Below are 115343 nucleotides of genomic sequence, written 5' to 3'. Positions count from 1 at the left end.
CTGGCCTCCAGCTTCGAGCACCTCGCGCAGACCACGAACAACGCGAGCGCGCAGGTCCTGGCCGACACCCTCGACCGCGCGACGGCGACCTTCCTGGAGAAGGACAAGTCGCCGACCCGCCGTATCGGCGGCATCGACAACCGCGGCAGCCACTTCTACCTGGCCACGTACTGGGCCCAGGAGCTGGCCAAGCAGACCGCGGACGCCGAGCTCGCCAAGGAGTTCGCCCCGCTGGCCAAGACGCTGGTCGAGCAGGAGCAGACGATCGTCGACGAACTGAACGCGGTCCAGGGCTCGCCCGCCGACATCGGCGGCTACTACCAGCCCGACCCGGCGAAGGCGGCCTCCGTGATGCGCCCGTCGGCCACGCTGAACAAGGCGCTCGACCTTCTCGGCTGAGTGGTCTCGGATTGACGCGGGTCCGCCCCGGTAGCGATGTCGGCTGCCGGGGCGGACCCGCGTCCGTTTCCGGAACCGCCCGTCCCGGGAGCACGGAGGTGGCCGCGTCACCCGCGTATGCGTCACCGCCATTCCCTATTACTGAAACGCGTTCTACTGTGTGCGCCGTCAAGCCCGAGCCCGGGCGGCCAGCGAAGCAGGAGGCGCCGTGCACCTCGAATACACGCCCGAGCAGCGGCAGTTGCGCACCGAACTGCGCACGTACTTCGCCGAGCTGGTGCCCGACAACGCGTACGCCCGGTACGCCGATCCCGCCGCGCAGAAGCGGTTCTACCGGGAGACCATCCGCAGGCTCGGCGCCGACGGCTGGCTCGGCGTCGGCTGGCCCGAGGAGTTCGGCGGGCGCGGGCTGTCGCCGATGGAGCAGTTCATCTTCTTCGACGAGGCCGCGCAGGCCGGCGTACCGTTGCCCCTGATGGCGCTGAACACCGTCGGTCCGACCCTGATGCGGTTCGGCACCGACGAGCAGAAGGCGTACTTCCTGCCGAAGATCCTCTCCGGCGAACTCGACTTCGCGATCGGCTACAGCGAGCCGGACGCGGGAACGGACCTCGCCGCGCTCAAGACGAAGGCCGTCAGGGAGGGCGACGAGGCCACCGGCCATTACACGGTCGACGGACAGAAGATCTGGACCACCAACGGCGACACCGCCGACTGGGTCTGGCTCGCCGTCCGCACCGACCCGGACGCCCCCGCCCACAAGGGCATCACCATGCTCCTCGTGCCGACGTCCGACCCCGGATACTCCTGCACCATCATCAACACCCTCGCCTCGCACGACACCACAGCGAGCTACTACGAGAACATCCGTGTCCCCGTCTCACGCCGCGTGGGCGAGGAGAACAAGGGCTGGCGGCTCATCACCAACCAGCTCAACCACGAACGCGTCACGCTCGCCGCACACGGCACCATGGCCATCCGCGCCTTCCACAACGTGCAGCGCTGGGCCGCCGACACCAAGCTCGCCGACGGCCGCCGCGTCATCGACCTGGGCTGGGTCCGCCAGCGCCTGGCCAGGACGCACACCAAACTGGACGCGATGAAGCTCCTCAACTGGCAGATGGTGAACGCCGTCCAGGAGGGCACGCTCACCCCCCAGGACGCCTCCGCCGTGAAGGTGTACGGCTCCGAGGCGCGCAGGGACGCGTACGCCTGGCTCATGGAGGTGGTCGGCTCGGCGGGCTCGCTCAAGGAGGGCTCCGCGGGCGCGGTGCTCCACGGTGAGCTGGAACGCGGCTATCGCAGCGCCGTCATCTTCACCTTCGGCGGCGGCAACAACGAGATCCAGCGCGAGATCATCTCCTGGATCGGCCTCGGGATGCCGCGCGTGCGTCGCTGACGCCCTGTCACGAGGCGATCAGGTGCTGCTCAGGTTGTCCCGCAGGGCGATGCTGACGGTGATGCTCTTGCCGCCCGGCTCCTTTCGCGCCTCGAAACGCTGGGCCACGGCCAGCACGATCTCCAGTCCGTGCTGCCCCACCCGGCCCGTGTCGGCGGCGCGGGCCCTCGGCAGGACGGGCCCGGAGTCCCGCACCGCCACCTCGACCGCCCCGGCGGTGATCCGCAGGTTCACCAGGACGGGACCGGGCGCGTACTTGAGGGAGTTGGTCACCAACTCGCTGATGACCAGCTGCGTCAGATCCGTGGCGCGCCGCGAGACCGTAAGCCCGTGATCGGTCTGCATCCGGGCGAGGAAGCCCGCCGCCAGATGCCGCGCCCGAGCGATGCACGTCCCGGTCCCGTCCAGCTCGAAGGCGAGCTCGGCTGTCTCTGCGGTCTCCGCGGCCGGTTCGTCCGGCGCCGTGCCGTCGTCACCCACGGCCCCGCCTTTCCGTACGTAATCCCCGATTGACTGGGCATCATGTGTACGTTACCGCTGGCACGACACACGAGGCTCCGAATGTGCAAGCATCGTCAGCATGGCTGAGGAACGAATGGCTAGCAGTGAACGAGCCCAGCAGACTGATCAGTTCTCAGTCGTGTCCACGCCTCTCGACGACGTCACGGTTCTGACGCTCGCCGGTGAGATCGACCTGGACACCAGTGCCCATGTACGCCAAGCGCTCGAAGCCGTCGGCGCGCACGGTACCCGCGTCGTCATCGATCTGCGACGGGTCACTTTCATCGACTCCAGCGGCATCAACGTCTTCATCGCCGGCCACCGGGCTCTCGCCGAGGTCGGCGGCCGGCTGTGTCTCGCCGCCCCCTCGGAGTCCGTGGCCCGGACCCTGGAGATCGTCGGTATCGACACCCTGATCGACATCTGTCCCACACTCGGCGAAGCCCTCGACAAGTGACCCCTCCTCCACCCCCTCCTCAGCCCGGCCCCGGCAGTTCATGATCCGCGCAGATCCGCGGCGAGCAACGCGATGTCGTCGTCCTTGCCTCTCCCGAACGTGTCCAGAAGATGGTCGCTGAGGTCCTGCAGCCCGGCCGGACCTGCCGTGGCCGCCTTCATGAAGGCGTCGAGCGTGGCGTTCAGCGACGTGTCGCGCACTTCGACCAGGCCGTCGGTGACGAGCAGCAGCCGGGTGCCCGGTGGTGTGGACAGGGCTGTCGGGGCCGGGTGAGGCGCACGCAGTCCGAGTATCGGTCCGTGCGGAGTGTGGAAGCGCGCGTGGCCCTGTGGGCTGATGACGAGCGGGGGGATGTGACCGGCGTTGGCGACCTGCAGACGCCGCGCCCCGGGCTCGACGAGGACCAGGCAGAGGGAGGCGGTCACGGTCGGTTGTGAGTGGGCCAGGAGGGTTTCGAGGCGGTTGAGCACCTGCTGCGGCGGGTGTCCTTCGATGGCGTAGGCGCGCAGCGCGTGGCGCAACTCGCCCATCACGGTGGCCGCGCCGAGCGAGTGGCCGAGCACATCTCCTATCGCCAGCAACAGGCCGTCGGCGGTAGGGATCGCCTCGTAGAAGTCGCCGCCGATCTCCGCGTTCTCGGAGGCGGGCAGATAGCGGAAGGCCAAGTCGATGCCGTCGATGGTGGGAAGGTCGCTCGGCAGGAACGAGCGTTGCAGGGCGAGGGCGAGCGTGTGTTCCTCGTTGTAGGTCCGCAGCGCTTCGAGGGCCAGCGCGCAGGCGTGGGCCAGCTGTTGCAGAAGATGCTCGTCATCCGTCCCGGCGACCGCGCCGGAGGGGACGGCGAGGCAGACAGGGGGGCGTCCGCGCTTGGTCCGCGCCACCGCCATGGCGATGTTCCCGCCGAGGTGGTCCGCGCTGAGCAGCGCCTGCCACTGTCCCCGCGAGACCTGGGCGACCGTCGCGCCGGTCCCCTCGCCCAGACTCTGCTGGAGCAGCCGGTCGAGTACATCCGGCCGCGCCGCGTACGTTCGGGTCGCGGTGGCCGGGCCGGCACTCGTGCTGTGGACCGCTTGCCCCTCGGGCGAGAGGAAGACCGCGCTGGCCGGGGACGACAGCAGACGGGCGGCGCCCCCGGTGGCCGCGGAGGCGAACGAGTGGAAGCCGATGGCGCTGTAGACGGACATGGTCGCCTGGTTGAGGGTGAGGAGTCGCTGCGCGAGTTGCTCCGCCCGGCGCCGCGCTCTGGCGTAGCGCAGCGTGGCCGTCACCGTGGCGAGCAACTCGCCGGGATCAAGGGGCTGGTTCAGGTAGGCGTCCGCGCCTCGCTGAAGCCCTTCGGCGTGATCCTCCGCGCTGATGGCCGACGCGGAGATGTGAATGACGGGCAGGGCGGCCGTGCGGGCGTTGCCCTTGATCTTCTCGCTCAGCTCGAAGCCGCTCATGTCCGGCAGCCGCACGTCCACGATGGCGATCTCCGGCACGGGGACGCCTGCCGTGGCGAGATGCCTGAGGCCCTCGCCCGCGTTCTCCGCGCCGATCACGACGTGCCCCGCACGCTCCAGCCAGCTGGTGAGGAGGTACAGGTTGGTCTCGCTGTCCTCGACGACCAGGATGGTGGCGGGAGCGGCATCCTGAGAGCTGTCTGTCACTGTGTGCCTCCGCCGGTTTCCTCGCCGCCGTTGTCCGGTCCGTGCACCGGGACGAGCACCTCCACGCGTGTGCCGACCCCGAGTGTGCTGGTGAGTTCGAGTGTGCCCCCGAGGAGTTCGGTGAGGGTGCGGGCGTAGGGCAGTCCGAGCCCTGTCCCCGCATGCCCGCTCTGATGGGGGCCTCGGATCTGGTAGAACTCCTCGAAGACGCGGCTGAGTTCCTCTGCCGGGATACCGACTCCCGTGTCGGTGATCGTGACGCGCAGCGACGGCGACGACTGGTCTTCGCCCAGGCCTATGTCCAGCCGCACCTCACCCTCGTCGGTGAACTTGCAGGCGTTGGACATGAGGTTGCGCAGGACGTGGGTCAGGAGTTTCTCGTCCGTGATCACCGTGGGGAGATCCCACAGGTCCGGGGTGAGGAGGAGGACATCCCTGCCCCCGTAGGTGCCCTCGAAAGTAGCGCTGAGCTGGGTCACGAGCAGACGCAGGTCGACCGGGGCGCGCTGGACGTCTAGCAGACCCGATTCGGCTTTGACGACGTCCAGCAGATCACTGACGAGGGACAGGACTGTCTGCCCCGACGCCTCGATCAACGTGATCTGCTGTCGTTGTTCGGGCGACACCGGCTCCGAACCGGGGTCGAGCAACAGGCGGGCCAGGGCGACGACGGAATTTATCGGTGCGCGCAGTTCGTGGCTGATGTTCGTCCAGAATCGCGTCTTCGCCTCGCTTGCCTCTCGTAGCTGCTGGGACTTCTCGTCCAGTTCCGAATGCAGGGCGAGCACACCGATGTTGGTGGCCTCAAGTTCCTTGGTGAGCTCCGAGTAGAGGGCGAGTACACCCTGGTTGGTGTCCTCGAGCTCCTTGTTGAGTCTGCGCAGTTCTTCCCGCTGGGCCCGCGTCTCCTCCAGCGTCGCGATCAGATCGCGCGTCTGGGCCCTGAGGAAGTCGGCCTCCGTGGTCGGATCTGGCTGGCCCAGGGCCTTGGCCAGGCGCGCGTCCATCTCGGTGACCGTGGAGTGGTTCACCGGCAGCGGCTGGCGGATGGTGACGCGGCCGTGTGCTCCGTGGGGCTCGTACTCGATCACGACGAGCCTGGAGACCAGTTGCAGGGTCTCGGGCGTCGGCTCGGGACCACGGTCCCATTCGAGCGTCACGACGAGAGCCGGCTGCTCGCCGGACTCGGAACGGAAGGCGACGGTGACCGCGCCGCAGTCGACGCGGTCCCGGCCCAGTTCGCTCAGCGCGGTGGCAAGGCGCACCTGGTCCTGATGTTCCAGACCGAGGGCCGCGGCGGCCCGCTGCGCGCCGCGTCTGAGCCGGAACACGTCCTGCGCCGAGGCAAGGCCGAGGGAGGCCGCGGCCCGCAGCCCGCGGCCCGCGACGGCGACTCGGGTCCCGCGGACCTGCCGGGGAGAGTCAGCAGGCACGTCCGCCCCGCCCTTCGCTGTTCACCAAACTCCCTTCACCACCACCACGCTGGCGTCGTCCCGGCGCACACCGGCCTCGCGCAACAGCTGCCCGGCCATGACGAGCGGCGCATGGTGAAGAAGCCCGGGGAGAGTCGTGTGGTCCCACCGCTCGGTGAGTCCGTCGGAATGCATGGCCAGGGCGCCGCCTTCGGGCAGCGGTTCCTCGAAGGTCCGCAGGCGGCGCATGTTCGCTCCGACGATGCCGGGCACCGAAAGCAGAGTCTTGCGGGCGTCGTGACCGATGAGGAAGCCGCTGATGTTGCCGACGCCGCAGTACTGCACCCGTTGGGCCGCCGGTTCGATCCTGGCGACTGCCGCCGCGCCGCCCCGGGTTCCCCGAAGAGCGCGGTGGACCGCTCTCATGATCCCTTCCGGATCGGTGGCGGGAGTGTCATGGAACGCCGCTACGGCCGCCGCACTGGCACGGGCCGCCAGCGGCCCGTGCCCCAGGCCGTCGCACATCATGACGAGAACGGCGGGGTGGCCGGTGCCGGTGGCCGTGGCCGTGGCCGTGTCGAGTCGGGCACTCCAGGCGTCGCCGCAGGTGATCTCACCACTGATGGGCCGTGTCATGCCGGAGACGCACTGCCGCCCGGCCGCCAGGGCCGCCGTCACTCCCTGGGCGTCCGCCCGGCGGGACCAGAACTGCGCCGCCATGACCGTCCCTTTGCCGGGCACGGAGTGGACGTCGAAGTGGTCGGCAAGTCTGGCCACGGCTCCGAGCCCGATGCCGAGTGTGCCGACGCTGGATGCTCCGTCGGCCATCGAGGCGGACACGTCGACCATGCCGGGCCCCGAGTCGACGGTGACGAACTCGACCGCGGCCTCGTCGTTCGTGTGCAGGGTCCGCAGCAGCAGCGCACCGTCCGTGGCATGTCGCTGGATGTTGGTGGCGGCCTCGGTGACGGCGAGGGCGACTTCCGCGGCACGGTGAGTGTCAAGTCCGACCCTTCGGGCCAACGCTGCCGCCGCTCCGCGCGCCGCGGTCGACAGGGAGGGACCGTCCCGGAACCAGCTCATGTCCCTGCTGGCCAGAATGGTCCGGGTGTTCACCGGGCCCACTTGATGATGGTGATCGTGGTGCCCGCGCCGACCTCTGTCACGAGTTCGAACTCGTCGACGAGGCGGCGGGCGCCACTGAGCCCCAGGCCCAGGCCTGCGCCCGAGGTCCAGCCGTCCGTCATCGCCAGACCCACGTCCTCGATGCCGGGCCCACCGTCCTCGAAGAGCGCGGCGATTCCCTGGCGGCCGTTCCTTTCGACGACCCCGGCCCTGACGGCTCCACCACCCCCGTAGACGAGGGTGTTGCGCGCCAGCTCGCTCGCTGCCGTGATCATTTTCGTCTGGTCCACGAGGGAGAGGCGGCAGCGCTGCGCCAGGACGCGGATGGTCTGTCTGATGCTCACCACGTCCTTGTTGTGCGTGATGGGGTAGACCTGAGGCGCCTCACCAGGCAGCCAGGGCGCTGTCACGCCTCGTCCGCAGAGGAGGAACGCCGTAGCCGGGCCAGTCCCTTCTCGAGGTCGAGAGCCGTGCTCACTCCGCCCAGCGACAGTCCGAGTTCGACGAGCGTGATGGCGACGGCGGGCCGCATCCCGACGACCACGGTCTCGGCGTCGAGCATGCGGGAGATGTCCGCGATCGTCGACAGCATGCGCCCGACGAAGGAGTCGACGATCTCCAGCGCCGTGATGTCGATGATGACGCCCCGGGCGGAGCGGTTCACGATCTGCTCGGCCAGGTCCTCCTGCAACTGCAGGACGGTCTGATCCTCCAGGTCGAACTGGATGGACACCACCAGCACCTCGCCGATCCGCAGGATCGGTACCCGCTCGGTCACAGCTGCCCGGCCTTGCGGGCGACCATCTCGACGCCCGACCTCTTCAGGGCCAGCTTGAGCGCGTCCGCGAGGCTCGCCTTGGTGACGATGCCCTCGAACTCGATGCCCAGCGCCACGATCGTCTGCGCGATCTGCGGGCGGATACCGGAGACGGTGCATTCGGCACCCATGAGGCGGGCCGCGACGATGGTCTTCAGCAGATGCTGGGCCACCTGTGTGTCCACCGCCGGTACGCCGGTGATGTCGATGATGGCCTGCTCGGAACCGGTGTCCACCAGCGCCTGAAGCAGCTTCTCCATGACGACCTGGGTCCGTGCGGAGTCCAACGTGCCCACCAGGGGCACGGCGATGACACCGTCCCACACCCGCACCACGGGCGTGGACAGCTCCATCAGCTGTTCGGCCTGCGCGGAGATGAGCTCCTCGCGGGTCCGTGTGTACGTCTCGATCGTGAACAGGCCAAGGCCGTCCAGTACGCGGCTGAGGCGCCCGAAGGCGCGGATCTCCTCGGTGGACCCGTTCTGGAGCACGGGCTCGAGAACCTGCTTGAGCGCGAATACGCTCACCGCCGTCTCCGTGGGCGAGAAGCCCTGCCGTGCCCTGTTTCTCGACAGCTCCGTCAGGAGGGCTCGCACTTCCGACATCTGTTCCCCGTGCACATCGCCGGCACCCTGGCTCAGTGCCTGCACGAGTGCTTCGTGCAACTCGACCAGCTCACGGCTCAGTTCGGCGACACTCACACGCCCTTTCAGTGTCCCCGAGACCTGCTGCACCCACTCCCCGGTCACGTCCCGCCCCTTGGCCGACAGCAACCCCAGCAGCTCGACCGCACTGTCCTGCTCAGTCACGTGACTGCTCCCCGCATTTGTCCTATTTAGCCTCGCGCCGCAGCGTAGGGCACGGCGATATGGGGAGTGGGCCGATCCGGCGAAGCTCACCGGTACGGGTTCCGTCGCGTCGGCCGTCCGTTACGGCGCGATGTATTGACACGGCCCGAGGGGCGGGGCCAGCATCACTTCCAAGTTAATTAACTATCTAGTGCGTTAACTGAACGTGTCGGGTGCGCACCGCTTACCACCCGGCCAGGCGTTCCCTCCCCGCCGCGCCGCACCCCCGTCCCCCTCTCGCGGCCCGCCCCGGCTCACGGCCGGGCCGCTCTCCCCGAGGAGTTCACGTGTCCGCTCACCCGCAGGCCGATCCGTCATCGGCCACGCCGCCGCTCCAGGGCAGGCCGCGCAAGGCCGCTTTCGCCGCCTGGATCGGCAGTGCCCTTGAGTACTACGACTTCTTCATCTACGGCAGCGCCGCGGCCCTGGTCTTCCCCAAAGTCTTCTTCGACCCGGACGACCCGGCCACCGCCACCCTGATCTCGCTGGCGACTTTCGGCGTCGCGTACGCGGCGCGCCCCGTCGGCGCTCTCGTTCTCGGCCACTTCGGTGACCGGCTCGGCCGTCGGAAGATCATGGTCTGGACGCTGATCCTCATGGGGCTCTCCACCTTCCTCATCGGCTGTCTGCCCACGTACGCGCAGGTCGGCACCGTCGCTCCGGTGCTGCTCGTGCTGATGCGGGTGTTCCAGGGCCTGTCCGCGGCCGGAGAGCAGGCAAGCGCGAACGCCATGACGCTGGAGCACGCGCCGGAACACCGGCGCGGCTACTACACGAGCTTCACCCTCAACGGGACCCAGGCCGGTCAGCTCCTCGCGACCCTGGTGTTCCTGCCGGTCGCGGCACTGCCTGACGACCAGCTCTACAGCTGGGGTTGGCGCGTTCCGTTCCTGCTGAGCGCCGTCGTCGCCGTCGCCGGATACGTCATCCGCCGCACCCTGGAGGAGACCCCCGTCTTCCAGCAGGTCTCGGCCGACCGGAAGGTGGCCAGGATGCCGCTGGCGGAACTGCTCAGGAACCACTGGGCCGACGTGCTGCGGGTGGTCGCGGCGGCACTGATCGCGACGGTCAGCACGATCTTCTCCGTCTGGGCCCTCTCGTACGCCACGAGCGACGCGGTCGGCCTCGACAAGACGGGCATGCTCTGGGTCGCGGGCAGCGCCAACGCGGTGGCTCTGCTCGCCATCCCGCTCTGGGCCAGGCTCTCGGACCGGATCGGCCGCAAGCCCGTCTTTCTCATCGGGGCACTCGGCAGCGGGGTGATGATCTTCGTCTACCTGTGGGCGATCTCGACCGGCAGCTACCCACTGGTCCTCGTGACCGGACTGCTCCTCTTCGGAGTCCTCTACAGCGCGGCCAACGGCATCTGGCCCTCGTTCTACGGCGAGATGTTCCCCGCCAGGGTCCGCCTCTCCGGCATGGCCGTCGGTACCCAGATCGGGTTCGCCGTCGCCGGCTTCGCGGTGACGTTCGCGGCACAGATCGCGGGCCCCGAGGGGGACGACTGGCTCGGCGTCGCGATCTTCACCGCCGCGTTCTGCGCGATCTGCGCGATCGCCGTGGCCACCGGGCGTGAGACACACCGGGTACCCACGGCCGAGTTGGGTGTGCGCGCCGGGCTCGCGAAGACGCCGACGGCGGAGCCCGAAGCCGCCGCCCTCTGAACCCGTCGCGCCGACCGCGACATCGTGATCAACCGTGCCAAGCTGACCTACAGGAACTCTTGATGACCTCGTACCTCACCGGCCTGATCGGCTCCGGTATCGGCCCCTCCCTGAGCCCCGCCCTGCACGAACGCGAGGCGGACCGGCACGGTGCGCGCCTCGTCTACCGCACCCTCGACATCGACGTCATCGGCGTAGCGCCCGAGGCCGTCGGAGAACTGGTGCACGCCGCCCGCCGACTCGGCTTCGACGGGCTGAACATCACCCACCCCTGCAAGCAGCTGGTCATCGAGCACCTGGACGAGCTCGCCCCCGAGGCCGCCGAGCTCGGCGCCGTGAACACCGTTGTCCTCAGGGGCGGACGCGCCGTCGGGCACAACACCGATGCCACCGGCTTCGCCCAGTCCTTCGCCCGGGGCCTGGCCGACGCGCCGACCGGTGACGTCGTACAGCTCGGGGCGGGCGGGGCGGGCGCCGCCGTGGCGCACGCCCTGCTCAACCTCGGTGTCGACCGGGTCACCCTGGTCGACACCGACCCGGCCCGTGCCACCGCTCTCGCCGCCGCGCTGACCGCGCGCTTCGGGCCCGGCCGTGCGGTGTCCGCGCCGAGCGGCGCGACGGCCGAGCGCCTCGCCGTCGCGGACGGCCTGGTCCACGCCACACCCACCGGCATGGTCGCCCACCCGGGCCTGCCCCTGCCTGTCGATCTGCTCAGGCCCGGCCTCTGGGTGGCCGAAGTGGTCTACCGGCCGCTGGAGACCGAGCTGTTGCGCGCGGCCCGCGCCATCGGCTGCCGCACCCTCGACGGCGGTGGCATGGCCGTCTTCCAGGCGGCCGACGCCTTCCGTCTCTTCACCGGACTCGAACCGCACACCGGATCGATGCTCGCCGACTTCGGCGACCTGGCCGCTTTCCCGGCCTGACAGATACCGACTCGATACTCACAGGCCCGAGAGAAGGACACCATGCGCAAAACGATCGCCACCGTCTCGCTCAGCGGCCCGCTGTCCGAGAAGCTCACCGCCGTCGCCACCGCCGGATTCGACGGTGTGGAGATCTTCGAGAACGATCTCATCGGCGCCCCGCTCAGCCCCGAGGAAGTGCGGCTGCGCTGTGCGGACCTGGGTCTTGGCATCGACCTCTACCAGCCCTTCCGCGACTTCGAGGCCGTCCCCACCGACGTCCTCGCCCGCAATCTGCGCCGCGCGGAACGCAAGTTCGCCGTGCTGGAGCGCCTGGGCGCGGACCTGCTCCTCGTCTGCTCCAGCGTCGCCCCCGACGCGGTCGACGACGACGCGCTCGCCGCCGAGCAGCTACGGCTCCTCGCCGACCGAGCGGCGGACCACGGCATCCGTATCGCCTACGAGGCGCTGGCCTGGGGCCGGCACGTCAGCACGTACGACCACGCCTGGCGGATCGTCGAACAGGCGGACCATCCGGCACTCGGCACCTGCCTCGACAGCTTCCACATCCTCTCCCGCGGATCCGACCCCAAGGGCATCGCGGACATCCCCGGCGAGAAGATCTTCTTCCTGCAGCTGGCGGACGCACCGCTGATGGCGATGGACGTCCTGCAGTGGAGCAGGCACTACCGCTGCTTCCCCGGCCAGGGCGGCTTCGACCTCGCCCCTCTGGTGGCCGCCACGGTAGGTGCCGGATACCAAGGGCCCCTGTCACTCGAAGTGTTCAACGACGTGTTCCGGCAGGCGGGCGCCGCCTCCACCGCCGTCGACGCGCTCCGCTCACTGCTCATGCTGGAGGAGTCGGCCGGTCTTTCCGCGCTCCCCGCGGCGCCCGCGCCCTCCGCCTTCGCCTTCGCCGAGCTGACCGCGGCCGACACCGAACCGCTGCGCGGAGTGCTCCAGGCTCTCGGCTTCGCCCACACGGCCCGGCACACCTGGAAGCCGGTCGAACTCTGGGAACAGGGGGATGCCCGCATCCTGCTCAACACCGGGGTCAGCGGCCGTCGTCAAGATCCGGCGCTGACCGCCATCGGCGTGGAGAGCTCCGACCCGGACCGCGCCGCGCGCCGCGCCGAAGAGCTGCTCGCGCCCGTGGTACCGCGCCGTCGGGGCCCGGGCGACGCACCGCTCGACGCGGTCGCCGCGCCCGACGGCACGGAGGTCTTCTTCTGCCGCACGGAGAAGCCCGACCACCTCAGCTGGACCGCTGACTTCACCGACGTACCGCCGCGCGGCCTGCCGGGGGAGCAGCCGGGGGAGCGAGGCGTACAGGCCGGGATCATCCGGCACATCGACCACATCGCGCTCACCCAGCCCTGGCACCAGTTCGACGAGGCATCGCTCTTCCACCGGGGAGTGCTCGGCCTGGAGGCGGACGGCAGCCTCGACCTGGCCGACCCCTACGGACTCGTGCGCAGCCGGGCCGTCGCGTCGCCCGACGGCGGTGTGCGCATCGTCCTCAACATCGCTCCGGCGCCGGACGCCGAAGGGGCCCGCCTCCAGCACATCGCCCTCGCGACGGACGACATCGTCGGCGCCGCCCGGCGTGTGCGGGAACACGGCGCGGGCCTGCTGCCGATTCCCGCCAACTACTACGACGACCTCGACGCCCGCCACGAGCTGGATCCGGAGTACCTGGCCACGCTGGCGGAGCTCGGCATCCTCTACGACCGGGACGAGAACGGCGAGTTCCTGCACTGCTACACCGCCACCGTCGGCCGGGTCTTCTTCGAGTTGGTGCGGCGCACGGGCGGCTACCGGGGATACGGGGCCCAGAACGCGGCCGTACGGCTCGCTGCCCAGCATCTTCAGCAGCCCTGGCCGTCATCCTCACCAGCATGAGCCGTCATCTCCACCCCCATTAGACTGACCGGCGCCGGAGAGTCCGCAAAGAGGAGCCGCATGGCCGCCGCCGTCCCCCCGTCGTCCCCGCCCGCCAAGCGAACCCGGGACGCGGCCCGCACCCAGGGGGAGATCCTCGACGTGGCCACCGAGGAGTTCGCCCGCATGGGATACGCGGGGGCCAGGGTGGACGAGATCGCCGCCCGCACGCGGACCACGAAGCGGATGATCTACTACTACTTCGGCAGCAAGGACCAGCTGTTCACCGCGGTCCTTGAGCGGGCGTACACGGTCATCCGGCAGGAGGAGCAGCAGCTCGACGTCGGGCATCTCGATCCGGTGTCCGCCATCCGCAGCCTTGCCGAGGTCACCTTCGACCACCACGAGGCGCACCCGGACTTCATCCGTCTCGTCAGCATCGAGAACATCCACGAGGCGAAGCACATCGGTGCCTCGCCGAGTCTGGCCTCACTCAGCTCTCCGGCGATCGACATCATCGCCTCGATCCTCGAAGCCGGGCGCGAGCAGGGCGTGTTCACGGCCGATGTGGACGCCGTGGACCTGCACGCGATGATCAGTTCCTTCTGCTTCTTCCGGGTCTCCAACCGGCATACGTTCCACGCGCTCTTCGGCCGCGACCTCACCGAGGTACCTCGCCGCGAGCACTACCGGACGATGCTGGGGGACATGGTCATCTCGTACCTGACCACCGCTCGCTGACCGCCGACACCGCCTCGGTGGCGGTCACGCGCACAGGGCCGCGCGCACGGGGCGGGTTGCGGGTCGCACCGGCGGCGTAGCCTGCGACCAGGAGGTGGTTGGATGCGCGAGGCATCCTCATCGGGGCATCCGGCGGCGGGAGACCCGGCGGCCAAGGACCCGGGGCTATTCGGCCCCTCGTCCGTGACCTGGCAGATGCACGGCGACCCGATGATGTGGGTCGCCGGGGTCCGCGCCCTGTACTTGCAGGCCCTGCACCCCCGCGCGGTCCGCGGTGTCATGCAGAACTCGGACTTCCGCAAAGACGCCTGGGGCCGCCTCATGCGTACCGCGAGCTTCGTGGGCACCACCACGTACGGCACCACCGAGGTCGCCGAGCACGCGGGCGCGCGGGTGCGGAAGATCCATACGATGCTCAAGGCCACCGACCCGGACACGGGGGAGCGGTACGGCGTCGACGAGCCCGAGCTGCTGCTCTGGGTGCACTGCGCCGAGATCGACTCCTATCTCCACGTCGTGCGCCGGTCCGGGTTCCGCCTCACCGACGAGCTCGCCGACCGGTATGTCGACGAACACCGGGAGAGCGCCCGCCTGGTCGGCCTCGACCCCGCCGACGTACCGGCGTCGGGCGCCCAACTCGCCGCGTACTTCGAGCGGGTGCGGCCCGAACTGGCCGCGGGGCCGGAGGCGCGTGATGTCGACGACTTCCTCCAACGCCCCCCGACCCACCCCCTGTTGGTTCCGGCGCGCGCCCTGCTGTGGCGGCGCGTGGCGAACCTGGCGTACGCCTCGCTGCCGCCCTACGCCCACGAGCTCTACGGCAGGACGGCCCCGCGGCCCGGCACCGTGACCCGCCGGCTTGTCACCACGGGCACCATCCTGCGCACCGTCCCCGCACGTATACGCTGGCAACTTCCCCCGAAACACATTCTGCGCGCCATGGCCAGGCTCGGCCCCGGCGCGCGGCCCGCCCCGTACAAACTCGACAGCCGGGCAGCCATACTGGACAGGCCGGGGAGGGCGAAGCGAGGCAACGGGGGCGACGGCGGGAGATGGCGGACACCAGGCTGATCCAGGGCCGGTACCGGCTGCTGGACCTGATCGGGCGCGGCGGCATGGGCGAGGTGTGGCGTGCGCGCGACGAGTCTCTCGGACGCAGGGTCGCTGTGAAGTGCCTCAAGCCGATGGGGCCGCAGCATGACCAGTCCTTCACGCGCGTCCTGCGCGAGAGGTTCCGGCGCGAGGCGCGCGTGGCGGCGGCACTGCAGCACCGCGGCGTCACCGTCGTACATGACTTCGGGGAGCATGACGGCGTCCTGTATCTGGTCATGGAACTGCTCGAAGGGCGCAACCTCAGTCAGCTCCTGGAGGACAACAAACAGCATCCACTGCCCGTCGCGGACGTCGTGGAGATCGCCGACCAGGTGGCCGCCGCACTCGCGTACACCCATGAACAGGGCATCGTGCACCGGGACCTGAAGCCCGCGAACATCATGCGGCTCACGGACGGCACGGTGAAGATCTGCGACTTCGGCATCGCGCGGCTCGGCCACGACATCGGCTTCACCTCGCGTCTGACCGGCACGGGCATCGCGATGGGTACACCGCACTACATGTCGCCCGAGCAGATCAGCGGCGCCCAGGTCGACCAGCGCAGCGACCTCTACTCATTCGGATGTGTCCTGTACGAGATCTCCACGGGGGCGCCGCCCTTCGACATGGAGGACGCCTGGGCCGTGCTCGTCGGCCACCGCGACACGCAGCCCGAGCCGCCGCGCACGCACCGCGACGAACTCCCCGAGTACTTCGAGAAGATCGTCCTCGACCTGCTCGCCAAGGAACCGGACGAACGCCCCGACGACGCCCGCGAGCTGGGGCGGCGCATCGTCTCGGGCCGCGCCGTCCCCTCGTACGTCCCGTCCGTCGTCACCCCGCCCGCCCACCGTCCGGAGCAGCCGCCCTCGCGTGAGCCGCGCCTTCCCTCGTGGACCCGCGGCATGACGACCGGGCACAAGGCGAACGGCGCCCCCGCGCTGCGGACGACGCCGCCCGACGCGGCGGCGGGCCTGACCGGCGAGTGGATCCCGCGCACCGACGCGCGCCGGGCCGCGGCACCGCGGCAGCCCGAACGGCCCACGCCGTCACCGGAGGTGGTCGCCACCCTGGTCAGCAGGCACAACGCGGGCCTGAGCCTGGGGCGCCTCGGCCGCTGGGCCGAGGCGGGCGAGGTGCACCGCGCGGTGGCCGCCGAGCGGGAGCACGCGCTCGGCCCCGACCATCCGGACACGCTCGCAAGCCGCTACGAGGTGGGTTTCACCCTCAGCCGCACCGGGCGGGCGGCCGACGCCCTGCGGGAGTACGGGCGCGTCGCGCAGGGCAGGGAACGCACCCTCGGCGCCGAGCACCAGGACACGCTCGCCGCACGTCAGGAAATGGCCTACGTACTGGGGCAGTTGGGGCGGCACTTCGAGGCCCATCAGACGTACACGGCGGTGCTGGCCGTGCGGGAGCGGACCGCGGGCGCCGATCACCCCGACACTCTGCGCTGCCGCCACAACCTGGCGTACAACCTCAGCAGGCTCGGCCGCCTGGAGGACTCCTATCAGCTGGCCCGCGAGGTCGCCACGGCCCGCGCGCGCGTCCTGGGCGCCACCCACCCCGACACCCTCGTCACCCGATACGAAGTCGCCTACGCACTAGGCCAGTTGGGGCGCTGGCCCGAGGCGCTCCAGACGTATCGCGAGGTCGCGGAGGCGCGCGGCCGGGCGCTCGGCGGCGACCACCCCGACACGCTCGCCGCGCGCTACGAGGTGGGGATCAGCCTCGGCCGCCTCGGCCGCAGCGGTGAGGCCCTGGAGCTGTACCGCGACCTGATCGACGACCGCAACCGCGTGAACGGCCCCTCCGATCCCGAGACCCTGCGCGCCCGGCACGGCCTCGGCGTCAACCTCGGCCGCCAGGGCCGCTGGGAGGAAGCCCTGGCCGAGGCCCGTGACGTCTGCGCGATCCGCGAACGCGTCCTGGGCGGCGACCACCCGGACACCCTGGTCAGCCGCCGCGAGGTGGCCGTGGGTCTGGGATGGCTCGGCCGTTGGGCCGACGCCCTCACCGAGTACCGCCGCGTCGCCGCGGCCCGCGAACAGGTCCTCGGCGCCGACCACCCCGACGCCCTGGCCAGCCGCAACGACGAGGCGCACTGCCTGGAACAGCTGGGCCGCGGCACCGAGGCGGTCGAGCTCTACCGGCGCGTGGCGGCGCTGCGCCAGCAGCGCGCGTCCGGCGGGCGCTGAGGGTGCTGACGGTGCCGGGGGCGTCGGGGGTGTGACCATCGCACCATGAGGCGGGGGCTCGTGTTAGTAAGGGCTATGCCTCCTCGCGATCGATACGACGCCGTCATCGTCGGCGGTGGTCACAACGGACTCGTCGTCGCCGCCTATCTCGCCCGCGCGGGACGCTCCGTCCTGCTTCTGGAGCGGCTCTCCAAGACCGGCGGCGCCGCCGTCTCCAGCCGCCCCTTCGCCGGAGTGGACGCCCGGCTCTCGCGCTACTCGTACCTGGTCAGCCTCCTGCCGCGGAAGATCGTCAGGGACCTCGACCTGGACTTCAGAGTGCGCACCCGCACGGTCTCCTCCTACACCCCGACCGAGCGCGACGGGCGGCCGACCGGACTGCTCGTGGGCGGGGGCGAAGCGCGCACCAGGGAGGCGTTCGAGCGGCTCACCGGCGGACCGCGGGAGTACGAGGCGTGGCGGGAGTTCTACGCCATGACGGGTGAGGTCGCGGGGCGGGTGTTCCCCACGCTCACCGAACCCCTGCCCACGCGCGACGCGCTGCGCGAGCGGGTCGGTGACGAGACCGCCTGGCGAACGCTCTTCGAAGAGCCCATCGGCGCCGCCATCGAGGAGCGGTTCCAGGACGACCTGGTGCGCGGAGTGGTGCTCACCGATGCCCTCATCGGCACGTTCGCCGACGCCCACGACCTGTCCCTGCGCCAGAACCGCTGCTTCCTGTACCACGTCATCGGCGGCGGCACCGGCGACTGGAACGTGCCCGTCGGCGGCATGGGCGCGCTCACCAGTGCCCTCGCCCGGACCGCCCGCGCGGCCGGCGCCGAGCTCGCCACGGACCACGAGGTCATCCGTATCGACTCGGACGGACAGAGCGCCGAGGTCACGTACCGCACGCCCGAGCGCGAAGCCACCGTCGCCGCACGGCACGTCCTGGTCAACGCCTCACCGCAGGAGCTCGCCGCCCTCGTCGGCGCCGCACCCCCCGACCCGGCCGCGGGCGCCCAGCTCAAGGTCAACATGCTGCTCGAACGGCTGCCGAGGCTGCGCGACACCTCGGTCGACCCGCACGAGGCCTTCGCCGGGACCTTCCACATCGCGGAGGGGTACGGCGAGCTGGGAGCCGCGTACGTGCAGGCCGCGGCCGGAGAGCTGCCCGCCGCGCCACCGTCCGAGATCTACTGCCACTCCCTCACGGACCCCAGCATCCTCGCCCCCGACCTCGTCGAGCGCGGCTTCCAGACCCTTACGCTCTTCGGACTGCACACGCCCGCGCGTCTCTTCGCCCACGACAACGACGCCGTACGGGCCGAACTGCTCAAGTCGACCCTGGCGCAGCTGGACGCCCACCTGGCGGAGCCGCTCGCCGACTGCCTGGCCACCGACGCCGAAGGACGCCCCTGCATCGAGGCCAAGACCCCGCTCGACCTGGAACGCGACCTGCGCCTGCCCGGCGGCAACATCTTCCACCGCGACCTCGCCTTCCCCTACGCCCAGGACGACACAGGCCGGTGGGGCGTGGAGACGCGGCACGCGAACGTCCTGCTGTGCGGGGCGGGTGCCGTGCGCGGCGGCGGGGTCAGCGGCATCCCCGGGCACAACGCGGCGATGGCCGCGCTGGGGGAGTAGGGCGGCCTCAGTCGGCCGAGGGGGCCCACCCCGCCGCCTCGATGCGTGCTCGGGGGTGCCGGGACGCAGCGTCGGGCGCCCGGCGCCGGTCGCGGAGCGCGCCGCCGCGGCAGGACCCGCGGGGAACGGGACAAGGGCGAGCGGCCCGACCGACGCGGATACTCGCGCGCCCAGACGCGGATACTCGCGCGCCCAGTTGGTGTCGGCTGGGGCCGCCGTCCGCTCTGTCCGCCGCCCCGCTGACCCCGGCCATGACCGTGCCCCCTCCTGAGACTCTCCTGAACTGAAACTATCTTTCGGGATCACAAGAAACTGCTGAAACATCCATGTCGGCGCGGAGCCCTGACAACCACGGGTACCCGGCAAAGATCTGACACTGCATCAGAAAATCTCTTCCGTCGTCCGGACGGCTGCGGCATCCTGCGCCCATGCAGACAGAGCTGAGCAGGAAACTGGGGATCGAGCACGCCGTCTTCGGCTTCACGCCCTTCCCGGCGGTGGCGGCCGCCATCAGCAGGGCGGGCGGATTCGGTGTGCTCGGCGCGGTCCGCTACACGGCGCCCGACGAACTGGCCCGGGATCTCGACTGGATGCAGGAGCATCTCGACGACCGGCCCTACGGACTCGATGTCGTGATGCCCGCGAAGAAGGTCGAGGGGGTGAGCGAGTCCGATGTCGAGGCGATGATCCCCGAAGGCCACCGCCAGTTCGTCGAGGACACCCTCGGTAAGTACGGCGTACCCGAACTGGCCGAAGGCGAAGCCTCCGGCTGGCGTATCACCGGATGGATGGAGCAGGTCGCCCGCAATCAGCTCGACGTCGCCTTCGACTACCCGATCAAGCTGCTCGCCAACGCGCTCGGTTCACCGCCCGCCGACGTCATCCAGCGCGCCCACGACCACGACGTACTGGTCGCCGCTCTCGCGGGCAGCGCCCGGCACGCGCGCAAGCACGCGGACGCGGGCATCGACATCGTCGTCGCGCAGGGCTACGAGGCGGGCGGCCACACCGGCGAGATCGCCTCCATGGTCCTGACGCCGGAAGCCGTCGAGGCCGTGGCGCCGCTGCCGGTGCTCGCGGCGGGCGGTATCGGCAGCGGCGACCAGATCGCGGCCGCGTTCGCGCTCGGCGCGCAGGGCGTGTGGCTCGGCTCCCTCTGGCTCACCACGACGGAGGCCGACCTCCACTCGCGGGCTCTCACCGAGAAGCTCCTGGCGGCGGGCTCGGGCGACACGGTCCGCTCGCGCGCCCTCACGGGCAAACCCGCGCGCCAGCTGCGCACCGAATGGACCGACGCCTGGGACGACCCGGACGGACCCGGCACGCTGCCCATGCCGCTGCAGGGGCTTCTGGTCGCCGAGGCGGTCTCGCGCATCCAGAAGCACGAGGTCCAGGCGCTGCTCGGCACGCCGGTCGGGCAGATCGTCGGCCGGATGAACAGCGAACGCAGCGTCCAGGTGGTCTTCGACGAGCTGACCCGCGGTTTCGAGCGGGCCATCGACCGCGTGAACCGCATAGCCGGACGCGACTGACGACCGGACGCGACCGGCGAGACGACGCGACCGACGACCGGACACGACCGACGAGACGACGCGACCGACGAGACGACGGAGGAGAGGTCCTTATGAGCAGCATGCCGGGCAGTACGCCCCCCAACGGCTTCTGGGCGCAGGCCGAAGCGGACCCGGACCGCACGGTACTGATCGCACCCGACGGCGAGGAGTGGACCGCGCGGCGCCTGCACGCGGCGACCAACCAGCTCGTCCACGGGCTGCGCGCCGCGGGCCTCGAACGCGGCGACGCCTTCGCCGTGGTGCTGCCCAACAGCGTCGAGTTCCTCACCGCGTACCTGGCGGCCTCACAGGCCGGTTTCTACCTCGTCCCGGTCAACCACCACCTGGTGGGACCGGAGATCGCCTGGATCGTCGCCGACTCCGGTGCGAAGGTGCTCATCGCGCACGAGCGGTTCGCGCCGGCGGCGACCCATGCCGCCGACGAAGCGAAGCTCCCGGCGACGCACCGGTACTCGGTGGGTGGCGTACCCGGCTTCCGTCCGTACGCCGAACTCCTGGCCGGAAAACCGGAATCCGCGCCCGACGAGCGCACCCTCGGCTGGGTCATGAACTACACCTCGGGCACCACGGGACGCCCGCGAGGCATCCGGCGCCCGCTGTCCGGGAAGCTCCCCGAGGAGTCGTATCTCGGCGGCTTCCTCGGCATCTTCGGCGTCAAGCCGTTCGACGGCAACGTGCACCTCGTCTGCTCGCCGCTCTACCACACCGCGGTCCTCCAGTTCGCGGGCGCCGCCCTGCACATCGGCCACCCGCTGGTCCTGATGGACAAGTGGACGCCCCAGGAGATGCTCCGTCTCATCGACCGGTACAAGTGCACGCACACCCACATGGTGCCCACCCAGTTCCACCGCCTTCTCGCGCTGCCGGACGCGACCAAGGAGGCGTACGACGTGTCGTCGATGCGCCACGCCATCCACGGCGCCGCGCCCTGCCCCGACCACGTCAAACGGGCGATGATCGAGTGGTGGGGCGAGTGCGTCGAGGAGTACTACGCGGCCAGCGAGGGCGGCGGCGCCTTCGCCACCGCGCAGGACTGGCTGAAGCGGCCCGGCACCGTCGGCAAGGCGTGGCCCATCAGCGAACTGGCCGTCTTCGACGACGACGGCAATCGGCTGCCGCCCGGTGAACTCGGCACCGTCTACATGAAGATGAGCACCGGCGGGTTCTCGTACCACAAGGACGAGTCCAAGACGAAGAAGAACCGCATCGGCGAATTCTTCACGGTCGGCGACCTCGGCTACCTCGACGAGGACGGCTACCTCTACCTCCGCGACCGCAAGATCGACATGATCATCTCGGGCGGGGTCAACATCTACCCCGCCGAGATCGAGTCCGCGCTGCTCACCCATCCCGCCGTCGCGGACGCCGCCGCGTTCGGCATCCCGCACGACGAGTGGGGCGAGCAGGTCAAGGCGGTCGTGGAGGTGACGGAGGGCAACACGGCGGGCGACGCGCTCGCCGCCGACATCCTCGACCACTGCGAGCGCCGACTCGCGGGCTACAAGCGCCCCAAGAGCGTCGACTTCATCAAGACCATGCCGCGCGACCCGAACGGCAAGCTCTACAAGCGACGGCTGCGCGAACCGTACTGGGAGGGCCGGGAGCGCGCGCTGTAGGCGCCCTCAGGGGCGCGGGGAACTGCGCGACAAGCCCCCACCGGCCCGCAGGAGCAACCACGAAGCAGGGCCACCCCGCGTCGAGCCCGACGCGGGGTGGCCCGATATCAGTCAACGCGGCACGGCAGCCCCCCGAACCTTGACCACCTTCAGCCCGGGATCACGCAGAATGTCCTTCTCGCAGAACCGCGAGGTGACCCAGCGCTCACCGGAGTACAACCGCGTCTGATCGCTGTAGTGCGGCGAGTTGGGGTTCGACGACTGCGAGTAGGTGAGGAGCGTGCGCGCCTGAGGGCAGCGCCCCTTGTCCCAGCCGACCGCCTGGATGTGGCTCGAACCGTGCGCGACCTCGGTGTAGCCGCCGCCCTTCGCGTCCCAGACCGGCTCGACCTTGTTCCACACGCCGATCGACTCCGTGCCGCCGGAGACCGGCAGCCGCTCCGAGCCGCGTACGACGAACTGGTTCCTGCCCAGCGGCGCGTCGAGCGCGATGCCGGCCCCGCTCAGCTCGGTCACCGCGTCGGCGAGCGCGGTCGTGAAGCCCGGCGCGGCCGTGTTGAGGGTGTTCGGGGTGCGCACCGGGTCGGCGGCGGAGAACGGCACCTTCCACAGCTGGGCGTTCGGCACGGCGACGACGAGCTTCCGCCAGAACCGGTCGAAGAGCAGCGCCCCCTCGCTGTCCGTGTTCATGGTGCGATCCCAGGCCTTGAGGACGTCACAGGCCTCGCGTACGTCGACGGCCCTGCCGTCGCTGCCGGTCGCGGCGCCCCCGGGCAGCGCGGCACACGCGCGTGCCGCGTCGGCGGCGGCCAGGTCGCCCGCGGGCGCCCGGTTCGCGAACTGCTGCTTCTGGAGGTCCGTGACCGTCAGGCCGCCCCTCTTCGCCATCTTGGCGACATCCTCGACGGCGCCGCGCGTCCGCATGGAGCGCTGCGTGCCGATCGTGCCGAAGATCCGCTCGTAGCCCGTGATCGGCCGGTCGGCGTTGGTGAGCCAGGCGCTGTCGTTGGAGTTCTCCGCGTACGGGGCGTCCTTGAGGGTGGGCATCCTCGACGGGCCGAAGACGCCGGGCTGGACGGCGTCCTTGTCCGAACCGAGCGCGCAGTCGCCGCGCGAGCCGTCGAGCACGGCCACGCCCGACGCCGGATACGTCACCTTGCCCAGATCGGTCGAGCAGCGCTCGGCCAGGTCGTCGGTGATGCGGGGAAGGACCTGGGACTGGCTGAGGAGCGAGTGGCCCTTTTGGTCGGCGGCGACGGTGTTGACCCAGGGGAGGCCCTGGGTGTCGCGCAGCGCCTTCAGGATGCCCTCGGTGGAGCGGGCCCTGCCGAAGCCGAGGTCGGTGTCGCTGCCGCGCATGTTCCTGGCGTTGGGGTCGTTCAGGGCGTACGCGGTCTTCGCCGACCAGGGCAGCGGGAGCTGAGCGCCGAGGTCGGTGGTGACCGGGCCGTATCGGGTCCACCACTGCGTGCGGGTCACCGGAGCACCGTTCCTGACCGGCACCTCGACCGTCCGCTTCGTCATCTTCTCCGGCTTGCCGTCCACCAGATAGGTGGTGGGGTCGGCCGGATCCAGCGTGAGCTGGTGCAGGTTGAGGGTCACGCCGGACGCCACCGTGTGACTCCACGCCACATCGCCGTTGAAGCCGATGTTGACGACGCTCGTGCCGACCAGGGAACCGCCCGAGACGTTCAGCTCACCGGGGATGGTCTGCTGCGACTGCCAGAAGCGTCGGCCACCCTGCCAGGGGTAGTGCGGATTGCCGAGCAGCAGGCCCTTGCCGTTCGCGGTGGTCTTCCCGCTGAACGCGACGGCGTTGGAACCCATGACGGCCTCGTCGGCCGAGAAGAGCTCGCGCGCCTCCTTCGCGGTGCGCTCGGGGTCAGGTGCGCGGTCCGGGGCTGTCGCGCTCGGTGGCTTCGCCGCGGTGATGCCATCTATGCCGCGCCCCTGACCGCCCAGAACCTGGACGGCGAAGCCCTGTCGGGCCACGTCCAGAGCGGTGATCGGGCGCAGCCACTTGGCGCCCTCGCAGGCCGGGTCGGTGACGCGGTTCTGCTTCAGCCAGGCGTTGTAGCCGGCCGCGAAGCCGCGCATCAGCTTCTTCGACGTGGTGCTCGGCCCCGCGGGGGCGGGCTGCTTGAGAAGCTTCTCCACCGTGTGCGTGTCGCGGACGCCGCCGAAGTAGAGGTCGCTGGAGAGGTTCGTGGTCGCCGAGGACAGCGAGCCGTCGGGCTTGCCGTCGGCGCCGAAGTAGCGTGACCGCTCGCCGCGCACGGTCGCGTAGCCCTCGGCGAGGGTGCACACCTGGTCGGCGGCCTGCGCCCAGCCGGTGCCGAAGCCGAGGTTCTCGTAGTCCTTGGCGAGGATGTGCGGAATGCCGTACTGGGTGTAGCGGACGGTGGCGGACAGACCGCCGCCCGACGGGCGGGCGTCGCCGTGCGCCCCAGCCGCGCCCGCCGTGGCGGCGGACGACGGCAGAAACGCCGCGGCGGTCAACAGGCTGATACCCAAGGCCGTCAGGTGTCTGATGCGGATACGCATGGTGCCTCCCAACTGATGTGATCGAAGGGGCGGTTGAGCGTACCAATCGGTATGTCACTTGATCGAGTACCGGAACAGGCCCAGTTCGTGCCCCGTCCGGAGCCTTGACCGGCGTGACACGTGCGGCTCAGGATCACGCCATGACAGGTGTACGCGGCAATACGGTCGACGGGGTCCTTCGGCGGAGCGCGCGGCGCGTGCCGGGGCGAGTGGCGCTTCGCTACGGCGAGCGGGCGTGGACATACGCGGAACTGGACTCGGCCGTTTCGCGCGGCGCCCAGGTGCTGCGCGAGGCGGGTCTCGGCCACGGTGACCGCGTCGGTGCCTACGCCCACAACTCGGACGCCTATCTCATCGGCTTCCTCGCCTGCTCGCGGGCGGGCCTGGTCCATGTGCCGGTCAACCAGAACCTCGTGGGCGACGACCTGGCGTACATCGTGGGCCAGTCGGGCAGCTCCCTGGTCCTCGCCGATCCGGACCTCGCCCCGCGCCTGCCCGGCGACGTACGCGCCCTCGCCCTGCGCGACGCGGACGACTCACTGCTTGCGCGGCTCTCGGCCGCACCGGCGTACGACGGCACGGAGCCGGGTGCGGACGACTTGGCCCAGCTGCTCTACACCTCCGGCACCACCGCCCTCCCCAAGGGCGCGATGATGACGCACCGAGCCCTCGTGCACGAGTACGTCAGCGCCATCACCGCCCTCGACCTCAAGGAGACGGACAAGCCCGTCCACGCGCTGCCGCTCTACCACTCGGCGCAGATGCACGTCTTCCTGCTGCCGTACTTGGCGGTGGGCGCCGAGAACACGATCATCGACGCGCCCGACGTCGAACGTATCTTCGAACTGGTCGAGGCGGGCCGCGCCGACAGCCTCTTCGCGCCGCCCACCGTATGGATCGGCCTCTCGAACCACCCCGGTTTCGCCACCCGTGACCTCGGCGCCCTGCGCAAGGCCTACTACGGCGCGTCGATCATGCCCGTGCCCGTTCTGGAGCGGCTGCGTGAACGGCTGCCGTCGCTCGGCTTCTACAACTGCTTCGGGCAGAGCGAGATCGGCCCCCTGGCCACGGTCCTCGGGCCCGACGAGCACGAGGGCCGGTTGGAGTCCTGCGGGCGCCCCGTCCTGTTCGTCGAGGCGCGGATCGTGGACGAGCGTGGCCTTGAGGTGCCCGACGGCACGCAGGGTGAAGTCGTCTACCGGTCACCGCAGTTGTGCGAGGGCTACTGGGACAAGCCCGAGGAGACCGAGGAGGCGTTCCGTGGTGGCTGGTTCCACTCCGGGGATCTTGCCGTGCGGGATGAGGAGGGCTACCTCACGGTCGTCGACCGGGTGAAGGACGTCATCAACTCCGGCGGTGTCCTCGTCGCGTCGCGCCAGGTCGAGGACGCGCTCTACACCCACGAGCGGGTCGCGGAGACGGCCGTGATCGGCCTGCCGGACGAGCGCTGGATCGAGGCGGTCACCGCAGTCGTCGTACGCAGGGGAGAGGTCACCGAGGCCGAACTGATCGACCACGCGCGCGAGAAGCTCGCCCACTTCAAGGCGCCCAAGCGGGTCCTCTTCGTGGACGAGCTGCCGCGCAACGCGAGCGGGAAGATCCTCAAGCGCGAGCTGCGGGACCGATTCAGCGCGTCGTAGCTCCTGCTCCGTGGGAGCTACTTCTCGCGCAGGTCCACGATCCGCTTGAATTTCCCCACCGACCGCTCGATCGTCTCCGGATCGACGATCTCCACCGTCACCGAGACGCCGATGCCGTCCTTCACCGCCGACGCGATCTCCCGGGCCGCCGCCTCGCGCCGCTCGGGAGTCGTGTCCGCGCGGGACTCGGCCCGGACCGTCAGCGCGTCCATGCGGCCCTCGCGGGTCAGGCGCAGCTGGAAGTACGGCGCGACTCCCGCGGTCCGCAGGACGATCTCCTCGACCTGTGTGGGGAAGAGGTTCACGCCGCGCAGGATCACCATGTCGTCCGAGCGGCCCGTGATCTTCTCCATCCGGCGGAAGGTCCGTGCGGTGCCGGGCAGGAGGCGGGTCAGGTCGCGGGTGCGGTAGCGGATGACGGGCATGGCCTCCTTGGTGAGTGACGTGAAGACCAGTTCGCCGCGCTCGCCGTCCGGGAGCACCTCGCCGGTGATCGGGTCCACCACCTCCGGATAGAAGTGGTCCTCCCAGATGTGCAGGCCGTCCTTGGTCTCCACGCACTCCTGCGCGACTCCGGGGCCGATCACCTCGGAGAGCCCGTATATGTCGACGGCGTCGATCGCGAACCGCTCCTCGATCTCGCGGCGCATCTCCTCCGTCCACGGCTCGGCGCCGAAGATGCCGACCTTGAGGGACGTGGTGCGTGGGTCGACCCCCTGGCGCTCGAACTCCTCCAGGAGCGTCAGCATGTACGAGGGGGTCACCATGATGATCTCGGGGCGGAAGTCCTGGATCAGCTGGACCTGACGGGCCGTCATGCCGCCGGACGCGGGAATCACCGTACAGCCAAGACGCTCGGCCCCGTAGTGCGCGCCGAGGCCGCCGGTGAACAGGCCGTAGCCGTACGCCACATGGACCTTGTGCCCGGGGCGTCCCCCCGCCGCGCGGATCGAGCGTGCCACGACGTCCGCCCACATCGACAGGTCCTGCTCGGTGTAGCCGACGACCGTGGGCCGGCCCGTCGTGCCGCTGGACGCGTGGAGGCGCCGCACCTCGGACTGCTCGACCGCGAACATCCCGAAGGGGTAGTTGTCCCGCAGATCGGTCTTGGCCGTGAACGGGAAGCGAGCCAGGTCGCTGAGCGCACGGCAGTCCTCGGGGCGCAGACCCGCTTTGTCGAACGCCGCCCGGTAGAAGGGCACGTTCTCGTACGCGTGCAGCAGGGTGTCCTGCAGGCGCTCCAGCTGCAGCGCTTCCAGCTCCTGGCGCCCGAGGCGCTCCGCGGGGTCCAGCATCGCCGTCATATGGAGTTTCTCCCGTCCCAAACGGGCGACCGATCATTCGGTCGTGGATCTTCTGTCGAGCTCAGTAATCCAGCCCTGGGAGCGGCCGTCAAGAGATCGAGCAAGGCCGCTTGAGCTGGGGCGCTACGGCGGCCCCACCCCGAGCGGCGATCAGCAACTTCCGTCGTCGTCCAGTGCCTGCCGGGCGGGTTCCATGAAGCGACCCGACTCCGTGTCGCGGTCCCCTGTCGCGTGGCGACCGCGCCACAGCTCCTCTTTGTGCTCGTCGAGCTCGTCCACTGCCGCTTCGAGCAGGCCGGACGCGGTGCCGAAAGCCTCTCGCGCCTGTTCCGGAATCCGCTGGGCCCTCCACGGCCACGCGGGCGCGCGGGTCGGCGATCCTGCCGAGCGGTCGGTGCGGCCGGACGCGCCACCACGGGTAACTGCCCCGGACGCGCCACCACGTGTAACTGCCTAGTCGTGGAACGTCGTGGTCGCCTCCAGCGTGGCGCGCTCGGTCGTCACCCGGTTCACCGGCGCGGTCTCATCGGCATAGCCGAAGGAGATGCCCACGAGCAGCTTGCCTCCGGTGACGCCGAGCTCGCCCCGGACGGTGTCGGCGTAGAAGCTCAGGAGTCCCTGCGGGCAGCTGTCCACGCCGTACGCGGCCATCGCCAGGAGCAGGGTCTGCATGTAGGCGCCCACGTCGGCGGCGAGGCGTGTCGCGCCGTCACCGTCGACGAACAGGAAAGCCGCGTGTGGCGCGCCGTAGAAGCGCAGGCTCTCCGCGTCGTAGGCCGCACGTGCGGCATGGTCGCCAGTGCCTATGCCCAGGGCTCCGTACAGCTCGGCTCCGAACGTGGCCCGGCGCGCCTGGTGCACCTGCGCGTACATGTCCTCGGAGTACGGAAGATCCGCCGAGACGCGCTTCGCGGCATGGGCCGCCCGCAAGGCGTGCGCCAGGCGCTCACGCGCCGCGCCGCTCACCACCTCCACCTGCCACGGCTGCGCGTTGGAGTTGGACGGCGCGGTACCGGCCAGCGAGAAGATCGCGCGCATCGTGTCCGCGGGGACGGCGTCCGGGCGGAACGCGCGTGTCGCGTGACGGCCGCGTATCAACTTCTCCGCGCCGCCGCTCAACTCGGTGGTGGCGGTGGCGGCGGTGGTGGGGGTCGGCCTGCTCATGGAGCACTCCTCGGTGAGAGCGTAAGTAAACGCGACCGTTTACATGAGCGTGAGCCTAGCCCCCGGACCCCGTCGAAGTAAACGCGTACGTATACTTGCCTCATGGAAGCGACGACTACCGCACCCCGAGGACGGGGAGGGCGTGGGGGCAGGGAGCGCATCCTGGTCGCCGCCGCCCAGCTGTTCGCGGTCCAGGGGATCAACGCGACCGGAATGGAACAGGTCGCCGAGCGGGCGCCGGTCTCCAAGCGCACGCTCTACGCGCACTTTCGGACCAAGAGCGACCTGGTCGTCGCCCACCTGCGGGACCTCGCGTCGTCGGGCGCCACCCTGGAGAGCGTGCTGACCCGTGAGGACATCTCGCCGCGGGAGCGGATCCTCGGACTGTTCGACCGGCCCGCGGCGGACACGGCTCCGGTGCGCGGATGCCCGTTCATCGATGCCGCCGCGGAGTTCCCCGACCCGCGGAGCGCGGTCCACATGTACGCACGCGAACAGAAGCTGCGGATGGTTCAGCTGGTCACCGCATCGGTGCGGGAGCTCGGCTGCCGGGAACCCGCCGCGCTCGCCGAACAACTGGTCACCCTCGCGGACGGGGCGGCCAGTCGCGCCATGGTGCTGAACGAAGCGGACTACGGCCAGTACGCGCGAGCGGCGGCAGAGATCCTCCTAGACCGCGCACTACCGGGCACGGGCTGACGAGCAGAGCCTGTCCGGCGGGTGATCGTACGATGACGGCGGTCGCCGGCCTCCGCCGTGCGCCAGGTCGATCAGGGGAATCACTGTGCGAATCACTCCGTCCGCGGGGCGTCTGCTCACCACTGGGGCCGTGACGGTGGCTCTGCTCGCCGGGAGCGGGGCGGCCGGTGCCGTTGCCGTCGCCGCTGCTCCGGTGCGGGGCTCGTCGGCGTCCGCGGCGTCCGTCGTCGCCTCGGGGCCTTACGCCCGGCTCCACCCGTTGGCCGATCTCGCCGCCCAGCGGCTGGCCACCGCCGACCTTGTCGCCGCCGCGAAGTACGGCACAGGCAGCCCTATCGACGACCCTGCCCGCGAGCAGCAGGTCCTGGAGGATGTCGCCGAGCAGGCGCGGGAGTCGGGCGCCGATCCCGAGGCGACCGTGCGGATCTTCCGGGACCAGATCGAGGCCAACAAGATCGTGCAGCGGGAGCTGCACCGGCGGTGGGACGCGGATCCGGCGCAGGCGCCGACACCGCGGGAGCGGCCTGATCTCGCGGAGGTGCGCAAGGAGATCAACCGGGTGAACGGGGAGTTGGTGCGGGGGATCGCAGACTCTCCGTCCGCGCGCTCCGCGCCTTCCTGCCGTGGGCTTCTTGCCGTGGCCGGTCTGCGGGTTCGCCATGAACGGCAGCTCGATGTGGTGCACTCCGTGGCCCTGGGGCGGGCGTTGCCGTCAGTCTGTGCGGCGTGACGGTCTCTTCCGGACCGCCGTTTCACGGCGGACGTCCTCCCGCCCGCCCGTCGTCCCCCGTCAGATTCCGCCTGCCGCAACCGACTTCGCCCACCTGTAGTCCGCCTTGCCGCTCGGTGAACGCTGGATCTCGGTGGTGAAGACCGCGGAGCGGGGGATCTTGTAACCGGCCAGGCGGGTGCGGCAGTGGCTTTGGATGGCTTCGAGGTCCAACGGGGTCGCTCCGTCGCGGATTTGGACGACGGCGGCGACGTGGTTGCCCCAGCGTTCGTCGGGGACGCCGGTGACCAGCGCGTCGTACACGTCCGGATGGGACTTGAGCGCCTGCTCCACCTCCTCCGGATACACCTTCTCGCCACCGGTGTTGATGCACTGCGAGCCCCGGCCGAGGACGGTGACGATGCCGTCGTCGTCGACGGTGGCCATGTCCCCGAGCAGCACCCACCGCTCGTCGCCCTTCTGGAAGAAGGTCTCGGCGGTCTTCGCCGGGTCGTTGTAGTAGCCGAGCGGCACATGACCGCGCTGGGCCAAACGGCCGATCTCACCCACGGCCACCGGCTCATGCGTGACCTGATCCACCACCTGCGTACGTTCGTTGACCTCCAGGCGGAAGCCCTTCTCCGGGCCCGAGTCCTCCGTCGCCTTGCCGTTGGAGCCGGACTCGGACGAACCGAAGTTGTTCAGGAGGAGGACGTTCGGCGCGAGCTCCTGGAACTGGGCACGCACCGTCTCCGACATGATCGCCCCGGAGGACGAGACGCTGAAGAGCGACGACAGGTCGGTGCCCTTGAGCGGTCCGCGCAGGGCGTCTATGAGGGGCCTGAGCATCGCGTCGCCGACCAGCGAGACGCTGGACACCTTCTCCCGTTCGATCGTGCGGAGCACCTCTTCAGGGACGTACTTGCGGTGAATGGCCACCCGCTGGCCGTAGTTGAAGGCGATGAACGACGTCAGCGTCGACGTGCCGTGCATCAGCGGGGGAGTGGGGAAGAACGTGATGCCGGGGCCGCCCGCCGCGACGCGTTCCGCCAGCTCCTCGGGCCGTTTCACCGGCTCGCCCGCGGGCTCGCCGCCGAAGAGCCCGGCGAAGAACAGGTCCTCCTGGCGCCACATGACGCCCTTGGGCATGCCCGTGGTGCCGCCGGTGTAGATGATGAACAGGTCGTCGGCCGAGCGTGCCGCGAACCCGCGATCCGGTGAACCCGCGGCCTGCGCCCGGGCGAAGGCGACGGCGTCGAGTGCGGGGGCGTCCGCGGGCGGGGTTCCCACCCGCACCAGATGCCGCAGCTTCCGGGAGCGTGGCAGCGCGGCGGCGACCCGCTCGGTGAACTCCGCGTCGAAGACGAGTGCGGCGAGGTCCGCGTCACGGTAGAGGTAGACCAACTCCTCTTCCACGTAGCGGTAGTTGACGTTGACCGGCACGATGCGTGCTTTGAGACAGGCGAGCACCGTCTGCAAGTACTCGACGCCGTTGTAGAGATGGAGTCCCAGATGTTCGCCCGGCTCGATCCCGCTGTCGATCAGGTGGTGCGCGAGGCGGTTGGCGGCCCGGTCGAGCTCGGCGTACGTCAGCCTGCTCTCAGCCCCGGTTCCGGGGTGATCGATGTACACGAGCGCCTCGCGGTCGGGGACCACGTCGACGACCGACTCGAACAGGTCGGCAAGGTTGTACTCCACCGCTCCTCCTGACCCCGGCGTCATCTCTTCTGGCGGTCATCAGAGCAGAGGCACCCACAAGTGTGAAGGGTCCTCGTTCAAGAAATCTGACTGAGTGTCAGAAAACTATTGAACTGGCTCCCCGCCTACTGCAACCTGTTCCAGGTCCGAAGCCGCCGGCCGCCGGTCGACGTTCAGCGGATGGCCGACACGGGCCGGCCGTCGACGAGCCGTGATGAGACGAGCCGTGATGAGTATGAGACGAGCCGTTATGAGAGGGAGTACGGCCATGGGTGGGACGGAACATCTCGCTGTGCGGCGCGAAGGCGCCACACTGATACTCACGCTCAACAGGCCGGAGGCGAAGAACGCGCTCTCGCTGCCGATGCTGGTGGGCCTCTACGACGGCTGGCTGGCCGCCGACGAGGACGACGCGATCCGCTCCGTCGTGCTCACCGGAGCGGGCGGCGCGTTCTGCGCGGGCATGGATCTCAAGGCCCTCGCGGGCAAGGGGATGGACGGTGAGCGGTACCGGGACCGGATGAAGGCCGACCCCGATCTGCACTGGAAGGCGATGCTGCGCCACCACCGCCCGCGCAAACCGGTCATCGCCGCGGTCGAGGGGTACTGCGTCGCCGGTGGCACGGAGATCCTCCAGGGCACCGACATCCGCGTCGCGGGCGAGTCCGCGACTTTCGGCCTCTTCGAGGTCAAGCGCGGCCTGTTCCCGATCGGCGGCTCGACCGTGCGCCTCCCGCGCCAGATCCCCCGTACGCACGCCCTGGAGATGCTGCTCACCGGGCGCCCCTACTCGGCGGCCGAGGCCGCGTCGATCGGCCTCGTCGGCCATGTCGTCCCGGACGGCACCGCCTTGGAGAAGGCCCTCTCCATCGCCGAGCAGATCAACGCGTGCGGGCCCCTTGCCGTGGAGGCGGTGAAGGCGTCGGTGTACGAGGCCGCGGAGATGTCCGAGACGGACGGGCTCGCGGCGGAGCTGAAGCGGGGGTGGCCGATCTTTGACACCGCCGATGCGAAGGAGGGCTCCCGGGCCTTCGCGGAGAAGCGGGCCCCGGAGTTCCGGCGGGCCTAGGCCGCATCTTGACTGCGGGCCCGGTGTGGCCGAGCGCGCAGTTCCCCGCGCCCTTCGGGGCGCCCCTCGCTCAGAAACGGAGTTCTGCTCATGGCATCCGCTCCCACCCCCGAAGTGCTGCGTGCGCCCCTGGTTCTCGAGTTTCCCTTCACCCGGTCCCTCGGGCCCGTGCAGAGTGCGTTTCTGACCGGGCTGCGTGAGCGCACCGTGCTCGGTGTGAAGACCGAGGACGGCAGGACGCTCGTCCCGCCCGTCGAGTACGACCCCGTGACCGCCGAGGAGATACGAGACCTGGTCGAGGTCGGCGCCACCGGCACCGTCACCACCTGGGCCTGGAACCACGAACCCCGCAGGGGACAGCCCCTGGAGACGCCCTTCGCCTGGGTCCTGGTGAAGCTCGACGGCGCCGACACCGCGCTGCTGCACGCCCTGGACGCGCCGGGCCCCGACGCCGTCAGGACCGGCCTGCGCGTCCGGATCCGCTGGGCCGCCGAACGCACCGGCGCCATCACGGACATCGCCTGCTTCGAAGCGTACGAAGGCGAAGCGGAAGGGGAAGTCCGGCCGCACGACGGCGAGTTCGGCGACCCCGTCACCGGCATCGTCGCCGCCGCCCGCCTCGACTACTCCTACGCCCCGGGCCGCGCCCAGAGCGCGTACATCAAGGCGCTCTCCGACCAGAAGACCGTCGGCGAGCGCTGCCCCTCCTGCCGCAAGGTCTACGTCCCGCCCCGCGGCGCCTGCCCCACCTGCGGCGTCGCCACGGCCGAGCGGGTGGAGGTCGGGCCGCGCGGCACCGTCACCACGTACTGCATCGTCAACATCAAGGCGAAGAACCTCGACATCGAAGTGCCCTACGTCTACGCGCACATCGCCCTCGACGGCGCCGACCTCGCCCTGCACGCCCGTATCGCGGGCATCCCCTACGACCAGGTGTGGATGGGCCTGCGCGTCGAGCCGGTGTGGACCGAGGGCGCCCGCTTCCCCGATCACTACCGGCCCACGGGCGAGCCGGACGCCGACTACGACACGTACAAGGAGCTGGTGTAGATGCCGTCCGCGAAGCCCTCCGCGAAGCCCTCCGCGAAGCCCTCCGCGAAGCCCTCCGCGATGTCCTCGGCGAAGCCGTCCGTGATGCGGCCCGTCCGGGACATCGCCATCGTGGCCTTCGGGCAGACCGACCATCTGCGCTCCACCGACGAGCTCTCCGAGGTGGAGATGCTCATGCCGGTCCTGCACCGGGTCCTCGCCGCCACCGGCCTGAAGACCAGCGACATCGGCTTCACCTGCTCCGGATCCTCGGACTATCTCGCCGGGCGCGCCTTCTCGTTCACCATGGCGCTCGACGGGGTCGGGGCCTGGCCGCCGATCTCCGAGTCGCACGTCGAGATGGACGGGGCCTGGGCGCTGTACGAGGCGTGGACGAAGCTGCTCACCGGTGACGCCGACACCGCGCTCGTGTACGCCTACGGCAAGTCGTCCCCCGGCTCGGTGCGTGACGTACTGACCCGGCAGCTGGACCCGTACTACGTGGCGCCCCTGTGGCCGGACTCGGTCGCCCTGGCCGCCCTCCAGGCGCAGGCCCTGATCGACGCGGGGGACGCCGACGAGCCCGCGCTCGCCGGGGTGGCGTCGCGCAGCCGTCAGGACGCCTCCGCCAACTCCCACGCACAGGTGCGGGGTTCGGTTGCGCAGGGGGACTACGTCGTGCGCCCCCTGCGCACCGGCGACTGCCCGCCCATCGGCGACGGGGCCGCCGCCGTGATCCTCGCGGCGGGGGAGCGGGCCCGCGAGCTGTGCGAGCGGCCCGCGTGGATCCGCGGGATCGACCACCGCATCGAGGCGCACAGCCTCGGCGTGCGCGATCTCACCGACTCGCCGTCGAGCCGCCTGGCCGCGGAGCGGGCCGGAGCCTTCGAACGCCCCGTAGACACCGCCGAGTTGCACGCGCCGTTCACCTCCCAGGAGGTCGTCCTGCGCAAGGCGCTGAAGCTGGGCGACGACGTCACGGTGAACCCGTCAGGGGGCGCGCTCGCCGCGAACCCCGTCATGGCCGCCGGTCTGATCCGGCTCGGCGAGGCCGCGGCCCGCATCCACCGGGGCGAGTCGGACCGGGCCCTCGCACACGCCACATCCGGCCCCTGCCTCCAGCAGAACCTGGTCGCCGTCCTTGAAGGAGACGCATGATGAGTGAGGTGGGCAAGGAGCCCGTGGCCGTCGTCGGGATCGGCCAGACCAAGCACGTCGCCGCCCGGCGTGACGTCTCGATCGCAGGGCTCGTCCGCGAGGCCGCCGGGGCCGCCCTGTCCGACGCCGAACTGACCTGGTCCGACATCGACGCGGTCGTCATCGGCAAGGCCCCGGACTTCTTCGAGGGCGTCATGATGCCCGAGCTGTACCTCGCCGACGCGCTCGGCGCGGTGGGCAAGCCCATGCTGCGCGTCCACACGGCGGGCTCCGTCGGCGGTTCCACGGCGCTTGTCGCCGCGAACCTGGTCGCGGGCCGCGTCCACGGCACCGTCCTGACCCTCGCCTTCGAAAAGCAGTCGGAATCCAACGCGATGTGGGGGCTCTCCCTCCCCATCCCCTTCCAGCAGCCGCTCCTCGCGGGCGCGGGCGGCTTCTTCGCCCCGCACGTTCGCGCGTACATGCGGCGCACGGGCGCCCCGGACTCGGTCGGCTCGCTCGTCGCGTACAAGGACCGCCGCAACGCCCTGAAGAATCCCTACGCCCACCTGCACGAGCAGGACATCACCCTGGAGAAGGTCCAGGCGTCGCCCATGCTCTGGGACCCGATCCGCTACTCCGAGACCTGCCCGTCCTCCGACGGGGCCTGCGCGATGATCCTCACCGACCGTACGGGCGCCGCCCGTTCGCCCCGGCCGCCCGCCTGGATGCACGGCGGCGCGATGCGCAGTGAGCCGACGCTCTTCGCGGGCAAGGACTTCGTGTCGCCGCAGGCGGGCAAGGACTGCGCGGCCGACGTCTACCGGCAGGCGGGCATCACGGATCCGCGGCGCGACATCGACGCCGTGGAGATGTACGTGCCGTTCTCCTGGTACGAGCCGATGTGGCTGGAGAACCTCGGTTTCGCCGCGGAGGGCGAGGGCTGGAAGCTGACCGAGTCGGGCGTCACCGAACTGGACGGCGACCTGCCCGTCAACATGTCGGGCGGTGTTCTCTCCACCAATCCCATCGGCGCCTCGGGCATGATCCGCTTCGCCGAAGCGGCACTTCAGGTACGCGGACAGGCAGGCGAGCACCAGATCGAAGGGGCCCGCAGGGCGCTCGGACATGCGTACGGAGGCGGCTCGCAGTTCTTCTCCATGTGGCTGGTCGGAGCAGAACCGCCCACAACCTGACGGATCCGTCGTGCCGGACAGGCGGCAGTCGTCCTTCCGCGCCCTGTCCGGCACCGGAACCGAAAGCTAGGCTGTCGGCCGGACGACGCATCGGGAGGAGTACGGACGTGGCCGAAGGCACCATTCAGCAACATCCGCTCGCAGGTCAGCAGAGCCCGCTCGCGGGCTGGGACAAGCCGGATCTCGACCTCAGCACAGCGGACTGGCAATCGGGCAGCGAGGGGCGGGGTGATGTGGAGATCGCCTTTGTCGAAGGATTCATCGCGATGCGCAACTCCGGCCGGCCCGAGAGCCCGTCCCTGATCTTCACTCCGGCGGAGTGGGGAGCGTTCGTGCACGGTGCGCGTGCCGGGGAGTTCGATCTGACGTAGGCCGTGCGGGCGTTGTGGACCCTCGTCTCCGGTTGTCGCGGCCGCTCGCGACGTGATCCGTGCTGACCTGGTGACTTTGGACTCTGCACGCGGCTCGTCTCCTGAACGAGCTGGGGCTGACAGCAGAGCCGGTCGACCCTGGCCATGCGCCGGAGACGAGGTAGCCATGAGTTCCGATGCGCCCGACCGACCTGTGGTGGTGGCCGTCGACGGATCGGCCGGCGGCGACCACGCCCTGGAATGGGCGCTGACAGCGGCGCGGCTGAGGCGGGCACCGCTGCGGATCGTGCATGTCCGGCAGTACGCGATGCCGTCGGCCGACGGTCCGTACCTGCCGCCCGTCGACCACAGCCCTGACGCCGACCCGGTCACCGAACGGGTGCGCGCGGCCCTGGAGGGGCGGCCGGAGCTGCCTCCGCTGACGATCGAGGTCGTGGACGGCGCCCCCGGTCCCGACATTCCACGGCTCGGCGACGAGGCGCGGCTGCTGGTCGTCGGTTCGCGCGGACGGGGCGGCTTCGTCAGCCTGCTGCTCGGGTCGAACGGACTCGCGTGCGCGCGGGACGCTGCGTGCCCCGTGGTGGTGGTGAGGCCGGACGATGAGCGCACGGAGAGCGCCGAACCAAGTGTGGTGCTCGGGCTCGACGCGCTCTCGCCGCACGAGGACACCATCGGTCTCGCCTTCGCGGAAGCGGCGCTGCGGGGCGCGAAGCTCCGGGCCGTCTGCGCCTGCCCCGGGCCCGTACTCGCCTATACGGCCACCGGCGACTTCGTGACCTCGGCGGAAGCGGACGAGGCGAGCGTGGCGCAGTACGCGAAGCTCGCGGCCGAGCAGCTTGCGCCCTTCAAGGAGCGGTATCCGAAGGTGAACGTCGAGCAGGAGATCCTGTCGGGGGACGCGGCGGCGCTGCTGGTCGAGGCGTCGCGGGACGCGGACCTCGTGGTGGTGGGACGGCACCGGAACCGGAGGCTGCTGGGAAGGCTGCTGGGTTCGGTGACCAACGCGGTGCTGTTGCACGCGCAGGGCGCGGTGGCTGTGGTGCCTCCCGAGTCCCGGTAGAGCAGATGGGGCAGGAGTGCCGGTCCCGCGCACGGATCTCAAGCCTCACCGCAACACCACGCACCCCCGCCCCTCCAGCCTCCTCAGCAGCCCCGCCGGTACCACGGTCTCGTTCCAGCGCAGGTCCAGCTTCTCAAGGGCGGGCAGTTCTCCGATCCAAGGCGGGAGCTCTCGCAGACGGTTCGCCCGCAGGTCGAGTCTCCGCAGCAGGGGCAGGCCACGCAGAGCCTCCGGCACCGTCGTGAACTGGTTCTCGCGCAGCTCCAGTTCGCGCAGTCGGCCGAGACGGCCGACCGACGCGGGGAGCGACGTGAGGCGGTTGCCGCGCAGCCACAGTTCGCGCAGCGCCGTGAGGCCGCCGAGGGATGCGGGGAGCGAGGTCAGGTGATTGTGCTGGGCCCGCAGTTCCACCAGGGATTCCAGCGAGCCCACGGTGTCCGGTAGCGCCGTCAGCTGATTCTCGCCCACGTTGAGGTACGTCAGTCGCTTCAGGTCTCCCAGTGAGTCCGGCAGCGAGGCGAGGCGGTTGTCGTGGACGTAGAGGAAGCGGCTCAGGGCCGTCAGGCCGCCGATGCCGGACGGGAGCTCGGTCAGCCGGTTGTGCCCCAGGTCCAGTGTGTGCAAAGAGGTCAGGGTGCCGATCCGTGCGGGGAGCCGCGTGAGCGCGTTGTCGGGGAGGAGCAGGACCTCCAGTGACGGGTGTTGCCACACCTCGTCGGGGACTTCGCTCAGGCCGCCGTGCCAGTAGTCGAGTACGTTCTCGGTGCCGACCACGTGTGAGAGTCCCTTCGTCCGGAGTGCGTGAGTGAGTGCGTGTGTGAGTGCGTGCGTCAAGATGCACCAGCCAACCGCACCGCTGTGGCCGAATCGGCTCCCGGCGGTTCCCACGGGCGTAATCTGAAGTGGCTGAAGGTCAAGGCATGCGCCGCGGGAAACGCCCGGCGCGCCACCGAGGCGGGGAGTGTCCCATGGTGCATCACGGCACCAACGGTAAGCGGACCCTCTTCGAGCGCGAGAGTGAACTCACCGCTGTCGACGACGCGTTGAGCGAACTGTGCGGTCTGTCGCGGGACGGCGCCGAGTCCCCTGACAGGCCCCGAGGCGCGCTCATCGCCTTCGCGGGGCGCGCGGGCCTCGGCAAGACCGCTCTCCTGGCCGAGACGCGGCGCCGTGCCGCCGCCAAAGGCTGCACCGTGGCGCCTGCGCGCGGCGGTGACCAGGAGCAGCGGGTCGCCTTCCATGTGGCCCGGCAGCTGGTGCAGCCGCTGCTCGCCTCCGTCCCCGACGCGGAACTGCGCGACGTACTGGGCAGTTGGTACGCCATCGTCGGCCCGGCCCTCGGCCTCTGCGCCCCGCCGGACGACGCGCCGCCCGACCCGCAGGGGCTGCGCGACGGGCTCGACTGGGTACTCACCCACCTCGCGGTGCAGCGTGCCCCGTTGGTGGTCGTGATCGATGACGCGCACTGGGCCGACGCCGAGTCGCTGAGCTGGCTCTCTGCCTTCGCGCCCCGCGCGGAAGCCCTTCCGCTGCTGCTCGTCGTCGCCTACCGCCCCGAGGAACTCCCCTCCCAGGCCGAGGAGTTCAAAGGCCTGCCCGGCCGTGCCGGGCAGCGGCCCATCGGACTCGAACCACTGAGCGCCGCCGCCGTCGCCCGCCTCGTACGCGATGAACTCGGCGCCCGCGCCGACGACGCGTTCTGCCGCGAATGCTGGGCGGTCACCGCGGGCAACCCGTTCGAGGCCGTGGAACTGACCGTGAAGGTCAGCGACCGCGGTCTGACCCCCGACGAGGCCGGAGCCCATCTGCTGCGCGACCTCGCCGCCGCAGTCAAGGGCAGCGGGCTCGTCGCCCGTCTGGAGCGCCTTGGCACCTCCACCGTCCGGTTCGCCTGGGCGTGCGCCGTCCTGGGCACCTCGATCTCCCCTGCGCTGGCCGCGGCCGTCGCGGGCATCGGCGAGCGGGAGACCGCCGACTGCACCGACCGGCTGCGCCGCGCCCGCGTCCTGACCGGCGTCCACACCCTGGAGTTCGTGCACCCGCTGATCGCCACGGCCGTCTACCGCGCCATCCCCAGTGGCGTACGCGTCGCCCTGCACGGCCAGGCCGCCTGGTCCGTGGTCAACGCGGGGCTCGGGGCGTCCGCCGCCGCACGCCATCTCCTCGAAGTCCACCCCGACGGCGACACCTGGGTCGTACAGCAACTGCGCGCCGCGGCCCGTGAGACCGTCCGCGCGGGCGCCCCCGACGCCGCCCGCCGCTATCTCGCCCGCGCCCTGCGCGAACCCCCGCCCTGGGAGGACCGAGCAGCGGTCCTCTACGAACTCGGCTGCGCGTCCTTCCTCACCGAACCGGCGACGACCGTCAACCACCTGCGTGCCGCACTCGAGGAGCCCATCACCGACCCCGCGCTGCGCCACGGCATCGTCTACCGCCTCTCCCAGGTCCTGGCCCACTCCGACCGCCTGGACGAGGCCTCCGACTCCCTCGCCCGCGAGATCCGCGTGACCACCGAGCCACGGGTGCGGATCCGGATGCAGGCCGAGCAGTTCATGTGGGACGCCTTCCGGGCCGACGAGCCGGACTCGCCCGCCCGTTCGCGGCGCCTGGCCCGGCTCGCCGAGCGGCTGCCCGGCCGCGATCTCACCGAGCGGTACATCATCGGACTCCGCGCCTGGGACGCGATGCTGCGCGCCGAACCCGGCGAGACGGCCGTCAGGCACGCCGAGCGCGCCCTGGTCGGCGGGCTCGGCTGGGCCGAGGAGAGCCGGGGCTTCGAAGTCCCCGTCCTGGTCGCGCTCACCTTCCTGTACGCCGACCGTCCAGGGCGGGCCGAAGAACTGTTCGCCGCCGGGATCGCCGACTTCGAGAGCCAGGGCTGGCGCGGAGCCCATCTGTCGTTCGGGTACACGCTTCTCGCGTACATCCGTTTCCGGCGCGGACGTCTCGCCGAAGCCGAGGACTTCGTGCGTGCCGGGCTGCGGATCGCCGAGCGGGTGGGGTCGGGAACGCCCGCGCACTGGTACGCCGTCGGCATCCTCATCGAGATCCTGCTGGCCCGTGGCCGCGTGGCCGAGGCCGCACGCACCGCCGAGGAGTACGGCTTCGGAGCGCCGTTCCCCGCGGCCGTCGTCTTCCCCGACGCGCAGGCCGTGCACGGCGAACTGCTCCTGGCCCGTGGCCTCACCAAGGACGCGGCGGCCGAGCTCGCCGCGGCGGGCCGCCGCCTCGACCCGCGCGGCATGCGCAACCCCGCCTGGTGCCCCTGGCAGCTCCACCTCGCGCTCGCCGAGGCCGACGACGCCCCCGAGCGCGCGCTCGCCACCGCATACGAGGCGGTCCGGCGCGCCCGCAGGTTCGCCACCGCGTCGGCGATCGGGCAGGCGCTGCGGATCACCGCCGACGTCGCGTCGGGCTCTGTGCGGATCAAGCTCCTGGAAGAGGCCGTCAGCCACCTGGAGCGATCACCCGCGGCGTACGAACTGGCCTGTGCGCTGGTCGGTCTCGGCGCCGAACTGCGCCGCGTCGGTCGCCCCAAAGATGCCGCCGACCCTCTCTACCGAGGGCTCGAAGCGGCGGTCCAGTGCGGTGCCGACGGTCTGGTCGAGCGGGCCCGCGACGAGTTGGCCGCGGCCGGCCTGCGCCCGCGTCTGCTGCACAGCACCGAGACGGACGAGCTCACCGCGCGTGAGCGCACCGCCGCGGCGCTCACCGTCCGCGGCGACTCGGCCGTCCGCATCGCCGAGGAGCTGCACACCGACGAGCCGGCCGTCGTCCGGCTGCTGTCCGCCGTGTACCGGAAAGTGGGAACGGATCACTCCGGTCTCGCCGCCGCACTCGCGCCCCACCACCCCCGCTGACCTCGCGCTGAACACCGGACCGCCCCGCGACCCGCGTGTGCGGACCGGCGCCGCCCCCGCGCCGACAAGCACCGCGGGCCACGTACCATTGGCGCATGTCCTTCCTCCGCCGCCGCAGCGCCGCCACCCCCGCCGGCCCGGACTTCGATGTCCTCGCCATGGACCCGGGTGACTGGCCCGGCAACCTCGGCGCGGGCCTGCTGCCCGCCCCCGACGGCAGCTGCCAGGGAGTCTTCCTGCGCTACGACCTCTTCGGCGGGCGCGGCCCCGCGATGATCATCGGCAATCTGCCCGAAGGCTCCCCGGCGCGTGAGATCGCCGACGACGAGGTGCCCTTCGAGGTGGCCCAGCTGCTGCTCGCGCTGGAGAACGACGAGGAGATCACCGTCGTCACCACCGAGGACATGCCGGTGATGCAGGGCGACAACCTCCTCATCGTGCGCCGCCTCAAGCTCTCCGAAAGCCGCATCTCCTGCGTGCAGTTCGACCGCAGCGACGGCGTCCTGGTCACCATCGCCGCCTGGGACCGGCCGATCACGGATGATCTGTACGCCCTGCTCAAACCGCTGCCCGCCGAGCTCTTCCAGCAGGGCTGACCCACCCGGGACCACCGCGGGCCCACGTACCCACCCCTTTCGCTGAAGTTCTACGAGGGGGTGGGTTTTGTCATGTGCCTTGCCAGGCCAGTCATCGGACTTTTAACGTGACCCGTCATGACTCCCGGGATCTCGCGAAGAACCACGATGAAGTCCGCCGTCAGTGGCGCAGCTGCCCTCGCATCGAGTGGAGGCGGGCTCGCCGGTGCCGCGGCCGCAGCTGAGGGGCAACCTGACAGGCAACGCGACGAGCGCGACACATCCGATGAATCACTACTCTGGTACGCGGCGCCCGCCGCGGACTGGGAGCGCGAGGCCCTCCCCATCGGCAATGGCGCCCTGGGCGCCATGGTCTTCGGCACCCTCGCCTCCGAGCGGCTCCAGTTCAACGAGAAGACGCTGTGGACCGGCGGCCCAGGATCCCGCGAGGGCTACGACCACGGCGACTGGCGCGAGGCCAGGCCCGGCGCCCTCGACGCGGTGCGCGCGGATCTTGACGAGAAGGGCGCCGTCGGCCCCGACGCGGTAGCGGCCGAGCTCGGCCAGCCCCGCCGCGGCTACGGCGCCCACCAGACCTTCGGCGATCTGCACCTCGACATGGCAGACACCCCGGACGCGCCCGACGCCACGTACCGCCGAGCCCTCGACCTCCGCAAGGGCCTAGCGACCGCCACGTACACCCGCCAACAGGTCCGCCACGAGCGGGAGTTCTTCGCCTCGTTCCCCGACGGTGTGCTCGTCGGGCGCCTCGGCGCCGACCGCCCCGCGAGCGTCACCTGCACTCTGCGCCACACCTCGCCCCGCGCCGACTTCACCGCGAACGCCGAGGGCGACCGGATCGTCGTACGCGGTGAACTCACCGACAACGGGCTGAAGTTCGAGGCACAGCTGCGCGTCGTGCACCAGGGCGGCACGCGCACGGCGAACGCGGACGGAAGTATCACCGTCAGCGGCGCCGACCACGTCTGGTTCGCGCTCGCCGCGGGCACCGACTACGCCGACACCTACCCCCACTACCGGGGCGAGGACCCGCACGCCGACGTCACCCGCACCCTCGACAAGGCCGTCGCCAGGGGCCACGGCGCGCTCCGCGCCCGCCATCTGCGCGACCACGGCGAGCTGTTCGGCCGGGTCGGCCTCGACATCGGCCAGAGCGCACCCGCCGACGTCCCGACCGACCAGCTGCTCAAGAGGTACGGCGCAGGGGCGAGCGCGGCCGACCGCGCCCTCGAAGCCCTCTTCTTCCAGTACGGGCGCTACCTCCTCATCGCCTCGTCCCGCGCGGGCTCGCTGCCCGCGAACCTCCAGGGCGTGTGGAACAACAGCACCACCCCGCCCTGGTCGGCCGATTACCACACCAACATCAACCTCCAGATGAACTACTGGCTCGCGGAGGCAGCCAACCTCGCCGAGACCACAGCGCCGTACGACCGCTTCGTGGAGGCACTGCGCGCGCCGGGACGACGAACCGCGAAGGAGATGTTCGGATCGCGGGGCTGGGTGGTGCACAACGAGACCAACCCCTACGGCTTCACCGGCGTCCACGACTGGTCGACCTCCTTCTGGTTCCCCGAGGCCGCCGCCTGGCTCACCGCGCAGCTCTACGAGCACTACCGCTTCGGCGGCTCCACCGAGTACCTCCGCTCCACCGCCTATCCGCCGATGAAGGAGGCGGCCGAGTTCTGGCTCGACAACCTCCGCACCGACCCGCGCGACGGCACCCTCGTCGTCACCCCCAGCTACTCACCCGAGCACGGCGACTTCACCGCGGGCGACTCCATGGCCCAGCAGATCGTCCACGACCTGCTCACCAACACCCTGGAAGCCGCCCGCGTGCTCGGTGACTCGGCCGCGTTCCGCGCCGATCTCGAAAAGACCCTCCGCGAGCTCGACCCCGGCCTGCGCGTCGGCTCCTGGGGACAGCTCCAGGAGTGGAAGGCCGACCTTGACGACAAGGCCGACGACCACCGGCACGTCTCCCACCTCTACGCCCTGCACCCCGGACGGCAGATCCAGCCGGGCAGCGAGTGGGCCGACGCCGCGAAAGTGTCCCTCACCGCGCGTGGCGACGGCGGCACCGGCTGGTCCAAGGCATGGAAGGTCAACTTCTGGGCGCGTCTGCGTGACGGCGACCACGCGCACAAGATGCTCGGCGAGCAGCTCAAGTCCTCGACGCTGCCCAACCTCTGGGACACCCACCCGCCGTTCCAGATCGACGGCAACTTCGGAGCGACGTCGGGCATCGTGGAGATGCTCCTGCAGAGCCAGTTCGACGTCATCGAGGTGCTGCCCGCGCTGCCCGCGAGCTGGCCCGAGGGATCGGTGCGAGGTCTGCGGGCGCGCGGCGGGGCGCGGCTCGACATCACGTGGTCGGGCGGACGCGCCACCCGCATCGTGCTCACCGCGTCACGCACGCGTGAACTCACTGTGCGCAGCGCTCTGTTGAAGGGCGGCGAGAAGACGTTCAAGGCGCGGGCCGGACAGCGTTACGTCTTCGACTGAGCCGTCGCTCCAGACGTCAGGTGTTCCAGACGTCAGGTGTTGCCAGACGTCGAGGCCGGGCCCGCCCCCCCCACGCGGACCCGGCCCCGACCGTGCTCGGCGGCTCTAGGAGCCCGACCGCGCCACCCGCACATCGGCCGCCCGCACATACGCCACGCGGTGCCCGAACTGGACCTCGTAGTACGTGTCCTTGCCGCGCACCACCTTGTGCGGCGCGGTGTCGAACGTCGGCGCGTAGAAGTACTCGCCCGGCACCTTGTCGCCGATCGCGTACTTCTGGCCCGCCAGGAGCTTGTACGGCAGCGGCGTGAGCGCCTGTACGGGTACGCCCGCCGGGTACGCCTCCTTCTCCGGGTAGGCGCGCCCGTACACCGGGACCTCCTTGGCGTCGCCCTTCGGCGTCACCACGAGCCCCTTCGCGTCGACGGCGGTCGGCTGCTTCCTCGGGTTCTTGAACCAGGCCTTCTGTCCCAGGTACCAGACGGCGGTCCAGTCGCCCTCGCGGTCGGCGACCGCGTACTGCTGACCGGTGGACAGACGGGCGCCGACGTCGTTCACGTCGATCGTCGATGCGCCGCCACCCGGCCGCAGGCCGATGTCCTTGATGAGCGGCGCGTCGTCACGCGGCTCGGTGTGGACACGCACCGCGGCCGAACCGTGCGGCACGCACTTCTCGCCCGCCTTGACGCAGCCCGTGTACTCCGGCCGGTTCTCGGAGTACGTGGGCGCCACCGTCACCAGACCGCCGTTGGGGCCCGCCGTCCGCTTGAACGGCTTGCCCATCAGCGTGAAGTAGTGCTGCCAGTCCCAGTAGGGACCGGGGTCGGTGTGCATGCCCGAGATCGTCGACGGCAGCGTGCCAGGGACGTTGTCGTGGCCGATGATGTGCTGGCGGTCCAGCGGAATGCCGTACTTCTTCGACAGGTACTTCACCAGACGCGCCGACGAGCGGTACATCGCCTCCGTGTACCAGGTGTCGGGCGCCGTCAGGAAGCCCTCGTGCTCCAGGCCGATCGACTTGGAGTTCACGTACCAGTTGCCCGCGTGCCAGGCGACGTCCTTGGCCTTCACGTGCTGGGCGATGTGGCCGTCGGTGGAGCGCAGGGTGTACTGCCAGGACACGTACGTCGGGTCCTGCACCAGGTTGAGGACGCCTTCCCAGCGGCCCTCGGTGTCGTGGATGACGATGGTGTCGATGCTCTGGGTCTTGGGCCGGTTCCCCAGATCGTGGTTGCCGTAGTCGTCGTTGCCGTTCGGGTCCTTGAACTCCTCGTACGGTGCCGGGATCCACTCGCACGACACGGTCGAGGGGCACTCGGTCTCGCCCTTGGGGGCCTTCCGCAGCCCCATGCTCCGTACCTGCGAGGCATCCGGCTTCAGCCCGCTGACCGCAGGGAGAGCCATGTGCTGTCCGGCGTCGGTGGTGCGCTCCTGCCCGTCGTGGATGACGGCGAAGACGTCATTGGCGTACGTCGCCGCGGTGGCCTGGTCGTCGGCGCCGGAGAAGCGGGCGATCGCGCCGTACCAGTCGGCGGGGGCGTCGCTCAGCGGCTTGCCGAGCTTCTTCTGCGCCGCGGCGAGCAGGGCGGCACCGCCGCGTACGTTGGCGGCCGGATCGGTGCGAAGACGCTCGGCGGAGAGTCCGCTGAGTTCGGCGGCGCGGGGCAACGTCTTGAGCCGGGCGGGCAGTTGGGAGCCCTTCGGCACCTCGGCCGTGAACTCCTTGGGCTTGAGGACGCCCCGCGACGCGTCGCCGCGCGGGTCCTCCACGCCCTCACTGTGGTGCGGGGCGCCGGCGATGGCGGTACGCGCGTCGGTGAGGTGCATCGGGCCGTAGCCGCCGGTGACACTCGGCGCGCCGCCGTGCGCGTCCCAGCGGGACTGCAGATAGGACACACCGAGCAGCACGCTCTGCGGTACGCGATACGCGGCGGCGGCGTCCGCGAAGGCACCCTGCAGCCCGTCCGACGACGGAGAGGGCGGGACGGACGGGGCGGCACCGAGCAGCGGAAGCAGCAGACCGGCGGAGACAAGGGCACCCGCGGTCCTGACGGCGCGTCTGCGCGCGACAGGTGTGCGGGCGGTGGCGGATCCTCGCAATGCAGCCTCCTGGGACGATGAAGCGTGATGGGGCGTGCGGGGCCGGGCGTGCGTCAGTGGTACCGGCTCTCCGACGATCCGTCAATCATGCCCAGGAGACGGGTCTTCGCATGTCAGCGCCGCTACCGGCGGGTTTCGGCCCGGGAGGCCGCACGGCCTGCGACGCGTCACTGGATTGGACCAATGAGCAGCACGAGCACCACGCCGGCCTGGGGTTCAGACGAAGCGGCGTACGAAGGCCAGCGCGGTGTCCGCGACCTCCTGCCAGCGGCTGTCGATCGTCAGTGCGTGGTCGCGGTCGGGCATCTCCGTGATCTCGGTGATGCCGGAATTCTCCCGCTGCTTCTTGTAGGCGCCGTTGGCGAGCGCCCAGGGCACGGCGTTGTCCTTCTCGCCCGAGATGATCAGGAGGGGACCGCGCTGCGGGGTGCGGCAGTCGACCTTCATCTCCGTCCGGGGGTTGAAGTTGGCCATGGCCGCCTGGAACGGCGGCGCGCACGGGGCCGGGACCGCGTACCTCTCGTAGAGCTCCTTGGCCTCCCGCTCACTGACGGCGTTGGCGTAGGCGTAGCGGAACTGCTCGAAGGTCAGCGGCAGCGCGCGCTTGCGGTTGGCCGGGTTGCCGATGACCGGGCGCAGGGAGCGCAGTGTCGACAGGGGCAGCGCCATGATGCCGCGGAACGGCACGGGGTCGATGGCCACCGAGGCGGCGGACAGACCGCGCCCCGCGAGGATCTGCGTGAGCAGCCCGCCGACGGAGTGCCCGATGACGGCCGGTTTGCGCTCCAGACCCCCGATCAGTCCCGCCAGATGATCGGCGACCATCCCGACGGTCTTGCCCGCGAGGGCGTCGGGACGCTGCCTCGCCTCGGCGACCGTGTCGCGATCGCCGGGCCAGGACAGGGCGACGGGCGCGTATCCGGCCGCGTCGAAGTGGGCCGCCCACAGGTCCCAGCTGCTGGGCAGCATCCACAGACCGTGCACGAACACGACAGGAACGCGCTCGGTGGCGGCGTTGGCGCGGTCGATCTGCTCGGTGTCATTGAGGGACATGGTCCGAAGTTATGGGCGCAAGCGCCGTGCCGCATAGCGTTGTTGTCGGTATGGCCGGTGTTGCGCGGTGCTTGTCCGGTCTCGATGGACCGGGGTGTGCGCACTGTGACTGCTGCTTCTCGGCTGATTCTCAGCTGCTCGTCGGCTGCTCGTCGGCTGCTTCTCGGCAGTTCCTCGGCGCGCTCCGGCCGCCTTTCAGCGCCCCGCGCCCGCCAAGGCCCGGTCCACCTGTCGCGGGGACAGCGCGTGCTCCACCGCGAGGATGCCCGCACCGATCGCCGCCGCGTTCTCGCCGGTGCGGCTCGGCTCGATCCGGAGCACATGGGTGGCCAGCGGATGCGAGCGGCGGTACACCGCTTCCCTTACGCCCGCGAGGAGTTGGTCGTGGACGGCGGCCAGCGCGCCGCCGACCACCACCGTGTCCGGATTGAAGAAATTGACGAGGCCTGCCAGGACTTCGCCCACCGCGCGGCCCGCCTCGCGCACCATGCGTACGGCGTCGCGGTTGCCGGACTTCACCAGGCGTACTACATCGCTGCCCGACGTCGCGTCGAGACCGAGACCGGACAGCTTGCGGGCGATGGCCGCTCCGCCCGCGACCGCCTCCAGGCATCCGGAGTTGCCGCACCGGCAGGGCTCCTTGATGTCGCCGACCCGGATGTGCCCGATGTCGCCCGCGCTGCCCTGCGCGCCCCGGTGCAGCCGCCCGTCGGCGACGATGCCGCAGCCGATGCCCGTGCCCACCTTGATGTAGAGCAGATAACGCGTGTCGGGGAAGGCGCGGCGCTGCTCGGCGAGCGCCATCACGTTCACGTCGTTGTCGACGAGGGCCCGCGGGCCGAACCGCTCGGCGAAGAACTCCGGGATGGGGAACTGGTGCCAGCCCGGCATGATCGGCGGATCCACCGGGCGGCCCGTCGAGAACTCCACGGGCCCCGGCACCCCGACCCCGATGGACTGCAGCGACGCGGGGTCGCGCCCGGCCTCGTCGAGCAGGGCGTGCAGCGTCCGCTCGACATGGCCGAGCACCTCCCGCGGCCCGTCAGCGATGGAGAGCGGGTCCTCGCGCAGGGCGAGCATCTCGCCGCCGATGTCCATCAGGGCGACCCGGCAGTGCGATGCGCCCAAGTCAACGCCCACCACGGCGTGTTCGCGCGTACGCAGACGGAGGCGGCGCGGCGGCCTGCCGCCCGTCGATCCGCCGTCCGCCTCCTCCGTGAGGAAGCCGTGCGCGATCAGCGCGTCCACCCGCTGAGACACCGTCGACCGCGCGAGCCCCGTCACACGGGCGATGTCGGCACGCGTCTCCACCGCCCCCCTGCGGAGCAGGGCGAGGACTTCGCCGGGTGAGGACGGCAGGGAAACCGGGTGATCCGGCGCTCCAGACATGGCAGTCACCATAGGGACGACTTTCGCTGCTCACAAGGCTGATGGTATTCGGCAATCGACATAACTGACCGTCAACTCGCTTGCAGTGAAAGCTGGTTGAGCCCCTGACAGGTCAAAGTTCGCTCATCGCATTGCTCCGCAGACCGCTGCCGAAGGAGCCGAGGGTGCAGGCGATGAAGGCGATGAAGGCGACGCAGGAGATGTTGGCGATGAGCTGTCCTCGCCCTACGGCGTCGGCTCCGTCGAACTGCGCGCGGGCGCCCCCGACGGCACGTTGCTCGCCACGACACCCGTCCCCGACACCGGAGGCTGGGACACCTATCAGGCCACGCAGGACGTGCCGGTCGAAGCCCTGGCAGGCACCCACAAGCTCTGTCTGGTCTTCAAGTCGCCGCAGGACAATTCCTTTGACGTGGACGCGGTGCAGTTCACCACGTCATAGTCATCTGGAAGTCGCCGGGGGCAAGTGAAGGTCCGCAGTGCGCCGCTGTCCAGAAGCGCACTGCGGACCTTCGTCCCCCGTCAGCGAGTACCGACCGCCGCGCGCACGGCCCGACGGGCCAGCTGGCAGTCGTCGTGCAGCCGCCTCAGCAGCAGCCGCTGTTCCTCGCCGGACGGCGCGGCACCGGGGTGGGCCGGACCCGGTGTCGTCGGAGGTGATTCGTGCATCGTTCGCTGCACGGCCATCTCGTACGTACGGATCTCCCGGGTGAGCACCAGCATCAGGTTGACCAGGAACGCGTCACGCGCCGCCGGTCCCTGCTCCTGCGCCAGCTGGCTGATCTCACGCCGTGCCACCGGCGCGTCACCGAGCACCGACCACAGCGTCGCCAGGTCATAGCCCGGCAGATACCAGCCGGCGTGCTCCCAGTCCACGAACACCGGGCCCGCGGGGGAGAGAAGGATGTTCGAAAGCAGCGCGTCGCCGTGACAGAACTGCCAGGTGCCGTGCTGCCCGGCCGAGTGCGCGATGCCGTGCAGAAGCTTCTGCAGGTCACCCATGTCCCTGTCGGTGAGCAGGCCGAGCTCATGGAAGCGGGAGATCCGCTTGCCGTAGTCCATGGGCCTGCCGAAGAGCTCCTGCGGCGGACGCCACCGGTTGAGGTGGCGGATCGCGTTGAGCGCCAACCGCACGTCAGCGCGCGGCGGCGGTTCCACGGGATGGCGGGACAGCGCGGCGACGCGTCCCTGCATGCGCTCGATCACCAGCGTGCAGTCCTCGGGGTCCGCGGCGATCAGCCGCGGGGCCCTGACCGGAGGACGGTGCCGGACGAACGAGCGGTAGGCCGCTATCTCGTGCTGGATCCGCTCGGTCCACACCGGCGAGTGGTCGAGTAAACATTTGGCGATCGCGGTGCTGCGTCCTGTCGTTCCGACGAGCAGAACCGTTCGTCCGCTGCGGCGGAGCACCTGTACCGGATTGAACTCGGGACAGATGCGATGCACCGAGGCGATCGCGGTGCGCAGTTGCGCCCCTTGGGGGCCGGACAAGTCGAGTCTCCCGCTGAGCGGTTGCGTGCCGGGCCCCGGAACGCGTCGCGTTCGGCCGGTGCCGAGCGACCCGGTCGCGGGGCGCGCGGGCTCCAGATACGGGCCGCTGCCGGGCTGTCGGCTGTGCAGCGGCCGGGGCGGGGCGGACACGGAGGACGATGCTGTGTACATGGGCGATACAGATCCCTTCGTGTGCCTGCGAATTGCTGCGCCTCCCGCCCCGGCTTCCTTGGAAGCACCCTGGGGAATGCCCCGCGGTGGGCCGGGTCGGGGTGGCGCATTCCTACCTGACACCCGCCGTCCCATGGCACACCATGTGGCGCACCCTGGCGAACCCTGGCGAATAGTCGCTCAGCAACTGACAGAGGGTTACTGTCAACTCAGCCGAGAACCTGGGGGCTTGACGTGAACGGACAACCCAATACCCGACTGTCGGACCACTTCGGCCTGGCAGGCTGGTCCAAGGGGGAACTCGCGAGACTGGTGAACCGGCAGGCGGCGGCCATGGGCCACCCGCAGCTGGCCACCGATACCTCGCGGGTCCGGCGTTGGATCGACATGGGAGAAATCCCCCGCGATCCCGTACCCCGAGTTTTGGCGGCTCTGTTCACCGAGCGTCTCGGCCGTGTCGTGACCATTGAGGATCTTGGTCTGGTCCGGCACGGGCGCGTGGGGAAACGGCGTGGCGACGGGAGTGTGGAGCACCCCGACGGCGTGCCGTGGGCGCCCGAACGGACAGCCGCGGTCCTCACCGAATTCACGGGAATGGACCTCATGCTCAACCGACGCGGCTTGGTGGGCGCGGGTGCCGCGCTCGCCGCCGGCTCCGCACTCAGCAGCGCCATGCACGACTGGCTGCACACCGACCCTGCCCTCGTTGCCGACGCTCCCCGAACCGATCATCCCCTGCACGCCGACGCCGCTGGGTTCGACCGCTATGAGGCCGCCCCCATCGGGTCGCAGGAGATCGAGGAACTGGAAACCTCCGTCGAGGTGTTCCGGGCCTGGGACGCGTCCCGCGGTGGTGGGCTGCAGCGCAAGGCTGTGGTGGGCCAGCTCAACGAAGTGGGCGGCATGCTCGCCTACCGACACCCCGACCATCTCCAGCGCCGCCTGTGGGGCGTCGCTGCCAACCTCGCCGTACTCGCGGGCTGGATGTCGCACGACGTCGGCCTGGAGCCCACGGCACAGAAGTACTTCGTGATCGCCACGCACGCGGCCCGCGAAGGAGGCGACCGGCCGCGCGCGGGCGAGGCCCTGTCCCGGGCGGCGCGCCAGATGGTGCACCTGGGGCGGCCCGACGACGCCCTCGACCTGATGAAGATGGCCCAGTCGGGCTCCGGCGAGGAGATGCTGCCGCGCACGCAGGCCATGCTCTACACCATCGAGGCCTGGGCACAGGCGTCGATGGGCAAGGGCCAGGCGATGCGCCGCACGCTCGGCATCGCGGAGGACCTGTTCGTCTCCGACAAGGGAGATGTGCCACCGCCCAGTTGGATGCAGATGTTCGACGAGGCGGACATGCACGGCATGCAGGCCCTGGCCTACCGCACCCTCGCCGATCACGACGCGGCCGCCGCCAACACCGCCCAGCGCCATGCGAGGGAAGCGATCGAACTGCGGTCCAAGGGCCGCGACCGCTCACAGATCTTCGACTACATCTCGCTGGCATCGGCCTGCTTCATCGCCGACGATCCCGAGCAGGCCGATCGGTACGCGCGGTTGGCGCTGGTCTCGATGGGGTCGAACTCCTCGCACCGCACGTGGGACCGGCTGCGCGAGATGTACCGCCTGACGGCACAGTACTCGGGATATCCGAAGATCCAGGACCTGCGTGAGGAGATCAAGATGGCCCTGCCGAAGGCGGCGGCCAAGACCGGAGGTGGCAGCCGGGTCCAGGCCTAGCCGATGTCCAGTTGATGTCTAGTTGATCCGGGCGGTCACTGGTTGATCCGGGCGATCAGCAGGCAGGCGTCGTCCTCGCGCGGGGCCACGCCGAACTCTTCGACGACCAACCGCACACAGTCCTGCGCACCCCGCGTGTCCGTGAAGCGTGGCGCGAGCGCGAGCAGTCGGCTCGTGGCCGCGTCCCTCGCGCGCCGGGGAACCAGTCCATCGGTGTGCAGCAACAGCAGGTCGCCGGGCTCAAGGCGCACTTCGGCCTGCTCGTAGGTGGCTCCGGAGGTCGCCCCGAGGATCACGCCGCCCGGTGGCGTCAGCGCGCGCCCCGTCCCGTCGCGGAACAGCAGGGGGGCGGGGTGCCCCGCCTGCGCCCAGGTGAGGGTGCGGCCGGCGGGGGTGTACTGGCAGCAGACCGCGCTGCCGAGGGCGGGTTGCGTGGTGGTGTCCAGTAACTGGTTGAGCCAGCCCATCAGTTGGCCCGGCTGGACGCCGGCCACCGCCATGCCGCGCACCGCGCCGAGGAGCATCGCCATGCCGGACGTGACGGTCACGCCGTGCCCCGTGAGGTCGCCGACGCTGAGGAGGAACTGGCCGTCGGGCAGCTCCAGCGCGTCGTACCAGTCGCCGCCGATCAGTGAACTCGTCGAGGAGGGGAGGTAGTGCGCGGCGAGATCGAGAGCCGCGGGTCCACCGTGCGGGAACCGCAGGGAGCCGCGCCACGGCGGCAGCACAGCCTCCTGCAGTTCGACCGCGAGCCGGTGCTCTGTCTGCGCGATGTGCCGCTGGCGCTGCAACGAGTCACGGGTCTCGCGCACCACTCGCTGGCTGCGGCGCAGTTCGCTGACGTCCCGCAGTACCGCCCACATCGAGGCGGTGCTGCCGTCAGCGGCGAGCACGGGCTCGCCCATCATGTGCACCTGTCGTACGCCGCTGTCCGGGCGCACGATACGGAACTCGCCGTCGATCGGCTTACCGTCGATCAGGCAGTCCGTGACCATGGCCGTCAGCATCGGCTGGTCGTCGACGTGCACCAGGGAGGGCAGCTCGTCGAGGGAGAGCGGCGGAGCTTCCGAGTCCCGCCCGAGGATTTGGTACAGCTCGCCCGACCAACTCGCCTCGTCGTTCAGGAGGTTCCACTCCGCGCTGCCGACCCGGCTGAGCAGTGAGCCGTGCTGGGGTTCGAGCGGCGCGGGCACGGCGGGAGCCGTGGGCGCCACGTCCGACTGCACGGGTCCGTCCCTCAACTGCGCGAGGTGGTCGTCCAGGTCGTTGAGCTGATGGACCGCCAGGTCGCACAGGGCACGCTGCCAGCGGCCCTGGTCACCGCGGTCGGCCCCGGCGTCACGGCGCACGGCGTCGACCTCACCGCGGAGCCGACGCGTCTGCGTGATCAGCGCTTCGACCGAGCCGCGCTCGGGCGGCTGGGCGGAAGGGCGGTCCGCGAAGACATGGGACGGCATGAGGTGCTCCGTTGAGTATGCGGTGCGACCAAACGGGCGGGATGGACCGGTAATGACTTTCGCACAGCCGGGGGTGCCCCGTAAGGGATTTGGCAACACACGACGCGGTGTGCTTTTGGCATATGCCTATGTCCTGCGGAATCGTTCGTTCCGATCATCCGGCGATCCGCCTCGGCCCAGACCCGCCGGGCGAGCCCTCGACTCAGGCCCGCCGGGCGACCCCCCGGGCCTCGATCAGCACGTCTCCTGCCGCCCTGCCGCCCTGCCGCAGGCCTGGCGGGGTCGGACAGCGTCACGTCAGATCTCCGCCAGGGCACACCGGAACACGGATGTCCTCCGTCCGTCCACCCTGGGGGTTTGCCCCCAGGGCCCACCCCAAGCCACCGCCCACGGAAGGCTCAGGACAGCTTCGCGGGGCAGAGGCGCCGCGACGTCGTCTCGTTCCCGATCTTGGCGTCCACGCAACCGCCGGGCAGCGAACCGTACTTCTTCTCCCCGAAGTTGGCCGTCACGGTCAGCTTTCCGTGGCCGAACTCCGTCCGCTGCACCGTCCCGTCACCGGTGAGCCGCTGGTAGCCGTTCATCCGTTCGGTGCCGACAGCCTTGTGCAGGGGTGCCAAGTACCGCTGGAGCGACGCCATCTCCTTGCCCGTGGACTGCAAGTTCGTCTTCCCGAGCGTGAAGTTGAGCGGGGTGTTGTAGAGGGCGGACATCAACGCCCGGTCGGTCTTCTGGTCCGGGAGCTTGTTGTACGGCAGCTCCCAGCGGTCGGCGTTGATGACGGAGCCGTGCAGCGCGGTCTCGTACAGGGGGACGCGGTAGGCCGGGTCGTACATCGCTTTCGCCAGCGCGGACGGCAGCTCGACCTCCTTGAAGAAGACCGCCGGCTCGCCCTGCGGCGCGTAGCCGCCCCACTTCTCCTTGTCCTTCTCCAGCTTCCACAAGCCGTCCGCGACCGGCGTCTGTCCGCCGTGGTCGAACGCGAGCACGGGGGCGGCCCAGGCACCGGCGGACTCGGAGCCGAGGACGAGGTTGTCGTCGGAGGAGAGCCTGCGCATGCGCTCCAGGCGGTTGGCGCGGTCCTGCTTCTTGTTCATGCGGTGGCCCTTGCCGCTGTCGGTGAACAGCTCACCCGCCGCGTCGACGTCCAGGAAATAGCTGTCGGCGCCGTTCGCCGTCATCTTCCTCGCCCGGTCAGCCAAGTAGTGCTTGCCGCGCTCGGCCTGCTTGAACGCCTGGGAGCTGAGGTAGCAGCCCCGGCCGCCGAAGCCTTCCTTGATCTCGCCCTTCCAGTTCCGTACGCAGAAGTCCGGGTAGACCGAGCCGGGCCACTTCGAGGACGGGTTGTCGGCGCTCTGAGAGGGCTGGCCGTTGGCGTAGGAGTCGTACGGGCCGACCAGGTAGCCGTGTCGTTTCGCGGCCCGCACGGCCTGCTTGTCCATCGGCTGCTCGTCGGCATCGTAACCGAGCCAGACCCGGGAGACGCCGAGCTTGTGCAGCTCGTTCACGCCCTTCGCGGTACGGGCTTCGCCCCAGGCGTAGGCGTGCACGGCTCCGAGCAGCCGCTCCACCTGGGGATTCTCCTTGATCTTCTGCTTCAAGGAGCGCAGTTTGCCGCGTTCGTCGAGGTAGGCGCGGTAGTTGCCGGCGGAGGAGACCGGAGAGGAGCCCGTGAGGGAGAAGTGCACCGTGTAGTCGCGGGTCTGCTCCCGCCGCGAGAACTCGTGCCGTGCCGTGGAGCCGATCCGGCCGTCCTTCGACGCGAAACCGAGGGAAGTGCCGACCTCCTCCGGCACGATGTAGCTGACGCCGTGCTCGCCCTGGGTGTAGCCCCAGGCCGGAAGAGTGAGGCCGCCGGCGAGTTCGGCCTCCGAGTCCTTCAGACCGGCCTCGCCGGAGTTCCAGAAGGCGTCGCCGACCGGGATGCGCAGGCCCTCGCCGCGCGGGATCTGCAGGGCTCCATCGGCGCTCGGCGCGGTACTGGGCCAGGACAGTTTCTGGTCGGCGTCGGAGTGCACCGTCATGCGCAGTCGGCCGTGATCGCTCCGCGCCGAGACCGTGAGCTTCTCGCCCGGGTACGACCAGCGGGCCGTGCCGCCCTCCACCCTCACCTTGCCCGGCTTGCCGAGCCGCTGCCCCGCCGCGCCGGACACCGGGAGCGAGGACCCGTCGTCGGTGCGGCCCGTGACACGCAGCGACGCGGTGTCCACGCGCGCCGCGCCGCCGCGCACGCCGAAGTCGACGTTGCCGCCGTGCACCCGCGGCGGCTTGTCCGGCGCGCCCCCGTCCACCGGGGGCTCGGCCATCGCCAGGTAGCCGGCCGACGCCGTGGTGGCGGTGAGCACGACGGCCGCGGCGATGCCGTACGTACGGACACGGCGCCGACGCCGCGCGCCCGCGACGTCACCGTGCCGGGCCTGCCGGGTCTGACTGCTGTTCCTCTTCACGTAGTTCACGGGGGAGAGCATCGGGGGTGCGCGTAAGAAGGTTCTAAGAGCCGCTCCGGACGGCGCCGGTGCGAGGTCCGGAGCGTCGACACGCAGGCGGGACGGGGTGGGGCCGCTGCAGGGCGCGTACGTGGAAGAGTGTGCGAGCCCCGCACCAGGGCACCCGTAGCCGCTGAGAGAACGTGTCGCAGACGTGGACAAGGAGAACGCCGTGCCCGTAGCCACATACTGTCTCGTCGCCGTGGACTGCCCCGACCCCGCAGCCCTGGCAGGCTTCTACGCCGCGCTCCTCGGGGGCGAGCTCAAACAGGACAGCGACGACTGGTACGACCTGTACGCGCCGGGCGGCCATCGCATCGCCTTCCAGCGGGCCGAGGGCCACAAGCCGCCCCAGTGGCCCCGCGGGGACGACTCCCAGCAACTGCACCTCGACTTCGACGTGCCGGACATGGCAGCGGCCGAGGCACTGGCGCTGTCGCTCGGCGCCATGCCGCTGGACCTTGACGACCAGGACGGCCGGCGCGGATTCCGTGTCTACGCCGATCCGGCGGGCCACCCGTTCTGTCTGTGCCGCGCCTGACCAGCTGCCCGTCGTACGACGTGGGAAGCACGAGGAGGCGCGGAGGGCTCCTGCGCGCCGCCGCGGAACTCCTGTGCTGGTGGGCCGCTCTTGTCGCGCTGTGGATCGTGCTGATCAGTGACGTCGATGAGTGGGAGCTCGCGGTCGGGATCGGCTGCGGCCTGGCCGGGGCGTCGGCCGCCACGGCGGCTCGCCGCGCGGCGGCCTTGGAGTGAACGCCTGGCTCTGGTGCGGAGCCGCACTCCTGGGAGTCGGGCTGCCCGCCGTGATCTGGGGCGTGACGTCCGGCCCGCTGGCCCGCAGGGTGCTGGCGCAGAACACGGGCAGCACCGTGGTCGCCCTCGCCTTCCTCCTGATCGCACAGGGCTACGGGCGCCCCTCGTACGTCGATCTCTCCCTGGTCCTGTCGCTGCTCGGCCCCGTCGGCACCCTCGTGTGTGTCCGTCTCCTGGCCGACGATCTGTCGAGGAACCGGCCGCGAGGGGCCACGGCGGTGACGGTCCTGAGCGTCGCGGCCTCGGTGGCGGTGACCGCGGCCGTGTGTGCGGCGACAGCCTTCGGCAGGCCGCTGATGAAGCTCGTCCTCATCGGAACCCTGGTGGCCATCGGCAACGTGATCGCCTCACGGGCCCTGTCCGCGGGTGTGGTGGAAGAAACGGACGCGACGCGATGAGCGGCGCGAACTCGGAGGCGAAGCGTTTTGGGCAACGATCTGATCATCTCCCTGTGCCTCGTGCTGGTGGCCGTGTCGGCGACGGCGGCGGTAGCCGTGCGTGAGCCGGTCAGGCAGGCACTGGTCCTCGCGGTCCTCGGTCTCGCCCTGGCCGCGCTCTTCACGGTCCTGCAGGCCCCGGACGTGGCCCTGTCCCAACTGGCCGTCGGATCCGTCCTCACGCCGCTGATGATCCTGCTGTCCGTCCGCAAGGTCAGACGCCGTGGGCACCCGGCCGCAGGTGACGGGGCAAAACGGTGAACATCCGGACGCGGCGGTGGGTCCTTGGCATCGGAGCGATCGGCCTGGCTTCGCTGTTCGTCGCCGCGTTCCTGCGTCTGCCGCGATTCGGCGGCGCCCGGCATCCCTACGGTGATCGCGCGACCGACGAAGCCCTCGCCCGGCACACCTCGAACGTGATCGCGTCGGTCAACTTCGACCTGCGCGCGTTCGACACACTGGGCGAGGAGTCCATCCTGTTCGCCGCCGTCCTGGGGACGGTCGTCCTGCTCCGGCAGACCCGCGACGAGGACCGGGTGCCTCCCGGCCCCGCCGCCGTCGACCGATGGGTGCGTCGCTACGCACTCCTCGGGCTCCCCATCGCCCTGCTGGTCGGCCTGTACGTGGTCGCACACGGTCAGCTGAGTCCCGGCGGCGGCTTCCAGGGCGGCGTCATCGTGGCCACCGCCGTGCACCTCCTCTACATCGGGGTCGACTACCGGGCCCTCGAACGGATCCGCCCGGTGGCCCTGTACGAGGTGGGCGACGCGGTCGGCGAAGCCGCCTTCCTGCTCGTCGGCGCGGCCGGGCTGATCGGCGGCTCCGCCTTCCTGGCCAACACCCTGCTGCCGTACGGAGAGTTCAACACCCTTTCGTCGGGCGGGACCGTGCCTCTTCTGAACCTGGCGGTCGGCATCGAAGTGGCCTGTGCGGTGGTCGTGTTGGTGTCCCGTTTCCTCGACCAGGCCGTGGAGATCACCGAGGCCCCCTCGAAGCCGGACGCGGGAGAGGCAGGCACGGCGTGATGCACACGTTCCCCTACCTGGTCGCCGGATGGATCTTCCTCGTCGGCTGCTACGGCCTCGCCACGAGCCGGCACCTGGTGCACGCCGTCGGCTGCCTCGCCGTCTGCCAGTGCGCCACATACGTCCTGCTCCTGGCCGTCGGCTACCGCGAGGGCGGCACGGCGCCGGTCCACTCCGATCTGACTCCGCGCTCCCGCCCCCTGGTCGACCCCGTGGTGCAGGCGCTCACACTCACCGACGTGGTCGTGGGAGCGACGGTCACCGCCCTGCTCCTGGCCCTCGTGATCCAAGTGGCCAAACGCCATGGCACCGCCGACCCCGACGAACTGTCCGAGCTGCGCGGATGAGTCAACTGCTGCCTCTGGTCGTGGCCCTGCCCCTCCTGGGCGCCGCCCTCCTCGTCGCGGTCGGCCGCCTGCTGCCGCGCGTCGCCGCCGACGGCATCGCCGCCGCGGTGGCCGTCTCGACCACGGCGCTCGCCGTCCTGCTCCTCGTTCACTCCGCGCCGGGTGCCACGGAGTGGGTCGGAGGATGGCGGCCCGCCGACGGGAAGAGCGTGGGCATCGTTCTGGTCGGTGACGCACCGGGAACCGGGCTCGCCGCACTCGTCTCCCTCCTCGCGGTGTCCGTACTCGCCTACTCCTGGCACTACTTCGACGAGGTGCCGCAGGGGCACGCGGCGGCCTTCCCCGCGCTCGTCCTGCTCTTCCAGGCGGGCATGTGCGGCTTCGCGCTGACGGGCGATCTCTTCAACGCCTTCGTCTTCTTCGAGCTGATGAGCGTCGTCGCGTACACCCTGACGGGCTACCGGGTGGAGGAACCCAAGGCCGTGCAGGGGGCGCTCACCTTCGGTGTCGTCAACTCCCTGGGCGCCTACGCGACGTTGATGGGCATCACGCTGCTGTACGCCCGTACAGGTGAGCTGGGTATGCGGCGGATCGGCGACGCGCTGCGAGCCGCGGGCCCGCCGGACGCACTCGTCCTGTGCGCGTTCGTCCTGGTGATGACCGGACTGCTGGTGAAGGCCGCGGTCGTGCCCTTCCACTTCTGGCTGCCGGACGCCCACGCCGTGGCACCGACCCCCGTCTGCATGCTGCTGTCCGGAGTCATGGTCGAACTCGGTGTCTACGGTGTCTGGCGGGTGTACACCACCGTCTTCGCCGGGTCGGGCGGACTGCCCGCCGCCGACTTCACCCGCTGCCTCGTGGTCCTCGGCACCGCCACCGCCCTGCTCGGTGCCCTGCTGTGCTGGCGCCAGCGCCACCTCAAGCGCATGCTCGCCTACTCGACCATCGCCCACACCGGGCTCTTCCTCGTGGGCGTCGGCCTGCTGCGGCCCGAGTCGACCGCCGGAGTCGCCCTGTACGTGCTGGGCCACGCGGGCGCCAAGGCCGCGCTGTTCGCCTGCACCGGCATCCTCCTGGACCGTTACGGCAGCGTGGACGAGCGCGAACTGTACGGCAGGGCCAGGGAGTTGCCCGTCGTCGCCGTGCTCTACGGCATGGCCGGACTCGCCCTGACGGGTCTGCCGCCCTTCGGTACGGCTCTGGGCAAGGGGGTGACCGAGGAGGCCTCGGGCGGCATTCTCACCACCGTGCTGTTCCTGGTCGTCTCCGTCGTCACGGGGGCGGCCGTGCTGCGCACCGGGGCGCGGGTGTTCCTGGGCGCGGGCCCGCGGCCCGACCGCTCGTCGTCGCCCGCGTCGACGTCCGGGGACGAGGAGCCCGAGACATGCGAACCTCTGGGGCGGCGGGTCCCGCTGCCGATGGTGGCCGTGCCCGCCGCCCTCCTGGCGGGCACGCTGGCCGTGGGGCTCGTCCCCGCACTGGCGGCAGGTGCGGGCCGGGCGTTCGGCGGCCCGGAAGCCGCTGTGCCGCACTGGACGCCCGCCGCTCTGCTCACCGGTGCGCTGTCCACGGCATGCGCGGCCGGGTGTGCGGCCCTTGCCGTGCGGCGGGCGGCGCCGGCGGAGTCGCCCCTCTGGACAGCGCCACTGCGCCGTCTGCACTCGGGCCACATCGGGGATTACGTCGCCTGGTTCGTCCTTGGCACGGCGGCACTCGGCGCGCTCGCGCTGCCGGGCGTCCTCGGCTTCCCGCCCTGAGGGGTCATCGGGTTCGGCGGCTGTTCCACAGGGGGAGTTGCTCGAAGAGGGCGACGGCTTCCTCGTTCCAGTGCCGGTGCCAGGAGGCGGCCTCGGCCGCGGCCGCGTGGGCGTAGTGGTCGAGCGTCGCCTGCAGGCGGGTGTGGACGTGGCGGCGGTGGGCGATGTCACGGACGCGGTCGATGGTCTGTGGGGTGCAGTGGGGGTTGCCGAGGGCAGCTCGGACAGTGGCGTGTTCGTCTCCGCCGGTGGCGGCGAGGAGGTCGCGGGTCACATAGGTGTGGCGGCCGGCCCGCAGATCGGCGCCCCTGGGTTTGCCGGTGAGGGCGGGGTCGCCGAAGAGGTCGAGGTAGTCATCGCGTATCTGGCCGCCGAGACCCGCGAGTCGGGCGTAGCGGTGGAGGCTCTCCTCGTAGGGGACCAGGTCCTGCCCCGCGGCCAGCAGGCCCAGACGCATGGGAGCCAGGATGGTGTAGCGCGAGGTCTTGTACTCGCACACCGTCTCCAGCATCCCCTCGTCGGCTGTGGGGTTCACGTCACGTTCGAGGTCGAGGACCTGGCCGATGACGGTGTCGGTCGTCACGCCGAGCTGGACGTCGAGCAGGGCCTGTTTGCGGTCCGCGGGCAGGTCGGCCCGCACAAGGACGCGCAGGGCCAGGAAACCGGCGAGATCACCCGTCATCATGGCAAGACCCAGCGCGGCCTGCGGGTTGTCCGGCAGGTCTTGGCGACAGGCGTGGTACGTCGAGGGGCCACCGCGGCGCATCGGCGAGTCGTCCATGATGTCGTCGAGGATGAGCGCGTGGCTGTGGAGCAGCTCAAGACTCAGCGCGGCTTCTGCCAACCCCACCGCCTCGTCCGCGCCGACGAGTCCCGCCGCCTCGTGGAGCAGGGTGATCCGGATCCGCTTCCCGCCGCGCAGCGACAACTGGGCGAGGAGGTCAAGACACCGGGGCGCGAAGCGTCCCAGCTGTGCGCCGCCCAGGTCGCCGGCCAGTTCGGCGAAATACTTCTCGAAGGCCGCGTCGAAGCGCTGCCGGTGGCCGGCGGCACGCTCCAGGGCACCGGCAGTACTGCTGCTCATGGTTGTTCGGTCCGGCCTTTCCTCAGGTACGAGAGGGCCAGCTTCCCATTCGATGGGGGAGGTCCCTCCGGCGCCCCGGGCCGGTGGGAGCAGGCCGTCTCATCCCGTCGTGGGAAAGGCCTGTTCGGTCCAGATGGTCTTGCCGGAGCGGGTGTAGCGCGTTCCCCACCTCTGGACGAGTTGCGCGACGATGAACAGGCCGCGCCCGCCTTCGTCGTCCTCGCCGCTGTGGCGCAGGTGCGGTGAGGTGTGGCCCGTGTCCGCGACCTCGCACAGGAGAGTGCGGTCACGGATCAGGCGTACCTGGATCGGTCCCTCCGCGTATCTCACCGCGTTGGTCACCAGCTCGCTGACGACGAGTTCGGTCGCGAACGCCAGCTCGTCGAGACCCCAGTCGTGCAGCTGCTGGGTGGCCAGGTCCCGGGCACGGCCTGCGGTGACCGGTTCCGCGGGCAGCTCCCACTCGCTGACCCGTGACGCGTCGAGTGCGCGGGTACGGACGAGCAGCAGGGCGGTGTCGTCGGCGGTCGATCCGCCCGGCAGGAGTTCCGCCACTGCCCGGTCGCAGAGTTCTTCGAGTGACGCGTGCCGGTCGCTGAGTACACGTCCCAGGGTGTCGAGGCCGTGGTCGATGTCGCGGTCGCGGGCCTCGACCAGGCCGTCGGTGAAGAGGGCGAGGAGGCTGCCCACGGGAAGCTCCGTCTCCATCGACTCGAACGGCAGACCGCCCAGGCCCAGAGGCGGTCCTGCCGGCAGGTCCGGGAAGGAGAGAGCGCCGTCCGGGTCGACGACCGCGGGCGGCAGGTGTCCGGCCCTGGCCATCACGCAGCGCCGCGAGACCGGGTCGTAGACCGCGTAGAGACAGGTCGCCCCCGTGGTCACATCGGCGTGGCCGCCTTCGGGTGATCCCGGCTCGCCGCGTTGCTCCTCCGCCGACTGCGCCACCAGATCGTCGACCCGGGAGAGCAGTTCGACGGGATCCATGTCCATCTGGGCGAACGCGCGCACCGTCGTACGCAGCCGTCCCATGGTGGCGGCTGCCTGCAGGCCGTGGCCGACCACGTCCCCGACCACGAGTCCGACCCGGGTTCCGGACAGCGGGATGACGTCGAACCAGTCGCCGCCGACCCCTGTCACGTCGTCCGCGGGCAGGTAGCGGTGGGCCAGTTCGACCGCCGACTGCTCCGGCACGTGCTGCGGAAGGAGTTGGCGCTGCAGGGCCAGCGACGCGGTGCGCTCACGGGTGAAGCGGCGGGCGTTGTCGATGGACACAGCCGTACGGGCGGCCAACTCGTCGGCCAGTGCCACCTCGCCGCTGTCGAAGGCGGCCGAACCGGCGCCGCGAAGGAAAGTGACGATGCCCAGGTTGCTGTTCCCGGCCCGCAGCGGCACGACCAAGGTCTTGTCGTCGAGCACGAGCCCGCCCGAGGAGAGGCTGCGATCCTGTGGCGAACCGGACGGGTACTCCACCTCCGCGTCGTCCTCCGCCTCGTTCTCCTCGCTTTCCTCGTCTTCTTCGTCGTCCTCCTCGGCCGAGGAGCGAGCGACCCGTACGAGAGACATCGCCGCCGAACCGGTGGTGGCCGGCACCCCGCCTTCCAGTACCGCCCCCGCGAGGTCGACCGTCACCGCGGCGGCGAAGTCCGGTACCGCCACCTCGGTGATCTTCCTTGCCGTGATCCGCACATCGAGGGTGTTCCCGATGCCGCGGCCCGCTTCGACGAGCAGGGCGAGGCGCCGCTGGGCCTTGTAGCGATCGGAGATGTCGAATGCGTCCTCGCACACTCCGAATACGTGTCCGTCGGCATCCTGGAGGCGGTAGTAGGCGCAGGACCAGATGTGGTCCGTTTCCGGGTCGCTTGGCGGTCGTCCCTGGAAGTGCAGGTCCAGAAAAGGCTCTCCGGTATCCAGTACCTGATGCATGACTGCGTCCAGAGTGGGCGGATGCCCCTGGGTCACGAACTTTCCCTCGGAGTACAGCTGGTCCGCCCGAAAGCCACGGAATTCGGAGAACGGGCGTCCGATCTCCCGTTCGTACGCCGCGTTGCACCAGGTCAGGCGTAGTTCGGTGTCGTAGATGGCCAGACCGAGGGGGGACTGGGTGGCCAGTCCATGCAACAGGGCCAGCCGGGATTCCCACTGCCGGAGATCCTTCAGCTCGGTCGCGACGAGGACACGCGTCGCCGTGCCCGCGCCCGGCAGGGCGCACGCGGCGGTGGCGACGATGAGCTCATGCCCGTCCCGGTGCCGGGCGACGCGGATCTCGTTCCCCTGGAACTGGGGACGGAGGGAGAGCGGGGGAACAGGGAGAACAGGGCGCGTCGGGCCGGGGGACAGGAACGTGGTCACGGGCCTGCCGACGATCTCCTGCGGCCGGTATCCGAGGAGCCGCTCCGCAGCCGGGCTCCATCCGATGACCTTGTCCTGGGCGTCGACGACCGCCGTGGCCGCCCTGGTGACATCGAGGGGGCCACGAAAGTCAGTACTTCGCTCCGCGTTCCGTGCAGTCATGGCGCCACATCAGCCCCGTTCATCCCCTACAGAATCCGCCGTCTCCGGGGGAGGCACAACCGCGGTACGCCCACTCAACGCAAGCGTGACGTCGTGGCTTCCGCCGAGTCGTGGGTTTCGCTAATAACAAGCCCTTCGGCCCGCGCGGCTCGGGACCGCTGAGGGCCCTCGGGGGAGGGGCTTCGCGGCAGACTCCGGCCGCCGGAACTCCGTCAGCGCGCGTCAGAGCGCCGCAGTGATCCTGATCGCGGCCACTACGCCGTCGCCCCGCAGGGTCAGCGCCCCCGGGCCTTCGTGACGTACGCAGTCGAGACGGCCGAGCGGGGTCTCCCGCCCGTCAGGTCCGCCGAGGGTGATCCCCTCGGTGGCCGCCATGACGAGCAGGGTCTCGCCCGACGCGCACGTCATCTCCGTCTCCGCCTCCCGGGCCGCGGCGACGGTGACGATCCGCACCTGTGCCGTCGCCCGGCCCCTGCGGGTCATCACGTTCATGTTGCGCACCGCGCCCGCATCGAGGCGACAGTCCGTCGCCGCGTCGCCGGAGAAGGCGAAGGGGCTCAGCGGCCCGACCGGCCGCGGGGTCCCGTCGACAGTCAGCACCATGCCTTCGCCCTCGACCGGGGTGATCACGCGGTCGACCCCGGGGAAGGGGGAGAAGGCGCCTCCGGCGTTCACGTCCGCGACACTCACCCGCCAGTCGAAGCCGGCCACGGGCTCCGCCGAGGAGGGGGACGAGGAGGGAGACAAGGAGGGGGACGAGGAGGGAGACGAAGAGGGAGGCACCCGCACGACGCCCGACGCGACCTCCCGGGTCGTACCGCCGCCGTTCTTCCACGGCATGCTGCGGTATTCGCTCCAGGGCAGAACACTCCAGCGCAGAACATCCCGGCCCATCCGTCGCCGCCTCCTTCAGACACGTGATCATCCAGGCACGTGATCATCGAGTCCGGGCCAGCCTACGTGCAGCGACAGTCGGCCACGGAGGCGTACCGAACTCGTGTGCCAGGATGTGGAACGTGTCGCATACCCAGTTCACCAGCCAACTCATCGGTCGGGAAGCCGAACTCGACCGTCTCGCTGACGTACTGGAGCGAGCCCGCGCCGGCGAGGCGCGCGCGGTGCTGATCGCCGGAGACGCCGGGGTCGGCAAGACAAGGGCGCTCGACGAGGTCGCCGGACGAGCCGCCGCGACCGGGATGACCGTGCTCATCGGACACTGTGTCGACCTCGGTGATGTCGGCCTGCCGTATCTGCCGTTCACCGAGATACTCGGCGCGCTGGCCGCGGACGAGCGGTTCACCTCGGTCCTCAGCGGTCATCCGGTGACGGAACGGCTGCTCGGTGGCGGCACGGATGCCGTGGGGGACGTGAACAGGCGGCTCCGGCTCTTCGAGGACGTGGCAGCCCTGCTGGCCGAACTCGCGGACATCGCCCCACTGTTGCTGATCATCGAGGACCTGCACTGGGCCGATCAGTCCTCCCGTGACCTCCTGCGGTTCCTGCTCAGCCGAGGTGTCCTCAAGCGGCCGGCCCGCGGTTCGCACGACCACCGGCTCGCGGTGTTCGCCTCGTACCGTGCGGACGACCTGCACCGCCGTCACCCCCTGCGCCCCCTCCTTGCCGAGCTGGTGCGGCTGCCCGCCGTGGAGCGGCTTGAGCTTCAACCGCTGCCCGACGCGGATGTGGCCCGCCTCGTGCGTTCCTTGCGGGACGATTCCCTGCCGGACGCGACCATCCATCGGATCGTCGAGCGGGCCGAGGGCAACGCCTTCTACGCGGAGGAGCTGGTCGCGGCCACGGACGCTCCGGCCGGTGGCGTGCCCAGCGGTCTGGCCGACGTCCTGCTTATCCGGGTCGAGCAGCTGTCCGAGACCGCCCAGCAGATGCTGCGCACCGCGGCTGTCGCCGGGCGCCGGGTCAGTCACGACCTGCTGCGGGACGCCGTGGGGCTGCCGGAGAAGGAGCTGGAGGCGGTGCTGCGGGAGGTCGTGGAGCGGCAGTTGCTCGTCCCCGGTGACGGTGACACGTACTCCTTCCGGCACGCGCTCGCGCGGGAGGCGGTCTACGCCGATCTCCTGCCCGGTGAACGGGCCCGGCTGCACGGCGTGTTCGCGCGCCTGCTCGCCGAGCGTGGCCGCTCGTCCGGCAGCGCGGCCGAGCGCGCCCACCACTTCCGCGAGAACCACGACCTGCCCGAGGCGCTCGCCGCCTCCCTGGAGGCCGCCGACCACGCCCAGCGCGTCGGCGCTCCCGCCGAGGAGTTGCGGCACATCGAAGCGGCCCTCGACCTGTGGTCGGCGGTCAGCGCCGACGGCCGGCCCGCCGGTACCGACTCCGTGACGCTCACGCTGCGTGCCTCGGCGGCGGCCGCCCATGCCGGGGAGTTGCACCGTGCCGTCTCCCTCACCAGGTCCGCCCTCGCCGGTCTCGGTCAGGACGCCGACCTGGAGCTCGCCGCCCGTGTCCGCTACACGCTCGCCGGGAACCTGCTGAACGTCGACAATCTGTCGGCCGCCGTCGCGCACAGCAGTGAGGCTCTCGCCCTGATCCCCGCCGAGCCCCCTTCGGCGACCTGGGTGTGGGCGGCGGCCACGTACATGATGGTGGCCGCGCGTCAGAGTGACGGGGGCGAGAGCGCGCGACGGGTCGGCCGCCAGGCTCTGCGTGTCGCCGCTGAATTGGGGGTCGACGACGCGCTGGCCGATCTCCTGATCTCCATGACCGTTCACGCGGACAGCAACCGGCGTACCCCGGAGGGCAGGGAGCGGCTGCACGAGGCGCGGGAGCTTGCGCTGCGGGCGGGTAACGCGCATGTGGAGATGCGTGCCTTGTTCAACCTGGCCATGGGCTGCGTCGAAACCGGCGACCTGGAGCGATGCCTGCCGTGGGTGGAGGAGGGCCTGGACCGGGCCCGCCGTTCCGGGCTGCTGTCCTCGCCGTATTCGCTGGAGATGCGCTACCTGCGGCTGCTGGTGCAGTACACGCTCGGCTACTGGGACGAGTGCGCGCGCGGCGCGGCCGAGGACGTGGGGACCCAGTCCGGCTCGGGCGGCTTCACGGCCGGTCCCGGGCTGTACGTAGCGCTGGCACGCGGCGATTTCAGTGCTGTCGAGCGCGCCCAAGCGTTGCTGGATGGGCACTTCGACTGGAAGAACGCGCTGGTCGCCGGCATCGTGCGGATCGATGCCGCCGCGCTGCGCGGGGACCCGGACGAGGCGGTGCGGGCGATGGGGCACACCGTCGGTTCCCTCACCGACGACACGGGCGCGGTGCCCGACGCCACGGTCCGGCTCGCGGCTCTGGCCCTGTCCGCGGTAGCCGACTCGGCGGCCGAGCTGCGTATGCGCGGTGACGAGGAGGCGGCGAGGCGCCGGGCGGACACCGCTGCCGCACTCGTGGAACAGGCGCGGGCCTCGGCCGCGCGCGGCGAGGACGGCAGGCCACAGGGGCCGGAGGGACAGGCGTGGCTGGCTCGTGTCGAAGCCGAATGGACACGAGCCGTGTCCGGTCCTGACGTGGCGGCCTGGGAGAAGGCGCTGGCGGCCTTCGCGTACGGCGACGCCTATGAACGTGCGCGGTGCCGACTGCGCCTCGCCGAGGCACTGCTTGCGGCCGACCGTCGCGAGGAGGCGACCGTCGAGGTCGACGCGGTGCGCCAGGAGGCCGACCGGCTCGGCGCCACTGTCTTGCGCGAGCGTCTTGACGCTCTGGTGCGCCGCGGCCGGCTGGCGGTACCGGCCAGGGACCGTGCCGCGGTGCTGACGGCGCGCGAGCAGGATGTGTTGCGTCTGCTCGCCCTCGGCCGCAGCAACCGGCAGATCGGCGAGGAACTGTTCATCAGCCCCAAGACGGCCAGCGTCCATGTCTCCAACATCCTGGCCAAGCTGGGGGCGGCGAGCCGTACGGAGGCGGTGGGTGTCGCCTACCGGCAGGGACTGATCGCTACGGAGCCGGCGCCTTCGGACTGACCCCGCGCGGTCCCGTCGCCGGGAGCCATGGCGGTGGGTGCCGGTCGGCTGCCGAGGGCCTTGGCTCCGCTGTCGGTGGCCTGTCGGCGGGTCCTGGCACCGTCGCGGAAACGGCCGCCGGAGATCACCGGCGGTTCCGATCCCGAGGAGCCACCACGCGCACCCCCGTCACGATCATCGGCGCCGGGCTCACCCTGGCCCGCGTCCTGCGCCTCGGCCGCACGTGACGCGCGCGAGGGCGGTACCCCGGCGTGACGAGCGTCGTACCCGCGGCGTGACGAGGGTGGTGTCCCCGGCGTGAGGTGCGAGTGCTCCTGGCGTGAGGTGCGAGGGCCCCGCGCGGTGATCAAGGCTTTGGACCGGGTTGTACGCTGCGACCATGCAGCCGTCCGCTCCCTCGCCGTCGCCGGATTCCGCCCAGCCGGGTCGTCTTTCCGATCCCGCCGAGCGCGGCCTGCTGACGGAGCGGATCGCACGTCAGCTGGAACACGAGATCCGTTCCGGTGAGATCGCGGTCGGGGCCAAGCTGCCTTCCGAGCGCGAGCTGGCGGCCCAGTTCGGCTCCAGCCGCAATGTCGTGCGGGAGGTGCTGCGGCGCCTTGAGGCGCAGCACCTGATCGAGGTCGCGCCGGGGCGTGGTTCCTTCGTGCGTGAGCAGAGCTCGGGTCAGGCCAGGGGGTATGACGCGCTGTACCGCGCCGGGCGTCCCACGGTCCGTCAACTGATCGAGGCGCGGCTTCCGTTGGAGGTCGAGATGGTCCAACTGGCGACCAGGCGAGCCACGGACGAGGACATCGCGGTGATGCGCGGCGCGTGCGACGCCCTGGAGTCGGCCACGGATGTCGTGGTCAAGGCGCAGGCGGACATGGAGTTCCATGACGCGATCGCGGTGGCGAGCAAGAATCCCGTACTGCGGATCATGCTGTCGTCGATCAGCGGGATGATGTTCGAGATGATGCTCCGCTCGAACTCGGACCCCTCGATCGGGGAGCCCGGGGTGCCGCATCACCCGGAGATCTTCGAGGCGATCGAGGCGCGGGACGAGGAACTCGCGGCGGTACGGATGCGGGAGCACCTGATGCTCGGCCTGCGTACGTACGGGGCGGACCTCGATGTGCAGGTGGACATCATGGCGCGCAACCACATCGAGACGCTCCTTGGGCAGGCGGAGGTCCGGCGGGCGGGCGGCAGGGCGGGGGAGTAGCCGCCCTCGGTGTGGATCAGGGCGGCGTGACCGTTCTGTTGTGTGGATCTTTCTCTCAGGGTCTGTTCGTGAGCGTTCATGTCCTGTTACGGTCCCGTCAGTCAACTGGTCCTACCAGTTGGACCAGTGGTTTCGGGAGTCGCAGTCCCCACCGGAACCACCGAAACCACCGAAACCACCGGGCCATCGGGACCACCGTGCCACCCACCACAGAGACGAGGACAACGATGTCCACGAGCAGCCGGCTTTTGAGCAGGCGCTCCTTCGGCAGGCTGACCGCAGGGGCGGCGGGAGCCGTCGGCGTGGGCGCAGTGGGCGCCTGTTCGCCGCAGGGTGCCGACCCCTCGGCGCGCAGCCCCTTGCGGATCATGGCGATCAACCACGTGTGGTCGCAGGCGGTCAAGCGGCGGACGAAGGAGTTCGAGGAGCGGATCGGACGCAGGGTCTCGATGACCCTGCTCACCGCCGACCAACTGTCGAGCAGTTACAACGTCAAGCTCAACGCATCGGGCACCGACGTGGACGTCATGATGGTGCGCGCGCTCCAGGAACAGCTGGTCTTCGCGCACAACGACTGGCTCGCCGACCTCACCGACCGGGTCGAGGGCGACAAGGAGTTCGACTGGGCGGACTTCCAGAAGGCGCCGCGCGAGGCCTCCGTGGCGCAGGGCAGGGTGCTGAGCGTCCCGGTGGTGACCGAACGCCCCACGCTGTACTACCGCAAGGACCTCGTCGAAGGACCGCCGCGCACCCTCGACGCCCTGATGTCGTCCGCACTGGAACTCACGGACAAGAAGAAGGGGTTCTACGGATACGTCGGCCGCGGGCAGCGCAGCGGCGCCGTGTCCCAGTGGTCCAGCTTCCTGTACTCGCACGGCGGCGACTTCCTCGTCGACGGCAAGTCCGGCATCGGCAGCCGCCAGGCACTGGCCGCCTACGAGTACTACGGCGGGCTCCTCGGCAGAGCGGGGCCGCCGGGAGCGACCAACATGAGCCTCGAACAGGCCATGCCGATCTTCGCGCAGGGCAAAGCCGCGTTCTACATAGACGCCGACGCCGTCTACAGCAGCTTCCTCGACCCGAAGGTCGCGACCAAGGGCGTACGCGAATCCGTCGGCTTCGCCCCCTTCCCCGCGGGCCCGGCCGGTGCCAAGCCGCACAACATCCCGTCCTGGAGCCTGGGCATCAACAAGTTCTCCCTCCTGCGCGACGACGCCTGGGAGTTCATCAGGTGGGCCGCGGGGCCTGAGATGTCCGCGGCTCTCCAGTCCGACGGCATCCCGGGCGCCCGCAGCTCCGTATGGGCCGACCCCCGGACCCTCGCCGCCTTCCCGAAGGATCTCGCCGAGTCGATGCGGCTCAACGCCGAACGCGGCCTCGGCTACGACCGGCCACGGGTCCTCCAGGTCGGCCGGGCCAGGGACATCGTCGGCCGTCCGCTGGTCGCGTCGATCCTCGGTGAGTCCGTAGGGCCCGTCGTGCGCGACGCCGACGCGGAGTTCGCCGATTTCCTCGTACGCGACAACCGCCACAAGGAGTCCTGATGGCCGCCACCGAGGTCTCCCCGGCCCGCGCCGACACCCCGACCCCGGGGAAGGACGCGCGCCGCACCCGGCCGCCGCGCACCTTCGAGCAGGCCAACCGGCGGCTGAAGTGGGCGATGCTCGCCCCGGCACTGCTCTTCGTCGGCCTGATGATCGTCTTCCCGCTGGCCTTCACGCTCGACCTGAGCCTGACCGACGCGTTCGGCGCGGTGAACGCCGACAAGCGCCACATCGGCCTGCGGAACTTCATCGACGCGCTCGGCGATGCCCGCCGCTTCTGGCCCGCCGCGCGCCGCACCCTGGTCTTCACCGTCGGCGCCGTGGTCCTGGAGACGGTCCTCGGCCTCGCGCTCGCGATGCTCATGCGCAAGCCGTTCCGCGGCATGCGCCTGGTGCGCACCGTCCTGATCATCCCGCTGCTCGCCACCCCCGTCGCGATCGGCGTCCTGTGGCTGCTGATCCTCGACCCCACCAACGGCATCGCCAACCATCTGCTCGCCTCCATCGGCCTGCCCCGCCAGGAGTTCCTCGGCTCGGTGAGCCAGTCACTGCCGATGCTGATGCTCATCGACGTGTGGCAGTGGACGCCGATGATGACGCTGCTCCTGCTCGCGGGCCTGACCACGCTTCCCGAGGAGCCCGAGGAAGCCGCGCTCGTCGACGGCGCGAGTGCCTGGCAGCGCTTCCGCTACGTCATCCTGCCGATGCTCGGCCCCACCCTCGCCACAGCCCTTGTCCTGCGCGCCGTCGACGCGCTCAAGACCTTCGACATCCTCTACGCCACCAAGGGCGCGGGCGGCGGCTCCGACTTCGAGGCGGAGACGCTCAACGTCTACGCCTACGGACTCACCTTCGACTACCAGGAGTACGGCCTTGCCGCCGCCGTCCTGGTCCTGTTCACGCTGTTCATCATCGGTGTCGTGGTCCTGCTGCGCCGCCGCGGCGGAAGGAAGAACGCATGAGTTCCACCGTCACCCCCGCGACCCGCCCGCCGAAGAGCTCCGCGCCCCGGCCGCCCGGCACGCCCGCTGTCCGCGGGCGCAGGAAGTGGACATGGCTGCGCGGCACGGCCATCGCCCTGGTCACCCTGGTCTTCGCGCTGCCCCTCGTGTGGATGTTCGCCGCCGCCTTCAAGACCAATGTGCAGGTGACCGACCCGAGCGTGGGCCTGTGGTTCAAGCCCACCCTCGACAACTTCCGCAGCATCGTCGAGGCCGGGCAGATCGTCCGCTCCATGGGCAACTCCCTGCTCGTGGGGGTGGTATCCACGGTGCTCTCCGCCGTCATCGCCGTGCCCGCCGCATGGGCCGTGGGCCGGTTCGGCATGCACCGCACCGGGTCCCTGATCCTCGTCGCCCGCATCGTTCCCGCGATCTCGCTGCTCGTGCCCTGGTACTACCTGTTCGCGCAGATGGGGCTCGTCGGCTCCTACACGGTCCTCGTGCTCAGCCACATGTTCGTCTCCGTGCCGCTGATCATGTGGATCATGATCAGCTTCTTCGCCGGTCTTCCGGTCGAACTCGAAGAAGCCGCCCGCACCGACGGCCTGAGCGCGTTCGGCGCCTTCTGGCGCATCTCGCTGCCCCTGGCCGCACCCGGCACCGCAACCGCCTCGCTCCTGGCGTTCGTCTTCAGCTGGAACAACTTCATGTTCGCGCTGGTCTTCGCCGACGACCGCACCCAGACCGTGCCGGTGACCCTCTTCAACTTCATCTCCTACGCAAGCACCGACTGGGGCGGTCTCATGGCCGCCGCCACCCTCATCACCGTCCCCGTCGTCATCGCCGCCGTCGTCGGACAGAAGTACCTGGTGGCCGGTCTCACCTCGGGCGCCACCAAGGGCTGAGCGGCAAGCCGCGCCGGCCCTCCCCACCCTGTCCCGCATCACCACACCGGAAAGAGCACCCGTATGAAGATCGTCGACGCGAAGGTCGTCGTCACAAGCCCGGGCCGCAACTTCGTCACCCTGAAGCTGACGACCGACGACGGCCTCACCGGACTCGGCGACGCCACCCTCAACGGCCGGGAACTCGCCGTGGTCAGCTATCTGACCGACCACGTCGTACCCCTGCTCATCGGCCGTGACCCGCACCGGATCGAGGACACCTGGCAGTACCTGTACCGGGGGGCCTACTGGCGGCGCGGACCCGTCACCATGGCCGCGATCGCCGCCGTCGACGTCGCCCTGTGGGACATCAAGGCGAAGGCCGCGGGCCTGCCGCTCTACCAGCTCCTCGGCGGCGCGAGCCGCGAGCGCATCCGCACCTACGGACACGCGAACGGCCGTGACATCCCCGAACTGCTCGACTCCGTGCGGGCCAGGATCGCCGAGGGGTATCCCGCGGTGCGCGTCCAGTCGGGGATCCCCGGCCTGAAGGCCGTGTACGGCGTGCACAGCACCGACGACGGCGGCGAACCCGTCCTGCACCAGCAGGCCCACCCCCTCGTGGAGGACTGGGACACCGACGCCTACCTGCGCCACACGCCCACCGTATTCGAGGCGGTCCGCGCGGAGTTCGGCGCCGAACTCCCGCTGCTCCACGACGCACACCACCGGCTCAGCCCGATCCAGGCAGCCAGGCTCGGCAAGGACCTGGAACCGTACCGGCCGTTCTGGCTCGAGGACTGCACACCGGCCGAGAACCAGGAGGCCCTTCGACTGGTGCGCCGGCGCACCTCGACGCCGCTGGCCATCGGTGAGGTCTTCAACACCGTGCACGACTACCAGGCCCTGATCACCGAGCAGTTGATCGACTACGTACGTTCCGCGGTCACTCACTTCGGGGGTGTCACACCGCTGCGCAAGCTCTTCGACTTCGCGGCGCAGTACCAGATCAAGAGCGCGGTGCACGGCCCCGAGGACATCTCCCCGGTGGGGATGGCCGCGGCCCTGCACCTGGACCTCGCCGTGCACAACTTCGGGATCCAGGAGTACTCGGGCCACACCCGCCTCACCGATGAGGTCTTCCGGCACGCCTACACGTTCACGGACGGCCACCTGCACCCGGGCGAGGCTCCCGGCATCGGCGTGGAACTGGACGAGGAGCTCGCGGCCGCCCACCCCTACGAAGCGGCCTATCTGCCGGTCAACCGACTGCAGGACGGAACCGTCCACGACTGGTGAGCCGGGGGAGGGACGGCCGACCCCGTCCCTCCCTTCCCTCCCTCTGGACAATCCCGTCACTCGGTGCTGAGATGCCAACTGCCCTGTTGCCCACATGCCATGTAGCGCGCGACAGGGATTTCGTACGCCTCAGTTTTCCAACGTTGTAAAGCGCTCTGCACGGCAGCCACCAGCGCACACGGACGACGACGGGACGGTACTTCCTCATGACGCAGCTCGGCCGACGCCACTTCCTCCAGCGCTCCGGCGCGATCACCCTCGGCGCGGCCGGCGGGCTGACCGCCGTCACCGGCCCCGCCGCGCGGGCGGCGAGCCAGGGGCGCGGCGGTCTCTACGGCCCGAGCGCCGCGCCCCTGGCCCCCACCGCGTTCCAGAGGCTTCCGGTGGGCAGCGTCACCGCGCGCGGCTGGCTGCGCGGACAGCTCGACCTGCTGCTCGGCGGCCTGTTCGGGCGGTACGCGGAGATCTCGCACTTCCTCGCCTTCGACGACTCCGGCTGGGTCCACCCGGACAAGGAAGGGTGGGAGGAAGTGACGTACTGGCTGCGGGGGTACGTCGACCTCGCCGCCCTCACCGGAGACCGCACCGCCCTCGCGGAGAGCCGCCGGTGGATCGACGCGATCATCGCCACCCAGGAAGCTGACGGTTTCTTCGGCCCGAGAAGACTGCGCACCCAACTGAACGGCGGCCCGGACTTCTGGCCCTATCTGCCGCTCCTTCAGGCGCTCCGCTCGCACGAGGAGTTCACCGGCGACAGAAGGATCCTGCCGTTCGTCCTGCGTTTCATGCGCTTCATGAACGCGCAGGGACCCGGTGCCTTCGACTCCAGCTGGGTCTCCAAGCGCTGGGGCGACGGGCTCGACGTCGCCTTCTGGGCCTACAACCGCACCCGGGAGAGCTTCCTGCTCGACCTCGCGGACAAGATGCACACCCACGGCGTGGACTGGTCCGGCGGCGTCGCCGACTGGCACAACGTCAATGTGGCGCAGGGCTTCCGGGAGCCCGCGCAGTACGCCCTGCGCTCCGGCGAGGCGGCTCACACCCGGGCGACGTACCGCAACTACGCGACCGCGATCGGGACGTACGGACAGTTCCCTGGCGGCGGCTTCGCGGGGGACGAGAACGCGCGCCCCGGCTTCGGCGACCCCCGTCAGGGCTTCGAGACCTGCGGCACCGTCGAGTTCATGGCCAGCCACGAACTCCTCACCCGCATCACCGGAGACCCGGTCTGGGCCGACCTGTGCGAAGAGCTGGCCTTCAACATGCTGCCCGCGGCGACCGACCCCGCGGGAACGGGCATCCACTACGTCACCAGTGCCAACAGCGTCGACCTCGACAACGCCCGCAAGACGCAAGGGCAGTTCCAGAACGGCTTCGCGATGCAGTCCTTCCAGCCGGGCGTCGACCAGTACCGCTGCTGCCCGCACAACTACGGCATGGGCTGGCCGTACTTCACCGAGGAACTGTGGCTCGCGACCCCGGAGCGCGGCCTGGCGGCGGCGATGTACGCGCCGTGCCGGGTCACGGCGAACGTCGGGGACGGCGCCACCTCCGTCACGATCACCGAGGACACCGACTACCCCTTCAAGGAGACAGTCACCCTCACTCTCGCCATGGACGAGCCGGTGCGCTTCCCGCTGCGGCTGCGCGTACCCGGCTGGTGCGAAAGCCCTCAACTCTCCGTGAACGGCGTCAGGTTGAAGGCCCCGGACGGACCGGCCTTCGCCGAGGTCGAGCGGACCTGGCGCCACGGGGACCGCGTCACGTTGAAGCTGCCGCAGAGCACGGCGGTACGCACCTGGAAGAGCGGGGCGGTCAGCGTCGACCGCGGCCCCCTCACGTACTCCCTGCGCATCGGCGAGTCATACGAGCGGTACGCGGGCACGGACGCCTTCCCCCACCAAGCGGTGCACGCGACCACCCCGTGGAACTACGCACTCGCCCCCCACCCCGGGAACGGCCTCTCCTTCACCGCCGACTCCGGACCGCTGACCGGCGACCCGTTCACGCACGAGGGCGTCCCGGTACGCATCCGTGCCCGCGCCCGGCGCCTGGAGGAATGGGTGGCTGACGACGAGCACGTGGTGGCCCCGCTCCAGGCGAGCCCGGCCCGTGCCACCGGCGCGACGGAGGAGGTGACGCTCATCCCGATGGGCGCGGCACGCCTGCGCGTCACCGCGTTCCCCACGGCGGCCCCCGACGGTCGGCCCTGGACGCCCGAGCCGCCCTACCGCCGGATCGAGAACCGGCACAGCGGCAAGGTCCTCGCGGTCGACGGCATGTCCCTGGACGAGGGTGGCCGCGTGGTCCAGTTCGACAACTCCGGTACGGGCGACCACGCGTGGCAGCTCATCGACCGGGGCGAGGGCTGGTACACCCTGCGCAACGGGCACAGCGGCAAGGTGCTCGGCATCGAAAGCGCGTCAACGGCCAATTCCGCCAGGTCCGTTCAGTTCACCGACAACGGAGCCGGGCACCTGCGCTGGGAGAAGGTGGACAAGGGGGACGACTGGTTCCTGCTCCGCAACCGGCACAGCGGCAAAGTCCTCGGGGTGGACGGCATGTCGACGGCCAACAGTGCGCAGGTCGTGCAGTTCGAGGACAACGGCACGGCGGATCATCTGTGGCGCCTGACGTGAGTTGGAGCGGCCCTGGGACCCTCCACCGTGCCGCGTCAGGACAGTCGTGATCGCCGGTGGCTGCCGGTTCCTGGGCTCCGCTCTTGTCCGCCGGGCGGCAGCGGCCGGGCACAGGACGGTCGCGACCTTCGCCACCAGACCCGGCGGTCGTCCCGAGGCGGCGTGGCACGCCTCGATCCGCGGGATCCTGAGCGCGTCGAAGCAGTCGTGGCCGGGACCCGGAACGGCGTCCTGTTCACCGGCGGCATCCGTGGCCCGGAGCATGTCGCCGATCTGGCCGCCGCCCTGCCGGAACTCGCGTCCTGCGACACGAACGGCGTACACCATGGGACAGGAGCCGACGCCGTGAGCGTCACGAAACGGGCCCCCTCATCGCCGGGCGGGACGGGGCTGACGCGCCTCCCGCCCGGCCTCGGGCCTGCGGGCCGACAGCGCACTTCCCGGGGCGATCGACGTCCGCCTCGACAGCCGCCACCCACCCCAGCACGGGCTGCGCACCACGTTGCGCGGCGCCCGCCGCTTCCTCGCCGTGCCGCACTGAGCACCTCGGCGCCACCTCGAAGCGGCCCGCTCGACCACGCTCGGCGGCAGGGGACACCTGCAGACGAGTGGGCTTGGCTCGGAGTCCGTGTGCGGCCCGAGCCCGCTGGATAGGCCTTCTTCTGATCTCCGTAACCACGAGCAAAGGATTGCCCCATGCGCTTGCGCACAGCTGTCACCGCCACGGTCCTGGCCGCCATCGCCGTCCTCGGCGGCTCTGGGGTCGCCGCCGCCGACGGACCCGTGGACGACGCTCTGAACGTCGTCCACGAGGAAACCACCGTGGTCCACTTCGGCGACCTGGTCCTGGACTGACCAGCACGACAGGCACTGAGCCCTCTGGTGCCGCGCCGCCGGCAGGTGGGTGGCGCGGCACCGGGGGCCACTCAGGTCGAACGTGACCGGGGGCCACTCAGGTCGAACGTGGGTGAAGTGCCGTCGTACGTCGTCCCTGACGTCCGCGTCGAGGGCGAGGCGCCACTCCAGGCGTCACTCAAGGCGCCCGCGGTCCGGGCGGACCAGCGCCGACACCGGGACGGCCCGTCCGTGGATCGCCCCGAACTTCAGGCGTACGTTCGGGTTGGTCTGGCCGTAGTGGGCCTGCCCCTCGTACACCTCGCCGCCCCCCCCCACAGCCGGGACACACCCCGTACGTCATTTCCGTCCCCTGATCCCTCATGAGCCCCACCCTGGGCCCGATGTCACAGGGCTGATCGGCACCGTACGCGATTGACATCCGTCGCGAGACGGCCGTAGCTTGCGGCGCATTGGAGTGAATCCTTTCAGCGCGATGGCCGCGATGGCTGCGATGGCCTGTCGCGCTGGTCGTGCCGCGTGGCTGAAAAAGGGGGCCATCGCTCGTGCAACGGGTCTGTTTCCTGCTGAAGGTCCGCCCGGACCGGCTGGACGAGTACCGCGAGCGCCATGAACACGTCTGGCCGGAGATGCGCGAGGCGCTCTCCGCCGCCGGATGGCACAACTACTCGCTGTTCCTGCGCGAGGACGGCCTCCTCGTCGGTTACCTGGAAACCCCGGACTTCGCCGCCGCGCAGGAAGCCATGGCGCGGACCGACGTCAACGCCCGCTGGCAGGCCGAGATGGCGGGCTACTTCGAGGGCTTGGACGGGCGCGGCCCCGACGAGTCGATGCGCTCGCTAGCCGAGGTCTTCCACCTCGCCTAGCCGCCTGTATGCGGTGATTCGAGGAAGGCTTTTCGCCTCTTCCCGAGCTTTCCCGCCACACCTGCCGCGATGCCGCCTGGAGCAGGCTCGGCAGCCCTATGCTTCTACTCGCTTGTAGAAATGCGAGGGCGTTCGCGGCTGCTTCGAGCGCTTCCGCGTCCCCTGCCGCGTGCCTCCCGCATTGCTCGGCACTTCCTCAGTACGAGAATCACACGCACATAAGGGGTGAACGCCACGATGGTGTTCAAACGACTGCTCGGCTCGCTCGGTGTGGGCGGGCCCACGGTCGACACGGTCCTCGATCCGGGTCCTGTCCTGCCCGGCGGCGACCTCAACGGGCAGGTCCAACTCAGGGGTGGCGGCGCCGACTTCGACATCGAGCACATCACCCTGGAGCTGGTCGCCCGGGCCGAGGTCGAGCGGGAGGACGGGGAGGGTGAAGGCGCCGTCGTCTTCGACCGGTTCACCGTGGGCGGCGGTTTCCGGCTCGCTGAAGGCGAGGAGCGCGGTGTCCCGTTCAGTGTGACGCTGCCGTGGGAGACGCCCATCACGGAGCTGTACGGCCAGGGCCTTGGCATCGTCCTCGGGGTGCGCACGGAGCTGTCGGTCGCGGGCGCGAAGGACAAGGGTGATCTGGACGCGCTCGCGGTGCGTCCTCTGCCCGTGCAGGAGGCGATCCTGGAGGCGCTGGGACAGCTCGGTTTCGGCTTCAGGTCCGCCGACCTCGAGTACGGCCACATCGCCGGCACCGGACAGCGACTCCCCTTCTATCAGGAGATCGAACTCACCCCGTCCTCCCGGTACGCCCACGCGGTCAACGAGATCGAGTTGACCTTCCTGCCCTTCCCGGGCGGCATGGACGTGATCCTTGAGGCGGACAAGCGCGGCGGTCTCTTCTCGGGCGGCCACGACACCGTCACCCGCTTCACCGTCGGTCATGACGGGGTCGGGCACCAGGACTGGAACGCGCTGGTCGACGGCTGGATCAAGCAGTTGGTCGAGCATCGGGGGGCCCACGCCTCGCACTCCTCGTACGGACACGGGGATCCCTACGGCTCGGCTCATGGCCAGGGCGGACGCCACCACGACCAGCACGACCACGAAGGCCACCGCCGCGCGGGCCCCGGCATGGGCACCGTCGTCGCCGCGGGTGCGGCCGGGCTCGCGGTCGGTGTGGTCGGCGGGATGGTCGCGGCCGAAGTCGTCGACGAGGTCGGCGACTTCTTCGAGGGGGATGAGGAAGAGGAGGAGGGGGACGAGGGGTAGGTGAGCCGGGGGAGCGGGCCGGCTCGATGGGTGAGGCCGGTGAGCGCCGCCTTCCTGTCCCGCTCCCCGTCCGGCGCCTCGCGCATCTTCTGCTCGGCGCGAGCTGCTCGGTCCCGGGCGCCGCCGAACTCCACCGTGTTCACATCTTCTACAGACGCGTAGAAGCTACGCTGCTCCGGCACCCCTCCCTGCACGACAGGCGAGGAACGACGGAGACAAGAAGGAGACAAGACCCATGGGTGTCATCGGGTGGATCATTCTCGGACTGCTGGCCGGCGCGATAGCCAAGGCGGTGCTGCCCGGCCGCGATCCGGGCGGGCTCATCGGCACGACGGTCATCGGAATCGCCGGAGCCTTCGTCGGGGGCTGGCTGTCGGCGCGGTTCCTCGACCGGCCGGTGGAGCGGCAGTTCTTCGACCTCACCACGTGGGGATCGGCCATCGCCGGAGCGCTCGTGCTGCTGATCGGCTACCGGCTCCTGTTCGGCAACTCGCGCAAATGACGCGCGGTCGGCGTTCCCGGCGTCGCGCGTGGCTGATTCGGTGTGGCGGGCTTTCGGAGCCCGCCCCCGTTGTCTCTACAGTGCTGTAGTTTCTAGGCGGGTCGGCGTCGCGGGCGCGGACCGGAGACATCGAGGAGGAGAGCAGTGGGAGTTTCCCTGGCCAAGGGTGGCAACGTCTCGCTCAGCAAGGAGGCCCCGGGCCTCACGGCCGTAGTGGTCGGCCTGGGCTGGGACGTGCGGACCACCACGGGCACCGATTACGACCTCGATGCCTCCGCTCTGCTGGTGGACGAGTCCGGGAAGGTGCCCTCCAGCCGGCACTTCATCTTCTACAACAACCTCAAGAGCCCGGACGGTTCGGTCGAGCACACCGGCGACAACCTCACCGGTGAGGGCGAGGGCGACGACGAGGCCGTCAAGGTGAACCTCGCGGCCGTGCCCGCCGAGGTCGACAAGATCGTCTTCCCGGTGTCCATTCACGACGCCGAGAACCGCGGCCAGAGCTTCGGCCAGGTCCGCAACGCCTTCATCCGCGTGGTCAACCAGGACGGCGGAGCGGAACTCGCCCGCTACGACCTGTCCGAGGACGCTGCCACCGAGACAGCAATGATCTTCGGCGAGCTCTACCGCAACGGCGCCGAGGAGTGGAAGTTCCGTGCCGTCGGCCAGGGTTACGCGTCGGGCCTGTCCGGCATCGCCTCCGACTTCGGCGTCGACGTCTGACCGTGCCCGCCTCCGGCACCTGACGTCGCGGACCCAGCCGTCCGGCGACGTCCACAGACCCCGTCGCCCGCATGACGACCCAACCGCATGCGGGCGGCGGGGCTCCTCCTTGCTCGCGCCGCACCCGGCACGGGCCCAGACGCAGACAGGACCGAAGTGTTCGGACTGAGCGAGATCGCCATCATCCTCATCGTCGTCATACTCGTCCTCGGCGCCAAGAAGCTCCCTGAACTGGCCCGTTCCGCGGGCAAGTCGGCCCGCATCCTCAAGGCCGAGGCCAAGGCGATGAAGAACGAGGAGGAGCAAGCGGGGGAGCAAGCGGGGGAGAAAGTGGGGGAGAAGGGGAAGGCGGCCGGGGAGGCGGCGCCTTCGCCCCAGGTCATTCACGGTGAGGTCATCGCGCCCACCGCCCACACGGTGCCGAAGCCGGACTCCGCACGGCCTCACTCGCAGAACCAGCAGAGGTAGACGTCCCCGGTCCTCAAGGCGGGAGCCTCTCCCGGCCCGGGCCGGGAGAGGCTCTGGAGCGGTGCGTCAGCCGCAGTGCTCGGCCTTCTCCTGATCCGTCATCGGGCGGGTGTGCTGCGTCTTGGTGCTCGGCGCGTCCGGCTTGGGGCCCGTCGCGTCGAAGGGGGCGTACCAGATGTAGTGCCCGTGGAACTTGTCCTCGAAGTGCAGCTCGTAGGTGCCCTTCACACGCTGGAGCTGGGACTCGCGCGTGACCCAGCCGACCTCGCCGGGGCGGACGTCGACGTTGGTGGTGTCGGTCTCGGTGTGCGAGCTCTCCCAGGTGTGTCCGTAGGAGGTCTCGATGCTCACCTTGAAGACCTCGGCGAAGCCGTATTCAGCGCTGAGCGAGACCCCGACGCTGTTGGACTCGCCGGTCGTGTCCGCCCAGGAGATGCTGGAACGCTGCAGGTCCTGGGTGCAGTTGTAGGCGCTGTCACCCACCTGGTGCGCCTCGCCCGTCGAGTCGGTGCCGGGGCCGTCGGGGTGGAAGACGCACGAGTCGGTGCCGTTGTCGCACTTGTCGAGCAGCTCGCGGACGGTGGGGGCCTCTTCGTCGGCCTGCGCGGCGGGCGCGAGGGCCATGCCGCCCGCGGTGGCCATCGCCGCGAACAGGACGGTGAGACGGGTACGGGTGATCATGTGTGATCTCCAGTGGGGGGAAGGTGGTGCGGGTTGGGGGGGGTACGGCGTGCGCGAGAGCGCGGCAGCGCTCGCTCTAGCTGAAGCCGATGGACTGGGTACGGTCGTTCATCATCTGGCCGACGTCGGAGGTGTTCTCGTCGAACGGCCCGTCGCGGTCGCCGCCGAGGTTGGGCTCCGGGTAGAGCCAGATCGCGCAGTTGCCCCAGGGCTGTACGGAGGAGACGCGGTTCTTCCAGTCGTCGCCGAGGTCGTACTGCCAGTTGACCCAGCCGTCCTTCTCGCACAGCGAGGGGCCGCTGATGGTGAGCGTGTCGCCCGAGAAGCCGGGATCGCTGAAGAACGTTCCCTGGACGACGTCCCCGGCCGCCGCGGTGTCCTTCTTCGCCGCGGTCTCTGACATGGCCGCGCGGAACGCGGGTGAGGTGACGGCGGCCCGTGGGGTGGCCGGCGCGTCGGTGACGCGTCCGTCGGTGGCGTGGTCGACGGCTTCGTCGAACGTGCCGAAGCAGCGCTGCTCTCCGGTGGTCGCGTCCAGGACGCAGTGGCGCGCGGCCGGTTCATCGGCCGCCCCGGCCGACTGCGCCGACAGGGTGCAGATCAGTCCGGTGGTGACGGCGAGCGTGACTCCCGCCAGACGGGCGCGGTGCGTGGTCCGTATGGCCATACGGTTACCCCTTTCTTCTAGTTTGGCGTGAGCACATCACCTTCCTGGATAGTGGCTGTGGTCCGCGTCCGTGGCTGGAATCCCGAATTCCGTGGTCCATGGAGCAGTTCGAGCCAACTCGGGCACCGCGAGTGCCCCCTTCGGGCACGCCGAAGGGGGGAACGGGCAGGAGCGGAGAAGCGCCGTCAGCACTGCTCGAAGACGTAGCCCTTCGTGCCCTCGGGGCGGACGTCGCGATCGCGCAGCGTGATGGACAGATCCGAGCCCCAGCCGTCGCAGGCGGTGCGGTAGTCCTTGCGCGTGTACTCGACGGCGAAGACCTTGTCGTCGTAGGCATCGGCGAAGTCGCCGCACTCCTTGTACGCCGCGCACTCCTCGACCACGGCGAAGTCGAACCCGATGCGGCCGCGCTCAGGAAGGAGGTCGGTGGTGTTCTTCTGGGCGATCGCCAGACCGCGGCTGTGGGCCCGCTCGGCGAGCAACTTGGCGAAGGCGGCGGCGTGTTCGGTCGTGAGGAGATCGTCGGAACGCTCGTAGGAGTCCAGGTTGTCGGGCTCGACGGCGTCGTAGCCCGACTTCGCGCAGCCGTCGATCCACGGCCCGACGATGTCCATCAGGTCGCGGCGCTTGCCGGCCGTGGAGATGTCCAGGAGCGGCTCCTCCCAGTCGTCGTCGATCACCAGGGAGCCGTCGTCGTCCTTGAGCAGCAGGTCGGGGTGCTTCTTCTTCCACCAGCCGATGGCTTCGCCCGGCTGGGTCTGGAAGGCGTTGACGTAGCACACGTTGTACAGGCCCTTGGCGGGCTTGGCGGAGCGGTCGCGGGAGAGCGCCTGTACGGCGTCGTCGGGCGTGTAGGGGCCGCCGAGTTGGTAGTCGAAGACGGCGTCGGCCTTCGGCGGGCGCACGTCGTCCGCCCGGTCCGTGGCGGTGGCCGAGGTGTCCTTGCCGTCGTCGGTGGCGCAGGCGCCGACCAGGAAGAGGGCGGCGGCGCAGGCGGCGAGGAGGCCGGTGTGCGGGCGGTGCGGGCGGCGCATGGAGGGCTTTCGTTCGGGGCGGCAGCGGCAGCGGCAGGGCTGCCGCCCTTGAGCACGGTGCGCGCGGCCTTCGGGAAGACCGCGCGGAAATGTGTTGCGATGTCGATCTTACGTCGCATATCGGCGGAACCGGATAGCGAGGTCGCGGCGGCCGGCCCGGGGAGACCGGCCGCCGCGAGTGACCGCTCACGGGGGCATGGGCCGCTGGTCAGGCCAGGACGACGGAGCGGGTCAGGTGGGCCGGCCGGTCCGGGTCGCGTCCCGAGTCCTCGGCGATGCGCACGGCCAGGCGCTGGGCGAGCACCAGTTCCGCGAGCGGGTCGAGCGCGGGGGCGCGCAGATACGCGCCGGTGGCCTCGATCTGCGCGGTGAGCTCCGCGGGCAGCGGGGACAGGCTCCACACGGCCCGCCCGGGACCGGCCACCGCGATGGGGCCGTGACGGTACTCCATGAGGGAGTAGGACTCGGTCCAATGGGCGGCGGCCTCCCGCACCTTGAGCGCCGCCTCGTGCGCGAGCCCGGTGTGCCAGCCCTCGCCGAGGAAGGTGATCTGCTCCGCGGCCAGCAGCCGCGGATCCAGCGGTGCGCTCAGGGCCGTGGTCACGTCGGTCAGCGCCTGGTCGAGGTTGTGGCCGAGGTGGGCCATCATGAGCGCCAGTTGCGTGGTCGGATAGCGGGTCTGTACGACGGACTGCTCGTCGGCGTGGTCAAGGATGATCACGTCGTCGGCGGCGAGCGCGGCGGGTGACCGGGGTACCGCCGTGAGCGTGGTGACCCGCGTGGCGGAGGGGGCCGCCGCGAGGGCGGTGAGGATCTCGGTGGTGGTGCCGGACCGGGTCAGGGCCAGGATGCGGTCGTAGGGGCGGTGCAGCCAGGCCGCGGAGGCGGGGAACGCGTCGGTGGGGCCCTGCCCCAGGCTCTCCCGCAGGTGGGCGTAGGCCTGCGCCATGAACAGCGACGTACCGCAGCCGATCACGGCGACCCGCTCGCCCTTGGCGGGCAACGCCTGCGCGTATTCGGGGAGTTGCTTCAGCGCGTACTCCCAGCACTGCGGCTGTGTGTCGATTTCCTGGCTTGTCAGTGACATTGAGGGTGCTTTCTCGGTCCGGGGATGGAAGAAGTGAAGCTCTGTGACGGCCGACGGCCGGTCAGTCGCCGAGGAGTCGGCGCAGGGAGGGCTGGAGCCGGTCCCCGTGAGCGCGGACCATGTCGTCGCACAGCCGCCAGATCTGCTCCACGGGAAGCGCCGCCGCGGTGGCGGGGTCGGTCATCGCCGCGTGCCGGATGTGGCGCGGCTCGTCGTCGATGGCGGCGCGGACGACCAGGTCGTTCATGCTCAGGTAGGTGCGGTTGAGCGCTGCCAGCTGCGGGGGCAGGGATCCGGCGCGGGTGGGCTGGATGCCGGAGGCGTCGACGAGGCAGGGGACTTCGACCACCCCGTGGCTCGGCAGGTTGTCGATCAGGCCGTGGTTGGGGACGTTGCCGTAGACGGTGCGCGGGGTGCCGGTCACGATGCTGTGGATGATCTGAGGGGCGTACTCCATGGTGCCCTCGACGGTGAGCGGTTCGCCCGCGGCCAGGGCGTCCCGGGTCTGGTGGTAGGCGGCGACGTTCTCGTCGACGATGCCGAGGTAGGCGCCGATCGGCAGGCGCAGGCGCTCGATCTCGCTGTCGTGGTGCAGGTACCAGGGGACGTACTCGGAGGAGTGCTCACTGGTCTCGGTGGGGTAGTAGCCGAGCCGCCGGTACATGTCGACGCGGACCCGGCGCCGCAACTGCTCGTCCTTGGCGATCAGTTCGTCGAGCCGGGGGTAGAGGTCCTTGCCCTGGTGCTCGAAGCGCAGCACCCACGCCTGGTGATTGACGCCCGCTGCCCGGTAGGTGATCTCCTCGTACGGGACGCCCACCAACTCGGCCAGGTCGCGCATGGTCCAGTACACGGAGTGGCACAGGCCCACCACCTTGGTCAGTCCTGTGGCCTCGGTGAGGTACTGGATGTTCATGGCCATGGGGTTGGTGTAGTTCAGGAGCCAGGCGTCGGGGCACACCTCGGCGATGTCCTCGCCGAGCGCCTTCAGGAGCGGGAAGGTGCGAAGGGCACGGAAGACGCCGCCGATGCCGAGGGTGTCGCCGATGGTCTGGCGCACTCCGTGGCTCGCGGGGACGTCGAAGTCGGTGCGGGTGGCCTCGCCCATGCCGACCTGCACGATGTTGATGACGAAGTCCGAGCCCGCGAGGGCCTGGCGGCGGTCGGAGTGGCTGGAGATGGTGGCGTGCGCGCCCAGGTGGTCGGCGATGTACTCGGCCGCGGCCTGCGCGGTGGCCAGGCGTTCGGAGTCGATGTCGTGCAGGGCGATGTGGGCGCCCTTGAGCTCGGGGAAGGCGAACAGGTCGGCGAGCAGGCCTTGGGTGAAGACGACGCTGCCTGCGCCGATGAAGGTGATCTTGGGGTGGTTCATGAGGCGTGCGCTCCGCTGTGAGTGGTGTGGGCGAGGACTTCGTCCCGTGTGGGCTGTGCTCGGGTGCCGCCGTGGGCGCGGGTCGACAGGGACCCGCAGACGACGGCGAACCGCAGTGCCTCCTGCGGGCTCTGCCCGTCGAGGAGGGCGGCGACAAAACCGGCGTCGAAGCTGTCTCCTGCGCCGACGGTGTCCTTGGGAGTCATGGGAAGGCCCGGTGCGGACAGCAGCGACTGGCCGTTGTGGCACAGGGCGCCCGCGGCGCCGTTCTTCACGACCACCAACGGGACGCGGGCGGCGAGCAGTTCGGCCGCCCGCTCCGGGCCGCCGGACGGTATCGCGGCGAGGTGGAGGGCTTCCTGGGCGTTGGGCAGCAGGACGTCGGTCTGGGCGAGGACGGCGTCGAGAGCTGCCGGGTCCCACCGCCCCGACGGGTCGTCCTGGGTGTCCAGGGACGTGCTCGCGCCGTTCTGGCGCGCGGTGCCCAGGAGCTGGGGCAGGTCGGCGGCGAGACGCGGCTGCAGGAAGTACGAGGCGGCATGGACGTGCCGGGCGTCCGCGAGGAGTTCCGCGGGGACGTCGTCGCCGCTGATGGCGTTCAGGGTGCCCGGAGAGGTGAGGATGGCGCGGTCGTCGTCCTGGGTGAGCACGACGGTGAGCGGGGTCGGCAGGGAGGCGTCCACCTTCAGGGCCCGGGTGTCGACTCCGCGGGCGGTGAGCGCGTCGCGCATGTAGCGGCCGGCGTCGTCGTCGCCGACGCGTCCCGCGAAGGCGACCTTCAGGCCCAGGCGCGCGGCCCCGCAGGCCATGATCGCGGCCGAGCCGCCGAGGGTGAGGGACCCGGCGTCGACGAGTTGCTCGTGCTGGCCGAAGGCGAGTGGGCCGCTCAGCGGGCCCAGGATCACATCGGGGTTGGCGTCCCCGATGACGAGGAGGTCGTACGAGTACGGCATCGGATTCCTTGAGTTCCTTCGGATCGTGCGGGGAGCGGATGCGGGGGAGGTCAGCCCTTGAGGCCGCTGGAGGTGACCGAGCGGATGAAGGCCTTCTGCGCGAAGAGGAACGCGATCAGGACCGGAAGCACGGTGATCACGTTGCCCGCCATCACCGCGGACCAGCGGGTGTGGTGCTGCCCCTGGAAGGTGGTGAGGCCCAGCTGCAGCGTGTACTGGGTGTCGTGGTTGATCGCGATCAGCGGCCAGGTCAGGTCGTTCCACGTGGTGAGGAAGGTCAGCACGGCCACCGTGGCGAGCGCGGGCCGCGCGAGCGGCAGCACGATCGACCAGAGGACCCGCAGCCTCGAACACCCGTCGATCCAGGCGGCCTCCTCCAGCTCCCTGGGCAGGGAGAGGAAGAACTGCCGCAGCAGGAACACGGCGAACGGCGTGACGAGGGTCGGCACGATCAGAGCGCCGAGGGTGTCGATGAGACCCAGCTTCTTCATCACGAGGAAGGTGGGGATCATCGTCAGCTGGAAGGGCACCGCCATCGTCGCCAGCATCAGGACGAGCAGCGCCCGCGAGCCACGGAAGCGCATCCGTGCGAACGCGTACCCGCCAAGGGCGCCGAAGACGAGGTTCGAGGTGACCGCGACGGCTGAGACGATCGCCGAGTTGAGGAGCCAGCGCGGGAACATGGCGTTGCCGAGCACATAGCTGTAGCCGCCCAGGTCGATGCGCGAGGGCCACAGCGCGGGCGGGAACCTGTTGATCTCCGCGTCGCTCATCACCGAGCTGAGCAGCAGCCAGATCAGCGGCACCGCGAAGAGCAGCGCCAGCGGCGCGAGCACCATGTGCCAGGCGTTGAAGGGCAGGCGAAATCCGCGGTGGGGCAGAGCGGCGGGTTCGGCGGCCCGGCGCGCGGTGGCCTCGGGCGCGGTGGTGGTCGCGGTCATCAGGCGGCTGCTTTCGTACGAGGGGTGCGCTCACGGCCGCGGGCCACGCGCAGCACGGCGGCCACGACGAACAGGGCGAGCGCCAGGACGTAGGCCGATGCCGCCCCGTACCCCGCGGTGAAGTTCTTGAAGGCCTGCTCCCAGATGAAGTAGACGATCACCGTCGTCGAGCCGAGGGGGCCGCCCTTGGTGGTCACATAGACCAGGTCGAAGACCTGAAGGGCCTGGATGGTCTGCCACAGGAGCAGGAACGTACTGACGGGGGTGAGCGTCGGCAGCGTCACGTGCCGCAGCAGCTGCCACCGTCCCGCGCCGTCCAGGCGGCCCGCCTCGACCAGTGACTGATCGACGTCCTGCAGCGCGGCCAGGTAGATGACGGTGCACAGACCGGTGCCGCTCCACAGGGTGATGGCGACCAGCACGGACAGCGCCTGCGAGGAGTCGGTGAGGAAGCCCTGGGGCGAGAGCCCCAGGCGGTGGAGCACCGAGTTGGCCGCTCCGAAGTCCGGGTCGAGGATGAACGAGAACAGCACGCCCTGGGCGGTCGCCGAGATGACGAACGGCACGAAGAACAGGGTGCGGTACAGGCCGACGAAGCGGATCCGCCGGTTCAGGGCGAGGGCGAGGGCGAGTCCGAAGACGATGCTCAGGGGCACGTACAGGACCGTGTAGAGCAGGGTGTTGCGCACGGCCTGGCTGAAGTTCGGGTCCTGGGCAAGGGCCCGGTAGTTGTCCAGGCCCACCCAGCGGCTGGGCGTCACGAGGTCGTTGGCCTGGAAGGAAAGGAGCAGAGACCACACGACCGGCAGGACGCTCAGGCCGAGGATGACGAGCACCGAGGGGGAGATGAACGCCCAGGCGGTGGCGGTCTCACCGCGGCGCCTGCGGCGCAGGGCGCGTTGACCGTCCGGGTCCGGGGGCAGGGTCAGTGGGCGGGGAACTGATGGCATGTCGGTGTCCTCAACGCGGTATCAGGAGGGCGGCGTTGGCCTCGCTCGCGCAGGAACGCACCGCGTCGGCGGGGCTCTTGCGGCCGAGCAGCACGGAGACGACCGCCTGCCCGAGGGACTGGGAGATACGGGGGTAGGCCGGGTGCACCGGACGTACTCGCGCGGAGGCGAGCGCCTTGGTCCACACCGGAAGCCCCGGCATCTTCTCGGTGTGCTCGCGCCAGGCCGGGCGGTCCTGACTGCGGCGGCTCAGCGGAAGGCTACCCGCCTCGACGGCCCACCGGCTGTCCGGACCGGGCTGGTTGAGCCAGGTGACGAAGGTGCGGGCCGCGGTCTTGCGGGCCGAACCGTTGTCGAACACCGTCCAGGTGTCGGGGCCCGAGATGGTCACGGGGCGACGGCTGAAGCTGGGCAGGGGCACCACGTGGTAGTCGACCTTGGCCTGGGTGATGTCCGGCAGCTGCCAGGGCCCGGTCGCCACCATGCCCATCCGGCCCGACAGGAAGACCCGGTACATCTGCTCGCTGCCCGGCTTGGGGTCGACGTAGACGCTCTTGTCGCGCACCAGGTCCCGTACGACCTCGAGCGCGCGCACGCCCTCCTTCGCGAAGCCGATGCCGCGCCCGTCGTCGCCGATCACGTCGCCACCCAGGTCCCACACCATCGGCCACATGCGCCACACGGTGTCCTCGTCCCCCGTGCCGGGCCAGCCGGTGCCGAACCGTCCCTTGGAGGCATCGGTCAGGCGGCGCGCGGTGTCGGTGAACTCCTCCCAGGTCCAGCCCGCCTCGGGCAGATCGACCCCGGCCTCGGCGAACAGCTTCTTGTTGCAGACCACGGCGAGACAGTCGAGGACCGCGGGCACCGCCCTGACCCGGCCGTTGATGGTGACGGCCTGCCGGGCCGGCGCCCAGAAATTGCGCCACGGTGTCGGGCCCTCGTTCACCTGCGAGGTCAGGTCGACGACTTCGGGGCTGCGGGCGACGCTGGCCAGGTCGGAGCCGAAGACGTAGGCGATATCGGGGTACGAGCCCGAGGCGAGCGCCGCCGTGATCTTCTGCAGCATGGCGTCGGCGAGCACGCCGCCGCCCATGTCGACGTTGATGTCCGGATGGGAGCGGTGGAACCGCTCGACCAGGCCCTTGATGACCTTGGCGGCGCTGTCCGTCTGGCCGTGCCACAGCTGGATGGTCACCCGTCCGTCGGGGCCGACCCCGTCCGCTGGCCCCGTGCCGCAGCCCGCGAGCGCTCCTCCCCCCGCCACGAGCGCCGCCGCGCCACCCGCACGCAGCAGACTGCGCCGCGACGGTTCTCCCGGCGCTCGGGGTACTGCAACCATCACTACCTCCAGGGGGGTCGGTGCGCCCGCGGCGCGGGAAGGCCGTGGGACGGGACGTCACACGGCGGGGAGGGCGTGGGTCAGCAGGTCTTGCGGACGTATCCGCTGCTGCCCGCGGGCGACACGTCGACATCGCGGCGCACGATGCTCAGCTTGCCGCCCCAGCCCGCGCAGGCCTTGCGCAGACCGTCGGCCGAGTACTCGATGACCACGACGTCGTCGCCGAACGCGGAGGTGTAGTCCCCGCACTCGTCGTACACGCCGCACTCCTCGGCGACGGCGAAGTCGAGACCGGTCTCGTCGCGCGCGTCGGCCAGTTGCGGGGTGTTCTTCTGCGCGGCGGCCAGGCCCTGCTCGTGGGCGCGGGCGGAGAGCAGCTTGACGAAGGACTTGGCCTGAGCGGCCGTGAGCAGGTCCGGGAAGCGGGTGAAGGTGTCGTAGTTGTCCGGCTCGACGGCCTGGAAGCCCTTGTCGGCGCAGCCGTCGATCCAGCCGCCGACCTTGGCGGCGATCCGCTTGCGCTTGTCGGCGGTGCGGATGTCCAGGACGGCCTCGCCCCAGTCGCCGTCGTACACGACGTCGCCGTCGGCGTCCCGCAGCAGCAGGTCGGCGTCCCAGTCGCCCTCGTCCCCGGGCTGTGCCTGGAAGGCGTTGAGGTAACAGATGTTGTACAGGCCGGGTGCGGGGGCCGCCGTCCGGTCCCGGCTGACGACCTTGACCCCTGAAGGCGGCGTGTACGCGCCGCCTATCTGGTAGTCGAACCCGGCGTGAGCCGGCGGCAGCGCGACATCGGACGGACCTGCGGACGCCGTCGACGGGAGGGCGAGAAGGCAGGCGGCAGCGGCGGCGGTGAGGGCCGCTGACGCGGCGATACCCCTGCGTGTGACACGGTTGAGGCTCATCTCAGAGCTCCAGATATCTGAGGGCACGTCCCCGCCTCGGACACAAAAGGGTCCTGGCGACTTAGTCCGGGCTCATGGCCGAGGCCAACTACCGGCTAGGCGTACCTCTGCGCCGAGTGCTCGACATCGGCGTGCCAGGGAGTTAATCGAGCAGCTTCAGTCATGTCAAGAGAAGGGGACTGAGGAGCACTTGGTGAAATCGCGCAGAAACGCGCAGTAATTCTGCGAGACTATGCTCGGAACGGCGATGGAGGGCTATGCTCGCCCAGTGCTGAGAAGCGACCGCCATGCGCGGATACTTGAGCACGTCTCTGCCCAGGGCAGCGCGGACGTGCAGCAGTTGGCCGGGCTGCTCGGGGTCTCGCAGGCCACCGTGCGCCGTGACCTGGCGCAGCTGAGCGATCAGCGGCTGCTCGAACGCACGCACGGCGGCGCGGTCCTCGGCGGCCTGAGCATCGAGGTGCCGCTCCAGCACCGGGTCGACCAGCGCTCCCCGCAGAAGAAGGCCATCGCCCAAGCCGCCGCCGACCTGGTCCCCGCCGGTGCGGTGGTCGGTCTCACCGGCGGCAGCACCACCACCGAAGTGGCCAGGCTGCTCGCCGACCGCGGCCCCGTCACGATCGTCACCAACGCCGTCAACATCGCGGCGGCACTCGTCCTGCGCCCGACCGTCACACTGATCGTGGTCGGCGGCACCGCCCGCAGCGAGAGCTACGAACTGGTCGGCCCCATCGCCGAGAAGACCCTCGCCGACCACCACACGGACATCGCGTTCCTCGGCGTGGACGGCATCAGCGCCGCCCACGGGTGCACCACGCACGACCAGTTGGAGGCGGCCACCGACCGTGCCTTCGCGGGCCACAGCAGCCGCACCGTCGTGGTCGCCGACCACACCAAGATCGGCAGGGCGACGTTCGCCAAGATCTGCCCGACCGTCGGTGTGCACACGCTCGTCACCGACGCCGGCGCGCCCGGGGGCGAACTCGACGCCATCGCCGCCGTCGGCGTGCAGGTCACCGTCGTATGAGACGTCGTACGAGCCGACCTACGAGCTCCGTCAGTGCGCGATGGAGTCGATCAGTTCGCGGGCGCCCTGGCGAAGCAGCGTCACCGCCACGGACGTGCCGAGCGTCGCCGGATCGAGCGGACCCGCCCACTCGTGGGCGTTGAGGACCGTCTTCCCGTCCGGGGTGAAGACGGTGGCGCGCAGCGAGAGATCGCCGCCCCGCTCGCAGCGCGCGTACCCGGCGATGGGGGAGTTGCAGTGCCCCTGCAGCACATGCAGGAACATGCGCTCGGCGGTCGCCTCCCGCCAGGCCTCGGGGTCGCCGAGCCCCGACACGGCGTCGATGGTCTCCGCGTCGTCCTCGCGGCACTGCAGCGCCAGGATCCCCGCGCCGATCGGCGGACACATCGTCTCCACCGACAGGACCTCGGTGGCCACGTCCATACGGTCGATGCGCTCCAGGCCCGACACCGCGAGCAGCAGTGCGTCCGCGTCGCCCGCGGCCAGCTTCTCCATCCGGCGCCCGGCGTTCCCGCGCATCGGCACGCACTCCAACTCCGGGTGCGAAGCGGCGAGCTGGGCGATGCGGCGGACCGAGGACGTGCCGATGCGGGTTCCCGCGGGCAGCTCGTCCAGGGTGAGCCCGCCGGGGTGGATGAGCGCGTCGCGGATGTCGTCCCGCTTGAGGAACGCGGCGAAGGTGGTCCCCGCGGGAAGCGGCCGGTCCGCCGGTACGTCCTTGACGCAGTGCACCGCGAGATCGGCCTCGCCCGCGAGCAGCGCCGCATCGACCTCCTTGGTGAACGCGCCCTTGCCGCCGAGCTTCGCGAGGTCCCCCATCCAGCGGTCGCCGGAGGTCGTGACCGGCACGACCTCGGTGCGGATACCGGGGTGCAGCGCGGCGAGTTCGGCGCGTACGCGCTCCACCTGGGCGAGCGCCATGGGGGAGGAACGGGAGACGATGCGGATCAGCTCAGGAGCGGACATGCGCTCCACGATAGGCGCTTGCGGCAGAGGTCTGTTAAAGGGCTCCTCGGTTCGGCCGGGGGCCCGGTGGCGGCCGGTTCCGGGGTGCGCCACGTCCCGGGCCCTCATAGCGTGAGAGGCAGTCGGCCACCGTGCCCGCGTCTGCGCAGGTCCCGGCGTCAGTCCCCTGGGAGGCCCCATGTCCGCCGCCGCCGTTCACCAGCAGTCCCCGATCGTCCTCGAACGGATGGCTGCCACCCATCTGGCCGACGTTCTCGCCCTGGGCCGTGAGCTGTACGACACCTCGGTGAAGCCGTACACGTCCTGGTCCCTATCGGCGATCGCCGGGCACATGGACGCGGACGCGTCCTCCTGCTGGGTGGCGCTGGACGGGGACGCTCTCGCCGGGTTCGTCCTCGGCTCGATGGGATTCGATCAGCGTACGGACTGGGGGAACCTGGAGTGGATCGCCAGTGCCCCCGCTTATCAGGGGCAGGGTGTCGCGAGCCATCTGGTGCAGGCCTGCTGCGCGACGCTGACGGCCGCCGGTGCCACCGCCGTCGTGACGGACGTCGAGTCGCGCAACACCGCGTCCGCCGCGCTGATGCGGCGCAACGGCTTCAAGGAGAGCGTGTCGGTGACTCTCTTCGTACGTGACGCCCCCGACGCGACGGCTTGAGGGGCTGAGGCGCTGAGACGGCCTGACGGGCGTCTCAGCCCTCCGCGCAGTCCTTTCCCGGCTCCAACGGCGGCGCGTTGAGACCCAGATGGGACTTGCAGCGCGGGATGTTCCCCGTCTCCTCGTGCCAGGATGCCGGACGCGGCCGGATGAAGACCCCCGCCGTCGCCCCCGCCAGGACGAACAGGCCCGCGCAGCCCACCGCCGCCTTGCCGAACGCCGTGTTCAGCGCGTCCGGATCCGCGTACGCCGTCCCGGAGAGGCCCACGGCGAGGGGCAGCGCGGCGACGACGAGCATCTGGGCGACCCGCGCCGCGGTGTTGTTGACGCCGCTCGCCAGGCCCGCGCGCCCCGCGTCGACCGAGGCGAGCACCGTCGCCGTCAGCGGGGCCACGAACACGCTCATCCCCAGGCCGAGGACCACGACCGCGGGCAGGACCTCCGTCACATACCCGGCGCCGGGCTCGATCCGCAGCATCAGGAGCGCTCCGGCGCCCGCGATCAACGGGCCCGCGACCAGTGGCAGCGTGGGGCCGATCCGCCGCGAGAGCTCGCCCGCGGCGGCCGAGAGCAGCAGCATCAGGACCGTGATCGGGAGCGTCGCCGTGCCCGCCTGCAGCGCGTCGTAGCCGAGCGTCGTCTGCAACTGCACCGGCAGCATGAACAGAAGCCCGCCGATGGCCGCGTACAGGCACAGCGTCATGACGTTGGCGGCGCTGAACAGGCGGGAGCGGAAGAGGGAGAGCGGCAGCATCGGGTTGCGGCGGCGCTGCTCGACCATGACGAAGGCGATGCCCGCCGCGAGTCCGCCGAGCCCCGGCAGGAGGGCCGCCGTCTTCGACGAGTCGCCCGAGGCGCCGATCAGCGAGAAGCTGATGCCCGCGAGGAACAGCGCCGCCAGGCACGCCCCTGTCACGTCGAACGGCTTCTCCGTGGCGCCCTCGGCCCGGCTCTCCGGCACATGACGGACCGCGAGGAGCACGAGCGCGGCCAGCGGCACATTGATCAGGAAGATCCACCGCCAGCCGGGACCGTCGATCAGCCAGCCGCCGAGGAACGGCCCGATCGCGCCCGCGACCCCGCCGAGCCCCGACCACGCGCCCACCGCACGCGCCTGGTCCTGCGGCCGGAACGACGTGCGCACCAGGGCGAGCGAACCCGGCGTGAGCAGCGCACCGCCGATTCCCTGCAAGGCCCGTGCCGTGATCAGCATCCCCACGTTCTGCGCGAGCCCGCACAGGGCGGAGGCGACGGCGAACCACACGACGCCGATGACCAGGGTGCGCCGCCGACCGATGCGGTCGCCGAGCGCCCCGCCGAGCAGCAGCAGAGCAGAGAGCGTGAGCATGTAGGCGCTGACGACCCACTGGAGGGACGCGATCGAGGTGTCCAGATCACGGCCGAGCGTGGGCAGGGCGACGTTCACCACCGTGCCGTCCAGCATCGCCATTCCGGATGCCAGAACGGCACAGGCGAGGACCCAGCGCCCCCGAGCCGACGCCAGCGCGACACCACCGTCGGCGCCGTCGTTCCGGGTCGCCTCCGATACGGATGCCATCGCCCCACCGCCCTACATGTGCACCGCTCCGCCGTCCGCGTCCGAGTGGACCGGAGCTCCCCGGCGGTACAGCACGACCGTAACGAGGAGTCCGACCGCGAAGAAGACCGCCGACCACCAGAACGCGGTCGAGTAGCTCTCCATCGCCGACTGCGCCCGCACCCCCGGAGTGGGCTGCTTGCCCACGAGGTAGTTGGCGGCTGCGCTGGTCGCCAGGGAGTTGAGCAGCGCCGTGCCGATCGAACCGCCCACCTGCTGGCTGGTGTTGACCATCGCGGAGGCCACCCCCGCGTCGTGCGAGGCGACGCCCGCGGTCGCCATGCTCATCGCGGGGGCGAAGACCAGACCGAGGCCGAGACCGGCCACCAGCAGCGGCGGCAGTACGTGCGCCGCGTAGGTGCTGTGCACGTCGAGGGCGGTGAGCCAGGCCATCGCGACAGCCGCGAGCCCCATGCCGAGCGGCACGATGGGCTTCGCGCCGAACCGCGGCACGAGCGAGTTGGTCGTGACGACCGAGATCACCACCATCACGGCGACCATCGGCAGGAACGCGAGTCCCGTCTTGACCGGTGTGTAGCCGAGGATCTGCTGGAGGTAGTACGTCAGGAACAGGAAGACGCCGAACATCCCGGCGCCCGAGATGAACATCGCGAGGAACGACGCGGCACGGTCCCGGGCGAGCACCACCCGCAGCGGAAGCAGCGGATGCGTGGCCCGCGTCTGCCACCAGGCGAAGGCGGCCACCAGTACGGCGCCGACCACCAGGAATCCCCAGGTCTGTACGTCGCCCCAGGCGTGCGACTCGGCGTTCGAGAAGCCGTAGACGATGCAGAAGAGACCCGCGGAGACCAGCAGGGTGCCCGGGACGTCGAGCTTGGGCCGGTCCGCGGGCCTGCCGCCCTGGAGCAGCCGGGCGCCGCCGAGCATGGCGAGCACCGCGAAGATCAGGTTCACGTACAGGCACCAGCGCCAGTCCAGATACTCGGTCAGTGCGCCGCCCAGGAGCAGCCCGACCGCGCCGCCCGCGCCCGCGATGGCGCCGTAGATGCCGAACGCCTTGGCCCGCTCCTTGGGGTCGGTGAAGGTCGTGGTGAGCAGCGAAAGCGCGGCAGGCGCGAGGAGGGCGCCGAAGACGCCCTGGAGGGCGCGGGCCACCACCAGCATGGTGAAGCTCGTCGCCGCACCGCCGAGGGCCGAGGCGAGCGCGAAGCCGCCGAGACCGGCGAGGAAGACCACTTTGCGGCCCACCAGGTCGGCGATGCGCCCGCCGAGGAGCAGCAGGCTGCCGAAGGCGAGTGCGTAGGCGGTGACGATCCACTGGCGGTTGCCGTCGCTGAACCCGAGGTCCCGCTGGGCCGATGGCAGCGCGATGTTCACGATCGTGGCGTCGAGGACCACCATCAGCTGGGCGATTCCCACGACACCGAGGATCAGCCAGCGGTGCTCGTGGCTCCCGCCGCTCGGCTGTGGGGGAGGGGAGGCCGTGGATCCTTCGGTCCGTACCGGGTCGAAGGGTTCCGGGTCGAAGGGTTCCGGATCGAAGGGTTCCGGCGGGGGCGAGCGGTCCATCGGTGCCTCCAGACGCCCCCGCCACACAAGACATCCCCGTCACACCGTAGGCGCGCTGATCGGAGCCCGCGACCGGGGCCCGGCGGGGCCGGGCCCCGGAAGAGGGACTGTCTGGTTCCGTAGGTGGACGATCAGCTCTGCGGCTCGCTGATGTTGACCATCCAGGGGATGCCGAAGCGGTCCGTACACATGCCGAACACGTCGCCCCACATCTGCTTCTCCAGCGCGACGGCCACCGAGCCGTCGGCGGAGAGCTTCTCCCAGTAGCCGCGCAGCTCGGCCTCGTCGTCCCCGCTGATGCTCACCGAGAAGTTGTTGCCCGGGTTGTGCTCCATGCCCGGCGGGGTGTCGGCGCCCATCAGGGTGAAGCCGTTCGGCGCTTCCAGCATGCCGTGCATGATCTTGTCGGCGACCGGCGTGCCCTGCTGACCGGCTTCGCCGAAGGTGTTGAGGGCCAGCTCGCCGCCGAAGACCTCCTTGTAGAACTCCAGAGCCTGGCGGGCGTCGCCACCGAAGCTGAGATACGGGTTGAGGCGCGCGGCCATGAGAACCTCCAACGGGGTGGACGGTCAGTTGCGCGGACAGTAGCGCGGCGCGCTGACAACGGCCCGGCGAGACCGGTCGCGGGGGACGCGGCACGTCGTCCCTTGATGGACGGAAGTCGGACGGAAAGTCCGCTGGATGTAGGGCCCAGCCATTTGTCGCAGCCGGTTATTCAATCTTCATCAAATCCGGTCCGGCATCCGGACGGGCCTCTTGTGTGCGGACTGTATGCGAAATACGTTCTGCCGTATTCCTTGATCGTCCACGATCAGCCCGGAACCACCCTGGCGGAGGTACCTACCCGTGCGCCGAAAAACGGTTGCCCTGGCGGCAGTTGCCCTGGTGATGTCCACAACGGCGGGCTGCGGTTCCTTGCAGTCCTCGGCCACCGAGGTCGGCGGTGAGCGTATGACCGACGACCGTCCCGTGCGCGACGGCGGCACCCTCACCGTCGCCGTCAACGCCGACCCGGACAAGCTCGATCCGACCCTCGCGCAGACCCTCGTGGGCCGCACGGTCTTCGCCGGGATGTGCGAGAAGCTCTATGACATCGACGAGCACGGGACCGTGATCCCACAGCTCGCCACCGCCCTGCCCAAGACGTCGAAGGACGGCCGCACCGTCACCTTCGGCCTGCGCGAAGGCCTGAAGTTCAGCGACGGGACGAAGCTGGACGCGGCCGCCGCCGTCACCTCGCTGCTCCGCCACCGCGACCTCGCGGGCTCGGCGCGCGCCACCGAACTCGCCCCGCTCGCGGACGCGGAGGCGACTGGACCGTACACGGTCAAGCTCACGCTCAAGCAGGCCTACGTGCCCCTCACGGCCGTCCTCGCGGACCGCTCCGGCATGGTGATGTCACCCGCCGCGCTCAAGAAGTACGGCAAGAACTTCACCAACCACCCCTCCTGTGTGGGCCCGTTCAAGTATGTGGAGCGGGTCGGCGGCGACCGCATCGTGCTCGCCAAGGACCCGAACTACTACGCGGCCGACAAGGTCCACCTCGACAAGGTGGTCTACAAGCCGATACCCGACGGCAACGTCCGCCTGGCCAACCTGCGCTCCGGCGACATCCAGGTCGGCGACCAGATGACACCCGTCGACGTACGCAGCGCCCTGACCGAACCCAAGCTCCAGCTCTTCAGCTCGCCCTCGCTCGGCTACCAGGGCATCGGCCTCAACGTCGGAAACGTCAAGGGCCTGGGAGAGGAACCGGGGCGCGTCGACACGCCTCTCGCGCGTGACCCCCGGGTCCGCGAGGCCTTCGAGCTCGCCATCGACCGCGAACTGATCAACAAGGTCGTCTTCCAGGGCATGTACGAACCCGCGTGCGGCCCCGTCTCGCCCGAGTCCGCCATCGCACCCGGCGTCAAGGCCTCACAGTGCCCCGAGCGCGATGTGGCCAGGGCCAAGCGACTGCTCAAGGAGGCCGGGGTGAGGACTCCGGTGCGCATCGAGCTGAAGGTGTCCACGACGCCCGAGCACAGCCGCCTCGGGCAGGTCATCCAGGCCATGGCCAAGGAGGCGGGGTTCGCCGTCACGCTGCGCCCCACCGAGTACGCCACCATGCTGGAGGAGACCGACTCCGGGCACTACGAAGCCTTCACCAGCGGCTGGTCGGGGCGGCTCGACCCGGACGGCAACATCGCCAGCTTCCTCCAGACGCGCGGCGCGATGAACGCCTACGGGCTCTCGGACCCGGCGATCGACCGGCTCGTCGAGCGGGGCCGCGCGGAAGCCGACCCGGAGGAACGCGCCAAGATCTACGACGAGTTGACCCGGCGCGCCCATGAGCGGCGCGGGCTCATCTACCTCTACCGGCAGAAGAACTACGTCGTCGCCGGCAAGGACGTCGCGGGCGTCCGCGTCTATGGGGACGGCCTGATCCGCGTCACGACTGCGGGGTACGCCCGATGAGCCTGAGCCCTCCCCGTACGAACCCACTGCGCCTGAGCCCCATGGCGTCCTATCTGCTCACCCGGGCCCGGCAGTCCCTCATCACGCTCGTCCTGGTCAGCATGGTCGTCTTCGCAGGCGTCCGCGCGCTGCCCGGCGACCCGGCCCTCGCGCTCGCCGGTGAGGAGCGCAGCCCCGAGGCGCTCGCCGCGATCCGTGCGAGCTACGGCCTCGACGACAACATCGTCGTCCAGTACGGACGGTTCATCGGGCACGCCGTCACCGGCGACCTCGGCACCTCCTCACGCACCGGCCTCCCCGTCGCCGACGCGATCACCGCTGCCCTGCCCATCACCCTCGAACTGGCCGCCCTCTCGCTGCTCCTCGCGGTCGTGGTCGGCATCGGCGCGGGCATCGTCGCCGCCGTGCGGCGCGGCAAGCCGGAGGAGTGGCTGGCCAACGCCCTCGCACTCCTGGGACTCTCCATTCCCACCTTCTGGCTCGGCATCGTCCTCGTCCTCGGATTCGCCATCGCCCTACCGGTCTTCTCGGCCTCCGGATACGTGCCGTTCGCCACCGACCCGCTCGACAACCTGCGCCGCATGGTGCTGCCCTCGATCGTTCTCGGCTCGGGTCTCGCGGCCGTCGTGATGCGCCAGACGCGGGCGGCGATGCTCGACTCGCTCTCCGCCGACTACGTGCGCACCGCGCGGGCCAAGGGCCTCTCACGGCGCGAAATCATCGGCGGGCACGCGTTGCGCAACTCCCTGGTCACCGTCGTGACCGTGCTCGGTCTCCAGCTCGGCCACCTCATCTCCGGCGCCGTCGTCACCGAGCAGATCTTCGTCCTGCCCGGCTTCGGCAAGCTCACCATCGACGCCGTCTTCACCCGCGACTACGCGACCCTGCAAGGCGTGGTGCTCTGCACATCCGCCGCGTACATCCTCATCAATCTGCTGGTCGACGTGGCGTACTCGGTCATCGACCCGCGCATCCGGCTCGGAGGTGCCCGGTGACGACAGCGGTGCTCACAACGCTGGGGCGGATACGTTCCGCGAGCGCGAGAAGCGGCAAGCTGCGCGCCCTGCGCAAGAACCGGCTCGCCATGACCGGTGGCGTCATCGCCGCCGTGTTCGTCCTCGCGGCGCTCTTCGCGCCGCTGGTCGCGCCCTACGACCCCGCACGCCCCGACTTCGCGGACGCCCTCGCCGCGCCCGGCTGGTCGCACTGGCTCGGCACCGACGACCTCGGCCGCGACCAGCTCTCCCGTGTCGTGTACGGGGCGCGGGCGTCCATGCAGGTGGGTGTGGTGGCGGTGGCGCTCGCCTTCGTCGTCGGCGTACCCCTTGGGCTGCTCGCGGGCTACTACGGCAGGTTCACCGACAGCGTGGTCTCGCGGCTCACCGACACGATGCTCGCGTTCCCGTTCCTGGTGCTCGCCGTCGGCCTCGCCGCGGTGCTCGGCCCCTCGCTGACCAACGCGACCATCGCGATCGGGATCTCGCAGATTCCGGCCGTCATCCGCATCACCCGCGCGGAGACACTGAGGCTGCGACACGTCGACTACGTGGCGGCCGCCGTCGCCAACGGAGGCGGCGACGCCACCGTCCTCTTCCGGCACATCCTGCCCAACGCCACCTCCGCGCTGACCGTCCAGGCGACCGTCGGCATCCCCGCCGCGATCATCGGCGAGGCGCTGCTCAGCTTCCTCGGCCTCGGCGTGCAGCCACCGGACGCGTCACTCGGCGTGATGCTCTCCGGCGCCCAGTCCTTCCTCGCGCCCGCGCCGTGGATGGCGGTCTTCCCCGGACTCGCCGTCGTCGCGGCCACCCTGGCGTTCAATCTGCTCGGCGACGGCCTGCGGGACGTCCTCGACCCCCGAGGAGCCACCCGATGAACCAGTCAGTACTGAGCGTGCGCGACCTGTCGGTCTCCTTCCGCTCCGACACCCGTACCGTGCACGCCGTCGACCATCTGTCGTACGACGTCGCACCGGGCGAAGTGCTCGCGGTGGTCGGCGAGTCGGGGTGCGGCAAGTCCGTCACGGCGATGGCCGTGATGGGGCTCCTGCCGCCCACCGCGCACATCGACGGGTCGATCAGGCTCGGCGGGTCCGAGATCGCGGGCGCGAGCGAGAAGGAGCTCGGGAAGGTCCGCGGCAAGGACATCGCCATGATCTTCCAGGAGCCGATGACCTCGCTCAACCCGGTCCTGACCATCGGCCGGCAGATAGGCGAGGTGGTCCGGCGGCACCAGGGACTGTCGAAGAAGGAGGCACGCGCGCGCGTCGTCGAACTCCTCGGCCTGGTGGGCATCCCGGCCCCCGCCCAGCGCGTCGACGAATATCCCCATCAGCTCAGCGGTGGCATGCGCCAGCGCGTCATGATCGCCATCGCCGTCGCCTGCGACCCGTCCGTACTGATCGCCGACGAGCCGACCACCGCGCTCGACGTCACCGTCCAGGCGGGCATCCTCGAAGTCCTGCGGTCCCTGCGCGAACGGCTCGGCACCGCGATCGTGCTGATCACCCATGACCTTGGCGTGGTGGCCGACACCGCCGACCGGGTCCTGGTCATGTACGCGGGACGCCCCGTCGAGCAGGCCCCGGTGCACGAGCTGTTCGCCGAGCCGCGCCACCCGTACACCCGGGGACTGCTGAGCGCCGTACTGCGCCCGGGCGGGGAGGGCAAACGGCGCCTGCCCGAGATACCCGGCCTGGTGCCGAGCCTCGGCGCGCAGCCGGACGCCTGCACCTTCGCCCCGCGCTGCGCCCGCGCCGACGACCGGTGCGCGACGAGCAGGCCCGGCTTCAAGGCCGTCTCCCCGAGCGCCGGAGCCGATGCCGCGCACCGGGCGGCCTGCTGGCACCCGCAGGAGGCCCCCGCGCTCACGCCCACCACCCAGGAGGCCGGACAGTGACCCCGACGCCCGTGCTTGAACTGACCGGCCTGGAACGGCACTTCGCGTCCCCCAGCGGTATCGTGCGCGCCGCCGACGGCGTCACTCTCACCGTCGGCAAGGGGGAAGTCGTAGGACTCGTAGGGGAGTCGGGGAGCGGAAAGTCGACGGTGGGGCGGTGCGCCGTAAGGCTCGACGAACCCACCGGGGGCACCGTCCACATCAACGGCACGGATGTGACCCGCCTTTCGCGGCGCGCCCTGCGGCCCCTGCGCAAGGACTTCCACCTCGTCTTCCAGGACCCCTCCTCCTCGCTCGACCCGCGCATGACCGTCGGGCGGATCATCGCCGAACCCCTGCGTCTGCACGGCATCGCCAAGGGGGACGCGGCACGCGCGCGCGTGGCGGAACTCCTCGCCCAGGTCGGCCTGCGACCCGAGCACGCCGACCGGCACCCGCACGAGCTCTCCGGCGGGCAGCGGCAACGCATCTCCATCGCCCGTGCTCTCTGCGTCGATCCGGATCTCCTGGTGGCCGACGAACCCACCTCCGCCCTCGACGTCTCCGTCCAGGCCTCGGTCCTCAACCTCCTGGCCGATCTGCAGCGGGACCGCGGCTTCGGATGCCTGTTCATCACGCACGATCTGGCCGCCGTGGAGTTCCTCGCCGACCGCATCGCGGTCATGTACCTCGGACAGATCGTCGAACAGGCGCCGACCGTCGAGCTGTTCGCCGACCCCAAACACCCCTACACACAGGCGCTCCTGTCCGCCGCCCCGGTGCCCGACCCGGCGGTGCAGCGCACCCGCGAGCGCATCGTCCTCAGCGGCGAACTGCCGAGCCCGCTCGCCCCGCCGCCGGGGTGCCGTTTCCACACGCGCTGTCCGCTGGCCGTCGACCGCTGCCGGGTCGAGGTGCCCGAGCTGCGCGTGCTCCCCGGCGACGCGGACGCGGACGGCGGGCGCGAGGTCTCCTGTCACCTGGTCGCCGATGACGGCACGGCTCCGGACGCGGCCGCCGCCCCGACCCTCCGTACGATCCCCAGTACCCGCACCGCACGCTAGGAGCAGCTCTCGTGTTCACCACTAGGCCGACCCTCCAAGGCACCTTCGGCATGGTGTCCTCCACCCACTGGCTCGCCTCGCAGTCGGCGATGGCCGTCCTGGAGGACGGCGGCAACGCCTACGACGCGGCCGTCGCCGCCGGTTTCGTCCTGCACGTCGTCGAGCCGCACCTCAACGGCCCGGCCGGCGAGGTGCCGATCATCCTGGCCCCCGCCGACGGCCAGGTGCGGGTCCTGTGCGGGCAGGGCGGTGCGCCCGCGGGCGCGACCGTGGACCACTACCGCTCGCTCGGCCTCGAACTGGTCCCGGGCACAGGACCGCTCGCGGCGGCCGTACCGGGCGCCTTCGACGCGTGGATGGTGCTCCTGCGCGACCACGGGACCAAGTCCCTCGCCGACGTCCTCAAGTACGCCATCGGGTACGCCGCCGACGGCCACGCGCCCGTGGAGCGCGTCGGCGAGACCGTCGAGACGGTACGCGAACTCTTCGAGACCGAATGGCCCTCGTCGGCCGAGGTCTACCTGCCCGGCGGCGACTCCCCGCGCCCCGGTGAGCTCCTGCGCAACCCGGCGCTCGCCGCGACCTGGCGCCGCGTGATCGAGGAGGCGGGAGACGGCTCGCGCGTCGAGCAGATCGAAGCCGCGCGGAAGATCTGGAGCGAAGGGTTCATCGCCGAGGCGCTGATACGTCAGGCGGCCCGCCCCACGATGGACACCAGCGGATCCCGGCACACCGGAACGCTGACGGCCGCCGACCTCGCCGGATGGGAGGCGAGCTACGAGGCCCCGGCGACGTACGACTGGAACGGCTGGACGCTGTGCAAGGCGGGCGGCTGGAGCCAGGGTCCGGCCTTCCTCCAGCAGCTGGCCGTGCTTCCCTCCGCCCTCGCGGAGCTGCCCGCGTACGGCTCGGCCGACTATGTCCACCTGCTGATCGAGGGCTGCAAGCTCGCCATGGCCGACCGCGAGGCCTGGTACGGGGATGCGGACGGCGACGGCACGGTCCCTGTCGCCGAGCTGCTCTCCGCGGCGTACAACGCGGAGCGCCGGACGCTCATCGGCGAGAAGGCGTCTCACGAGCTGCGCCCCGGAAGCCCCGGCGGGCGCACCGCGAAGATCTCCGCCCACGCCCGTGCCGTGGCCGACGCAGAGCCCGGCTTCGACGCCCTCGGCCTGCCCGGAGCGGGTGCGGGCGAGCCGACCGTCGCCAAGAGCGGCACCTCACCCGTGCCCGGCGAACCGGCCGTCTCCGCGGACGGCGCCACTCGCGGCGACACCTGTCACCTGGACATCGTCGATCGCTGGGGCAACATGGTCGCGGCCACGCCGAGCGGCGGCTGGCTGCAGTCCAACCCCGTCGTCCCCGAACTGGGCTTCCCGCTCGGCACCCGCCTCCAGATGGCGTGGCTGGAGGAGGGCCTGCCCAACTCCCTGACGCCGGGCCGCCGTCCGCGCACCACCCTCACGCCGTCGCTCGCTCTCAAGGACGGCGTCCCGGTGATGGCGTTCGGCACACCCGGCGGCGACCAGCAGGACCAGTGGCAGGTGCACTTCTTCCTGGCGGTCGCGCTGCGCGGCTCCGTACGCGGGGGCCTCGACCTCCAGGGCGCCATCGACGCCCCGAACTGGCACAACGACAGTTTCCCCGGCTCCTTCTACCCGCGCGGTATGCGCCCGGGAAGCGTCACGGTCGAGTCCCGCATGGACGAGGCCGTCATCGAGGAGCTGCGGCGGCGCGGGCACGACGTGACGGTCGGCGAGCCCTGGTCGGAGGGGCGGCTGTGCGCGGTGGCGCGCGATCCGCGCACCGGAGTGCTCTCGGCGGCGGCCAATCCGCGCGGGATGCAGGGGTACGCAGTGGGGCGCTGAGGCGCGTCAGCGAACTGCCGGAGCCGCCCGCCCGGTCCGCAACGGGGCGGCGGCGAAGACGAGAATGTCCGGGTTGAGCACGGCGTGGACGGCGGCGACGGCCCCGTCATCGCTGATCTCGGGCACCACGACGGCCGTGAGCCGACCGGATTGCGGCAGGTCCTGGACACCCAGCACGTCTTCGACGACTGGTGGGTCCAGGGGCACGGCCGCTGGGAGAACGAACTCGCCGCGCGAAGGGCGAGCGGCGGCGGCGCGTCACTTTCCCGGAGGGGAGCCGGGGCCCTCACCGAGAGCCTCACCCGCCCCGCAGGTCCTGCGGGGCGGGCTCGCCGGGCGCTGTGCGCCGCGGGCGGCAGCGGTCAGGAGCGGCCGCTGGTGTTCTGTTCGTCGAGCGATTCCTCCGAGGACCGCTCCGGCTCCCTGGGGGCAGGCAGTGCCACCGTGGCAGCGGCCTCCTTGCGGCGCGCCACGGCGCCGCTCACCAGTGCGGCCATCGGCTGCACGAAGCGTGCGGTCAGCGGGCCGACGATCACGAGGATCAGGACGTACGCCGTGGCCAGCGGGCCGAGCCGCGGCTCGATGCCCGCGGTGACGGCCAGACCGGCGATGACGATGGAGAACTCACCGCGCGCCACAAGCGCGCCGCCCGCCCGCCATCGTCCCTTGACGGAGATCTTGGCGCGTCGAGCCGCGAAGTACCCGGTGGCGATCTTCGTGCACGCCGTCACGACGGCGAGCAGGAGTGCGGGAAGGAGGACCGGAGGAATACTCGCGGGATCCGTGTGCAGGCCGAAGAAGACGAAGAAGACGGCGGCGAACAGGTCCCGCAGCGGGGAGAGGAGGCTGTGTGCACCCTCGGCGGCCTCACCGGAGAGGGCGATGCCGACCAGGAACGCTCCCACGGCGGCGGAGACCTGGAGCTGCTGCGCGATCCCGGCGACCAGGATGGTCAGACCGAGGACGACCAGGAGCAGCTTCTCGGGATCGTCGCTCGACACGAAGCGCGAGATCACGCGGCCGTAGCGCACGGCGAGGAACAGCACGAGACCGGCGGCCCCGAGCGCGATGCCCAGGGTGAGGCCGCCCGCGGCCCAGCCGACACCGGCCAACAGGGCGGTGATGATGGGCAGATACACCGCCATGGCCAGGTCTTCGAGGACCAGGATGCTGAGGATGACGGGCGTCTCTCGGTTGCCGAGGCGGCCCAGGTCGCCGAGGACCTTCGCGATGACCCCGGACGACGAGATCCAGGTGACGCCCGCGAGGACCACGGCCGCCACCGGCCCCCACCCCATGAGCAGCGCGGCGATCGCGCCGGGCACGGCGTTGAGTCCCATGTCGACGAGACCGGCCGGGTACTGGGTCTTGAGGTTGCTGACCAGATCGCTCGCGGTGTATTCGAGCCCCAGCATGAGGAGCAGCATGATGACGCCGATCTCGGCGCCGATCGCGACGAACTCCTCACTGGCGCCCAGCGGCAGAAGGCCGCCCTCGCCGAAGGCCAGTCCGGCGAGCAGGTAGAGGGGGATCGGGGAGAAGCGGAACCGCCCGGCGAATCTGCCGAGCAGTCCGAGCGCGAGAATGATCGCGCCGAATTCGATCAGAAGGACTGCGGAGTGCATCGAATCACTCCCGACCAAGTATCGCGGCGGCGCTCTCCACACCCTCGCGGGTGCCGATCACGATGAGCGTGTCCCCGCCCGCGAGCCGGAAGGCCGGCGTGGGCGAGGGAATGGCTTCGGCCCGGCGGAGGACCGCGACGATCGAGGCGCCGGTCTCGGTACGCATCTGGGTCTCACCGAGCACCCGCCCGTTCCAGTGCGAGGAGCCGGAGACTTCGATGCGTTCGGCGACGAGACCGAGATCGGTGGTGTGCAGGAGGTTGGGGCTGTGGTGCGAGGGCATCAGCGCGTCGATCAGCGCGTCCGCCTCACCGGAACTCAGACGCAGCGAGAGCGCGCACTCGTCCGGGTCGTCGGCGCGGTAGGCGCTGAGGGTGCGCGCGCCGTCCCGGTGCGCGACGACCGAGATCTGGCGTTGTTCTCGGGTGGTCAGGTCGTACCGGATACCGATGCCTGGGAGTGGCGTCTGGCTGAGACGTGAAGCGGGCACAGCTCTTCCCCTAGTTGCTGATTGGCTGATGGGCGTCAATACGGCGTTAAGGTCACCCTATCGGCCCGTCCTTTGCCTGAACTTGGTGGTAAGGGTGCTGCGCCGAGATCAGAGTTGACGTTCTGCCAGCACTGTCGCGACGGAATCGGCTTCTGTGGGCGACTTGTCCTCGCGGTAGCGGACGACGCGGGCGAAGCGGAGTGTGACGCCGGCCGGATAGCGCGTGGACTTCTGCAGCCCGTCGTAGGCGATCTCCACGACGAGCTGCGGACGCACGGTCACCAGGAAGCCGTCGTCGCTGACCGCGAGCTCACGCAGCCGCTCGGTCTGCCAGGCGAGCATCACATCGGTCATGCCCTTGAAGGTCTTACCGAGCATGGCGTACGTCCCGTCGTCGCGCCGGGCGCCCAGGTGGAGGTTGGAGAGCTTGCCGGTGCGCCGCCCGTGCCCCCACTCGGCGGCCAGGACCACGAGGTCCAGGGTGTGCACGGGCTTGACCTTCAGCCAGCTCGCCCCGCGGCGACCGGCGATGTACGGCGCGTCGAGGGCCTTGAGCACGACCCCCTCATGGCCGCGGCCCAGGGTGTCGGCGAAGAACTCCTCGGCGGCGCGGAGCTCCGTCCCGTCGGCGGGGTCGGTGACGACGGTGCGCCGCACCCGCATCGGCTCGGGGACGAGCCGCGCGAGGTGACCGTGCCGCTCGGTGAAGGGCAGGTCGAGGAGATCCCGCCCGCCGTCGTACAGGACGTCGAAGAAGACGGGGGAGACGGGGAGCCCGGCGGCGGCGGTGGCGACATCCACCCGGGATCCGACGCGTCCGGCGATCTCCTGGAAGGGGCGGGGTCTTCCATTGTCGTCGAGCGCGATGACCTCCCCGTCGAGAATGAAGCTCTCACCGTCCAATTCGCGTGCGGCGGCGGTAAGTTCGGGAAGACGGTCGGTGATGTCGTCGAGGGTGCGGGTGTAGACGCGGACCTCGTCCCCGTCGCGGTGCACTTGGACGCGGATGCCGTCAAGCTTCTCCTCGACGGCGCACGGCCCGCCCAGTTTGTTGACGCCTTCGGTGACGGAACCGGCGCCGTGCGCGAGCATCGGGAGTACGGGCCGCCCGACGCTGAGCCGGAACTCCTCCACCGCGCCGGCCCCCCTCGCGAGAAGGGCCTCGGCGACGGGGGTCACCGCCCCTGCCAGCATCACCGCGCGCCGCACGGCGGCCGGCGGGGCCTGGGTGGCCCGGGCGAGGCCCTCCACGGCGATGGCGTCGAGCGCGCCCTGCCGCACTTCACCGGTCAGCAGACCGACGAGGAACCGCTGCTCTTCGGCGGTGGCCGCGCCCATCAACTCCCTTACCAGCCGCCTTCGTTCGCCCTGGGAGCCCTGACCGGAGAGGGTGCCGACGGCAGTGAGAGCGGCATCCGTGGCCTGGACGGTGAGGGTGGGTTCGACGGCGGCCGTGGGCGGATCCTTCAGGAGACTCCACCCGATGCCCAGCCTCCCCTGGGGGAGGCGGCCCGCGAGGTAGGGGATGACGATGGGCGCGTCGGCGGGGGTGGCCGAGCGGAAGAGGTCGGCGAGGAGGGTGATCTTCCCGGAGCGGGCGGGGGTGGTGGCCACAGTGGCGGACACGTGGGCCAGGCGGGCTAGGAGCATGAGTTCTTCCTTCCCCGATCCCGCCCCTTCCTGGCTGCTCTATTGGCGGCTTCGCCGTGTGGTGGATCTCGCGGGGGATCCCCCCTGTCTTTCCGCCTCGAACGCCGGAGTGGCACAGGTCACAGAATTCGACCCGCGTGCCGCGTAATGAAACCCCTCGCCGCGGACTCGTACATGCACGGAAGAAAGCAGAGCGAGCAGCGGCAGCTGCGGCAGAAGAGGAGTCCGATCATGGCCGTCACCCTTGAGCAGCCCGCTCGCGCTCGCCTGATCACCCCCGAGGGGCGCGAGCGTGCGCTGTCCGTGACCCTGCGCTATGCGTCGGACGACCCGCTGGCCGTCCAGATCGCCTTCCCGTCCGAGGCCTCCCTCGACGGTGCGGAGGTCACCTGGATCTTCGCCCGTCAGCTCCTCGAAGAGGGTCTGCGCACCCCCGTGGGCACCGGGGACGTGCACATCTGGCCCTGCGGGCGGGCGCGCACGGTTCTTGAGTTCCATGCGCCGCAGGGTCTCGCCCTGGTTCAGTTCGACAGAGCCGTGCTGCGCAGATTCCTGCTCCGTGCGTACGCCGTCGTGGGCGCAGGGCGCGAGGAGGCGGGGCTCGACCTGGATCAGGATCTCGCCCGTCTGCTGCGCGGAGTCTGACCGCGACGCGCGTACGCACTCGCCCGCCCGATACCCGATAGAGGAGCTCGCGCTGACCGGAGTGCGTCCGCCGATGCGGGTGCGCCTGTGGTTCGACCAGGCGCACGGCAGGCGTCATCAGCGCGCGTACCCCCTGGTCGACCCCGACCCCGCCGCCGGGACGTTCAGCCTGGAGTTCGCCCTGCACGACCTGCGCCGGGTGGAGCGGCGTGACGCGGGTGGCCACCTCGTCGACGAGGTGAAGGTGGCGCTGCCCGCGCTGATCGAGGACTCCGCCGACGTGTACGTATGGATCACCTGCGACACGACGACGACCCGGGCCCTCGCCTCGTACGTACGCAAGGAGCTCTCGATCCCGAGGCACCGCGTGCACGCGCTCGGCTACTGGCGCCCCGAGAATCGGTAGGCGCGGGCCGCCCGCCGCCGGATCACCACCACCGCACCGGCCACCAGGGCCGCCGAACCCGCGGTGACGAGAAGGATCGCGGTCCAGTCCGAGCCGTCCGCCTCGACCGTATGGGCGGCGAGCTCGGCAGCGGGCGCGGGGCCCCGTGCCGTGCCCGCTTTCTCGCTCTCGGGGACCAGCGAACCCACCGGCCTGACGTGCCCAGCGGCCTTGAACCCCCAGTCGAGGAGCGACCTGGTCTCCTCGTACACGCGGTATCCGCCGCTCGCCTGCGGGTTCATCACCGATACGACGAGAGTGCGGCCGCCGCGCTGGGCCGCGCTGATGAGGGTGTTGCCCGCGTGGCTCGTGTAGCCGTTCTTGATGCCGAGCAGGCCGGGGTAGCCGGCCACGCCGTCGGCGCCGGTGAGCAGGCGGTTGGTGTTCTGGATGGGGTAGGACCAGCCGCCGTTGGGGAACTTGGCAACCGAGGTCGAGCAGTAGCGGGCGAACTCCGGATCCTTGAGCCCCGCCCGGCCGAAGACCGCGAGGTCGTACGCCGATGAGACCTGCCCCGGTGCGTCGTAACCGTCCGGCGAGACCACATGCGTGTCGCGTGCGCCCAGCGTGCGGGCCTTGGCACGCATCTGACGGACGGTCTGCTGCCAGCCGCCGTTGAGCTTGGCGAGCACGTGCACGGCGTCGTTGCCGGAGCTGAGGAACACGCCGCGCCACAGATCGGCGATGCGGTAGCTGCGCCCCGCCTCGACCCCCACAAGGCTGCTGCCGTCGCCGATGCCGGAGAGGTCGCTCTGGGTGACCTTGTGCCGGGCGACGGCGTCCAGGTGCGGCAGTGCGGTGAGGGCGAAGAGCGACTTCAGGGTGGAGGCGGGCGGCAGCTGACGGTGCGCGTTGTGGGCGGCGAGGACTTCGCCCGAACGGGCGTCGGCCACCAGCCAGGAGAGCGCGGAGACGTCGCCCGGCACGGCAGGGGCGCCCGCGCCGGGACGTGCCTGGACTCCTTGCCGGTCGAGGAGGTCCGAGGAGTACGCGGGGCCCGGCTTGGGCGGCGTGGGCTCGGCCGTCGCGGCCGCCGCCGCCGAGACGGGTGTGGGCAGGAGGACCAGGGCGGCGACCGCGAGTGCCGCGGTGCGGACGGATGAGGAGCGCGGGAGGTACCTGATGACCATTCAGCCACGGTATGAGCGCGGCCCGAAGCCCGCAGGTCAGCTTGGTCCGGCTGGATGTACCGGTGGCCGCCGGCCGTGTCCGCGTGCGCTCTTCCCGAACCCGCCGTTCCTGCCCACACCGCTGTTCAATCCCCATGCGAGTGACCGGGGTGCCCCGCTGCTCAGCCGCGCGGCCGGACGTGGAGATCAAGGCCGCTCGTCCCCGGCGCCTCCACGCCCGGCAGCAGCCGCATGTCGTGGTCGTAGTCACCGCCGACCAGCGACCGGAACGGCACAGGATCATCCGTGAAGAGCCCGTCGAGCCGACGCCCGTACGCCCGCTTGGTCGCCGCGAACCGATCCTCCGGCAGATCGTTCGCGTCGTACACCACGAACGGTTCGAGCGGCTCCATGCCGGTGAACCAGAACAGGCCGTGCTGCACGGGGTGCAGGATGTCCGCCATGCGGCCGTGGATGCCCCGGTCGGTGAACGAGGACTCCCGGGCGCCGACCGTTACCGATACCAGCGCGCGCCGCCCCGCCAAGGCGCCCTCGCTGTAGGGCGGCGGGACCGCGGGGCCGTAGCCGAACCCCGCGGTGAACACCCTGTCGATCCAGCCCTTCAGGATCGCGGGCGCCGAGAACCACCACATCGGGAACTGCAGGATCACCGCGTCCGCCCGGCGCACCTTCTCCTGCTCCGCCGCGATGTCCGGCGAGAGGCGCTCCGCGAGGGTGTCCTGCTCGGAGGCGGCCATCACCTGCAGTCGCCGGTCCGCGGTGTGGCCGGGGAAGTCGTCGGCGTCCACCGCCGCCTTCCACTTCATCGCGTAGAGGTCGCAGACCTGTACCTCGTGACCGGCCGCGCGCAGCTCCTCCGCGGCGAAGGATGCCAGCGAGGCGTTGAGCGAACGGGGTTCCGGATGGGCGCTGACGACGAGGATCTTCTTCATGACGCCACGTTCTCCCAGGCCGGGGAGGGCAGCCAGAACCCTGTTCAACCGTCGGAACGGCAGTCCTGGTACTGGCAGGGCCACGCATAATTGGTCCCATGGACGACGGCACGGACCAACTGACGCACACCGACGGGATCGGCGACACCCGGCGGGCACTCGGCGGTTTTCTGCGCGCCCGCCGGGGGCGCGTCGCGCCGGAGCACGTCGGGATCGCCGGCGGCCGTCGCCGCCGGGTGCGCGGGCTGCGCCGTGAGGAGCTGGCCCAGCTCGCCGGGATCAGCGTGGACTACTACGTACGTCTCGAACAGGGCCGGGCCACCCAGCCGTCCCCCGAGGTGCTCGACGCGCTCGCCGGCGCGCTCGGCCTCGACGCGGCGGAGCGGGGGCATCTGGCGACCCTGGCCGCGGCCCGGCGCGATCCCGCGCCCACGGCCCGGGTCAGCCCCCTGCTGCGGCGGATCCTGGACTCCATGGCCGGCTTCCCGGCGTTCGCCACGGACCACCGCCTCGACGTGGTGGCCTGGAACAGTCTGGGCGCCGAGCTGATGGGCGGCCTGGGCGAACCGTGGCGCCGCGATCGGAACAACGCGAGGTTCCTCTTCCTCGATCCCGCGTCGCGCGCCGTGTTCCCCGAGTGGGAGGACAGGGCCGCGGAGGCCGTGGGTCAGCTGCGGGTGGCGGCGGGGCGTTATCCCAAGGACGCGGAGCTCGCGGTGCTCATCGCCGAACTCGCCGCGCACAGCGCCGAGTTCCGGAAGATCTGGGACAGTGGCGAGGTCGTGATGTGCGCGGCGGGCCGCAAGCAGCTGCGCCACCCGACGGCCGGGCGGCTCACCCTGGACTTCGAGACCTTGCATGTGCCGGCGGCGCCCGGTGAGACGGGGCTCGTGGTGCATGTGTTCAGTGCCGCGGAGGGCAGCTCCCAGGCCGCGGCTCTCGCGGGTCTGGCCCGTGGCCGCGCTCGCGAGCTGTCGGCCTAGGGCTTGGCCGGCAGGTCGTCCAGCAGGTCGTCCAGTTCGGCCGCGAAGAGAAGCGCCGGATCGAAGCCCATGGCGCTGAAGTGGCCCGAGAGTTCCAGGGACAGGACGCCGTGCATCCGGGTCCAGAAGGACAGGGCCCGGTGGAGGGCCGCACCTTGGGCGGGGTGACCGGCGGCCCAGTCCCGGTGGTCCTCCAGGTGGGCGGCGAACGGTGACGCGGCGCTGTCCGGGGCGAGCGCCGTGGAGGCGTCGAGCAGCGTCGTCATGATCTCGTTGGAGATGCCGGTGATGTCCTCGGGCGCGTGATAGCCGGGGACGGGGGTGCCGTAGATGAGGAAGTACCGCTGCGGGTCCACCAGCGCCCACGCGCGCACGACGTGGGCAAGTCCTGCGAGGTCGGCGCCGTCGGTGAAGGCCGCGCGGACGGTGTCGGCGAGGCTTCGGTACGCGTCACGGATGAGTTCGGTGATCAGCGCGTCGCGACTGGCGAAGTAGCGGTAGAGCGCGGGACCGCTCATACCCATCTGCTTGGCGATCGCGTTGAGCGAGAGCGCGGACGCTCCCGCCGTGGCGATCTGCTCCCACGCGCGCTCCTTGACCTCCGTACGCACCTGGGTGCGGTAGCGCTCGCGAGGGGTCTTCGCGTCCGTCTTCGCGCCCGGTTTCGCGCTCGTCCTCGCCATGGCCGGCCACCTCTCCCAGATACGCGTCTACACCTTCAAAGTTTCGTTAGAGGTTATCACGCAAACTGTTGACCGCCCGATCCGAACTGCGTTATACCTTCTAACGAACACGTGAGCCTCTAGCTCACGTCACCGGACGAGGAGAACCTGATGGCCGCCACGATCGAGTCACGCCCCACCCGTGCAGGCCGGTACATCCCGCTGTCGGTGACCGTCTCGGCCTGGGCGGTCCCCGTCATGGTCGTCGGTCAGTTCGCCCTGGTGGCGGGAGTGCCGGTGGTGATCGCGTTGGTCGGTGCGCTCCGTCGCGTCCCCGACCGGGCGGTGCGCGGGGCGGCCGCGCTCGTCGCCCTCACGTTCGCGATCCCGCTCGTCTTCTGGCTGACGCGGCCCGACGGGGCGCAGAGCCTGTCCAAGGACATGCACCCCGGTTTCGTCGGCCTGATCGTCGCGGCGTCCGCCGCACTCCTGGTGACCCTCCACCGGTCCCGCAGGAGCCTTCAGGCGAGGTGACACCGCCACTCACCCGACACTGCACACCGTCCCAACCCGCCACGCCCACCCGCCAATTGACCAGGAGAACGCCATGCCCGGGATCCGCAGCACCAGCATTCGCAGCACCAGCGTCCGCGCCGCCCTGTTCACCGTCCCGCTGGTCGTCGCCGGAATCCTCGGCACCGCCGTCGCCCCCGCCGCGGCCTCCCCGCACCCCGGCGACGGCAAGTCACTCACCTGCCGCGGAGAGGGCGTCGACCCCAAGGCTCTCGTGCGCCACAGGACCGGGACCGTGATCCACGCGCCACTGAGCACCGTCTGGAAGCTGCAGACCGACGTGGAGCGCTGGCCGTCCTGGCAGAAGCCGGTCACGACCGTCGACCGCCTCGACCACGGCCCCCTCAGGAAGGGGTCCGCGTTCCGGTGGACGACCCCGATACCCCCCAACCCCGCGACTCCCGCCACGAGCCTGGACATCACCTCGACCGTCAAGCAGCTCAAGCGCGATTCCTGCATCCGCTGGACCGGCCCCGCGATCGGCGAGGGGCTGCGCATCGACGGCGTCCACGTATGGAACTTCATCAAGGTCAGGGGAGGAGTCCTCGTGCGCACTGAGGAGACCCACGCGGGAGAGCAGGTCGAGGCGAACGTTCCCGCCGCGACCGAGATCCTCAGTGAGGGCCTCGAAGGGTGGCTGGCTGCCCTGAAGACCACGGCGGAAGCCCGCGCAGGCCACCACCAGCGCCACTGAACCGAGCGCCGGGCCCGCCCCTGCGGGAGGACGACGAAGGCGCGGCAC

Annotated in this window: 102 protein-coding genes (1 of these 102 running past the window's edge); 59 read left to right on the top strand and 43 right to left on the bottom strand. The window is 70.5% G+C overall.

Going from position 1 to position 115343, the window contains the following annotated elements; genetic code table 11:
* Positions 1–399: the final stretch of an NADP-dependent isocitrate dehydrogenase gene (locus tag ACFVXC_RS30140; protein ID WP_389911400.1), read on the top strand. 1821 nt of this gene lie to the left of the window's left edge; only the last 399 of its 2220 coding nucleotides appear in the window; its start codon lies beyond the left edge, outside the window; its stop codon occupies positions 397–399.
* Between the two features lie 208 nt (positions 400–607).
* A complete protein-coding gene (locus tag ACFVXC_RS30135; RefSeq protein WP_389911397.1) occupies positions 608–1798 on the top strand; it encodes an acyl-CoA dehydrogenase family protein in 1191 nt (396 codons plus the stop codon).
* A gap of 18 nt (positions 1799–1816) precedes the next feature.
* Here the strand turns inward: ACFVXC_RS30135 and ACFVXC_RS30130 are convergent, their stop codons facing one another.
* Positions 1817–2278 (bottom strand): ATP-binding protein, encoded by a 462-nt coding sequence (locus tag ACFVXC_RS30130; RefSeq protein ID WP_389911394.1) that lies wholly within the window; start codon positions 2276–2278, stop codon positions 1817–1819.
* A 160-nt stretch (positions 2279–2438) separates the two neighbouring features.
* Here ACFVXC_RS30130 and ACFVXC_RS30125 point away from each other — a divergent pair, with 160 nt between their 5' ends.
* Entirely contained in the window at positions 2439–2756 is a 318-nt protein-coding gene (locus tag ACFVXC_RS30125) for an STAS domain-containing protein (protein WP_389911392.1), read from the top strand.
* 38 nt (positions 2757–2794) lie between these two features.
* Here the strand turns inward: ACFVXC_RS30125 and ACFVXC_RS30120 are convergent, their stop codons facing one another.
* The 6 genes from ACFVXC_RS30120 to ACFVXC_RS30095 all read right to left on the bottom strand — a co-directional run bounded on the left by ACFVXC_RS30120 (position 2795) and on the right by ACFVXC_RS30095 (position 8568).
* Positions 2795–4405, bottom strand: coding sequence for a SpoIIE family protein phosphatase (locus ACFVXC_RS30120; RefSeq protein WP_389911389.1), 1611 nt, complete (start codon positions 4403–4405; stop codon positions 2795–2797).
* Positions 4402–5778 carry a sensor histidine kinase gene (locus tag ACFVXC_RS30115; RefSeq protein WP_389911619.1) on the bottom strand — a complete coding sequence of 459 codons (1377 nt, stop codon included), beginning with the start codon at positions 5776–5778 and terminating at the stop codon, positions 4402–4404. Before ACFVXC_RS30115 ends, ACFVXC_RS30120 begins: the two co-directional genes overlap by 4 nt.
* Positions 5779–5859: 81 nt before the next feature.
* Positions 5860–6942 carry an ATP-binding protein gene (locus tag ACFVXC_RS30110; RefSeq protein ID WP_389911387.1) on the bottom strand — a complete coding sequence of 361 codons (1083 nt, stop codon included), beginning with the start codon at positions 6940–6942 and terminating at the stop codon, positions 5860–5862.
* Positions 6930–7352 carry an ATP-binding protein gene (locus ACFVXC_RS30105; RefSeq protein WP_389911384.1) on the bottom strand — a complete coding sequence of 141 codons (423 nt, stop codon included), beginning with the start codon at positions 7350–7352 and terminating at the stop codon, positions 6930–6932. The genes ACFVXC_RS30110 and ACFVXC_RS30105 overlap by 13 nt, the downstream gene beginning before the upstream one ends.
* Positions 7349–7720, bottom strand: a complete 372-nt coding sequence (locus ACFVXC_RS30100) for an STAS domain-containing protein (RefSeq protein WP_389911381.1) — start codon at positions 7718–7720, stop codon at positions 7349–7351. The genes ACFVXC_RS30105 and ACFVXC_RS30100 overlap by 4 nt, the downstream gene beginning before the upstream one ends.
* Entirely contained in the window at positions 7717–8568 is an 852-nt protein-coding gene (locus tag ACFVXC_RS30095; protein ID WP_389911378.1) for an STAS domain-containing protein, read from the bottom strand. Before ACFVXC_RS30095 ends, ACFVXC_RS30100 begins: the two co-directional genes overlap by 4 nt.
* A gap of 326 nt (positions 8569–8894) precedes the next feature.
* Here ACFVXC_RS30095 and ACFVXC_RS30090 point away from each other — a divergent pair, with 326 nt between their 5' ends.
* The 9 genes from ACFVXC_RS30090 (at position 8895) to ACFVXC_RS30050 (ending at position 21901) form a co-directional block, all read left to right on the top strand.
* Complete coding sequence (locus ACFVXC_RS30090) at positions 8895–10271, top strand: MFS transporter (protein WP_389911375.1); 1377 nt, start codon at positions 8895–8897, stop codon at positions 10269–10271.
* 62 nt (positions 10272–10333) lie between these two features.
* Positions 10334–11194, top strand: coding sequence for a shikimate dehydrogenase (locus tag ACFVXC_RS30085; protein WP_389911372.1), 861 nt, complete (start codon positions 10334–10336; stop codon positions 11192–11194).
* A 42-nt stretch (positions 11195–11236) separates the two neighbouring features.
* A complete protein-coding gene (locus tag ACFVXC_RS30080; RefSeq protein ID WP_389911369.1) occupies positions 11237–13075 on the top strand; it encodes a bifunctional sugar phosphate isomerase/epimerase/4-hydroxyphenylpyruvate dioxygenase family protein in 1839 nt (612 codons plus the stop codon).
* A gap of 60 nt (positions 13076–13135) precedes the next feature.
* On the top strand, positions 13136–13795 hold the full coding sequence (locus tag ACFVXC_RS30075; protein WP_389911366.1) for a TetR/AcrR family transcriptional regulator: 660 nt from the start codon (positions 13136–13138) through the stop codon (positions 13793–13795).
* Positions 13796–13897: 102 nt separating this feature from the next.
* Entirely contained in the window at positions 13898–14866 is a 969-nt protein-coding gene (locus tag ACFVXC_RS30070; RefSeq protein WP_389911364.1) for an oxygenase MpaB family protein, read from the top strand.
* On the top strand, positions 14848–17085 hold the full coding sequence (locus tag ACFVXC_RS30065) for a tetratricopeptide repeat protein (RefSeq protein ID WP_389911361.1): 2238 nt from the start codon (positions 14848–14850) through the stop codon (positions 17083–17085). Before ACFVXC_RS30070 ends, ACFVXC_RS30065 begins: the two co-directional genes overlap by 19 nt.
* 75 nt (positions 17086–17160) lie before the next feature.
* A complete protein-coding gene (locus ACFVXC_RS30060) occupies positions 17161–18711 on the top strand; it encodes a phytoene desaturase family protein (protein ID WP_389911358.1) in 1551 nt (516 codons plus the stop codon).
* Between the two features lie 428 nt (positions 18712–19139).
* Complete coding sequence (locus tag ACFVXC_RS30055; RefSeq protein ID WP_389911355.1) at positions 19140–20243, top strand: NAD(P)H-dependent flavin oxidoreductase; 1104 nt, start codon at positions 19140–19142, stop codon at positions 20241–20243.
* A 101-nt stretch (positions 20244–20344) separates the two neighbouring features.
* Positions 20345–21901, top strand: a complete 1557-nt coding sequence (locus ACFVXC_RS30050; protein WP_389911617.1) for an acyl-CoA synthetase — start codon at positions 20345–20347, stop codon at positions 21899–21901.
* Between the two features lie 111 nt (positions 21902–22012).
* On the opposite strand, the gene ACFVXC_RS30045 is transcribed toward ACFVXC_RS30050, so the two are convergent.
* Positions 22013–24445: a penicillin acylase family protein gene (locus ACFVXC_RS30045; RefSeq protein WP_389911353.1), complete on the bottom strand. Its 2433-nt coding sequence runs from the start codon at positions 24443–24445 to the stop codon at positions 22013–22015.
* A 140-nt stretch (positions 24446–24585) separates the two neighbouring features.
* On the opposite strand from ACFVXC_RS30045, the gene ACFVXC_RS30040 reads away from it, so the two are divergent.
* A complete protein-coding gene (locus ACFVXC_RS30040) occupies positions 24586–26085 on the top strand; it encodes an acyl-CoA synthetase (protein ID WP_389911351.1) in 1500 nt (499 codons plus the stop codon).
* A gap of 17 nt (positions 26086–26102) precedes the next feature.
* Here ACFVXC_RS30040 and paaK read toward each other — a convergent pair whose 3' ends face one another.
* Together paaK and ACFVXC_RS30030 are read right to left on the bottom strand one after the other, a co-directional pair.
* The gene (paaK, locus tag ACFVXC_RS30035; RefSeq protein WP_389911349.1) at positions 26103–27389 is read right to left on the bottom strand and encodes a phenylacetate--CoA ligase PaaK; all 1287 of its coding nucleotides are present in this window, start codon (positions 27387–27389) and stop codon (positions 26103–26105) included.
* 453 nt (positions 27390–27842) lie between these two features.
* A complete protein-coding gene (locus ACFVXC_RS30030) occupies positions 27843–28553 on the bottom strand; it encodes a nitroreductase (protein WP_389911346.1) in 711 nt (236 codons plus the stop codon).
* A 102-nt stretch (positions 28554–28655) separates the two neighbouring features.
* Here ACFVXC_RS30030 and ACFVXC_RS30025 point away from each other — a divergent pair, with 102 nt between their 5' ends.
* Positions 28656–29252 (top strand): TetR/AcrR family transcriptional regulator, encoded by a 597-nt coding sequence (locus tag ACFVXC_RS30025; RefSeq protein ID WP_389911343.1) that lies wholly within the window; start codon positions 28656–28658, stop codon positions 29250–29252.
* An 85-nt stretch (positions 29253–29337) separates the two neighbouring features.
* Complete coding sequence (locus ACFVXC_RS30020) at positions 29338–29982, top strand: chorismate mutase (protein ID WP_389911340.1); 645 nt, start codon at positions 29338–29340, stop codon at positions 29980–29982.
* A gap of 60 nt (positions 29983–30042) precedes the next feature.
* On the opposite strand, the gene ACFVXC_RS30015 is transcribed toward ACFVXC_RS30020, so the two are convergent.
* Entirely contained in the window at positions 30043–31659 is a 1617-nt protein-coding gene (locus ACFVXC_RS30015) for an acyl-CoA synthetase (protein ID WP_389911338.1), read from the bottom strand.
* 268 nt (positions 31660–31927) lie between these two features.
* Here ACFVXC_RS30015 and ACFVXC_RS30010 point away from each other — a divergent pair, with 268 nt between their 5' ends.
* From ACFVXC_RS30010 to ACFVXC_RS29985, 6 genes are all read left to right on the top strand, one after another.
* A complete protein-coding gene (locus ACFVXC_RS30010; protein ID WP_389911336.1) occupies positions 31928–32728 on the top strand; it encodes a crotonase/enoyl-CoA hydratase family protein in 801 nt (266 codons plus the stop codon).
* A gap of 90 nt (positions 32729–32818) precedes the next feature.
* On the top strand, positions 32819–33778 hold the full coding sequence (locus tag ACFVXC_RS30005; RefSeq protein ID WP_389911333.1) for a Zn-ribbon domain-containing OB-fold protein: 960 nt from the start codon (positions 32819–32821) through the stop codon (positions 33776–33778).
* 84 nt (positions 33779–33862) lie between these two features.
* A complete protein-coding gene (locus ACFVXC_RS30000; RefSeq protein WP_389911615.1) occupies positions 33863–34915 on the top strand; it encodes a thiolase domain-containing protein in 1053 nt (350 codons plus the stop codon).
* Between the two features lie 8 nt (positions 34916–34923).
* Positions 34924–36090: a thiolase domain-containing protein gene (locus ACFVXC_RS29995; RefSeq protein WP_389911613.1), complete on the top strand. Its 1167-nt coding sequence runs from the start codon at positions 34924–34926 to the stop codon at positions 36088–36090.
* A 107-nt stretch (positions 36091–36197) separates the two neighbouring features.
* Positions 36198–36461, top strand: a complete 264-nt coding sequence (locus ACFVXC_RS29990; RefSeq protein WP_389911330.1) for a DUF397 domain-containing protein — start codon at positions 36198–36200, stop codon at positions 36459–36461.
* Between the two features lie 166 nt (positions 36462–36627).
* Positions 36628–37521: a universal stress protein gene (locus ACFVXC_RS29985; RefSeq protein ID WP_389911327.1), complete on the top strand. Its 894-nt coding sequence runs from the start codon at positions 36628–36630 to the stop codon at positions 37519–37521.
* Positions 37522–37566: 45 nt separating this feature from the next.
* Here the strand turns inward: ACFVXC_RS29985 and ACFVXC_RS29980 are convergent, their stop codons facing one another.
* Positions 37567–38295, bottom strand: coding sequence for a leucine-rich repeat domain-containing protein (locus tag ACFVXC_RS29980; RefSeq protein ID WP_389911324.1), 729 nt, complete (start codon positions 38293–38295; stop codon positions 37567–37569).
* A gap of 194 nt (positions 38296–38489) precedes the next feature.
* Here ACFVXC_RS29980 and ACFVXC_RS29975 point away from each other — a divergent pair, with 194 nt between their 5' ends.
* From ACFVXC_RS29975 to ACFVXC_RS29965, 3 genes are all read left to right on the top strand, one after another.
* Positions 38490–41381 carry an ATP-binding protein gene (locus tag ACFVXC_RS29975; RefSeq protein ID WP_389911321.1) on the top strand — a complete coding sequence of 964 codons (2892 nt, stop codon included), beginning with the start codon at positions 38490–38492 and terminating at the stop codon, positions 41379–41381.
* Between the two features lie 95 nt (positions 41382–41476).
* Positions 41477–41977, top strand: a complete 501-nt coding sequence (locus ACFVXC_RS29970; RefSeq protein WP_389911318.1) for a hypothetical protein — start codon at positions 41477–41479, stop codon at positions 41975–41977.
* Positions 41978–42124: 147 nt separating this feature from the next.
* On the top strand, positions 42125–44479 hold the full coding sequence (locus ACFVXC_RS29965) for a glycoside hydrolase N-terminal domain-containing protein (RefSeq protein WP_389911610.1): 2355 nt from the start codon (positions 42125–42127) through the stop codon (positions 44477–44479).
* A 105-nt stretch (positions 44480–44584) separates the two neighbouring features.
* Here ACFVXC_RS29965 and ACFVXC_RS29960 read toward each other — a convergent pair whose 3' ends face one another.
* From ACFVXC_RS29960 to ACFVXC_RS29950, 3 genes are all read right to left on the bottom strand, one after another.
* Positions 44585–46579, bottom strand: coding sequence for an N-acetylmuramoyl-L-alanine amidase (locus tag ACFVXC_RS29960; protein WP_389911315.1), 1995 nt, complete (start codon positions 46577–46579; stop codon positions 44585–44587).
* 216 nt (positions 46580–46795) lie between these two features.
* Positions 46796–47632, bottom strand: a complete 837-nt coding sequence (locus ACFVXC_RS29955) for an alpha/beta hydrolase (protein WP_389911312.1) — start codon at positions 47630–47632, stop codon at positions 46796–46798.
* Positions 47633–47827: 195 nt separating this feature from the next.
* A complete protein-coding gene (locus ACFVXC_RS29950) occupies positions 47828–49021 on the bottom strand; it encodes an ROK family transcriptional regulator (protein WP_389911309.1) in 1194 nt (397 codons plus the stop codon).
* A 130-nt stretch (positions 49022–49151) separates the two neighbouring features.
* On the opposite strand from ACFVXC_RS29950, the gene ACFVXC_RS29945 reads away from it, so the two are divergent.
* On the top strand, positions 49152–49463 hold the full coding sequence (locus ACFVXC_RS29945) for a carbohydrate-binding protein (RefSeq protein WP_389911607.1): 312 nt from the start codon (positions 49152–49154) through the stop codon (positions 49461–49463).
* A gap of 80 nt (positions 49464–49543) precedes the next feature.
* Here the strand turns inward: ACFVXC_RS29945 and ACFVXC_RS29940 are convergent, their stop codons facing one another.
* On the bottom strand, positions 49544–50683 hold the full coding sequence (locus tag ACFVXC_RS29940) for an aminoglycoside phosphotransferase family protein (protein ID WP_389911306.1): 1140 nt from the start codon (positions 50681–50683) through the stop codon (positions 49544–49546).
* A 234-nt stretch (positions 50684–50917) separates the two neighbouring features.
* Here ACFVXC_RS29940 and ACFVXC_RS29935 point away from each other — a divergent pair, with 234 nt between their 5' ends.
* Positions 50918–52417 carry a hypothetical protein gene (locus ACFVXC_RS29935; RefSeq protein WP_389911303.1) on the top strand — a complete coding sequence of 500 codons (1500 nt, stop codon included), beginning with the start codon at positions 50918–50920 and terminating at the stop codon, positions 52415–52417.
* 35 nt (positions 52418–52452) lie between these two features.
* Here ACFVXC_RS29935 and ACFVXC_RS29930 read toward each other — a convergent pair whose 3' ends face one another.
* A complete protein-coding gene (locus ACFVXC_RS29930) occupies positions 52453–53874 on the bottom strand; it encodes a PP2C family protein-serine/threonine phosphatase (protein WP_389911301.1) in 1422 nt (473 codons plus the stop codon).
* A 398-nt stretch (positions 53875–54272) separates the two neighbouring features.
* On the bottom strand, positions 54273–56330 hold the full coding sequence (locus ACFVXC_RS29925) for a glycoside hydrolase (RefSeq protein ID WP_389911298.1): 2058 nt from the start codon (positions 56328–56330) through the stop codon (positions 54273–54275).
* A 202-nt stretch (positions 56331–56532) separates the two neighbouring features.
* Here ACFVXC_RS29925 and ACFVXC_RS29920 point away from each other — a divergent pair, with 202 nt between their 5' ends.
* From ACFVXC_RS29920 to ACFVXC_RS29890, 7 genes are read left to right on the top strand one after another with little or no spacing between them, the layout of a single operon-like run.
* Positions 56533–56901: a VOC family protein gene (locus tag ACFVXC_RS29920; protein WP_389911295.1), complete on the top strand. Its 369-nt coding sequence runs from the start codon at positions 56533–56535 to the stop codon at positions 56899–56901.
* A gap of 20 nt (positions 56902–56921) precedes the next feature.
* The gene (locus ACFVXC_RS29915) at positions 56922–57116 is read left to right on the top strand and encodes a hypothetical protein (protein ID WP_389911293.1); all 195 of its coding nucleotides are present in this window, start codon (positions 56922–56924) and stop codon (positions 57114–57116) included.
* A complete protein-coding gene (locus tag ACFVXC_RS29910) occupies positions 57113–57574 on the top strand; it encodes a monovalent cation/H+ antiporter complex subunit F (protein ID WP_389911290.1) in 462 nt (153 codons plus the stop codon). The genes ACFVXC_RS29915 and ACFVXC_RS29910 overlap by 4 nt, the downstream gene beginning before the upstream one ends.
* Before the next feature lie 27 nt (positions 57575–57601).
* Positions 57602–57874, top strand: coding sequence for a Na(+)/H(+) antiporter subunit B (locus tag ACFVXC_RS29905; protein ID WP_389911287.1), 273 nt, complete (start codon positions 57602–57604; stop codon positions 57872–57874).
* Entirely contained in the window at positions 57871–58638 is a 768-nt protein-coding gene (locus tag ACFVXC_RS29900) for an MnhB domain-containing protein (RefSeq protein WP_389911284.1), read from the top strand. Before ACFVXC_RS29905 ends, ACFVXC_RS29900 begins: the two co-directional genes overlap by 4 nt.
* Complete coding sequence (locus ACFVXC_RS29895) at positions 58638–58985, top strand: sodium:proton antiporter (protein WP_389911281.1); 348 nt, start codon at positions 58638–58640, stop codon at positions 58983–58985. Before ACFVXC_RS29900 ends, ACFVXC_RS29895 begins: the two co-directional genes overlap by 1 nt.
* Positions 58982–60742: a complex I subunit 5 family protein gene (locus ACFVXC_RS29890; protein ID WP_389911278.1), complete on the top strand. Its 1761-nt coding sequence runs from the start codon at positions 58982–58984 to the stop codon at positions 60740–60742. The genes ACFVXC_RS29895 and ACFVXC_RS29890 overlap by 4 nt, the downstream gene beginning before the upstream one ends.
* Before the next feature lie 4 nt (positions 60743–60746).
* Here the strand turns inward: ACFVXC_RS29890 and ACFVXC_RS29885 are convergent, their stop codons facing one another.
* The 3 genes from ACFVXC_RS29885 to ACFVXC_RS29875 all read right to left on the bottom strand — a co-directional run bounded on the left by ACFVXC_RS29885 (position 60747) and on the right by ACFVXC_RS29875 (position 65231).
* Complete coding sequence (locus tag ACFVXC_RS29885; RefSeq protein ID WP_389911275.1) at positions 60747–61826, bottom strand: polyprenyl synthetase family protein; 1080 nt, start codon at positions 61824–61826, stop codon at positions 60747–60749.
* 99 nt (positions 61827–61925) lie between these two features.
* Positions 61926–64337 (bottom strand): SpoIIE family protein phosphatase, encoded by a 2412-nt coding sequence (locus ACFVXC_RS29880; RefSeq protein ID WP_389911272.1) that lies wholly within the window; start codon positions 64335–64337, stop codon positions 61926–61928.
* A gap of 222 nt (positions 64338–64559) precedes the next feature.
* Entirely contained in the window at positions 64560–65231 is a 672-nt protein-coding gene (locus tag ACFVXC_RS29875) for a HutD family protein (protein ID WP_389911269.1), read from the bottom strand.
* Between the two features lie 113 nt (positions 65232–65344).
* On the opposite strand from ACFVXC_RS29875, the gene ACFVXC_RS29870 reads away from it, so the two are divergent.
* The 8 genes from ACFVXC_RS29870 (at position 65345) to ACFVXC_RS29835 (ending at position 77671) form a co-directional block, all read left to right on the top strand.
* On the top strand, positions 65345–68305 hold the full coding sequence (locus ACFVXC_RS29870) for an AAA family ATPase (RefSeq protein ID WP_389911267.1): 2961 nt from the start codon (positions 65345–65347) through the stop codon (positions 68303–68305).
* 379 nt (positions 68306–68684) lie between these two features.
* A complete protein-coding gene (locus ACFVXC_RS29865) occupies positions 68685–69509 on the top strand; it encodes a FadR/GntR family transcriptional regulator (RefSeq protein WP_389911264.1) in 825 nt (274 codons plus the stop codon).
* 227 nt (positions 69510–69736) lie between these two features.
* Positions 69737–71053 carry an ABC transporter substrate-binding protein gene (locus ACFVXC_RS29860; RefSeq protein ID WP_389911261.1) on the top strand — a complete coding sequence of 439 codons (1317 nt, stop codon included), beginning with the start codon at positions 69737–69739 and terminating at the stop codon, positions 71051–71053.
* Positions 71053–72015 carry a carbohydrate ABC transporter permease gene (locus ACFVXC_RS29855; protein ID WP_389911258.1) on the top strand — a complete coding sequence of 321 codons (963 nt, stop codon included), beginning with the start codon at positions 71053–71055 and terminating at the stop codon, positions 72013–72015. Before ACFVXC_RS29860 ends, ACFVXC_RS29855 begins: the two co-directional genes overlap by 1 nt.
* Entirely contained in the window at positions 72012–72899 is an 888-nt protein-coding gene (locus ACFVXC_RS29850) for a carbohydrate ABC transporter permease (protein ID WP_389911255.1), read from the top strand. Before ACFVXC_RS29855 ends, ACFVXC_RS29850 begins: the two co-directional genes overlap by 4 nt.
* A gap of 63 nt (positions 72900–72962) precedes the next feature.
* Complete coding sequence (gene manD / locus ACFVXC_RS29845) at positions 72963–74177, top strand: D-mannonate dehydratase ManD (protein WP_389911252.1); 1215 nt, start codon at positions 72963–72965, stop codon at positions 74175–74177.
* 206 nt (positions 74178–74383) lie between these two features.
* Positions 74384–76816 (top strand): RICIN domain-containing protein, encoded by a 2433-nt coding sequence (locus ACFVXC_RS29840; RefSeq protein WP_389911249.1) that lies wholly within the window; start codon positions 74384–74386, stop codon positions 76814–76816.
* Between the two features lie 696 nt (positions 76817–77512).
* On the top strand, positions 77513–77671 hold the full coding sequence (locus ACFVXC_RS29835; RefSeq protein ID WP_389911246.1) for a hypothetical protein: 159 nt from the start codon (positions 77513–77515) through the stop codon (positions 77669–77671).
* A gap of 174 nt (positions 77672–77845) precedes the next feature.
* On the opposite strand, the gene ACFVXC_RS29830 is transcribed toward ACFVXC_RS29835, so the two are convergent.
* Positions 77846–77989 (bottom strand): hypothetical protein, encoded by a 144-nt coding sequence (locus ACFVXC_RS29830; protein ID WP_389911243.1) that lies wholly within the window; start codon positions 77987–77989, stop codon positions 77846–77848.
* A 227-nt stretch (positions 77990–78216) separates the two neighbouring features.
* Here ACFVXC_RS29830 and ACFVXC_RS29825 point away from each other — a divergent pair, with 227 nt between their 5' ends.
* The 5 genes from ACFVXC_RS29825 to tatA all read left to right on the top strand — a co-directional run bounded on the left by ACFVXC_RS29825 (position 78217) and on the right by tatA (position 81496).
* On the top strand, positions 78217–78537 hold the full coding sequence (locus ACFVXC_RS29825) for an L-rhamnose mutarotase (RefSeq protein ID WP_389911240.1): 321 nt from the start codon (positions 78217–78219) through the stop codon (positions 78535–78537).
* 237 nt (positions 78538–78774) lie between these two features.
* The gene (locus ACFVXC_RS29820; protein WP_389911237.1) at positions 78775–79803 is read left to right on the top strand and encodes a sporulation protein; all 1029 of its coding nucleotides are present in this window, start codon (positions 78775–78777) and stop codon (positions 79801–79803) included.
* A gap of 235 nt (positions 79804–80038) precedes the next feature.
* A complete protein-coding gene (locus tag ACFVXC_RS29815) occupies positions 80039–80305 on the top strand; it encodes a GlsB/YeaQ/YmgE family stress response membrane protein (RefSeq protein WP_383265814.1) in 267 nt (88 codons plus the stop codon).
* A 144-nt stretch (positions 80306–80449) separates the two neighbouring features.
* The gene (locus ACFVXC_RS29810; RefSeq protein ID WP_389911234.1) at positions 80450–81028 is read left to right on the top strand and encodes a TerD family protein; all 579 of its coding nucleotides are present in this window, start codon (positions 80450–80452) and stop codon (positions 81026–81028) included.
* 156 nt (positions 81029–81184) lie between these two features.
* A complete protein-coding gene (tatA, locus tag ACFVXC_RS29805) occupies positions 81185–81496 on the top strand; it encodes a Sec-independent protein translocase subunit TatA (RefSeq protein ID WP_389911232.1) in 312 nt (103 codons plus the stop codon).
* A 66-nt stretch (positions 81497–81562) separates the two neighbouring features.
* Here the strand turns inward: tatA and ACFVXC_RS29800 are convergent, their stop codons facing one another.
* From ACFVXC_RS29800 to ACFVXC_RS29755, 10 genes are all read right to left on the bottom strand, one after another.
* Positions 81563–82177 carry a hypothetical protein gene (locus tag ACFVXC_RS29800; protein WP_389911231.1) on the bottom strand — a complete coding sequence of 205 codons (615 nt, stop codon included), beginning with the start codon at positions 82175–82177 and terminating at the stop codon, positions 81563–81565.
* A 76-nt stretch (positions 82178–82253) separates the two neighbouring features.
* Positions 82254–82844: a hypothetical protein gene (locus ACFVXC_RS29795; RefSeq protein WP_389911229.1), complete on the bottom strand. Its 591-nt coding sequence runs from the start codon at positions 82842–82844 to the stop codon at positions 82254–82256.
* A 185-nt stretch (positions 82845–83029) separates the two neighbouring features.
* Positions 83030–83878 carry an endo alpha-1,4 polygalactosaminidase gene (locus tag ACFVXC_RS29790; RefSeq protein WP_389911228.1) on the bottom strand — a complete coding sequence of 283 codons (849 nt, stop codon included), beginning with the start codon at positions 83876–83878 and terminating at the stop codon, positions 83030–83032.
* 208 nt (positions 83879–84086) lie between these two features.
* Entirely contained in the window at positions 84087–84965 is an 879-nt protein-coding gene (locus ACFVXC_RS29785; RefSeq protein ID WP_389911226.1) for an SIS domain-containing protein, read from the bottom strand.
* Between the two features lie 61 nt (positions 84966–85026).
* Entirely contained in the window at positions 85027–86337 is a 1311-nt protein-coding gene (locus ACFVXC_RS29780; protein ID WP_389911223.1) for an alpha-glucosidase/alpha-galactosidase, read from the bottom strand.
* Complete coding sequence (locus ACFVXC_RS29775) at positions 86334–87290, bottom strand: carbohydrate kinase family protein (RefSeq protein WP_389911221.1); 957 nt, start codon at positions 87288–87290, stop codon at positions 86334–86336. Before ACFVXC_RS29775 ends, ACFVXC_RS29780 begins: the two co-directional genes overlap by 4 nt.
* Before the next feature lie 50 nt (positions 87291–87340).
* Positions 87341–88231, bottom strand: coding sequence for a carbohydrate ABC transporter permease (locus tag ACFVXC_RS29770; RefSeq protein ID WP_389911219.1), 891 nt, complete (start codon positions 88229–88231; stop codon positions 87341–87343).
* Entirely contained in the window at positions 88231–89181 is a 951-nt protein-coding gene (locus ACFVXC_RS29765) for a carbohydrate ABC transporter permease (RefSeq protein ID WP_389911217.1), read from the bottom strand. The genes ACFVXC_RS29770 and ACFVXC_RS29765 overlap by 1 nt, the downstream gene beginning before the upstream one ends.
* Before the next feature lie 10 nt (positions 89182–89191).
* Entirely contained in the window at positions 89192–90520 is a 1329-nt protein-coding gene (locus tag ACFVXC_RS29760) for an ABC transporter substrate-binding protein (protein WP_389911214.1), read from the bottom strand.
* 80 nt (positions 90521–90600) lie between these two features.
* Positions 90601–91422: an endo alpha-1,4 polygalactosaminidase gene (locus ACFVXC_RS29755; protein ID WP_389911211.1), complete on the bottom strand. Its 822-nt coding sequence runs from the start codon at positions 91420–91422 to the stop codon at positions 90601–90603.
* A 268-nt stretch (positions 91423–91690) separates the two neighbouring features.
* Between ACFVXC_RS29755 and ACFVXC_RS29750 the strand changes: the two genes are divergently transcribed.
* Positions 91691–92449, top strand: coding sequence for a DeoR/GlpR family DNA-binding transcription regulator (locus ACFVXC_RS29750; protein ID WP_389911209.1), 759 nt, complete (start codon positions 91691–91693; stop codon positions 92447–92449).
* A 30-nt stretch (positions 92450–92479) separates the two neighbouring features.
* On the opposite strand, the gene hemC is transcribed toward ACFVXC_RS29750, so the two are convergent.
* Positions 92480–93415, bottom strand: coding sequence for a hydroxymethylbilane synthase (hemC, locus tag ACFVXC_RS29745; RefSeq protein ID WP_389911206.1), 936 nt, complete (start codon positions 93413–93415; stop codon positions 92480–92482).
* A 178-nt stretch (positions 93416–93593) separates the two neighbouring features.
* On the opposite strand from hemC, the gene ACFVXC_RS29740 reads away from it, so the two are divergent.
* The gene (locus ACFVXC_RS29740) at positions 93594–94073 is read left to right on the top strand and encodes a GNAT family N-acetyltransferase (protein WP_389911203.1); all 480 of its coding nucleotides are present in this window, start codon (positions 93594–93596) and stop codon (positions 94071–94073) included.
* Positions 94074–94107: 34 nt separating this feature from the next.
* Here ACFVXC_RS29740 and ACFVXC_RS29735 read toward each other — a convergent pair whose 3' ends face one another.
* The 3 genes from ACFVXC_RS29735 to ACFVXC_RS29725 all read right to left on the bottom strand — a co-directional run bounded on the left by ACFVXC_RS29735 (position 94108) and on the right by ACFVXC_RS29725 (position 97745).
* Positions 94108–95631, bottom strand: coding sequence for an MFS transporter (locus ACFVXC_RS29735; RefSeq protein WP_389911200.1), 1524 nt, complete (start codon positions 95629–95631; stop codon positions 94108–94110).
* 12 nt (positions 95632–95643) lie between these two features.
* A complete protein-coding gene (locus tag ACFVXC_RS29730; protein WP_389911198.1) occupies positions 95644–97200 on the bottom strand; it encodes an MFS transporter in 1557 nt (518 codons plus the stop codon).
* A gap of 131 nt (positions 97201–97331) precedes the next feature.
* Complete coding sequence (locus tag ACFVXC_RS29725) at positions 97332–97745, bottom strand: VOC family protein (protein WP_389911195.1); 414 nt, start codon at positions 97743–97745, stop codon at positions 97332–97334.
* 406 nt (positions 97746–98151) lie between these two features.
* Here ACFVXC_RS29725 and ACFVXC_RS29720 point away from each other — a divergent pair, with 406 nt between their 5' ends.
* The 6 genes from ACFVXC_RS29720 to ACFVXC_RS29695 are packed head-to-tail and all read left to right on the top strand — an operon-like array spanning position 98152 to position 105466.
* The gene (locus ACFVXC_RS29720) at positions 98152–99657 is read left to right on the top strand and encodes an ABC transporter substrate-binding protein (RefSeq protein ID WP_389911192.1); all 1506 of its coding nucleotides are present in this window, start codon (positions 98152–98154) and stop codon (positions 99655–99657) included.
* A 41-nt stretch (positions 99658–99698) separates the two neighbouring features.
* Positions 99699–100652 carry an ABC transporter permease gene (locus ACFVXC_RS29715; RefSeq protein WP_389911604.1) on the top strand — a complete coding sequence of 318 codons (954 nt, stop codon included), beginning with the start codon at positions 99699–99701 and terminating at the stop codon, positions 100650–100652.
* The gene (locus ACFVXC_RS29710) at positions 100649–101533 is read left to right on the top strand and encodes an ABC transporter permease (protein ID WP_389911189.1); all 885 of its coding nucleotides are present in this window, start codon (positions 100649–100651) and stop codon (positions 101531–101533) included. The genes ACFVXC_RS29715 and ACFVXC_RS29710 overlap by 4 nt, the downstream gene beginning before the upstream one ends.
* Positions 101530–102555 carry an ABC transporter ATP-binding protein gene (locus tag ACFVXC_RS29705; protein WP_389911186.1) on the top strand — a complete coding sequence of 342 codons (1026 nt, stop codon included), beginning with the start codon at positions 101530–101532 and terminating at the stop codon, positions 102553–102555. The genes ACFVXC_RS29710 and ACFVXC_RS29705 overlap by 4 nt, the downstream gene beginning before the upstream one ends.
* Positions 102552–103598 (top strand): ABC transporter ATP-binding protein, encoded by a 1047-nt coding sequence (locus ACFVXC_RS29700; protein ID WP_389911183.1) that lies wholly within the window; start codon positions 102552–102554, stop codon positions 103596–103598. The genes ACFVXC_RS29705 and ACFVXC_RS29700 overlap by 4 nt, the downstream gene beginning before the upstream one ends.
* Before the next feature lie 11 nt (positions 103599–103609).
* Positions 103610–105466, top strand: coding sequence for a gamma-glutamyltransferase family protein (locus tag ACFVXC_RS29695; protein WP_389911181.1), 1857 nt, complete (start codon positions 103610–103612; stop codon positions 105464–105466).
* Between the two features lie 6 nt (positions 105467–105472).
* Here the strand turns inward: ACFVXC_RS29695 and ACFVXC_RS29690 are convergent, their stop codons facing one another.
* The 4 genes from ACFVXC_RS29690 to ACFVXC_RS29675 all read right to left on the bottom strand — a co-directional run bounded on the left by ACFVXC_RS29690 (position 105473) and on the right by ACFVXC_RS29675 (position 109231).
* A complete protein-coding gene (locus ACFVXC_RS29690; RefSeq protein ID WP_389911178.1) occupies positions 105473–105643 on the bottom strand; it encodes a hypothetical protein in 171 nt (56 codons plus the stop codon).
* 185 nt (positions 105644–105828) lie between these two features.
* Positions 105829–107091: a cation:proton antiporter gene (locus tag ACFVXC_RS29685; protein WP_389911176.1), complete on the bottom strand. Its 1263-nt coding sequence runs from the start codon at positions 107089–107091 to the stop codon at positions 105829–105831.
* Positions 107092–107095: 4 nt separating this feature from the next.
* Positions 107096–107581: a cation:proton antiporter regulatory subunit gene (locus tag ACFVXC_RS29680; protein WP_389911173.1), complete on the bottom strand. Its 486-nt coding sequence runs from the start codon at positions 107579–107581 to the stop codon at positions 107096–107098.
* A 108-nt stretch (positions 107582–107689) separates the two neighbouring features.
* Positions 107690–109231, bottom strand: a complete 1542-nt coding sequence (locus tag ACFVXC_RS29675) for an ATP-dependent DNA ligase (protein WP_389911170.1) — start codon at positions 109229–109231, stop codon at positions 107690–107692.
* 231 nt (positions 109232–109462) lie between these two features.
* Here ACFVXC_RS29675 and ACFVXC_RS29670 point away from each other — a divergent pair, with 231 nt between their 5' ends.
* Both ACFVXC_RS29670 and ACFVXC_RS29665 read left to right on the top strand, forming a co-directional pair.
* A complete protein-coding gene (locus tag ACFVXC_RS29670) occupies positions 109463–109876 on the top strand; it encodes an SsgA family sporulation/cell division regulator (protein WP_389911167.1) in 414 nt (137 codons plus the stop codon).
* Positions 109842–110282, top strand: coding sequence for an SIP domain-containing protein (locus ACFVXC_RS29665; protein ID WP_389911601.1), 441 nt, complete (start codon positions 109842–109844; stop codon positions 110280–110282). The genes ACFVXC_RS29670 and ACFVXC_RS29665 overlap by 35 nt, the downstream gene beginning before the upstream one ends.
* Here the strand turns inward: ACFVXC_RS29665 and ACFVXC_RS29660 are convergent.
* Together ACFVXC_RS29660 and ACFVXC_RS29655 are read right to left on the bottom strand one after the other, a co-directional pair.
* On the bottom strand, positions 110258–111451 hold the full coding sequence (locus ACFVXC_RS29660) for a D-alanyl-D-alanine carboxypeptidase family protein (protein WP_389911164.1): 1194 nt from the start codon (positions 111449–111451) through the stop codon (positions 110258–110260). The two genes, ACFVXC_RS29665 and ACFVXC_RS29660, sit on opposite strands and share 25 nt — an antisense overlap.
* Before the next feature lie 161 nt (positions 111452–111612).
* Entirely contained in the window at positions 111613–112383 is a 771-nt protein-coding gene (locus ACFVXC_RS29655; protein WP_389911161.1) for an NAD(P)H-dependent oxidoreductase, read from the bottom strand.
* A 98-nt stretch (positions 112384–112481) separates the two neighbouring features.
* On the opposite strand from ACFVXC_RS29655, the gene ACFVXC_RS29650 reads away from it, so the two are divergent.
* The gene (locus ACFVXC_RS29650) at positions 112482–113366 is read left to right on the top strand and encodes a helix-turn-helix domain-containing protein (protein WP_389911158.1); all 885 of its coding nucleotides are present in this window, start codon (positions 112482–112484) and stop codon (positions 113364–113366) included.
* Here the strand turns inward: ACFVXC_RS29650 and ACFVXC_RS29645 are convergent.
* Positions 113363–114049, bottom strand: a complete 687-nt coding sequence (locus ACFVXC_RS29645; protein ID WP_389911155.1) for a TetR/AcrR family transcriptional regulator — start codon at positions 114047–114049, stop codon at positions 113363–113365. The genes ACFVXC_RS29650 and ACFVXC_RS29645 overlap by 4 nt on opposite strands.
* A 150-nt stretch (positions 114050–114199) precedes the next feature.
* Here ACFVXC_RS29645 and ACFVXC_RS29640 point away from each other — a divergent pair, with 150 nt between their 5' ends.
* Together ACFVXC_RS29640 and ACFVXC_RS29635 are read left to right on the top strand one after the other, a co-directional pair.
* On the top strand, positions 114200–114562 hold the full coding sequence (locus ACFVXC_RS29640) for a hypothetical protein (RefSeq protein ID WP_389911152.1): 363 nt from the start codon (positions 114200–114202) through the stop codon (positions 114560–114562).
* A 73-nt stretch (positions 114563–114635) separates the two neighbouring features.
* Complete coding sequence (locus ACFVXC_RS29635; protein WP_389911149.1) at positions 114636–115295, top strand: SRPBCC family protein; 660 nt, start codon at positions 114636–114638, stop codon at positions 115293–115295.
* Positions 115296–115343 lie beyond the last annotated feature (48 nt).

Origin of the sequence: Streptomyces sp. NPDC058257 (genome assembly GCF_042881845.1) — a bacterium.
In the GTDB taxonomy this organism is placed as follows: domain Bacteria; phylum Actinomycetota; class Actinomycetes; order Streptomycetales; family Streptomycetaceae; genus Streptomyces.
This window is presented reverse-complemented; position numbering and strand designations above follow the sequence as displayed.

Excerpts from the sequence above, each read along its gene's own strand:
- ACFVXC_RS29715 (WP_389911604.1), top strand. The coding sequence starts at position 99,699 with ATGGCGTCCTATCTGCTCACCCGGGCCCGGCAGTCCCTCATCACGCTC.
- hemC (WP_389911206.1), bottom strand. The coding sequence starts at position 93,415 with ATGTCCGCTCCTGAGCTGATCCGCATCGTCTCCCGTTCCTCCCCCATG.
- ACFVXC_RS29660 (WP_389911164.1), bottom strand. The coding sequence starts at position 111,451 with ATGGTCATCAGGTACCTCCCGCGCTCCTCATCCGTCCGCACCGCGGCA.
- ACFVXC_RS29730 (WP_389911198.1), bottom strand. The coding sequence starts at position 97,200 with ATGGACCGCTCGCCCCCGCCGGAACCCTTCGATCCGGAACCCTTCGAC.
- ACFVXC_RS29880 (WP_389911272.1), bottom strand. The coding sequence starts at position 64,337 with ATGACTGCACGGAACGCGGAGCGAAGTACTGACTTTCGTGGCCCCCTC.
- ACFVXC_RS30000 (WP_389911615.1), top strand. The coding sequence starts at position 33,863 with ATGCGGCCCGTCCGGGACATCGCCATCGTGGCCTTCGGGCAGACCGAC.
- ACFVXC_RS29740 (WP_389911203.1), top strand. The coding sequence starts at position 93,594 with ATGTCCGCCGCCGCCGTTCACCAGCAGTCCCCGATCGTCCTCGAACGG.
- ACFVXC_RS29840 (WP_389911249.1), top strand. The coding sequence starts at position 74,384 with ATGACGCAGCTCGGCCGACGCCACTTCCTCCAGCGCTCCGGCGCGATC.
- ACFVXC_RS29735 (WP_389911200.1), bottom strand. The coding sequence starts at position 95,631 with ATGGCATCCGTATCGGAGGCGACCCGGAACGACGGCGCCGACGGTGGT.
- manD (WP_389911252.1), top strand. The coding sequence starts at position 72,963 with ATGAAGATCGTCGACGCGAAGGTCGTCGTCACAAGCCCGGGCCGCAAC.
- ACFVXC_RS29760 (WP_389911214.1), bottom strand. The coding sequence starts at position 90,520 with ATGGTTGCAGTACCCCGAGCGCCGGGAGAACCGTCGCGGCGCAGTCTG.
- ACFVXC_RS30080 (WP_389911369.1), top strand. The coding sequence starts at position 11,237 with ATGCGCAAAACGATCGCCACCGTCTCGCTCAGCGGCCCGCTGTCCGAG.
- ACFVXC_RS29955 (WP_389911312.1), bottom strand. The coding sequence starts at position 47,632 with ATGTCCCTCAATGACACCGAGCAGATCGACCGCGCCAACGCCGCCACC.
- ACFVXC_RS29725 (WP_389911195.1), bottom strand. The coding sequence starts at position 97,745 with ATGGCCGCGCGCCTCAACCCGTATCTCAGCTTCGGTGGCGACGCCCGC.
- ACFVXC_RS29780 (WP_389911223.1), bottom strand. The coding sequence starts at position 86,337 with ATGAACCACCCCAAGATCACCTTCATCGGCGCAGGCAGCGTCGTCTTC.
- ACFVXC_RS29640 (WP_389911152.1), top strand. The coding sequence starts at position 114,200 with ATGGCCGCCACGATCGAGTCACGCCCCACCCGTGCAGGCCGGTACATC.
- ACFVXC_RS29755 (WP_389911211.1), bottom strand. The coding sequence starts at position 91,422 with ATGAGCCTCAACCGTGTCACACGCAGGGGTATCGCCGCGTCAGCGGCC.
- ACFVXC_RS30040 (WP_389911351.1), top strand. The coding sequence starts at position 24,586 with ATGACAGGTGTACGCGGCAATACGGTCGACGGGGTCCTTCGGCGGAGC.
- ACFVXC_RS29835 (WP_389911246.1), top strand. The coding sequence starts at position 77,513 with ATGCGCTTGCGCACAGCTGTCACCGCCACGGTCCTGGCCGCCATCGCC.
- ACFVXC_RS30085 (WP_389911372.1), top strand. The coding sequence starts at position 10,334 with ATGACCTCGTACCTCACCGGCCTGATCGGCTCCGGTATCGGCCCCTCC.
- ACFVXC_RS29860 (WP_389911261.1), top strand. The coding sequence starts at position 69,737 with ATGTCCACGAGCAGCCGGCTTTTGAGCAGGCGCTCCTTCGGCAGGCTG.
- ACFVXC_RS29655 (WP_389911161.1), bottom strand. The coding sequence starts at position 112,383 with ATGAAGAAGATCCTCGTCGTCAGCGCCCATCCGGAACCCCGTTCGCTC.
- ACFVXC_RS29975 (WP_389911321.1), top strand. The coding sequence starts at position 38,490 with ATGGTGCATCACGGCACCAACGGTAAGCGGACCCTCTTCGAGCGCGAG.
- ACFVXC_RS29950 (WP_389911309.1), bottom strand. The coding sequence starts at position 49,021 with ATGTCTGGAGCGCCGGATCACCCGGTTTCCCTGCCGTCCTCACCCGGC.
- ACFVXC_RS29800 (WP_389911231.1), bottom strand. The coding sequence starts at position 82,177 with ATGATCACCCGTACCCGTCTCACCGTCCTGTTCGCGGCGATGGCCACC.
- ACFVXC_RS29965 (WP_389911610.1), top strand. The coding sequence starts at position 42,125 with ATGAAGTCCGCCGTCAGTGGCGCAGCTGCCCTCGCATCGAGTGGAGGC.
- ACFVXC_RS29930 (WP_389911301.1), bottom strand. The coding sequence starts at position 53,874 with ATGCCGTCCCATGTCTTCGCGGACCGCCCTTCCGCCCAGCCGCCCGAG.
- ACFVXC_RS29775 (WP_389911221.1), bottom strand. The coding sequence starts at position 87,290 with ATGCCGTACTCGTACGACCTCCTCGTCATCGGGGACGCCAACCCCGAT.
- ACFVXC_RS30070 (WP_389911364.1), top strand. The coding sequence starts at position 13,898 with ATGCGCGAGGCATCCTCATCGGGGCATCCGGCGGCGGGAGACCCGGCG.
- ACFVXC_RS29790 (WP_389911228.1), bottom strand. The coding sequence starts at position 83,878 with ATGCGCCGCCCGCACCGCCCGCACACCGGCCTCCTCGCCGCCTGCGCC.
- ACFVXC_RS30050 (WP_389911617.1), top strand. The coding sequence starts at position 20,345 with ATGCCGGGCAGTACGCCCCCCAACGGCTTCTGGGCGCAGGCCGAAGCG.
- ACFVXC_RS29685 (WP_389911176.1), bottom strand. The coding sequence starts at position 107,091 with ATGCACTCCGCAGTCCTTCTGATCGAATTCGGCGCGATCATTCTCGCG.
- ACFVXC_RS29850 (WP_389911255.1), top strand. The coding sequence starts at position 72,012 with ATGAGTTCCACCGTCACCCCCGCGACCCGCCCGCCGAAGAGCTCCGCG.
- ACFVXC_RS29705 (WP_389911186.1), top strand. The coding sequence starts at position 101,530 with ATGAACCAGTCAGTACTGAGCGTGCGCGACCTGTCGGTCTCCTTCCGC.
- ACFVXC_RS29645 (WP_389911155.1), bottom strand. The coding sequence starts at position 114,049 with ATGGCGAGGACGAGCGCGAAACCGGGCGCGAAGACGGACGCGAAGACC.
- ACFVXC_RS29940 (WP_389911306.1), bottom strand. The coding sequence starts at position 50,683 with ATGTACACAGCATCGTCCTCCGTGTCCGCCCCGCCCCGGCCGCTGCAC.
- ACFVXC_RS30010 (WP_389911336.1), top strand. The coding sequence starts at position 31,928 with ATGGGTGGGACGGAACATCTCGCTGTGCGGCGCGAAGGCGCCACACTG.
- paaK (WP_389911349.1), bottom strand. The coding sequence starts at position 27,389 with ATGACGGCGATGCTGGACCCCGCGGAGCGCCTCGGGCGCCAGGAGCTG.
- ACFVXC_RS30055 (WP_389911355.1), top strand. The coding sequence starts at position 19,140 with ATGCAGACAGAGCTGAGCAGGAAACTGGGGATCGAGCACGCCGTCTTC.
- ACFVXC_RS29855 (WP_389911258.1), top strand. The coding sequence starts at position 71,053 with ATGGCCGCCACCGAGGTCTCCCCGGCCCGCGCCGACACCCCGACCCCG.
- ACFVXC_RS29670 (WP_389911167.1), top strand. The coding sequence starts at position 109,463 with ATGGCCGTCACCCTTGAGCAGCCCGCTCGCGCTCGCCTGATCACCCCC.
- ACFVXC_RS30060 (WP_389911358.1), top strand. The coding sequence starts at position 17,161 with ATGCCTCCTCGCGATCGATACGACGCCGTCATCGTCGGCGGTGGTCAC.
- ACFVXC_RS29815 (WP_383265814.1), top strand. The coding sequence starts at position 80,039 with ATGGGTGTCATCGGGTGGATCATTCTCGGACTGCTGGCCGGCGCGATA.
- ACFVXC_RS30025 (WP_389911343.1), top strand. The coding sequence starts at position 28,656 with ATGGAAGCGACGACTACCGCACCCCGAGGACGGGGAGGGCGTGGGGGC.
- ACFVXC_RS29970 (WP_389911318.1), top strand. The coding sequence starts at position 41,477 with ATGTCCTTCCTCCGCCGCCGCAGCGCCGCCACCCCCGCCGGCCCGGAC.
- ACFVXC_RS29820 (WP_389911237.1), top strand. The coding sequence starts at position 78,775 with ATGGTGTTCAAACGACTGCTCGGCTCGCTCGGTGTGGGCGGGCCCACG.
- ACFVXC_RS29770 (WP_389911219.1), bottom strand. The coding sequence starts at position 88,231 with ATGACCGCGACCACCACCGCGCCCGAGGCCACCGCGCGCCGGGCCGCC.
- ACFVXC_RS30030 (WP_389911346.1), bottom strand. The coding sequence starts at position 28,553 with ATGAGCAGGCCGACCCCCACCACCGCCGCCACCGCCACCACCGAGTTG.
- ACFVXC_RS29795 (WP_389911229.1), bottom strand. The coding sequence starts at position 82,844 with ATGGCCATACGGACCACGCACCGCGCCCGTCTGGCGGGAGTCACGCTC.
- ACFVXC_RS29870 (WP_389911267.1), top strand. The coding sequence starts at position 65,345 with ATGTGGAACGTGTCGCATACCCAGTTCACCAGCCAACTCATCGGTCGG.
- ACFVXC_RS30005 (WP_389911333.1), top strand. The coding sequence starts at position 32,819 with ATGGCATCCGCTCCCACCCCCGAAGTGCTGCGTGCGCCCCTGGTTCTC.
- ACFVXC_RS29675 (WP_389911170.1), bottom strand. The coding sequence starts at position 109,231 with ATGCTCCTAGCCCGCCTGGCCCACGTGTCCGCCACTGTGGCCACCACC.
- ACFVXC_RS29785 (WP_389911226.1), bottom strand. The coding sequence starts at position 84,965 with ATGTCACTGACAAGCCAGGAAATCGACACACAGCCGCAGTGCTGGGAG.
- ACFVXC_RS29765 (WP_389911217.1), bottom strand. The coding sequence starts at position 89,181 with ATGCCATCAGTTCCCCGCCCACTGACCCTGCCCCCGGACCCGGACGGT.
- ACFVXC_RS29885 (WP_389911275.1), bottom strand. The coding sequence starts at position 61,826 with ATGAGCAGCAGTACTGCCGGTGCCCTGGAGCGTGCCGCCGGCCACCGG.
- ACFVXC_RS29650 (WP_389911158.1), top strand. The coding sequence starts at position 112,482 with ATGGACGACGGCACGGACCAACTGACGCACACCGACGGGATCGGCGAC.
- ACFVXC_RS29720 (WP_389911192.1), top strand. The coding sequence starts at position 98,152 with ATGACCGACGACCGTCCCGTGCGCGACGGCGGCACCCTCACCGTCGCC.
- ACFVXC_RS29895 (WP_389911281.1), top strand. The coding sequence starts at position 58,638 with ATGCACACGTTCCCCTACCTGGTCGCCGGATGGATCTTCCTCGTCGGC.
- ACFVXC_RS30065 (WP_389911361.1), top strand. The coding sequence starts at position 14,848 with ATGGCGGACACCAGGCTGATCCAGGGCCGGTACCGGCTGCTGGACCTG.
- ACFVXC_RS30045 (WP_389911353.1), bottom strand. The coding sequence starts at position 24,445 with ATGCGTATCCGCATCAGACACCTGACGGCCTTGGGTATCAGCCTGTTG.
- ACFVXC_RS30075 (WP_389911366.1), top strand. The coding sequence starts at position 13,136 with ATGGCCGCCGCCGTCCCCCCGTCGTCCCCGCCCGCCAAGCGAACCCGG.
- ACFVXC_RS29890 (WP_389911278.1), top strand. The coding sequence starts at position 58,982 with ATGAGTCAACTGCTGCCTCTGGTCGTGGCCCTGCCCCTCCTGGGCGCC.
- ACFVXC_RS29635 (WP_389911149.1), top strand. The coding sequence starts at position 114,636 with ATGCCCGGGATCCGCAGCACCAGCATTCGCAGCACCAGCGTCCGCGCC.
- ACFVXC_RS29875 (WP_389911269.1), bottom strand. The coding sequence starts at position 65,231 with ATGGGCCGGGATGTTCTGCGCTGGAGTGTTCTGCCCTGGAGCGAATAC.
- ACFVXC_RS29865 (WP_389911264.1), top strand. The coding sequence starts at position 68,685 with ATGCAGCCGTCCGCTCCCTCGCCGTCGCCGGATTCCGCCCAGCCGGGT.
- ACFVXC_RS29985 (WP_389911327.1), top strand. The coding sequence starts at position 36,628 with ATGAGTTCCGATGCGCCCGACCGACCTGTGGTGGTGGCCGTCGACGGA.